114 protein-coding genes, 1 other RNA gene, 1 pseudogene and 1 riboswitch (2 of these 117 running past the window's edge) are annotated in these 112,824 nt (G+C 60.7%); of the genes and pseudogenes, 42 read left to right on the top strand and 74 right to left on the bottom strand.

Translation table 11 applies throughout. The annotated features are described in order from the left end of the window. The 13 genes from murC to rsmI form a co-directional block, all read right to left on the bottom strand. A protein-coding gene (gene murC / locus HX875_RS13070) for a UDP-N-acetylmuramate--L-alanine ligase (RefSeq protein ID WP_177043480.1) crosses the window boundary here: on the bottom strand, positions 1-81 show its 5' end (the start). The gene continues 1,365 nt to the left of window position 1, outside the view; only the first 81 of its 1,446 coding nucleotides appear in the window; its start codon is at positions 79-81; the stop codon falls past the left edge of the window. After that, the gene (murG, locus tag HX875_RS13065) at positions 74-1,144 is read right to left on the bottom strand and encodes an undecaprenyldiphospho-muramoylpentapeptide beta-N-acetylglucosaminyltransferase (RefSeq protein ID WP_003216217.1); all 1,071 of its coding nucleotides are present in this window, start codon (positions 1,142-1,144) and stop codon (positions 74-76) included. The genes murC and murG overlap by 8 nt, the downstream gene beginning before the upstream one ends. Beyond that, positions 1,134-2,357 (bottom strand): putative lipid II flippase FtsW, encoded by a 1,224-nt coding sequence (gene ftsW / locus HX875_RS13060; protein ID WP_371131954.1) that lies wholly within the window; start codon positions 2,355-2,357, stop codon positions 1,134-1,136. The genes murG and ftsW overlap by 11 nt, the downstream gene beginning before the upstream one ends. Continuing rightward, complete coding sequence (gene murD / locus HX875_RS13055) at positions 2,354-3,700, bottom strand: UDP-N-acetylmuramoyl-L-alanine--D-glutamate ligase (protein WP_177043479.1); 1,347 nt, start codon at positions 3,698-3,700, stop codon at positions 2,354-2,356. The genes ftsW and murD overlap by 4 nt, the downstream gene beginning before the upstream one ends. A gap of 6 nt (positions 3,701-3,706) precedes the next feature. Beyond that, positions 3,707-4,789: a phospho-N-acetylmuramoyl-pentapeptide-transferase gene (gene mraY, locus HX875_RS13050; protein WP_008434230.1), complete on the bottom strand. Its 1,083-nt coding sequence runs from the start codon at positions 4,787-4,789 to the stop codon at positions 3,707-3,709. Then, positions 4,789-6,159 (bottom strand): UDP-N-acetylmuramoyl-tripeptide--D-alanyl-D-alanine ligase, encoded by a 1,371-nt coding sequence (locus tag HX875_RS13045; protein WP_177043478.1) that lies wholly within the window; start codon positions 6,157-6,159, stop codon positions 4,789-4,791. The genes mraY and HX875_RS13045 overlap by 1 nt, the downstream gene beginning before the upstream one ends. Continuing rightward, on the bottom strand, positions 6,152-7,615 hold the full coding sequence (locus HX875_RS13040) for a UDP-N-acetylmuramoyl-L-alanyl-D-glutamate--2,6-diaminopimelate ligase (RefSeq protein WP_177043477.1): 1,464 nt from the start codon (positions 7,613-7,615) through the stop codon (positions 6,152-6,154). The genes HX875_RS13045 and HX875_RS13040 overlap by 8 nt, the downstream gene beginning before the upstream one ends. Continuing rightward, positions 7,615-9,357, bottom strand: coding sequence for a peptidoglycan D,D-transpeptidase FtsI family protein (locus HX875_RS13035; RefSeq protein ID WP_177043520.1), 1,743 nt, complete (start codon positions 9,355-9,357; stop codon positions 7,615-7,617). The genes HX875_RS13040 and HX875_RS13035 overlap by 1 nt, the downstream gene beginning before the upstream one ends. Then, positions 9,357-9,650, bottom strand: a complete 294-nt coding sequence (gene ftsL / locus HX875_RS13030) for a cell division protein FtsL (protein ID WP_016974244.1) — start codon at positions 9,648-9,650, stop codon at positions 9,357-9,359. The genes HX875_RS13035 and ftsL overlap by 1 nt, the downstream gene beginning before the upstream one ends. Beyond that, positions 9,647-10,594: a 16S rRNA (cytosine(1402)-N(4))-methyltransferase RsmH gene (gene rsmH / locus HX875_RS13025; protein WP_010170491.1), complete on the bottom strand. Its 948-nt coding sequence runs from the start codon at positions 10,592-10,594 to the stop codon at positions 9,647-9,649. The genes ftsL and rsmH overlap by 4 nt, the downstream gene beginning before the upstream one ends. Continuing rightward, on the bottom strand, positions 10,591-11,046 hold the full coding sequence (gene mraZ / locus HX875_RS13020; RefSeq protein WP_122427928.1) for a division/cell wall cluster transcriptional repressor MraZ: 456 nt from the start codon (positions 11,044-11,046) through the stop codon (positions 10,591-10,593). The genes rsmH and mraZ overlap by 4 nt, the downstream gene beginning before the upstream one ends. A 355-nt stretch (positions 11,047-11,401) precedes the next feature. After that, an RNA gene (gene rnpB / locus HX875_RS13015) (RNase P RNA component class A) lies at positions 11,402-11,755 on the bottom strand. Between the two features lie 95 nt (positions 11,756-11,850). Continuing rightward, positions 11,851-12,756, bottom strand: a complete 906-nt coding sequence (gene rsmI, locus HX875_RS13010; RefSeq protein WP_177043476.1) for a 16S rRNA (cytidine(1402)-2'-O)-methyltransferase — start codon at positions 12,754-12,756, stop codon at positions 11,851-11,853. Positions 12,757-12,932: 176 nt separating this feature from the next. Here rsmI and HX875_RS13005 point away from each other — a divergent pair, with 176 nt between their 5' ends. From HX875_RS13005 to HX875_RS12990, 4 genes are all read left to right on the top strand, one after another. Further along, positions 12,933-14,744, top strand: coding sequence for a penicillin-binding protein activator (locus HX875_RS13005; RefSeq protein WP_177043475.1), 1,812 nt, complete (start codon positions 12,933-12,935; stop codon positions 14,742-14,744). Continuing rightward, on the top strand, positions 14,744-15,115 hold the full coding sequence (locus HX875_RS13000; RefSeq protein ID WP_177043474.1) for a YraN family protein: 372 nt from the start codon (positions 14,744-14,746) through the stop codon (positions 15,113-15,115). The genes HX875_RS13005 and HX875_RS13000 overlap by 1 nt, the downstream gene beginning before the upstream one ends. A 92-nt stretch (positions 15,116-15,207) precedes the next feature. Beyond that, a complete protein-coding gene (locus HX875_RS12995) occupies positions 15,208-15,801 on the top strand; it encodes a phosphoheptose isomerase (RefSeq protein WP_003216190.1) in 594 nt (197 codons plus the stop codon). After that, positions 15,798-16,379 carry a BON domain-containing protein gene (locus HX875_RS12990; RefSeq protein WP_088423809.1) on the top strand — a complete coding sequence of 194 codons (582 nt, stop codon included), beginning with the start codon at positions 15,798-15,800 and terminating at the stop codon, positions 16,377-16,379. The genes HX875_RS12995 and HX875_RS12990 overlap by 4 nt, the downstream gene beginning before the upstream one ends. Before the next feature lie 69 nt (positions 16,380-16,448). Here HX875_RS12990 and HX875_RS12985 read toward each other — a convergent pair whose 3' ends face one another. Together HX875_RS12985 and HX875_RS12980 are read right to left on the bottom strand one after the other, a co-directional pair. After that, the gene (locus HX875_RS12985; protein WP_177043473.1) at positions 16,449-17,219 is read right to left on the bottom strand and encodes an OmpA family protein; all 771 of its coding nucleotides are present in this window, start codon (positions 17,217-17,219) and stop codon (positions 16,449-16,451) included. 218 nt (positions 17,220-17,437) lie between these two features. Next, a complete protein-coding gene (locus HX875_RS12980) occupies positions 17,438-18,082 on the bottom strand; it encodes an MBL fold metallo-hydrolase (protein ID WP_177043472.1) in 645 nt (214 codons plus the stop codon). Positions 18,083-18,251: 169 nt separating this feature from the next. Here HX875_RS12980 and HX875_RS12975 point away from each other — a divergent pair, with 169 nt between their 5' ends. The 5 genes from HX875_RS12975 to HX875_RS12955 are packed head-to-tail and all read left to right on the top strand — an operon-like array spanning position 18,252 to position 22,065. Beyond that, a complete protein-coding gene (locus tag HX875_RS12975; protein WP_177043471.1) occupies positions 18,252-18,848 on the top strand; it encodes a paraquat-inducible protein A in 597 nt (198 codons plus the stop codon). Beyond that, positions 18,845-19,489: a paraquat-inducible protein A gene (locus HX875_RS12970; protein WP_177043470.1), complete on the top strand. Its 645-nt coding sequence runs from the start codon at positions 18,845-18,847 to the stop codon at positions 19,487-19,489. The genes HX875_RS12975 and HX875_RS12970 overlap by 4 nt, the downstream gene beginning before the upstream one ends. Continuing rightward, the gene (locus tag HX875_RS12965; RefSeq protein WP_177043469.1) at positions 19,470-21,125 is read left to right on the top strand and encodes a PqiB family protein; all 1,656 of its coding nucleotides are present in this window, start codon (positions 19,470-19,472) and stop codon (positions 21,123-21,125) included. Before HX875_RS12970 ends, HX875_RS12965 begins: the two co-directional genes overlap by 20 nt. A 17-nt stretch (positions 21,126-21,142) precedes the next feature. Continuing rightward, the gene (locus HX875_RS12960; RefSeq protein WP_177043468.1) at positions 21,143-21,697 is read left to right on the top strand and encodes a PqiC family protein; all 555 of its coding nucleotides are present in this window, start codon (positions 21,143-21,145) and stop codon (positions 21,695-21,697) included. Positions 21,698-21,720: 23 nt separating this feature from the next. After that, on the top strand, positions 21,721-22,065 hold the full coding sequence (locus tag HX875_RS12955; protein ID WP_177043467.1) for a hypothetical protein: 345 nt from the start codon (positions 21,721-21,723) through the stop codon (positions 22,063-22,065). A 9-nt stretch (positions 22,066-22,074) separates the two neighbouring features. Here the strand turns inward: HX875_RS12955 and HX875_RS12950 are convergent, their stop codons facing one another. The 5 genes from HX875_RS12950 to HX875_RS12930 form a co-directional block, all read right to left on the bottom strand. Then, a complete protein-coding gene (locus tag HX875_RS12950) occupies positions 22,075-24,804 on the bottom strand; it encodes a LuxR C-terminal-related transcriptional regulator (protein ID WP_177043466.1) in 2,730 nt (909 codons plus the stop codon). A 282-nt stretch (positions 24,805-25,086) separates the two neighbouring features. Then, a complete protein-coding gene (locus HX875_RS12945) occupies positions 25,087-26,451 on the bottom strand; it encodes a DUF1329 domain-containing protein (protein WP_177043465.1) in 1,365 nt (454 codons plus the stop codon). A gap of 43 nt (positions 26,452-26,494) precedes the next feature. After that, the gene (locus HX875_RS12940; protein ID WP_177043464.1) at positions 26,495-28,378 is read right to left on the bottom strand and encodes a DUF1302 domain-containing protein; all 1,884 of its coding nucleotides are present in this window, start codon (positions 28,376-28,378) and stop codon (positions 26,495-26,497) included. 330 nt (positions 28,379-28,708) lie between these two features. After that, on the bottom strand, positions 28,709-30,391 hold the full coding sequence (locus HX875_RS12935; RefSeq protein ID WP_177043463.1) for a fatty acid--CoA ligase: 1,683 nt from the start codon (positions 30,389-30,391) through the stop codon (positions 28,709-28,711). Positions 30,392-30,522: 131 nt separating this feature from the next. Continuing rightward, positions 30,523-31,155, bottom strand: a complete 633-nt coding sequence (locus HX875_RS12930) for a LysE family translocator (RefSeq protein WP_076014406.1) — start codon at positions 31,153-31,155, stop codon at positions 30,523-30,525. Positions 31,156-31,242: 87 nt separating this feature from the next. On the opposite strand from HX875_RS12930, the gene HX875_RS12925 reads away from it, so the two are divergent. From HX875_RS12925 to HX875_RS12915, 3 genes are all read left to right on the top strand, one after another. Continuing rightward, the gene (locus HX875_RS12925) at positions 31,243-32,205 is read left to right on the top strand and encodes a 2-hydroxyacid dehydrogenase (protein ID WP_218171919.1); all 963 of its coding nucleotides are present in this window, start codon (positions 31,243-31,245) and stop codon (positions 32,203-32,205) included. A 30-nt stretch (positions 32,206-32,235) separates the two neighbouring features. Beyond that, entirely contained in the window at positions 32,236-33,234 is a 999-nt protein-coding gene (locus HX875_RS12920) for a class I SAM-dependent methyltransferase (protein ID WP_177043462.1), read from the top strand. A gap of 50 nt (positions 33,235-33,284) precedes the next feature. Continuing rightward, positions 33,285-33,406: riboswitch (yybP-ykoY riboswitch) on the top strand. An 87-nt stretch (positions 33,407-33,493) separates the two neighbouring features. Then, entirely contained in the window at positions 33,494-34,078 is a 585-nt protein-coding gene (locus tag HX875_RS12915) for a TMEM165/GDT1 family protein (RefSeq protein ID WP_003216166.1), read from the top strand. Between the two features lie 160 nt (positions 34,079-34,238). Here the strand turns inward: HX875_RS12915 and HX875_RS12910 are convergent, their stop codons facing one another. Further along, positions 34,239-35,057 carry a M48 family metallopeptidase gene (locus tag HX875_RS12910; RefSeq protein ID WP_177043461.1) on the bottom strand — a complete coding sequence of 273 codons (819 nt, stop codon included), beginning with the start codon at positions 35,055-35,057 and terminating at the stop codon, positions 34,239-34,241. Positions 35,058-35,310: 253 nt separating this feature from the next. Here HX875_RS12910 and HX875_RS33320 point away from each other — a divergent pair, with 253 nt between their 5' ends. Then, a complete protein-coding gene (locus HX875_RS33320; RefSeq protein WP_177043460.1) occupies positions 35,311-37,449 on the top strand; it encodes a methyl-accepting chemotaxis protein in 2,139 nt (712 codons plus the stop codon). 130 nt (positions 37,450-37,579) lie between these two features. On the opposite strand, the gene HX875_RS12900 is transcribed toward HX875_RS33320, so the two are convergent. The 3 genes from HX875_RS12900 to HX875_RS12890 are packed head-to-tail and all read right to left on the bottom strand — an operon-like array spanning position 37,580 to position 38,687. Continuing rightward, positions 37,580-38,200, bottom strand: coding sequence for an SOS response-associated peptidase (locus HX875_RS12900; RefSeq protein WP_003216163.1), 621 nt, complete (start codon positions 38,198-38,200; stop codon positions 37,580-37,582). Positions 38,201-38,236: 36 nt separating this feature from the next. Then, entirely contained in the window at positions 38,237-38,497 is a 261-nt protein-coding gene (locus tag HX875_RS12895) for a putative signal transducing protein (RefSeq protein WP_010170538.1), read from the bottom strand. 10 nt (positions 38,498-38,507) lie between these two features. Then, positions 38,508-38,687, bottom strand: a complete 180-nt coding sequence (locus HX875_RS12890; protein WP_177043459.1) for a CPXCG motif-containing cysteine-rich protein — start codon at positions 38,685-38,687, stop codon at positions 38,508-38,510. Between the two features lie 144 nt (positions 38,688-38,831). Between HX875_RS12890 and HX875_RS12885 the strand changes: the two genes are divergently transcribed. Continuing rightward, positions 38,832-39,995 carry a 1-acyl-sn-glycerol-3-phosphate acyltransferase gene (locus HX875_RS12885; protein WP_177043458.1) on the top strand — a complete coding sequence of 388 codons (1,164 nt, stop codon included), beginning with the start codon at positions 38,832-38,834 and terminating at the stop codon, positions 39,993-39,995. 107 nt (positions 39,996-40,102) lie between these two features. On the opposite strand, the gene HX875_RS12880 is transcribed toward HX875_RS12885, so the two are convergent. After that, positions 40,103-40,360 (bottom strand): hypothetical protein, encoded by a 258-nt coding sequence (locus HX875_RS12880; protein WP_177043457.1) that lies wholly within the window; start codon positions 40,358-40,360, stop codon positions 40,103-40,105. A 181-nt stretch (positions 40,361-40,541) separates the two neighbouring features. Here HX875_RS12880 and HX875_RS12875 point away from each other — a divergent pair, with 181 nt between their 5' ends. Continuing rightward, complete coding sequence (locus tag HX875_RS12875; RefSeq protein ID WP_177043456.1) at positions 40,542-40,751, top strand: hypothetical protein; 210 nt, start codon at positions 40,542-40,544, stop codon at positions 40,749-40,751. 57 nt (positions 40,752-40,808) lie between these two features. On the opposite strand, the gene HX875_RS12870 is transcribed toward HX875_RS12875, so the two are convergent. Continuing rightward, positions 40,809-41,393, bottom strand: a complete 585-nt coding sequence (locus HX875_RS12870) for a YajG family lipoprotein (protein ID WP_010170546.1) — start codon at positions 41,391-41,393, stop codon at positions 40,809-40,811. 184 nt (positions 41,394-41,577) lie between these two features. Here HX875_RS12870 and HX875_RS12865 point away from each other — a divergent pair, with 184 nt between their 5' ends. Together HX875_RS12865 and mqo are read left to right on the top strand one after the other, a co-directional pair. Further along, a complete protein-coding gene (locus HX875_RS12865; RefSeq protein WP_177043455.1) occupies positions 41,578-41,811 on the top strand; it encodes a hypothetical protein in 234 nt (77 codons plus the stop codon). Positions 41,812-42,537: 726 nt separating this feature from the next. Beyond that, positions 42,538-44,073, top strand: coding sequence for a malate dehydrogenase (quinone) (mqo, locus tag HX875_RS12860; protein WP_177043454.1), 1,536 nt, complete (start codon positions 42,538-42,540; stop codon positions 44,071-44,073). 105 nt (positions 44,074-44,178) lie between these two features. On the opposite strand, the gene HX875_RS12855 is transcribed toward mqo, so the two are convergent. The 3 genes from HX875_RS12855 to HX875_RS12845 form a co-directional block, all read right to left on the bottom strand. Continuing rightward, positions 44,179-44,466, bottom strand: a complete 288-nt coding sequence (locus tag HX875_RS12855; protein WP_177043453.1) for a PA4642 family protein — start codon at positions 44,464-44,466, stop codon at positions 44,179-44,181. A gap of 208 nt (positions 44,467-44,674) precedes the next feature. Next, positions 44,675-45,160: a hypothetical protein gene (locus HX875_RS12850; protein ID WP_177043452.1), complete on the bottom strand. Its 486-nt coding sequence runs from the start codon at positions 45,158-45,160 to the stop codon at positions 44,675-44,677. 61 nt (positions 45,161-45,221) lie between these two features. Then, positions 45,222-45,779 carry a hypoxanthine-guanine phosphoribosyltransferase gene (locus HX875_RS12845; protein WP_003216150.1) on the bottom strand — a complete coding sequence of 186 codons (558 nt, stop codon included), beginning with the start codon at positions 45,777-45,779 and terminating at the stop codon, positions 45,222-45,224. Positions 45,780-45,944: 165 nt separating this feature from the next. Here HX875_RS12845 and upp point away from each other — a divergent pair, with 165 nt between their 5' ends. Together upp and HX875_RS12835 are read left to right on the top strand one after the other, a co-directional pair. After that, on the top strand, positions 45,945-46,583 hold the full coding sequence (gene upp / locus HX875_RS12840; protein ID WP_003216149.1) for a uracil phosphoribosyltransferase: 639 nt from the start codon (positions 45,945-45,947) through the stop codon (positions 46,581-46,583). Between the two features lie 2 nt (positions 46,584-46,585). Beyond that, entirely contained in the window at positions 46,586-47,860 is a 1,275-nt protein-coding gene (locus HX875_RS12835; RefSeq protein WP_177043451.1) for a uracil-xanthine permease family protein, read from the top strand. A gap of 138 nt (positions 47,861-47,998) precedes the next feature. Here the strand turns inward: HX875_RS12835 and hisC are convergent, their stop codons facing one another. From hisC to HX875_RS12785, 10 genes are all read right to left on the bottom strand, one after another. Next, positions 47,999-49,051 carry a histidinol-phosphate transaminase gene (hisC, locus tag HX875_RS12830; RefSeq protein WP_177043450.1) on the bottom strand — a complete coding sequence of 351 codons (1,053 nt, stop codon included), beginning with the start codon at positions 49,049-49,051 and terminating at the stop codon, positions 47,999-48,001. A 3-nt stretch (positions 49,052-49,054) separates the two neighbouring features. After that, positions 49,055-50,383 (bottom strand): histidinol dehydrogenase, encoded by a 1,329-nt coding sequence (gene hisD, locus HX875_RS12825; RefSeq protein ID WP_177043449.1) that lies wholly within the window; start codon positions 50,381-50,383, stop codon positions 49,055-49,057. Positions 50,384-50,510: 127 nt separating this feature from the next. Beyond that, positions 50,511-51,146, bottom strand: coding sequence for an ATP phosphoribosyltransferase (gene hisG, locus HX875_RS12820; protein ID WP_003188599.1), 636 nt, complete (start codon positions 51,144-51,146; stop codon positions 50,511-50,513). Between the two features lie 247 nt (positions 51,147-51,393). Further along, positions 51,394-52,659 (bottom strand): UDP-N-acetylglucosamine 1-carboxyvinyltransferase, encoded by a 1,266-nt coding sequence (gene murA / locus HX875_RS12815; RefSeq protein ID WP_177043448.1) that lies wholly within the window; start codon positions 52,657-52,659, stop codon positions 51,394-51,396. Positions 52,660-52,682: 23 nt separating this feature from the next. Next, positions 52,683-52,922: a BolA family protein gene (locus tag HX875_RS12810; RefSeq protein WP_010170570.1), complete on the bottom strand. Its 240-nt coding sequence runs from the start codon at positions 52,920-52,922 to the stop codon at positions 52,683-52,685. A gap of 114 nt (positions 52,923-53,036) precedes the next feature. Next, a complete protein-coding gene (locus tag HX875_RS12805) occupies positions 53,037-53,342 on the bottom strand; it encodes an STAS domain-containing protein (RefSeq protein WP_177043447.1) in 306 nt (101 codons plus the stop codon). Then, complete coding sequence (locus HX875_RS12800; protein ID WP_010170573.1) at positions 53,339-53,992, bottom strand: MlaC/ttg2D family ABC transporter substrate-binding protein; 654 nt, start codon at positions 53,990-53,992, stop codon at positions 53,339-53,341. The genes HX875_RS12805 and HX875_RS12800 overlap by 4 nt, the downstream gene beginning before the upstream one ends. 11 nt (positions 53,993-54,003) lie before the next feature. After that, positions 54,004-54,471 (bottom strand): outer membrane lipid asymmetry maintenance protein MlaD, encoded by a 468-nt coding sequence (gene mlaD, locus HX875_RS12795; protein ID WP_010170575.1) that lies wholly within the window; start codon positions 54,469-54,471, stop codon positions 54,004-54,006. Beyond that, complete coding sequence (gene mlaE / locus HX875_RS12790) at positions 54,471-55,268, bottom strand: lipid asymmetry maintenance ABC transporter permease subunit MlaE (protein ID WP_177043446.1); 798 nt, start codon at positions 55,266-55,268, stop codon at positions 54,471-54,473. Before mlaE ends, mlaD begins: the two co-directional genes overlap by 1 nt. Further along, the gene (locus HX875_RS12785) at positions 55,268-56,077 is read right to left on the bottom strand and encodes an ATP-binding cassette domain-containing protein (protein ID WP_003216128.1); all 810 of its coding nucleotides are present in this window, start codon (positions 56,075-56,077) and stop codon (positions 55,268-55,270) included. Before HX875_RS12785 ends, mlaE begins: the two co-directional genes overlap by 1 nt. Before the next feature lie 292 nt (positions 56,078-56,369). Here HX875_RS12785 and HX875_RS12780 point away from each other — a divergent pair, with 292 nt between their 5' ends. From HX875_RS12780 to HX875_RS12735, 10 genes are all read left to right on the top strand, one after another. After that, positions 56,370-57,344 carry a KpsF/GutQ family sugar-phosphate isomerase gene (locus HX875_RS12780; protein ID WP_177043445.1) on the top strand — a complete coding sequence of 325 codons (975 nt, stop codon included), beginning with the start codon at positions 56,370-56,372 and terminating at the stop codon, positions 57,342-57,344. Next, positions 57,345-57,869, top strand: coding sequence for a KdsC family phosphatase (locus tag HX875_RS12775; protein WP_177043444.1), 525 nt, complete (start codon positions 57,345-57,347; stop codon positions 57,867-57,869). It abuts the gene before it with no gap. 8 nt (positions 57,870-57,877) lie between these two features. Next, positions 57,878-58,450 carry an LPS export ABC transporter periplasmic protein LptC gene (lptC, locus tag HX875_RS12770; RefSeq protein WP_177043443.1) on the top strand — a complete coding sequence of 191 codons (573 nt, stop codon included), beginning with the start codon at positions 57,878-57,880 and terminating at the stop codon, positions 58,448-58,450. Continuing rightward, positions 58,437-59,009: a lipopolysaccharide transport periplasmic protein LptA gene (lptA, locus tag HX875_RS12765; RefSeq protein ID WP_177043442.1), complete on the top strand. Its 573-nt coding sequence runs from the start codon at positions 58,437-58,439 to the stop codon at positions 59,007-59,009. The genes lptC and lptA overlap by 14 nt, the downstream gene beginning before the upstream one ends. Next, positions 59,009-59,734 carry an LPS export ABC transporter ATP-binding protein gene (gene lptB / locus HX875_RS12760; protein WP_003216119.1) on the top strand — a complete coding sequence of 242 codons (726 nt, stop codon included), beginning with the start codon at positions 59,009-59,011 and terminating at the stop codon, positions 59,732-59,734. Before lptA ends, lptB begins: the two co-directional genes overlap by 1 nt. 184 nt (positions 59,735-59,918) lie before the next feature. Then, positions 59,919-61,412, top strand: coding sequence for an RNA polymerase factor sigma-54 (locus HX875_RS12755; protein WP_026078000.1), 1,494 nt, complete (start codon positions 59,919-59,921; stop codon positions 61,410-61,412). Positions 61,413-61,487: 75 nt separating this feature from the next. Beyond that, positions 61,488-61,793, top strand: a complete 306-nt coding sequence (hpf, locus tag HX875_RS12750) for a ribosome hibernation-promoting factor, HPF/YfiA family (protein WP_010170586.1) — start codon at positions 61,488-61,490, stop codon at positions 61,791-61,793. Positions 61,794-61,805: 12 nt separating this feature from the next. Then, positions 61,806-62,270, top strand: coding sequence for a PTS IIA-like nitrogen regulatory protein PtsN (ptsN, locus tag HX875_RS12745; RefSeq protein ID WP_010170588.1), 465 nt, complete (start codon positions 61,806-61,808; stop codon positions 62,268-62,270). Between the two features lie 2 nt (positions 62,271-62,272). Continuing rightward, the gene (rapZ, locus tag HX875_RS12740) at positions 62,273-63,130 is read left to right on the top strand and encodes an RNase adapter RapZ (protein ID WP_177043441.1); all 858 of its coding nucleotides are present in this window, start codon (positions 62,273-62,275) and stop codon (positions 63,128-63,130) included. Between the two features lie 16 nt (positions 63,131-63,146). Then, a complete protein-coding gene (locus HX875_RS12735) occupies positions 63,147-63,419 on the top strand; it encodes an HPr family phosphocarrier protein (RefSeq protein WP_017138240.1) in 273 nt (90 codons plus the stop codon). A gap of 108 nt (positions 63,420-63,527) precedes the next feature. Here the strand turns inward: HX875_RS12735 and HX875_RS12730 are convergent, their stop codons facing one another. From HX875_RS12730 to pmbA, 6 genes are all read right to left on the bottom strand, one after another. Next, positions 63,528-64,421 carry a ZIP family metal transporter gene (locus tag HX875_RS12730; protein WP_177043440.1) on the bottom strand — a complete coding sequence of 298 codons (894 nt, stop codon included), beginning with the start codon at positions 64,419-64,421 and terminating at the stop codon, positions 63,528-63,530. Positions 64,422-64,452: 31 nt separating this feature from the next. Continuing rightward, on the bottom strand, positions 64,453-65,064 hold the full coding sequence (locus HX875_RS12725) for a superoxide dismutase (protein WP_076014428.1): 612 nt from the start codon (positions 65,062-65,064) through the stop codon (positions 64,453-64,455). A 1-nt stretch (position 65,065) separates the two neighbouring features. Further along, complete coding sequence (locus HX875_RS12720) at positions 65,066-65,509, bottom strand: hypothetical protein (RefSeq protein ID WP_063027153.1); 444 nt, start codon at positions 65,507-65,509, stop codon at positions 65,066-65,068. Between the two features lie 27 nt (positions 65,510-65,536). Further along, positions 65,537-66,913, bottom strand: coding sequence for a class II fumarate hydratase (locus HX875_RS12715; protein WP_177043439.1), 1,377 nt, complete (start codon positions 66,911-66,913; stop codon positions 65,537-65,539). Then, positions 66,906-67,301, bottom strand: coding sequence for a hypothetical protein (locus tag HX875_RS12710; RefSeq protein ID WP_010170602.1), 396 nt, complete (start codon positions 67,299-67,301; stop codon positions 66,906-66,908). Before HX875_RS12710 ends, HX875_RS12715 begins: the two co-directional genes overlap by 8 nt. A gap of 150 nt (positions 67,302-67,451) precedes the next feature. Next, on the bottom strand, positions 67,452-68,798 hold the full coding sequence (gene pmbA / locus HX875_RS12705) for a metalloprotease PmbA (RefSeq protein WP_003216094.1): 1,347 nt from the start codon (positions 68,796-68,798) through the stop codon (positions 67,452-67,454). Between the two features lie 108 nt (positions 68,799-68,906). On the opposite strand from pmbA, the gene yjgA reads away from it, so the two are divergent. Next, complete coding sequence (yjgA, locus tag HX875_RS12700; RefSeq protein ID WP_003216092.1) at positions 68,907-69,428, top strand: ribosome biogenesis factor YjgA; 522 nt, start codon at positions 68,907-68,909, stop codon at positions 69,426-69,428. Between the two features lie 45 nt (positions 69,429-69,473). Here the strand turns inward: yjgA and tldD are convergent, their stop codons facing one another. From tldD to mreB, 8 genes are all read right to left on the bottom strand, one after another. Next, complete coding sequence (gene tldD, locus HX875_RS12695) at positions 69,474-70,916, bottom strand: metalloprotease TldD (protein WP_010170608.1); 1,443 nt, start codon at positions 70,914-70,916, stop codon at positions 69,474-69,476. A gap of 16 nt (positions 70,917-70,932) precedes the next feature. Further along, complete coding sequence (locus HX875_RS12690; RefSeq protein WP_177043438.1) at positions 70,933-71,781, bottom strand: carbon-nitrogen hydrolase family protein; 849 nt, start codon at positions 71,779-71,781, stop codon at positions 70,933-70,935. A gap of 48 nt (positions 71,782-71,829) precedes the next feature. After that, positions 71,830-75,645, bottom strand: a complete 3,816-nt coding sequence (locus tag HX875_RS12685; protein WP_177043437.1) for a YhdP family protein — start codon at positions 75,643-75,645, stop codon at positions 71,830-71,832. 76 nt (positions 75,646-75,721) lie between these two features. Next, complete coding sequence (gene rng / locus HX875_RS12680; protein ID WP_003216085.1) at positions 75,722-77,179, bottom strand: ribonuclease G; 1,458 nt, start codon at positions 77,177-77,179, stop codon at positions 75,722-75,724. 70 nt (positions 77,180-77,249) lie between these two features. Further along, positions 77,250-77,846, bottom strand: coding sequence for a Maf family protein (locus HX875_RS12675; RefSeq protein WP_177043436.1), 597 nt, complete (start codon positions 77,844-77,846; stop codon positions 77,250-77,252). 50 nt (positions 77,847-77,896) lie between these two features. Further along, entirely contained in the window at positions 77,897-78,385 is a 489-nt protein-coding gene (mreD, locus tag HX875_RS12670; protein ID WP_177043435.1) for a rod shape-determining protein MreD, read from the bottom strand. Then, complete coding sequence (gene mreC / locus HX875_RS12665) at positions 78,385-79,494, bottom strand: rod shape-determining protein MreC (protein ID WP_177043518.1); 1,110 nt, start codon at positions 79,492-79,494, stop codon at positions 78,385-78,387. Before mreC ends, mreD begins: the two co-directional genes overlap by 1 nt. A gap of 140 nt (positions 79,495-79,634) precedes the next feature. Further along, complete coding sequence (mreB, locus tag HX875_RS12660; protein WP_002555108.1) at positions 79,635-80,672, bottom strand: rod shape-determining protein MreB; 1,038 nt, start codon at positions 80,670-80,672, stop codon at positions 79,635-79,637. Between the two features lie 210 nt (positions 80,673-80,882). Between mreB and gatC the strand changes: the two genes are divergently transcribed. From gatC to HX875_RS12630, 6 genes are all read left to right on the top strand, one after another. Then, positions 80,883-81,170, top strand: coding sequence for an Asp-tRNA(Asn)/Glu-tRNA(Gln) amidotransferase subunit GatC (gene gatC, locus HX875_RS12655; RefSeq protein ID WP_032860102.1), 288 nt, complete (start codon positions 80,883-80,885; stop codon positions 81,168-81,170). A 16-nt stretch (positions 81,171-81,186) separates the two neighbouring features. Continuing rightward, positions 81,187-82,638: an Asp-tRNA(Asn)/Glu-tRNA(Gln) amidotransferase subunit GatA gene (gene gatA / locus HX875_RS12650; RefSeq protein WP_177043434.1), complete on the top strand. Its 1,452-nt coding sequence runs from the start codon at positions 81,187-81,189 to the stop codon at positions 82,636-82,638. Between the two features lie 10 nt (positions 82,639-82,648). Continuing rightward, a complete protein-coding gene (gene gatB / locus HX875_RS12645) occupies positions 82,649-84,094 on the top strand; it encodes an Asp-tRNA(Asn)/Glu-tRNA(Gln) amidotransferase subunit GatB (protein ID WP_010170723.1) in 1,446 nt (481 codons plus the stop codon). 157 nt (positions 84,095-84,251) lie between these two features. Further along, positions 84,252-84,623 (top strand): septal ring lytic transglycosylase RlpA family protein, encoded by a 372-nt coding sequence (locus HX875_RS12640; protein ID WP_177043433.1) that lies wholly within the window; start codon positions 84,252-84,254, stop codon positions 84,621-84,623. A gap of 50 nt (positions 84,624-84,673) precedes the next feature. Continuing rightward, positions 84,674-85,729 carry a calcium/sodium antiporter gene (locus HX875_RS12635; protein ID WP_177043432.1) on the top strand — a complete coding sequence of 352 codons (1,056 nt, stop codon included), beginning with the start codon at positions 84,674-84,676 and terminating at the stop codon, positions 85,727-85,729. Beyond that, positions 85,726-86,106 carry a carboxymuconolactone decarboxylase family protein gene (locus HX875_RS12630; protein WP_003216068.1) on the top strand — a complete coding sequence of 127 codons (381 nt, stop codon included), beginning with the start codon at positions 85,726-85,728 and terminating at the stop codon, positions 86,104-86,106. Before HX875_RS12635 ends, HX875_RS12630 begins: the two co-directional genes overlap by 4 nt. On the opposite strand, the gene HX875_RS12625 is transcribed toward HX875_RS12630, so the two are convergent. The 5 genes from HX875_RS12625 to kdgD form a co-directional block, all read right to left on the bottom strand. Continuing rightward, a complete protein-coding gene (locus tag HX875_RS12625; protein ID WP_177043431.1) occupies positions 86,103-87,044 on the bottom strand; it encodes an AEC family transporter in 942 nt (313 codons plus the stop codon). The two genes, HX875_RS12630 and HX875_RS12625, sit on opposite strands and share 4 nt — an antisense overlap. A 189-nt stretch (positions 87,045-87,233) precedes the next feature. Beyond that, the gene (gene garD / locus HX875_RS12620; protein WP_177043430.1) at positions 87,234-88,787 is read right to left on the bottom strand and encodes a galactarate dehydratase; all 1,554 of its coding nucleotides are present in this window, start codon (positions 88,785-88,787) and stop codon (positions 87,234-87,236) included. A gap of 13 nt (positions 88,788-88,800) precedes the next feature. Continuing rightward, the gene (locus HX875_RS12615; protein WP_177043429.1) at positions 88,801-90,165 is read right to left on the bottom strand and encodes an MFS transporter; all 1,365 of its coding nucleotides are present in this window, start codon (positions 90,163-90,165) and stop codon (positions 88,801-88,803) included. An 87-nt stretch (positions 90,166-90,252) separates the two neighbouring features. After that, positions 90,253-91,698, bottom strand: coding sequence for an aldehyde dehydrogenase family protein (locus HX875_RS12610; RefSeq protein WP_177043428.1), 1,446 nt, complete (start codon positions 91,696-91,698; stop codon positions 90,253-90,255). Between the two features lie 54 nt (positions 91,699-91,752). Beyond that, complete coding sequence (kdgD, locus tag HX875_RS12605; RefSeq protein WP_003216058.1) at positions 91,753-92,664, bottom strand: 5-dehydro-4-deoxyglucarate dehydratase; 912 nt, start codon at positions 92,662-92,664, stop codon at positions 91,753-91,755. Between the two features lie 235 nt (positions 92,665-92,899). On the opposite strand from kdgD, the gene HX875_RS12600 reads away from it, so the two are divergent. Beyond that, positions 92,900-94,054 carry a phospholipase gene (locus HX875_RS12600; RefSeq protein ID WP_177043427.1) on the top strand — a complete coding sequence of 385 codons (1,155 nt, stop codon included), beginning with the start codon at positions 92,900-92,902 and terminating at the stop codon, positions 94,052-94,054. Positions 94,055-94,245: 191 nt separating this feature from the next. Here HX875_RS12600 and HX875_RS12595 read toward each other — a convergent pair whose 3' ends face one another. The 8 genes from HX875_RS12595 to rplM form a co-directional block, all read right to left on the bottom strand. Further along, positions 94,246-94,995, bottom strand: a complete 750-nt coding sequence (locus HX875_RS12595; RefSeq protein WP_177043426.1) for a FadR/GntR family transcriptional regulator — start codon at positions 94,993-94,995, stop codon at positions 94,246-94,248. Positions 94,996-95,165: 170 nt separating this feature from the next. After that, positions 95,166-95,585: a ClpXP protease specificity-enhancing factor gene (locus HX875_RS12590; protein ID WP_003216051.1), complete on the bottom strand. Its 420-nt coding sequence runs from the start codon at positions 95,583-95,585 to the stop codon at positions 95,166-95,168. A 17-nt stretch (positions 95,586-95,602) separates the two neighbouring features. Next, on the bottom strand, positions 95,603-96,220 hold the full coding sequence (locus HX875_RS12585) for a glutathione S-transferase N-terminal domain-containing protein (RefSeq protein WP_010170749.1): 618 nt from the start codon (positions 96,218-96,220) through the stop codon (positions 95,603-95,605). A gap of 145 nt (positions 96,221-96,365) precedes the next feature. Then, positions 96,366-97,145 carry a cytochrome c1 gene (locus HX875_RS12580; RefSeq protein ID WP_010170751.1) on the bottom strand — a complete coding sequence of 260 codons (780 nt, stop codon included), beginning with the start codon at positions 97,143-97,145 and terminating at the stop codon, positions 96,366-96,368. Continuing rightward, positions 97,145-98,356, bottom strand: a complete 1,212-nt coding sequence (locus HX875_RS12575) for a cytochrome b (RefSeq protein WP_003216042.1) — start codon at positions 98,354-98,356, stop codon at positions 97,145-97,147. Before HX875_RS12575 ends, HX875_RS12580 begins: the two co-directional genes overlap by 1 nt. Next, the gene (petA, locus tag HX875_RS12570) at positions 98,356-98,952 is read right to left on the bottom strand and encodes a ubiquinol-cytochrome c reductase iron-sulfur subunit (RefSeq protein WP_003216040.1); all 597 of its coding nucleotides are present in this window, start codon (positions 98,950-98,952) and stop codon (positions 98,356-98,358) included. The genes HX875_RS12575 and petA overlap by 1 nt, the downstream gene beginning before the upstream one ends. A gap of 266 nt (positions 98,953-99,218) precedes the next feature. Next, positions 99,219-99,611, bottom strand: a complete 393-nt coding sequence (rpsI, locus tag HX875_RS12565; protein WP_003216038.1) for a 30S ribosomal protein S9 — start codon at positions 99,609-99,611, stop codon at positions 99,219-99,221. Between the two features lie 14 nt (positions 99,612-99,625). After that, entirely contained in the window at positions 99,626-100,054 is a 429-nt protein-coding gene (gene rplM, locus HX875_RS12560; protein ID WP_003216032.1) for a 50S ribosomal protein L13, read from the bottom strand. A 248-nt stretch (positions 100,055-100,302) separates the two neighbouring features. Here rplM and HX875_RS12555 point away from each other — a divergent pair, with 248 nt between their 5' ends. Further along, complete coding sequence (locus HX875_RS12555; RefSeq protein ID WP_177043425.1) at positions 100,303-101,343, top strand: NADP(H)-dependent aldo-keto reductase; 1,041 nt, start codon at positions 100,303-100,305, stop codon at positions 101,341-101,343. 107 nt (positions 101,344-101,450) lie between these two features. Here HX875_RS12555 and HX875_RS12550 read toward each other — a convergent pair whose 3' ends face one another. After that, positions 101,451-102,587 carry an acyl-CoA dehydrogenase family protein gene (locus HX875_RS12550; RefSeq protein WP_003216028.1) on the bottom strand — a complete coding sequence of 379 codons (1,137 nt, stop codon included), beginning with the start codon at positions 102,585-102,587 and terminating at the stop codon, positions 101,451-101,453. Between the two features lie 220 nt (positions 102,588-102,807). On the opposite strand from HX875_RS12550, the gene HX875_RS12545 reads away from it, so the two are divergent. After that, complete coding sequence (locus HX875_RS12545) at positions 102,808-103,728, top strand: GlxA family transcriptional regulator (protein WP_172834601.1); 921 nt, start codon at positions 102,808-102,810, stop codon at positions 103,726-103,728. Positions 103,729-103,921: 193 nt separating this feature from the next. Here HX875_RS12545 and zapE read toward each other — a convergent pair whose 3' ends face one another. The 3 genes from zapE to HX875_RS12530 all read right to left on the bottom strand — a co-directional run bounded on the left by zapE (position 103,922) and on the right by HX875_RS12530 (position 107,096). Continuing rightward, on the bottom strand, positions 103,922-105,016 hold the full coding sequence (zapE, locus tag HX875_RS12540; protein WP_177043424.1) for a cell division protein ZapE: 1,095 nt from the start codon (positions 105,014-105,016) through the stop codon (positions 103,922-103,924). A gap of 78 nt (positions 105,017-105,094) precedes the next feature. After that, the gene (locus tag HX875_RS12535; RefSeq protein ID WP_177043423.1) at positions 105,095-106,450 is read right to left on the bottom strand and encodes a tryptophan--tRNA ligase; all 1,356 of its coding nucleotides are present in this window, start codon (positions 106,448-106,450) and stop codon (positions 105,095-105,097) included. A gap of 16 nt (positions 106,451-106,466) precedes the next feature. Then, positions 106,467-107,096, bottom strand: a complete 630-nt coding sequence (locus tag HX875_RS12530; protein ID WP_177043422.1) for an alpha/beta hydrolase — start codon at positions 107,094-107,096, stop codon at positions 106,467-106,469. A 147-nt stretch (positions 107,097-107,243) separates the two neighbouring features. On the opposite strand from HX875_RS12530, the gene HX875_RS12525 reads away from it, so the two are divergent. Both HX875_RS12525 and HX875_RS12520 read left to right on the top strand, forming a co-directional pair. Further along, positions 107,244-107,681: a YhcB family protein gene (locus HX875_RS12525; RefSeq protein ID WP_010170781.1), complete on the top strand. Its 438-nt coding sequence runs from the start codon at positions 107,244-107,246 to the stop codon at positions 107,679-107,681. 198 nt (positions 107,682-107,879) lie between these two features. Further along, positions 107,880-108,230 (top strand): hypothetical protein, encoded by a 351-nt coding sequence (locus tag HX875_RS12520; RefSeq protein WP_177043421.1) that lies wholly within the window; start codon positions 107,880-107,882, stop codon positions 108,228-108,230. Between the two features lie 46 nt (positions 108,231-108,276). On the opposite strand, the gene HX875_RS12515 is transcribed toward HX875_RS12520, so the two are convergent. The 4 genes and pseudogenes from HX875_RS12515 to HX875_RS12505 form a co-directional block, all read right to left on the bottom strand. Then, the gene (locus tag HX875_RS12515) at positions 108,277-109,998 is read right to left on the bottom strand and encodes an ABC transporter ATP-binding protein/permease (RefSeq protein ID WP_177043420.1); all 1,722 of its coding nucleotides are present in this window, start codon (positions 109,996-109,998) and stop codon (positions 108,277-108,279) included. A 42-nt stretch (positions 109,999-110,040) separates the two neighbouring features. Then, positions 110,041-110,127: pseudogene (locus HX875_RS33125) on the bottom strand (outer membrane lipoprotein carrier protein LolA); the annotation flags it as partial. Between the two features lie 93 nt (positions 110,128-110,220). After that, on the bottom strand, positions 110,221-110,781 hold the full coding sequence (locus tag HX875_RS12510) for a response regulator transcription factor (RefSeq protein ID WP_003216016.1): 561 nt from the start codon (positions 110,779-110,781) through the stop codon (positions 110,221-110,223). Beyond that, positions 110,774-112,036, bottom strand: a complete 1,263-nt coding sequence (locus tag HX875_RS12505; protein WP_177043419.1) for an ATP-binding protein — start codon at positions 112,034-112,036, stop codon at positions 110,774-110,776. The genes HX875_RS12510 and HX875_RS12505 overlap by 8 nt, the downstream gene beginning before the upstream one ends. Positions 112,037-112,242: 206 nt before the next feature. Here HX875_RS12505 and HX875_RS12500 point away from each other — a divergent pair, with 206 nt between their 5' ends. Beyond that, on the top strand, positions 112,243-112,824 hold the 5' portion of the coding sequence (locus tag HX875_RS12500) for an SIMPL domain-containing protein (RefSeq protein ID WP_177043418.1). Its footprint extends 129 nt past the window's final position; only the first 582 of its 711 coding nucleotides appear in the window; the start codon lies at positions 112,243-112,245; the stop codon falls past the right edge of the window.

Here is a 112,824-nt window from a genome sequence, read left to right as displayed (position 1 = left end):
CACGCCGCCGATGCCGACGAAGTGGATGCGACGGATGCGGCGCATTTCCGGTTGTGGCATGGCTTTCTGATTCTCAACCATGGGCCACCTCCAGGCAGATATCGACCACGGTGCGGGTTGCATCAGGTTTGGCAAGGCGGCTTGCGGTGCTCGCCATGCTGTTCAGTCGTTCCGGTTGCATCAAAACCTCGGTCAGGCGTGCGGCCAAATCGGCGGCGCCAGTCGTTCTTTGCGGCAGCAGGAAGGCAGCGCCCTCCCCGGCCAAATATTCGGCGTTGCGGGTCTGGTGATCGTCGATCGCATGGGGCAAAGGCACCAGCAAGGACGGCAGACCGGCGGCAGCCAGTTCACTGACGGTCAACGCGCCTGCGCGACAGACCACCAGGTCGGCCCAGCCATAGGCTTGGGCCATGTCTTTGATGAAGGGCTGCACATTCGCCTCCACGCCCGCATCGCGGTAGCGCGTGGCGGTCACTTCATCGTGGTTCTTGCCGGCCTGATGGAAGATCTCGGGGCGCAGCTCCACAGGGAGTTGCGACACCGCTTCAGGCAGCAATTTGTTCAAGGGTTCGGCCCCCAGGCTTCCGCCCAGGATCAACAGGTGCGCCTTGCGACCAGCCAATGGCTGGCGGGCGATGTCCATGAACAGTTCTGTACGCACCGGGTTGCCGGTGGTGCGCAGCTTGTCTGCGGCACCAAAGGTTTTCGGGAACGCCTCGCACACCCGGGCAGCCAGCGGCACCAGCAGGCGGTTGGCGGTGCCGGCCACGGCATTCTGCTCGTGGACGATCACCGGCACGCCAGCGAGCCTGGCCGCAACGCCACCAGGACCGGTGACGTAGCCACCAAAGCCCAGCACGCACACCGGCTTCACTTCGCGGATGACCTTGCGCGCTTGCCACACCGCCTTGAGCAACACGAACGGCGCCTTGAGCAGGGACAACTTGCCCTTGCCACGCAGGCCGGTGACGTTGATCAAATGCAGGGGCAAGCCGGCATTCGGTACCAGATCGTTTTCGATGCCACGGGGCGTGCCGAGCCAATGCACGGTGTAGCCACGATTCTGGAATTCGCGGGCACAGGCCAGCGCCGGGAACACATGGCCACCGGTGCCGCCCGCCATGATCAGCACGTTAGCGCCCATGGGTCGGCTCCTCGGCGAAGTCGCTTTCGCTGAACTCCATCTCTTCGCTGCCCAGGTGGGTTCGACTCTCCCACTCGATGCGCAGCAACAACCCGAGACAGGCGCAGCAAATCACCAACGAACTGCCGCCGTAACTGAGGAACGGCAAAGTCAGGCCCTTGGTCGGCAGCAGGCCGACGTTCACCCCGATGTTGATCAGGAACTGGCCGATCCACAGGAACGACAAGCCGTACGCCACGTACGCGGCGAAATATTGCTTGGCCTTTTCGGCCCACAAGCCGATGTACATGCCGCGTACACACACGAACACGAACAGCGCGACGGTGCACAGAGAACCGACCACGCCCAGTTCTTCGGCGAGTACCGAGAACACGAAGTCGGTGTGGGCTTCCGGCAGGTAGAACTGCTTCTGCACACTGTTGCCCAGGCCCACACCCAGCCACTCGCCGCGACCGAAGGCGATCAACGCCTGGGTCAGCTGGTAGCCGGAACCGAACTGATCGGACCACGGGTCGGTAAAGGTAATCAGACGCGCCATCCGATAGGGTTGCGCCTGCACCAGAATCGTCACGGCGGCCACTGCCAGCACCACCATCAAGGTGAAGCGAAACAGGCCCACGCCACCAAGGAACAGCATCGCCGCCGCAGCCCCCATCATCACGACGGTGGCGCCGAAGTCCGGTTCCATCAACAACAGACCGGCCATGGGCAGCAGCACGATGAACGGCTTGAAGAAGCCCATCCAGCTTTCGCGCACTTCTTTCTGGCGCCGCACCAGGTAACCGGCGAGGTAGATCACCACGAACACCTTGGCGATTTCCGACGGCTGCACGTTGAACGCACCGAAGCCGATCCAGCGCATCGAACCGTTCACCTCACGCCCGATGCCGGGCAGGATCACCATGATCAACAGGCCGAACGCGCCCACCAGCATCAGCCAGCCCAGGCGCTGCCAGGTGGCGATCGGGATCATCATGGTGACGATGCACGCACCGAGGCCGATCACCAGGTACACCAGGTGACGGATCATCATGTAAAGGGTGTTGCCCGACTGCACCGCGGCCACTTCCGAGGAAGCCGAGGTGATCATCACCAGGCCCAGGCCCAGCAGCGCGAGGCAACCGGCGAGCATCGGGAAATCCAGGTCGATACCGCGCCCGGTAATGATCGGCGACGGGTACGGCTTGATGATGTTCCGCAAATTGATACTCATGCCAAGGCCTCCACGGCGCGGGCGAACAGCTGGCCGCGCTCTTCGTAGTTCTTGAACATGTCGAAACTGGCGCAGGCAGGCGACAGCAGCACCACATCACCCGGTTGGGCCAGGGCCCGGCATTGAGCGATGGCATCGTCCAGGGACTGCGCACGCACCTGCGGTACGGCGTCGCCCAGGGCATCGGCGATCAAGCCGGAATCACGGCCCATCAACACCACGGCGCGGCAGTTGGCAGCGACTGGGCCTTTAAGGTCCTTGAAGTCGGCACCCTTGCCATCGCCACCGGCGATCAGCACGACCTTGCCTTTGATATCGGCACCCAACCCCTCGATGGCAGCGAGCGCCGCACCGACGTTGGTGGCCTTGGAATCGTTGTAGTAGCCGACGCCATCCAGGTCGCGAACCCACTGACAGCGATGCTCAAGCCCGGCAAAGGTGCGCAGGGCCGACAGCATGGCGTCGAACGGCAAGCCGACCGCATGGCCAAGCGCCAATGCAGCCAGGGCGTTGGCCTGGTTATGGGCGCCACGGATTTTCAGCTCGCGCACCGGCATCAGGTTCTGGAATTCGAAGGCCAGGTATTTCTCGCCGTTCTCTTCCCGAAGACCGAAGGCCTTGAAATCAGGTTTGTTCAGGCCGAAGGTCCAGCACGGCAAACCTTCGCCGATCAATGGACGGCTCAGGGCATCCTGACGGTTGACCACCACTTGCCGCGCACCACGGAAGATCCGGTGCTTGGCCAGGTGATACGCCGGCAGGCCGCTGTAGCGGTCCATGTGGTCTTCGCTGACGTTCAGCACGGTGGCCACTTCAGCGTTGAGCTGGTCAGTGGTTTCCAGCTGGAAGCTCGACAGTTCCATCACGTACAGCTCGACGTCGTCGCTGAGCAGGTCCAGCGCCGGCGTACCGAGGTTGCCGCCCACTGCCACGCGCTTGCCGGCCGCAGTCGCCATCTCGCCCACCAGGGTGGTGACGGTGCTTTTTGCGTTGGAACCGCTGATAGCCACGATCGGCGCCTTCGCGTTACGCGCGAACAGCTCGATATCGCCGGACAACTTCACGCCACGGGCCGCCGCCGCTTGCAGGGCCGGGGTCGCGAGCGCCAGGCCGGGGCTCACGTAGAGCTCGTCGGCACGGCACAGAAACTCGACATCCAGCTCGCCACAACGCACTTCCACGTGCGGGTAGTCACGGCGCAGCGTGACCAGCTCCGGTGGATTTTCCCGCGTATCAGCCACGGCAAACGACGTGCCCCGGTTCGCCAGGAAGCGAACCAGGGACATGCCGCTCTTGCCGAGGCCGACAACGATGCGGAAGTGGTCTGAAGCGATCAGGGACACTCGTTTCTACCTCAGTTTCAGGGTGGCAAGGCCGAACAGAACCAGAATCACGGTGATAATCCAGAAACGGACAATCACCCGCGGCTCAGGCCAGCCCTTGAGTTCAAAGTGGTGGTGAATCGGCGCCATGCGAAACACGCGGCGCCCGGTCAATTTGAAGGAGGCAACCTGGATCACCACCGACAGGGTTTCCATCACGAACACACCGCCCATGATGAACAGGACGATTTCCTGACGGACGATCACCGCGATGGTGCCCAGGGCCGCGCCCAGCGCCAGTGCGCCGACGTCTCCCATGAAGACTTGTGCCGGATAGGTGTTGAACCACAGGAAACCCAGGCCGGCACCGATCAGCGCGCCGCAGAACACAATCAGTTCGCCCGCGCCCGGTACATAAGGGATCAGCAGGTATTCAGCGAATTTCACGTTACCCGACAGGTAGCAGAAGATGCCGAGCGCGCCGCCCACCATCACCGTCGGCATGATCGCCAGCCCGTCGAGGCCGTCGGTCAGGTTGACCGCGTTGCTGGAGCCGACGATCACGAAGTAGGTCAGCACCACGAAGCCGACGCCCAGTGGAATGCTGGCATCCTTGAGCATCGGGATGATCAGGGTGGTTTCCACCGCGCTTGGCGCAGTCATGAACAGGAAGATCGCCGCGCCCAGGCCGAACACCGACTGCCAGAAATACTTCCAGCGGCTCGGCAGCCCCTTGGAGTTCTTCTCGATCACCTTGCGGTAGTCATCCACCCAGCCAATGGCACCGAACAGCAGGGTCACCAGCAGCACGGTCCACACGTAGCGGTTATGCAGGTCAGCCCACAACAGCGTACTGATGCCGATGGACGACAGGATCAACGCGCCGCCCATGGTCGGGGTGCCGGATTTGGACAGGTGCGACTGCGGGCCGTCGTTGCGCACGGACTGGCCGATCTGCAGGTTTTGCAGGGTACGGATCATCCATGGCCCGAGGAACAGCGACAACGACAGCGCGGTCAGCACACCCAGAATCCCGCGCAGGGTCAGGTACTGAAAGACCGCGAAGCCTTTGTGGAACTGTTGCAGATACTCAGCCAGCAGCAGCAGCATTAATGTTTCTCCGTACTTGAGCCACACAAGGCCACGACGACGTTTTCCATCACCGCGCTGCGCGATCCCTTGATCAAAATAGTGGTGTGTTTGTCTTGTTCAGCCGCACCCAATGCCTGGATCAGCTCGGCTTGGCTGGCGAAATGCCTGGCGCCCGGCCCGAAGCTGTCTACGGCGTGGAGCATGTTCGGTCCAACGGCGTACAGGGCGTCGACCTTGCCGAGCGCATACGCGCCGACTTCGCGATGAGACTGTTCAGCCCACTCGCCCAGTTCGGCGATGTCTCCCAGCACCAGCACCTTGCGACCGTCAAAGGCGGTCAGCAGGTCGATGGCGGCACAGATCGAGGACTGGTTGGCGTTGTAGGTGTCATCAATCACGCGCATGCCGTTGCTGGCCAGTTGCGCGACGGTGCGGCCCTTGACCGGTTGCACCGCGCCGAGGCCGGTGGCGATGCCAAACAACGACAAGCCCAGCACATGGGCAGCAGCAGCGGCGGCCAGGGCGTTCGCCACGTTATGGTTGCCCAGCAGGTTCAGCTGTACGTGCTCGTCACCTTGCGGGGTGTGCAGGGTGAAGGCCGGGCAGCCACGAGCGTCGGCTTTGATATTCGAGGCATGGAAATCGGCAGCGGCGTTATGCACCGCGAAGCTCAACACCTTGCGACCGGCGGCACGTACACGCCAGGTTTCGAAGGCTTTATCGTCGAGGTTCAGCACCGCAGTGCCGGATGCGTCGAGGCCTTCAAGGATTTCGCCCTTGGCTTCGACGATCTTTTCAGGGCCGCCGAACTCGCCAACGTGGGCGGTACCGGCGTTGCTGATCACCGCGACGTGAGGTTTGGTCATGGCCACGGTGTAAGCGATTTCGCCGATGCGCGAAGCACCCAGCTCGATCACCGCCGCCGTGTGTTCCGGGGCCAGTTCCAGCAGGGTCAGCGGAGCGCCGAAATCATTGTTCAGGTTGCCACGGGTCGCCAGGACCGGGCCGCGAGTGCGCAGGATCCCAGCCAGCAATTCCTTGACCGTGGTTTTGCCGCTGGAACCGGTGATCGCCGCAACCGGCTTGGTGAAAGCGGCGCGGTTCAGGGCACCCAGTTGGCCGAGGGCCAGGCGGGTGTCGGCCACCAGCAATTGCGGCAGCGTCGAGTCAGCGACTTCGCGCTGCACCAAGGCACCGGCAGCGCCCTTGGCGGCGACGTCATTCAGATAGTCATGACCATCAAACGTAGGGCCGGCCAAGGCGACAAACAGTTGCCCGGGCTTGATTGTCCGGCTGTCGATACTCACGCCGTCAAAGCTGCAATCAGCCGACAACACACGGGCCGACAATGCCTGGGTCAGTTCGCTGAATTTCAGAGCCTTAAGCATGGGCCACCTCCCATGCGGTCAAGGCGTGATCGGCCTCGACCAGATCGGAGAAAGCGTGACGCTCGCCGTTGATTTCCTGGTAGTCCTCGTGACCTTTGCCGGCCAGTACCACCACGTCGTCAGCGCTGGCGCTGGCGATCAATTGGGCGATGGCTGCACCGCGACCGGCAACGAAAGTGGCCTTGGTCGCCTCTTTGAAGCCGACACGAATATCATCGAAAATCTGGCTTGGGTCTTCGCTGCGCGGGTTGTCGTCAGTGACGAGCACACCATCGGCCAGGCGCTCGACGATTTCAGCCATCAGCGGGCGCTTGCCGCGATCGCGGTCACCGCCACAGCCGAACAGGCACAGCAACTTGCCCTTGGCATGGGGACGCAGGGCCAGCAGGATTTTTTCAAGGGCGTCCGGCGTGTGGGCGTAATCGACCACCACCAGCGGCTGAGTACCGCCACCAAGGCGCTGCATGCGACCGGCCGGGCCTTCCAGCTTCGGCAGCACCCGCAGGATCTCGTCCAGGGCGTAATCCAGGCCGAGCAAGGCGCCGATGGCGGCCAAGACGTTGCTCAGGTTGAAACGTCCGAGCAAGGTGCTGCGCAAATGGTGCTCGCCCTGGGGCGTGACCAAGGTGGCGCGCACGCCTTCGTCATCAAAGGTGGCTTCACGGCAATACAGGTAGGCGCTGGCGTCTTCCAGGCTGTAGCTGATCAGGCGACCGTCACCTTTGGCGGCGGCCAGTTGGCGACCGAATTCGTCGTCCAGGTTGACGACGCGGCACTTCAGGTCATTCCAGGCAAACAGCCGGGCCTTGGTGGCGGCGTACGCCTCCATGGTGCCGTGGTAATCCAGGTGATCGCGGGACAGGTTGGTCATCACCGCCACGTCGAACGCCAGGGCAGTGACGCGGCCCTGGTCCAGACCGTGGGACGAGACTTCCATGGCAACTGCCTTGGCACCGGCCTTTTTCAGGTCGGCCAGGGTCGCTTGCACGGCAATCGGGTTGGGCGTGGTGTGCAGGCCGCTTTGCAGCGCGCCATAGAAACCAGTGCCCAGGGTGCCGACGATGCCGCAATGCTGGCCCAGCAGGTCAAGCGCCTGGGCGACCAGTTGGGTCACGCTGGTCTTGCCGTTGGTACCGGTCACGCCCACCAGGTTCAGGGTGCGGCTCGGGTCGCCATAAAAGCGCCCGGCGATGTCCGACAACTGCGCCGCCAGGCCCTTGACCGGAATCAAAGGCACGTCGGTGATAGGCAACACGGTGGCGCCTTCCACTTCATAAGCCACTGCCGCAGCGCCGCGCTTTAATGCATCGGCGATATGGTCACGGCCATCGAACTTGCCGCCCGGCACTGCCAGGAACAGGTCACCGGCACGCACGTTACGGCTGTCCAGGGTCAACTCGCGAATCAGCAGGTCGCGGCCAGCGTGGGCAAAAATCTTGTTCAGGCTAAGAGACATCAGCCGCGCCCTCCATTGGCTTTTGCAGCAGCGGCCGGCGGTCCGGCATTCGCTTGTTGGGTCGCTGGCAGGTTGTCCGGGGTGATGTTCATCAGGCGCAGCGTCCCGGACATCACTTTGCTGAACACCGGCGCCGATACCAGGCCACCGAAGTAGCCGGCTTTGCTCGGCTCATCGATCACCACGACGATGGCGTAACGCGGATCGCTCATCGGGCCGAAGCCTGCGAACAGCGAGCGATAGGAGTTTTCGGCGTAGCCCTTGGTACCCACGGCGGTTTTACGCGCAGTACCGGACTTGCCTGCCACGTGATACGCCGGCACCTGGGCACGGAATACGCCGCGCGGGGCTTCGATCACTTGTTGCAGCATGCCTTGCATGGTCTTGGCGACGTTTTCCGGGATCACCTGGGTCGCAGGCGGTGCCGCGTCCAGGTGGATCAGGCTCAGCGGCACCATGCGACCGTTGTTGGCCAGTACCGAGAAGGCGTGGGCCAGCTGGATCGCGGTGACCGACAGGCCATAACCGTAGGAAAGCGTGGCCGTCTCGGCCTTTTTCCAGTCGCGGTAGTTCGGCAGGTTGCCCACACGCTCGCCCGGGAAGTCGAGGCCGGTGGGTTGCCCCAGGCCGACTTTCTGTGCGAGGTGGTAGATGGCTTCGCCGCCGATATCGAAGGCGACCTTACTCATGCCCACGTTACTGGAGTTGATCAGGATACCTGTCAAATCCAGCACCGGACCTTCGGTGCGCGACACGTCACGAATGGTGTATTTGCCCAACTGCAGGGTACCCGGGTAAACCTCGACCTTGTCGGCCGGCTTCCAGCGCCCGGTTTCCAGGGCGGCACTCATGGAGATGGCTTTCATGGTCGAACCCGGCTCGAACACGTCGATCATGGCGCGGTTGCGCATCATCGCCGGTTGCAGGTTGCGACGGTTGTTGGGGTTGTAGGTCGGCTGGTTGACCATGGCGAGAATCTCGCCGGTCTTCACGTCCATGATCACCAGGCTGCCGGCTTTCGCGCCGTTCTCGATGATGGCGTTACGCAGCTCACGGTTGGCCAGGTATTGCAGGCGCAGGTCAATCGACAACGCCAAGGGCTTACCGGCCTTGGCGTTTTTGGTGACCTGGACATCCTTGATCAGTCTGCCGCGCCGATCCTTGATGACCTGTCGTTTGCCGGGAACCCCGGCCAGCCATTCGTCGTAGGCAAGCTCGACGCCTTCGCGACCGTGATCATCAATGTCGGTGAAGCCCACCATATGGGCAGTGGTTTCGCCGGCCGGGTAGAAACGCCGAAATTCCTCGATGCCATAGACACCGGGGACTTTAAGGTCGAGCACTTGCTGGCCTTGTTCGGGGGTGAGCCCGCGAACCAGGTAGATGAATTCTTTATTGGCCTGAGCTTCAAGGCGTTCGCTCAGGGCTTTCGGGTCCTGGCCCAGGGCGGCAGCCAGTTGCGGCCACTTGTCCTTGGCGGTCTGCATTTCCTTGGCGTTGGCCCACAGGGTGGTCACCGGGGTACTGACGGCCAGGGGCTCGCCGTTACGGTCGGTGATCAGGCCGCGGTGCGCAGGGATCGGGATATGACGCAGGCTGCGGGCATCGCCCTGGCCGATCAGGAAGTCACGGTCTACCACTTGCAGGTCGACAATCCGCCAGGCAATCGCACCCACCATCACTGCCAGCAACCCCATCACTACACGGAAACGCCATGGGTAGAGTGCGCCCTCAAGTTTCATCATGGCGCCACCATGCGAACTTCTGCAGCGCCCGGGATGTGCATCTTCAGTTGTTCAGTGGCCAGCACTTCGATGCGGCTGTGGGCGGTCCAGGTGCTTTGCTCGAGGATCAAACGCCCCCACTCCGCCTGCGCCTTGTCGCGCACACTCAACTCCCCGTACAGGGTATTGAGCAGTTGGCGGTTGTAGTGGGCGCTGTAGGACACCGCAATTGCGGACACCAGCACGCCAATAAACAACAGCAACATAAAGAAGCTGCCGCCCGGAAGGGGCTTGGCGAAAAGCTTGCTCACCGCAACTTCTCCGCAACGCGCATGACAGCGCTACGGGCACGTGGGTTGGCCTTGAGTTCGGCTTCGGAAGCGAACTGCGCTTTGCCATGGATTTTGATTTTCGGCACAAAGGCTTCGTAACGTACCGGCAGGTTGCGCGGCAAGTTGTCGGATTCGCCCTTGACCAGACGACGCATGAACAATTTGACGATGCGGTCTTCCAGGGAGTGGAAGCTGATCACCACCAGGCGACCACCCACTTCCAGCGCATCCAGAGCGGCTTCGAGGCCGGCTTCCAGGTCGCCCAATTCGTTGTTGACGTGAATACGCAGGCCCTGGAACGCGCGGGTCGCCGGGTTCTTGCCCTTTTCCCACGCAGGGTTGGCGACTTTCAGCACTTCGGCCAGGTCGGCGGTGCGTTCGAACGGCTGGATTTCCCGGCGCTCGACCACGGCACGCGCCATGCGGCCGGCGAAGCGCTCTTCGCCGTATTCCTTGAACACACGGGTGATTTCTTCGTGGGGTGCGGTGGCGATGAACTGCGCGGCGCTGATGCCACGGCTTGGGTCCATGCGCATATCCAGCGGGCCATCGTTCATGAAACTGAAGCCGCGCTCAGGGTCGTCCAGCTGGGGCGAAGACACGCCCAGATCCAGCAGAACCCCAGCCACCTTGCCTGCCATGCCCCGCTCGGCGACTTCTGCGCCGAGCTCGGCAAAGCTGCGCTGCACAACGACAAAGCGGCCGTCTTCGGCCGCTAGCGCTTGCCCGGTGGCAATCGCTTGAGGGTCTTTGTCGAACCCGAGGAGCTTTCCGTCCGAGCCAAGCTGGCTGAGGATCAGCCGACTGTGCCCGCCTCTGCCAAAGGTGCCATCCAGATAGCAGCCATCCGCGCGTACGGCGAGAGCCTCAACGGCTTCGTCAAGCAGTACGGTGATGTGGTTAAAGCCGCTATCAATAGTCACAGGATCAAATCACGCAGTTCATCAGGCATGGCGCCCGGTTGTTGAATAGCAGCCAGGTCAGCTGCAGAAACAGCATCCCAGGCATCTTCGTCCCACAATTGGAACTTGTTCAGTTGGCCTACCAGCATTGCGCGCTTGTCCAGCTTGGCGTAGTCGCGCAGACGCGGTGGAACCAGGAAACGACCACTGCCATCGAGTTCGAGGTCGACGGCATTACCAATCAGCAAACGTTGCAGGCGGCGGTTCTCTTCACGCAGGGAAGGCAGCGCACGCAACTTGGTTTCAATCAGCTCCCACTCATCGAGCGGGTAAACACATAAACAAGGGTCAACGGCATCGATGGTGATGATTAACTGTCCGGAACTTCGCGAAATCAGCTCGTCACGATACCGGCTCGGCATGGCGAGACGGCCTTTTGCATCGAGACTGATAGCGTTAGCTCCGCGAAACACAGATGCGTTTCTCCAAATTTTAGCGTTTTACGTTCAAAAAACCCACTTTGTGCCACTTTCCGCCACTTGCGCACACTATAGGAATGCGCCCACCACACCGTCAAGGCGCGGATTCAAGGAAAAGCCTTACAGAACGGAGATTTAGGAGAGTAAAGGGAGGAGAAACGAGAGTTCGACGGCGATTTTGACTCAACAACGCCAAATAGCTCAAAGAGCTAGGGCTTAAAGTTAAAGTAATTTATTAAGAGTAAGATTTTTTCGGTATTACGAAGACGCATCTGCTAATGATTCAGCAGGGAGGGATTCTCGCGTTACTACCAGGTTCCTGCCCGAGATTCGGACAGAAGGAAAAAAGGTGGAGAGTCGATCTGTAAGCCGGGTTCTGTCTTGAACAGTCATTCGTCTACGATGGCCATCACTGGACATCTTTAGCAACCTACCCGGTCCCAGCGCGGGCCACGCCTTGGGACCCTATTTGGTCTTGCTCCAAGTGGGGTTTACCTAGCCACGAACTGTTGCCAGTCGTGCGGTGCGCTCTTACCGCACCTTTTCACCCTTACCGGTACCGAAGTACTTAGGCGGTTATTTTCTGTGGCACTTTCCGTAGGCTCACGCCTCCCAGGCATTACCTGGCACTTCGCCCTATGGAGCCCGGACTTTCCTCCCCCCTCTAATTTTCATAGAAGGCAGCGACTGTCCAATCGACTCTCCGCCGCGCAGGTTAACGGCACGGCGGCCTTAGAACAAGTATTAAAAGACACTAATGCCATCATGTTCAGACGGAGTGCAGGCTGAAAGCCGGAACTATTCGCTCTTTTGTTTATCCAGCGCGACTTGATACAACACGTTCTTGCGCACACCGGTAATTTCCGCAGCCAGGGCCGCCGCACGCTTCAATGGCATCTCCTTGAGCAGCAGATCCAGAATGCGCATCGCCTCACTGCCCACGGCGTCTTCACTTTCCGGCGCCGACCAGCCCGCCACCAGCACCACGCATTCGCCACGTTGCTGATTGCTGTCGCCTTCGACGAACGCACGCAGCTCTTCCAGCGGCAGGCCCTTGAGGGTCTCGAAGGTCTTGGTTATTTCCCGCGCCAGCAGCGCCAGGCGATCGCCACCGAACACCAGCTCCATGTCTTGCAGGCACTCAAGGATGCGGTGCGGGGCTTCGTAGAAAATCAGCGTGCGCGGCTCTTCCTTTACCAGTTCCAGGCGCGCCCGGCGCCCGACTGCCTTGGCCGGCAGGAAGCCTTCAAAGATAAAACGGTCCGATGGCAAGCCAGCCGCCGACAATGCCGCAATCAGCGCGCACGCTCCCGGAACAGGCACTACATTGATACCAGCAGCCCGCGCCTGGCGAACCAGGTGATAACCGGGATCGGAAATCAGCGGTGTACCCGCATCCGAGATCAAGGCCACATCATCGCCCGCCAACAGGCGGGTGATGAAACGGCTGCCTTCTTCACGCTCGTTATGCTCATGGCACGCGGCCAGAGGTGTTGGAATGCCAAAATGCTGCATCAACCGCTGGGAATGCCGAGTGTCTTCGGCAGCGATCAATTTTACGTCGCGCAACACTTTCAGCGCCCGCGCACTGATGTCGTCCAGGTTGCCAATGGGCGTCGCCACGACAAAAAGCGAGCCTGCAGTGGAATTCAAAGGACCTGGAGCAGTCAAAGCGCACACCTCGATGATTGGCAAAAGCCACATTGTAGCGCGTAGACGCCTTGAAAATATGCCCTCCGGGCGGGCTCCATTTCAGCCATCTGTAGGCTGTTGCAACATTTACACGACCTAAATAGACGGTTTCACGCCAGTAACATCGCGCCCCGGCCAGTGCTTGGGTACAATTCCACGCTAATTTGATCGGTATCAGGAACACTTACATGATCGCTTGCCTGCGGCTGTTCTCTGCCCTCTGCCTCGCTGCCCTGTTGGCGGCTTGCGCCAGCTCGCCCTCGTCCAGCCTTGGCGACCTCCCCCGGACCCCGGATGCCAGCATCGAGCAACTGCTCGAACAGGCGGCTTCGGCCAAGACCCCGGAAAAAGCCGCGCTGTTGCGCTTGAGCGCGGCAGACCTGGCGTACCACCAAAACAACCCGGCACGCTCGGCGCAGATTCTTGCCCAAGTGCCGCTGGACGTCCTGAAACCGGCGGCGCAGGTATTTGCCAGCACCTTGTCGGCTGAACTGGCAATGGCTCGCAACCAGCCCAAGGCTGCATTGACGGCGTTGAACCACCCGAGCCTGCAAAGCCTTAAGGAACTGCCGCCTGAGCAGCAGATCCGTACCGGTACCGTGCATGCCCGCGCCTATGAGGCCGACGGCCAGACCCTGGCCGCCGCCCGCGAGCGTGTCGCCATGGCACCGCTGCTCTCCGGTGATGCCTATAACAGCAACCACGAAGCTATCTGGGCATTGATTGCCGCCCTGCCTGCCGAGCAGTTGCAAGCCACCGGCAACCCGACGCTGGACGGCTGGATCAGCCTGGCCCAGGCGGTCAAGAGTGCTGGCACCCTGGAGCAACAACAGGCGGCCATCGATACCTGGCGCGCCCAGAACCCTGGCCACCCGGCGGCCTCGCAACTGCCGCAGCCGCTGACCAAGCTCAAGCAACTGGCCAGCCAGCCGCTGAACAAGATCGCCCTGCTGCTGCCGCAGGAAGGCCCGCTGGCCGGCGTTGCCAAAGCGCTGCGTGAAGGCTTCATGGCCGCGCACTACCAGGCTGAACAAGCCGGGCAGAAGCCGCCGGTGATCGAGTTCTATGACAGCTCGCGCCTGACCTCCATCGACGACTTCTACGCCAAGGCCCAGGCCGCCGGCGTGCAACTGGTGGTCGGCCCGCTGGAAAAACCGCTGGTCAAGCAACTCAGCGCCCGCCCGCAATTGCCTATCACCACCCTGGCCCTGAACTACAGCGAAGCCGACCAGAACCCGGCGCAACTGTTCCAGTTCGGCCTGGCCGCTGAAGACGAGGCCCGCGAGGTATCCCGTCGCGCCCGCGCCGACGGCCTGCACCGCGCCGCGGCCATGGTGCCGAGAGGCGAATGGGGCGAGCGCGTCTACAAAGCCTTCCGTCAGGATTGGGAAGCCAATGGCGGCACCGTGGTAGGCGTTGAATACGTCGACCAGCCGGTAGCCCTGGCCCAGCAGATTGCCGACCTGTTCCAGCTGCGCAAAAGCGAAGGCCGCGCCAAGAGCCTGCAAAGCACGGTAGGTACGGATGTTTCCGCACAGCCGTCGCGCCGCCAGGACATCGAGTTCATCTTCCTGGCCGTGACCCCGCAACTGGCCCAGCAGATCAAGCCGACCCTGAACTTCCAATACGCCGGTGATGTGCCGGTGTATGCGACGTCCCACGTATTCAGCGCCAGCGGCGACAAGAACCAGTACCTGGACATGACCAACGTCATGTTCTGCGAAACTCCTTGGCTGCTGAATACCACCGACCCGCTGCGCAACCAGGTCGCTGCCCAATGGCCACAAGCCAACGGCAGCCTGGGCCGCCTGTACGCGATGGGCGTTGATGCCTACCGCCTGGCGCCACGCCTGGGGCAACTCAAGGCGCTGCCGGACACTCGCGTTGACGGTCTTTCCGGCAGCCTCGGCATCGGTGCCAGCCAGCGCGTTGATCGCCAGATGCCATGGGCGAAGTTCGTGGGCGGTGATATCCAGCGCCTGCCTGACACCCCGCGCTGATGCCCGAGCGGTCAAGCGCACAAAGCGGCAGGGACGCCGAACTTCAAGCTCTCGAATACCTGCAACAACAGGGTCTGCGCCTCCTGGCGCAGAACTGGTTGTGCAAGCGCGGCGAGCTTGATCTGGTCATGCTTGACGGCGATACAGTAGTATTTGTCGAAGTCCGCTACAGAAAACACGCACAATGGGGTGGCGCACTCGCCAGTATCGACGGGCGCAAGCGCCAGAAGCTGATACTCGCCGCGCAGTTTTTCCTGCTCAAGGAGCGTCGCTGGGCCGATCACCCCTGCCGTTTCGATGTGGTTGCCATAGAAAGCACTCCCCGGGGAACAGCCGATCTGAACTGGCTGCAAGATGCCTTTGACAGCTGATTCGCCGGACATCTACACCGCACACTTTTGCTCTTTGCTTTGCGGGCTGCACATTCCTGTGCCAAACAGCCGCGCTACTTAAGGTCACACAGATGGACATGCAATCCCGAATTCGCCAGCTTTTCCAGGCCAGCATCGATACCAAGCAACAGGCGATGGACGTACTTGCACCGCACATCGAGCAAGCCAGTCAGGTCATGGTCAACGCCTTGCTCAACGAAGGCAAAATGCTTTCGTGCGGCAACGGCGGTTCGGCCGGCGATGCCCAGCATTTCTCCTCCGAGCTGCTCAACCGCTTCGAGCGTGAGCGCCCGAGCCTGCCGGCCATCGCCCTGACCACCGACACCTCGACGATCACCTCGATCGCCAACGACTACAGCTACAACGAAATCTTCTCCAAACAGATTCGCGCCCTTGGCCAGCCGGGCGACGTACTGCTGGCGATCTCCACCAGCGGTAACTCGGCGAACATTATTCAAGCGATCCAGGCCGCACATGATCGTGAAATGATTGTCGTAGCATTGACCGGACGCGACGGCGGCGGCATGGCCTCGCTGCTGTTGCCCGAAGACGTGGAAATTCGCGTCCCGGCCAATGTCACCGCACGTATTCAGGAAGTCCACCTGCTGGCGATCCACTGCCTGTGCGATCTGATCGACAGCCAACTGTTCGGGAGTGAAGAATGACCGTTAAACGCCTTAGCCTATTGGCAATCACGCTGTGCCTAGGCATCAGCGGCTGCAGCTCGGTAATCGAAGCGAGCCGCGACACGCCTATCCAGGACGATAAAGGCACCCGCACTTTCGGCAGCAAAATCGACGACTCGCTGATCGAAACCAAGGTTTCCGTCAACGTTTCCAAGGCCGCTCCGGACTTGGGCAACGGCGCTTCGCGCATCGTGGTCGTAAGCTTCAACGGTGTGGTACTGCTCACCGGTCAAACCCCGCGCGCCGACCTGAAGGCCCAGGCTGAACAAGCCGCCGCCACCGTTCAACGGGTCAAGAAGGTCCACAACGAACTGCAGGTGATGGACCCGATCACACTGCTGGCAATCAGCAACGATGCCCTGCTGACCACCAAGATCAAGACGCAGATGCTGACCGACAATGCGATTCCGGGCTCACGGATCAAGATCGTCACCGATAACGGCATCGTCTACATGATGGGCCTGCTGACCCAGGCAGAAGCCACCCGCGCCGCCAACCTGGTACAAGGCGTGTCGGGCGTACAGAAGATCGTGAAGCTGTTCGAATACATCGACTGATGTAAGCAAACAGCCACAAAAAAGGGCGCCGTGCATTGACTGCACGGCGCCCTTTTTATTGGCTGGCGATTACTGGTACTGCTGGTACGGGTTGCCCTGGAACTGGTTGTTCTGCTGCGGCGCCTGTTGCTGCTGGGCGCCTGGCTGACCGTATTGCTGACCAGGGATCGGGCCAAGGTTGACCTCTACACGACGGTTCTGGGCACGGCCATTGACGTCGGCGTTGCTGGCGATCGGGTTATCCGGGCCGGCACCGCGAGCACTCAGGTTGGTCGGGCTCACACCTTGGGACGTCAGGTAATTGGCCACGCTTTGCGCACGACGCTGGGACAGGTCCATGTTGAGCTGACGGGTACCGGTGCTGTCGGTATAGCCAACGATCTGGATGGTGTTCTGGTTGAACTGCTTGAGGGAGTTCGCCAGGTTGTTCAGCGGCGTGTAGAAGCTGCTGGAGATCGCGTCCGAGTTGGTGGCGAAGGTGATGTTACCCGGCATGATCAGCTTGATCTGATCACCCTGGCGCTGCACCTCAACCCCGGTATTGGCCATGCTTTCGCGCAGTTTCTTTTCCTGCTGGTCAGCGTAGTAGCCATAACCTGCGCCGCCCAGGCCCGCAACGGCAGCGCCGATCAGCGCACCCTTGCCGCGGTTGTTGTGGTCGATGGCAGCCCCCGCCAAAGCACCGGCCAGGGCACCCAGGCCACCGTACTTGGCGGTGTTGCTCACACCCGAAGAGCCACCACCCTGTGCCTGGCTGCCGTCATAAGGATTAGGTGAAGCGCAGCCCGACAACAGGGCTACGGCAGTAGCGACAACAAGCAGACGACGAGAAGTGAACATGAAGGAAGCTCCTACTTTTGCATTCTGTGATGCAGAGGACATTGGCAATGGACCTGTGCCGAGCTTGGAACACGACAAACGGTAAAAATTCCATGCCCGGCCAACGCTGTGCACAGTGAAACCCTAGCAGAGACTTCCTGAACGGTAATTGTCATTTTCTCTATAAGGTTCGTCTGATAGTCGCCACTTGGTATCCGAAAAAATACCCGGTTTTTGCTTCACGCCCTTACAAACGGATTCTCACGCATTTCATCTCCCAGGCGCGTGTCCGGACCGTGCCCGGCCACCACTACCGCCGCCTCATCCAGGGTGTAGAGCCGTTGCTTGATCGAGCGCACGATGGTCGCCTGGTCACCGCCCCACAAATCCGTACGCCCCACGCCACGCCGAAACAGGGTGTCGCCGGCAATCAGCAGCTTGGCATCGGCGAACCAGAAACTCATCGAGCCGGGAGTGTGTCCAGGTGTGTGCAACGCCACGCCACAGCCACAGGCCAGTTCTTCTTCATCCTCCAACCAGCGATCCGGCGACGGCACGGGTGTGTACGGCACACGAAACATCTGGCACTGCATTTCCAGGTTGTCCCACAGAAACTGGTCTTCCTTGTGCAAGTGCAACGTGGCGCCGGTCTTTTCCTTCAACTGCCCGGAGGCCAGGAAATGATCGAGATGGGCATGGGTGTGAATGATGCTGACCACTTTCAGGCCCAGCGCCTCGAGCCGCGCCAGGATCAACTCATGGTTGCCACCCGGGTCGACGACGATGGCTTTTTTGGTGACCGGGTCACCGATAATCGTGCAATTGCACTGCAACGGGCCGACCGGGAAGGTTTCGCGGATCAGCGCGGGGGACTGAATATTCATGGGCATTCCTGCAAATTCAAAGGCACACTCTTTTGTACTGCATCCTGGCGCACAGTATGTTCGACGATGCGCCCGATCCGAAAGCGCACGAGTATCAAACCCGCCAACTGCTAAGCTACTCTGGCGCCCGTCATACAACGCGCAACCTAGAGCGCTTGGAGTGGGACTCATGGCGACCCTCAGCCCATTGATCATCTGCGAACACTGCGATTGCGTGTATGAAAAAGTCACGCTCGCCAAACATCAGAAGACCCTCTGCACCCGCTGCGCAGGCGTGCTCCAGCGCTACAACGGGCTGTCGGTGGAACAACGCCTGGCCCTGACCCTGACCGCCGCCGTGCTGTGGGTTTTTGCCAACTTTTACCCGGTGATGAGCATCAGCCTGCAAGGCCTGAAAAGCAGCGCGACCTTATGGGATTCAGTGGTGGCGCTGGCCCAGGGCCCGATTACCTTCATCGCGCTGGTGGCCGCGATTTCCATCATCATCGCGCCGGTATTCCAACTGCTGCTGTTGATCTGGGTGTTGAGCTTCGCGATGAAAGGCCAACGCTCGCCAGCGTTCAAGCTGTGCATGCGCTGGCTGGAAGCCCTGCGCCCCTGGAGCATGCTGGAAGTCTGCCTGCTCGGCGCCATGGTGGCGGTGTTCAAACTCGCGGGCATGCTGGATGTATTGCCCGGCACCGGACTGTTTGCCCTGGCCGCCCTCAGCCTGTTGCTGATCCGCATTGCCGGGCGTGATATTCGCGACCTGTGGGACATTCTATGAGCCGTCCACCGACCGCCAGCGAGCTGAACCTGTGCCTGTGCCACAGCTGCGGCCAGGCCTGCGACGTGAGCGAGAGCCCTGACGAATGCGAGCGTTGCGGCGCGCCGCTGCATCGGCGCAAGACCCATTCGCTGACCCGCACCTGGGCCTACATGCTCACGGCGCTGGCGTTTTACGTGCCCGCCAATTTGCTGCCCGTGATGAATACCACGATGCTCGGCTCGGGCGCCGACAGCACCATCATGAGTGGCGTGCTGGAGTTCTGGCAGCACGGCGCATGGGACATCGCCCTGATCATTTTCATCGCCAGCATCGCGGTGCCGGGTATCAAGTTCGTGGCGCTGACGCTGCTGCTGGTCAGCGTACAACGCAATAACCAGTGGGCACGCAAGGAGCGCTCGAAGCTGTTTCGTTTCGTCGAGGTCATCGGCTACTGGTCGATGCTGGATGTGATCGTGGTGGCGCTGGTAGCCGCCCTGGTGCGGTTCCAGGCCCTGGGCACCATCGAGCCGCGCCTGGGGATTTTATTCTTTGGCCTGGTGGTCGTATTTACCATGCTGTCGGCAATGAGTTTCGATCCGCGCCTGATCTGGGAAAACCCACACAACGAGGAGATGCCGGATGGCGTCGCAAACCACTGACAAACCGGGGCCTGCGGGCCAACCCGCGATCAAGACACGGCGCTTCAGCGTGTCGCTGGTGTGGATCGTGCCGATTGTCGCGGTGCTGGTGGGCATTTCGCTGGTGGTGCACAGCATCCTTCAGCAAGGGCCGAGCATTACCATTACCTTCAAGACCGGCAGCGGCCTGACCGCCAACAAGACCGACGTCAAATACCGCAACGTGGTGATCGGCCAGGTGACTGACGTGGAGTTGAGCGGCGACCAGAAAAGCGTCAACGCCACCATCAAACTGTCCAAACAGGCCGAAAGCTTCACCCGTGAAGACTCGCAGTTCTGGGTGGTTCGCCCGCGTATCGGCGCAGGGGGCGTTTCCGGCATCGACACGCTGCTCTCCGGGGATTACATCGGTGCCGACATCGGCCAGTCCGATACCCGCGCCACCCAGTTCACCGGCCTGGAAAACCCGCCGCCCATTACCTATGGCGAGCCTGGCAAGCGCTTCACACTGCATACCCAGGACTTGGGCTCACTGGATATCGGCTCCCCCGTCTATTACCGCAAGATCCCGGTTGGCCAGGTAGTGGCCTATGCCCTGGACGCCGACGGCAAAGGCGTGAACATCGACGTGTTCGTACACGCGCCGAATGACGCCTACGTCACCGAGAACACTCGCTTCTGGAATGCCAGCGGGATCGACGTGAGTGTAGGCGCCAACGGGTTTGCACTGAAAACCGAATCCTTGTCCTCGATGCTGGTGGGCGGCATCGCCTTCATCGCCCCGCCCTACAGCCCCAACGACAAGCCGGCCGACGAAGAACACTCCTATGAACTGTTCGCCGACCAGCAAACCGCGCTGGCCCCGCCCAATGGCAAGGCGCAATACCTGAACCTGCGTTTCGATCAGGCCTTGCGGGGGCTCACGGTGGGCGCGCCGGTGGAGTTCCTGGGAATCGAGTTCGGCAAGGTGGTATCGATCAACCTGGATTTCGACGAGAAAAAACGCAGCTTCCCGGTCAACGTCGGCATCGTGATCTACCCACAGCGCCTCGGCGAAGCCAACACCAAAATGCTCACCGTCTTGAAGCATGACCCCAACGACGAAGCCGGCGGCGTGCGCCTGATGGGCAGCTTCATCGAGCACGGCCTGCGCGCCCAGGCCCGCAGCGGCAACCTGCTCACCGGCCAGCTTTACATCGCCCTGGACTTCTTCCCGAAGGCAGACAAAGTCGTGTTCGACCCGAACCAGCGCCCCGTGAGTATTCCGACCATTCCCGGCAACCTGGAGCAACTGCAGGAAAAACTCGAAGGCATCGTCAACAAGATCAACCAACTGCCCATCGAGCGAATTGCCGGCAACCTGGACGGCAGCCTGGTGGAACTGCGTAAAGGCCTGGGCCAGTTCAACGCGAAGACACTGCCCGGCGTGCAGAACACCCTGGCCGACGTGAGTAAAACCTTGCAGTCCGCCAGTTCGACCCTGGCCGAGGATTCCCCGCAACGGGAACAGTTGACCCAGACCCTGGATGAACTGAGCCGCATGTCGCGCTCCCTGCGAGAGCTCTCGGATTACCTGGCACGCCATCCCGAATCGCTGATTCGCGGTCGCCCCGACAACGCTGCGCCATCGGACCTGCAAGGGCCGCCGCGCAAATGACCACAGGAGCAACCACCATGGCTTTCCCGCTGAAGATCACGCTGATCACCGGGTTGCTGTTGCTTGCGGCCTGCCGCAGCGAGCCGATCCAATTTCACACCCTGACCCCGGTGCAGCGCAGCGCGGCGTCACTGGCTGCAGGGGGTGAGATTCGCATTGAAAGCATCACCGTGCCGCCCCAGGTCGACCGACCGCAGATTGTCATCCGCCAGGGCGACAGCGGCGTGGCCATCCTTGAGACGCAATGGTGGGCCGCCAGCCTGGTGGATGAGTTGCGCAGCGCGCTGGTGGATCAACTTGCCAGTCACCGGAAAAACCTCGCGGTGCGCATTGAAGTGCAGCGCTTTGACTCGATCCCCGGGCAGTACGCCCTGCTCGACGTCAAATGGCGACTTCGTCAGACGGGCACCGACGAACGCAGGCCGCTGACGTGCCGTACGGTGGTGCAGTCGCCCTCGGGGCCGACCATTGATGACCTGGTGATTGCACAACAAAACAACGTCAAACGGTTTGCCGCACTGCTCAGCCAGGTCGCCGACACGTCATCGAGTGAATGCCCTGCAGCGCAGTAAACATTGATCCAAGGGATTGAGACATGCGCACATTCTGGAAGTGGTATTTGCAGTTGCTGGAAAATGATTTCAGCACCCAGGTCTTCGATAACGTGAAGAACCTGCTGGTGTGTGCGTTGCTGTTTGCCGCAGGTACCAACGCACTGGCCGGGAAACATGAGCTGTTCCTCGGCTTCCTGGCGTCCAGTGTGGCCGGATGGGGCTTGATCGTGGTTTCAAGCGCGCTGATGGTGCTGAATGTCAGCGACGGAATCCGCAGGCTCGCCAAGCTTCGTTATCACTTGGTCCTGCAACTGCTGCTTATCCTGGTGTATGTGATGGTGGCGGAACGGGTGGTGGAAATCGTCTGGGGTTTTCGATCCCATTGATCGAGGCGCCTAACCCAACAATCCCATTTCCTGGGCCCGTGCCACTGCCTGGGTGCGCCGTTCCACCCCCAGCTTGCTGTTGATATGGCTGGCGTGGGTTTTCACGGTATGCAGGGAGATGAACAGCTGATTGCTGATCTCCTGGTTAGAGCAGCCTTGGGCAATCAGATGCAGCACCGCCAGTTCGCGGGTGCTCAGGGTCTCAAGGGTATGGGGGTTTTCAATCACCGCCACTTGCGGCAAGAGTGCCAGCAGGCTCTGGTTCAGCAGGCCATGGGGATCGCGCGAAAGCTGCTCCCGCGCCCAGTCCGGATAGCGCTCCAGCAGGCGCTGGAAAGGTTGCATCGCGCCACCCGCCGCGGCTTCAAGCGCCCGAACGAACACCGCACGGGCCAGCGTTTCCTGGCCTCCGTCCAGCAATAGCAATGCCTGCTGGGTCAACGCCATGAGGCTGATCATCTGCCGGCCGCTGTTATGGGCCTGGCGAGCCAGCTCGTCGAGCCGGTGCAGCGAGGCCGCCGGTTGATGACGGATGGCTTCAAGCGCCGCCTGTTGCAGCTCGATATGTTGCGGCAGGTGCGGGTGAAACTCCGGCGCAGCCGCAGCGTGTTCGCCGTTATAGGTTTGCCCCAGGCGCGTCAGCCAGGCGTCGGCCAAGTCGGTGCGACCCTGGGCCAGCCACAGTTCGCATTTGACCAGGGTGATCATCGCCAGGTAGAAAATCGGCGGCACGTCCCAGATGTGCATCAAGCGCTCAGCCTCGGCCAGCTCGGCAAAGGCCATCGGGAAGTCGCCACGGCGGCCTTCGAAGCTGGCGATCACGCAATGGCCGATCAGCACGCTGATATCCCGGCAGGCCCGCGCCTCGGTCAACCCTGAGCGCAGGCGAGCCAGCCCGGCCTCGGGCTGGCAGCGCATCAGCAGCAGGTAGCCCTCATACAACGCCAGGCGGGCACGCACGGCGTACAGCCTTTGCGGCGCCAGGCCTTGCAAGCGTTGCAGGCCCTGGCGCACTTCATCCAGGGAGCGCAGGATCTCGCCGCGGGCCTGCAACACCCGTGCGCGGTCGTAATGGGCCAATGCCTCGAACAACGGATTGCCGACCCGCTGCGCCAGTTCCAGGGATTCGCGGTTCAGGCCACGGGCGCGCCACAGGTCGGCATCGACGATGGCCAGGTTGGACAGGGTCGACAGGCACATCAACCGCTGGCCATAACGCTTGTGGGGCAGGCTTTCCAGGGCTTCGCTGCAATACAGTTGGGTCCGCTCCCGATCGCCACGGCCCCGGGCGATGATCCCGCTGAGGGCCAGCCACTGGGCCAGCATCGACTTTTGCGCGGTGGCCGAAGGCGCCGGCAAGAATCGGCTGAGGTGGCTGGCCAGTTCCTGCGCAGCGTCCAGTTGGCAGGCAAGCCCCAAGGCCCAGCTGTAGAGCACGATCAGGCGTGGCGTGCTCATCAACAGGCTGTCGGGCAAGTCCATTTTCCAGCGCAGCAGCATGCCGACGTTTTGCTCCGCCAGCAGTTGTTCTTCGGAAAGGTTCTGCACCAGGTTTGCCGCCACATCCAGGTGGCCCGCACGCAGCGCCTGCTCCACCGCCTCGTCGATCAAGCCTTGCGCATTGAACCAGCGACAGGCCCGCAGGTGCAGGCTGGCCGCCGGCAATACGGCATTGCTCGCACGACGGGTGCGCAGCAGGTCGGAAAACAGATGGTGATAACGGTACCAATGGCCCTGCTCGTCCAGCGGCACCAGGAATACCTGGTGGGCTTGCAGGTAGCGCAGGATTTCCGTGCTGTCGTGAGCTTCGCGCACGGCATCGCACAGTTCGCTGCAAAAGCGCTCCTGGGAGGCGGTGTCGTAGAGAAACGCCTGGACTTCAGGGGGCAGGCAGTCGATGACCTCTTCCAAAAGGTAATCGCGGATCAGCCCTTCCCCGCCGTGCAGACCCTGGGGCAGCGCGCCTTCGCTGCCGGCCTCGGAAGCCGCCAGCAGCCAGAAACGCAGGCCGGCCACCCAGCCTTCACTGCGCCGGATCAGGTTATCCAGGGCTTCGCCACGCAATGAACTGCTGTGGCGGTCCAGCAGGGCCAGGGATTCGGCATGGGTCAGGCGCAAATCCTGCTCGTGCAGTTCCAGCAAATGCCGGGACAGGCGCAGGCGCGCCAGGTGCCAGTCCGGGCGCTGGCGGCTGGTGACCAGCACCAGCAGGCCGTCGGGCAGATGATTAAGGAAAAATTGCAGGCAGCGGTCGAGTACCGGGCCTTGCGCCAGATGGTAGTCATCCAGCACCAGCAACAGCGGCGACTGGGTGGACAAGTGCACCGTCAGTTCATCCAGCAGGCCGTCGAGCCACTCTTCAAACGCAAAGGGTTGATGCCGCTGGCGCATTTTCAGCAAGCCCAGGGACTGGGCGCCCAACTGCGGAAAGTATTGCTGCAAGCCGTCGAGCAGGCGCTCAAGGAAACGTCCCGGATCGTTATCGCGGGGGCTGAGCCCCAACCACAGGCTTTGCCAGTGGGCCGGCAGGCTCTGGCAGAACTCCACCGCCAGCGAACTCTTGCCGAACCCGGCGGGGGCGCTTACCAGCAACAGACGCCCGGCCAACCCTTCACTCAGCCGTTCGCACAGGCGCGGTCGCAACACATAGCCGTCAGGCAGTGGGGGTCGATAGAAGCGACCTTCCAGGGTCGGAATTACCGCGCTGGCAGGCCCTTGAATTCGGGACAGATCAGTCATCGCCGGGCTCTTGTAGAAGGCTGTTGTCGGCATTGCAGATGTCCGCAGACTAGCGGTAAAAGCGGCAGCTTTGTAGATCTTTGCAACAAATGTCTGAAAAAGACTACAACAAAAAATATCCGGCGGACCTGGCTCAAATATTCCAAACGCCCCAAATAAAAGGTGGGAGCCGGGCTTGCCCGCGATGGCGGTGTGTCAGTCGATACATCCGTTGACTGACACACCGCCATCGCGGGCAAGCCCGGCTCCCACATTCGAGGATGCGGCCTCGTTTACAGCACGTTAGCGAACACCATCCTGGCGCAGGGCCGCCGGGGTGAAGTCGCTGGTGGTGGCGGTGAAGCCAAAGTCATAAGCCTGTTTCTCTTCGTTCTTCATGCCCAGTGCCAGGTAGCGGCCGGACTGCAGGTCGTAAAGGGTTTCGAGGGCGTACCACGGTACTTGCTTGTCGTAGTAGTTCTCGGCATGGGCTTCAGCCACGCGCCACAGTTGGCCACGACCGTCGTAGTGGTCGATGACCGCGGCCTGCCAGGTGTCTTCGTCGATGAAGAAGTCACGCTTGGCGTAGATGTGGCGCTGGCCTTCCTTCAGGGTTGCAACCACATGCCACACACGACGCAGCTCGTAGCGAGCCAGGTCCTGGTTGATGTGGCCGGCCTTGATGATGTCGACATACTTGAGCTTCGGATCGTCGAGCTTGTAGCTGTTTTCGGCGATGTACAGTTCCTTCTTGCCTTCCAGTTTCCAGTCGTAGCGGTCCGGTGCACCGTTGAACATGTCGAGGTTGTCGGAGGTACGCAGGCCGTCGGCGGCAGTACCCGGGCCGTCATACGACACTTGCGGCGCCCGGCGCACACGGCGCTGGCCGGCGTTGTAAACCCACGCCGAACGCGGTTCTTTCACCTGGTCGAGGGTTTCGTGCACCAGCAACACACCACCGGCCAGACGTGCCGGCGCGGTCACTTGCTGTTTGAAGTAGAACAGGATGTTGCCCGGGTTTTTCGGGTCGTAGTCCTTCATCTTGTCGCGGAACACGAACTGGTCGCGGAAGTACACCAGGCTGAACGAGCCGTTGGTCTGCGGCGTGGCCTGGGTCACCAGGCGGGTCACGCTGCCGCCGCGATAGCGGGTGATGTGGTTCCAGATGACTTCCACGCCGCTTTTCGGAATCGGGAACGGTACGGCGGTTTCGAAGTTTTCCAGGCCGTTGCCGCCGGACACCAGGTTGGTGCTGGTGGCGTTTTTCTTGATGGCAGCGAACACATCAGCCGGCACGGTGGCACCGCGATGGGTCGGGTAGACCGGCATCTTGAAGGTGTCCGGGTAGCGCTTGAACATCGCGTACTGCCCCGGCGCCAGTTTGTCCTTGTACTGCTCGACGTTCTGCGCGGTGATGGTGAACTGCGGTTGCTCGCTGGCGTACGGGTTGGCCAGGAAGCCACGGGCATCCACGGCACCAGCGTTGGTTGGCAATGGCGACCATTTAGGGATGGTGCCGGCCGCGTTGCCGGCCATTTCAGCGCCCATCGGCGTCAGGGTCGTGCCCAGCTTGGCGGCTTCATCCGCCGAGACTGCCGCCATGACGCTGCTCGCCATGATCGACAGCCCCAGCACACCCACCTGCAACAGATTTTTAGTTATTTTCATGTTCTGGTTCTTCCTTAAAACATACTGCTTAAAGAGAGTGTGCTTAGAAGTTCACGCCAACGCTTAAGGCGACAAAGTCGCGGTCGTCCACGGTGCTGAAGTCACCACCGAAGAAGTTGGTGTAGTTCAGACTCGCGGTGTAGGTGTTCTGGTATTCAGCATCCAGTCCGAGGCTGACCGCCTTGCGGCCTTCCTCGAAGTTGCCGCCAGGGCCAGGTGAGTAACCTTTGACGTCATGGGACCAGGCGACGTTGGGCTTGAGGTTTACACCGGCAAAGACGTCCGGGTATTCCCAGATCGCCCGGCCGCGGTAGCCCCAGGAAGTCGCCGTGGTGAAGCCGTCATTGTTGCAGTTGGTATTCAGGCCATTGGCGTTAGGCAGGCCAGCGCCCTGGGCAGTGGAGTTATTGAGCGCAGGGCACGCGCCGTTAGGCAGGGTACCAGGACCAAACACCGGGTCCCGTCCGTAGCGAACTTTGGACTTACTCTCCAGCCCCCCCACATAGGTCATGCCGATTTCGCCCACCAGCGTCAGACGGCTGGCGCCCATGACCTGGTCGAAGAAGTGGGTGAACGTGGTTTGCAGTTGGGTGATTTCCTTGCGGCGGTAGCCATCCAGGTCCTGCCCCGGAACCCCTTTCAACAGCGAGGCGTTGCCCAGCAGCGGCCCGCCCAAAGGCACCACGCCGGCATACAGGATGTCGGTAGAGTTCAACTGCACCGGCGCATTCGGCCGATAGCTCAATTCACCGCTCCACGCCGTACCGGTAGGCAAGGTGGTGGAGAAACTCAAACCGTAGAGACGAATGTCTTCAGGGTAATCAATAAAGTAGTTGGAGTTCCCCGCCACAACCAACGGCGCAAGCGCACCAAAAGGTCCTAGCCCACCCGCCCTGATGCCGTCATAAACCGACTGCGGAGCACCATGTGCACTGAATATCGGTGCACGGCTGTGATAGTTCATGAAATACGCGCCGAACTCGGTATCAAGCGGCTCAAAGTTGTAGTGCAGGGCCACACCAAACTGGCCGCTATCCCGTGCATTGTCGTTCGGTCCACGGCGTACCAGTACACCCTCGTTGTTTACATCTACCCCGTTTCTTGCGAGCAGCGGCAACGTGAGCCCTGGAACCGGAATCGTCGAGCGCTTGTTCAGCACCCGCAAGTTGTCGTTACAGCCGGTGGTAACAATGTCTGGCTGCGAGAAAAATGTGCCGCAGTTGTCCGTAACGGTCTTGTCCCAACCAATCTGATAAAAGCCTTCGGCCGACAGGTTGTCGGTCAAGGTCTGAGACAGGTAGAACATGTTGACCGGAATCAGGCCTTCCTTGATCTCGGCCCCCGGGCGACGGAACGCGGCCACGTCGATCGGGTTGATGGCGTTGATACCGCCACCAATGAAAGTGCTCTCGCCCCAGCTCACGACCTGCTTGCCCAACCGCACGGAACCCGGCTCATCGCCAATCGCGTAGTTGTGGTAGACGAAGGCGTCGAGAATCTGCCCGCCGGAAGAGCGGGCGCCTGTCGGGCGGTTGTTGTCGCTGATGTTCTTGAAGTCGAGGTCGTCGTCTTTGAGCTTGAAGTCATACCAGTACTTGCCCCGGACAAACACGCCGGTGTCGCCGTATTTCAACTCGAGGTCATGGATACCCTTGAAGATCTTCGAGAAGGAGTCGCCCTTGTCAAAGTTCAGGTGACCGTCATCAGAGGTTTGCGACAACCCCTTGCCGCCGTTGTTGACGCCAATCAGGTCTTTGTTGCGACCCGCCGTCGACCAACTGGCCCCGACCGACAGGGACGAGTCAAAGCTGCCTTCGATTTCACCGATGTTGAAACTGACGCCGAATGCAGGCCCGGCGAGCGTAGAGGCGAGGCTGACGGCCAAAGGCAGTTTCGCCCGGCGCCAGAACTGGTGTGCTGAGATCATCGACGCTACTCCATGTGCATTATTGTTATGGCAGTGAGTCGTTTCTAAGGGCTTGTAACGGCCGGAATACAACGATTCCAATGCCGGGTGAACACATGAACCCGCCAGGCTCACAGCACCGCACCTTGAAAAACTCTGGGATGGACTATAGCCAGCAGGGGGTACCGCTTGATCCCTCTAAAGTGTGATTTGCATCACCAACCCGTCTGCCACAGTCCTTTCGCCATGCTGGCGAAGGCCAGCGCGAGAAGGATGGCTGAAAATTGGCAAATCACAAGTGAAGGCTTGAACTAGAGCGCTGCCGTGCCCGAGAGGGCACGGCAAGCGGCGTCAGAGTGTCGAAAGGAAGGTGCTGTTGTTGGCCTGCCATTCAATGATGTCGACACGGATACGTTTTTTGTCGAGCTTGCCGACGCTGGTCTTGGGAATTTCCGTAACAACGGCGATCTGGCTTGGAATCGCCCATTTGCTCAAGTGGCCCAGTTCCACGAACGGCTTGAGATGCTCCTTCAGCTCCTTGGCCCCTATCACATGGCCATCACGCACCACCAGCAATGCAAACGGGCGCTCGCCCCACTGCGGATCGGCAATCCCCACCACCGCTACTTCGCGTACCGCCGGGTGGCGGCTGACCAGGTCCTCCAGCGCCAGGGAGGATATCCACTCGCCGCCGGTCTTGATCACGTCCTTGATGCGGTCGCGGATATCGATCACGCCAAAGGCGTCGAGGGTGGCCACGTCACCGGTGTGCATCCAGCCGCCGGCCCACAACTCCGCGCCCTTTTCCGGCTCGTTGAAATAGCCTTCGCTGAGCCACGGGGCGCGCAGTACCAACTCGCCCTGGGACTCACCGTCGGCCGGCAGGAAGTTGCCGTCGCCGTCGATGATCGCCGCCTCCACCAACGGCCCGGGCACGCCGGCCTTGATGCGGTAGGTGGTGCGTTCGTCTTCGGTGCCGGCCATCAACTCTTCATTGAGGTGCGCGCAAGATACCAACGGCCCGGTCTCGGACATGCCGTACGCGGCCGTCAGCTGAATCCCGCGGGCCTTGGACGCTTCATACAGCGAACGATTGAGGGCGCTGCCGCCGATGACGATTTTCCAGCCTTTGAAATCCACGCCCTGGCCGGCCTTGGCGTTAAGCACCATCTGCAGGATGGTGGGCACGCAATGGGAGAACGTGACCTTCTCCTTGCGCCACAGCTCCACCAGGTATTCGGGGTCGTAGCGACCGGGATAGACCTGCTTCAGGCCAAGCATGGTAGCCACATACGGCAGGCCCCAAGCGTGCACATGGAACATCGGGGTGATCGGCATGTAGACGTCGTTGGTGCCCAGCAGGCGCACGCTGTCGACGCTGCCCATGATGGTCGCCACACCCATGGTGTGCAGCACCAGTTGACGATGGGTGAAATACACGCCTTTGGGATTGCCCGTAGTGCCAGTGGTGTAGAAGGTGGTGGCGACGGAGTTTTCGTCGAAATCCTGGAAGTCATACCGCGGGCTTGCCGCCGCCAGTAACGTTTCGTACTCACCCACAAGGTTGGGCAGCTCGGCGGTTTTTTCCGCGCCGTCGGTCAGCAGCAGGGTTTTCTCGACGGTAGTCAGGTGGCCGGCGATGGCCTGGTAGAGGCCCACAAACTCACTGTTGACCAGCACAAAGCGGTCCTGGGCGTGGTTCATGGTGTAGAGAATCTGTTCCGGCGACAGGCGCACGTTGATGGTATGGATCACCGCGCCGATCATCGGGATGGCGAACATGCATTCCAGGTAACGATGGCTGTCCCAGTCCATCACGGCCACGGTATCACCGGCCTTGACCCCGGCTTCGGTCAGCACATTGGCCAGGCGGGCGACGCGCTCGATCAGGGTCGGATAGGTATAACGCAACTGGTCGCGGTAGACGATTTCCCGGGTCTTCTCGTAGCGTGTCCCGGACATCAACAGGCGTTTGATCAACAGCGGGTATTGGTAGGCGCCTTCGGCGGGCGGGATAACACGAGTCTGCAACATACGAATCCCTTATCTGACTGCACGGTCTTGGCTGAAACATCTGCACTGTAGAGCGCTTATGTTTCAGCCAAATCAGCCAAAGGAATGATTTGCAGAACCCAATGAATGCTAGCTTTGCGCCAGCATCCGGCTTATTTCATGCTGGTAAACGCCAGCTTCACCCCGATAGCAATCAGCACCGCGCCCATGGTGCGGTCGAACCAGTGGCCCATGCGTGCAAAACCGGCGCGTACGCGCTGCTGGCTGAACAGCATGGCCACCAGGCAGAACCAGATCGCGGTAGCCACGGCCAGGTACACGCCGTAACCGGCCTGGACCGCCAGCGGCGTGTGGGGATTGATCACCACGGTAAACAGCGACAGGAAGAACAACGTGGCCTTGGGGTTCAAGCCGTTGGTGACAAACCCCGACGTAAAAGCGCCGCGCGCGGTGCGCTCGCCCACTTCAAGGTGCAGGTCTTCTTCACTGGCAGGCTTGGCCGGCTGGGCGCGCAAGGCCTTGAAGCCGATGTACAGCAGGTAGGCCGCCGCCGCCCACTTCAGCGCGTTGAACAACACGATGGACTGGGACACGATCAGGCCGATGCCCAGCAGCGAATACCCCACGTGCAGGAAAATCGCCGAGCCGACGCCCAGTGCCGTCCAGGTGCCGGCGCGCCGGCCATGGGTCACGCTTTCACGTACCACCACGGCGAAATCCGGGCCAGGGCTGGCCACCGCCAACAGGTGAATCAGTGCCACGGTCAAGAACTCGGTGAGGTACATGCACACTCCAGGAAGTAACTGATTATTTCATCTGATAGGCTCGGCAGATTACGCCTTCGAACCTCGTCGCAAAAGGTACAGTTGATAATGAACAATCGTCGCGCCGTCTTCCTTGATCACCCTTCCCTGGACCTCGGGGACCTGGACCTCAGCGGGTTGCAGGCCACCTTCAGCGAACTGAGCCTGCACCAGCAGACCACCCCGCAGAACGTTGTAGAACGCCTGCAAGGCGCACAGGTGGCCATCAGCAACAAGATCGCGCTGAATGCAGAGACCCTGGCGGCCTGCCCCGAACTGAAGCTGATCCTGGTGACCGCCACCGGCACCAACAACGTCGACCTCGCCGCCGCGCGCGCCCACGGCGTTACCGTGAGCAATTGCCAGGGTTACGGCACGCCGTCGGTGGCGCAGCACACGATCATGCTGCTGCTCAACCTGGCGACACGCCTGAACGACTATCAGCGGGATGTAAACGCTGGGCTCTGGCAACAAGCCAAGCAGTTCTGCCTGCTGGACTATCCGATCGTCGAACTGGAAGGCAAAACCCTCGGCCTGCTGGGCCATGGGGAATTGGGCGGTGCCGTTGCGCGCCTGGCTGAAGCGTTTGGCATGCGGGTGATCCTCGGCGCCATCCCGGGACGCCCTGCCCGTGCCGATCGCGTGCCGCTGGACGAGTTGCTGGCACAGGTCGACGCGCTGACCTTGCACTGCCCGCTCAACGAACACACCCGCGATTTTATCGGTGCCCGCGAACTGGCGCTGCTCAAGCCCGGCGCGTTTATCGTCAACACCGCCCGCGGTGGTTTGATCAACGAACAGGCACTGGCTGATGCCTTGCGCAGCGGTCATCTGGGCGGCGCGGCGACCGACGTATTGAGCGTGGAACCGCCAGTGAACGGCAACCCGCTGCTGGCCGGCGACATTCCGCGCCTGATCGTCACGCCACACAATGCGTGGGGCAGCCGCGAGGCGCGGCAGCGGATCGTCGGCCAATTGATCGAAAACGCCCAGGGCTTTTTCAGCGGCGCCCCGCTGCGGGTCGTCAGTTGATAAACTGCGCCCCTTTTCAAGGAGCAGACCATGGATCCGCGCAGTGAAGTACTGCTTCGTCAGGCCGAACTCTTTCAAGGCGACGTGCTGCTGGTGGGCTTGCCCGCCGACGACCTGCTGGGTCGCCTGCCCAATGCCCATGGCTGGAGCTGGCACGCCGGCGACCAGGCCGCACTGGACGCACGTTTTGCCGAGCGCAGCCAGTTCGGCGTGAACGTGCCCGAGCGTTCGTTCGAGACGGCGGTGGTGTTCCTGCCCAAGTCCAAGGACCTCACCGACTACCTGCTCAATGCCGTGGCGGCGCGCTTGCCCGGCAAAGAGCTGTACCTGGTCGGGGAAAAGAAAGGCGGCATCGAAAGCGCGGCCAAGCAACTGAACCCGTTCGGCAAACCGCGCAAGCTCGACAATGCGCGGCACTGCCAGCTGTGGCTGGTAACGGTGGCCAACGCCCCTGAACCGGTAGAGCTGGAAAGCCTGGCACAGGTGTTCGAGGTGCCGCTGGCCGAAGGGCCGCTAAAAGTCGTGAGCCTGCCGGGCGTGTTCAGCCACGGGCGCCTGGATCGCGGCACCGCACTGCTGCTGGAACATCTGGATAAATTGCCGAGCGGTCACTTGCTGGATTTCGGCTGTGGGGCAGGCGTGCTCGGCGCGGCGGTCAAACGTCGTTATCCGCACAACACGGTCACGATGCTCGACGTGGATGCCTTTGCCGCCGCCAGCAGTCGCCTGACATTGGCCGCCAATGGTCTGGAAGCCGAGGTGTTGACCGGTGATGGCATCGACGCTGCGCCGATGAATCTGAATACGATTCTGAGCAACCCGCCGTTCCATGTCGGGGTGCACACCGATTATTTCGCCACGGAAAACTTGCTGCGAAAAGCAGCCAAACATCTGGCAAAAGGCGGCGAACTGCGCCTGGTTGCGAATAGCTTCCTGAAGTATCAACCGCTTATCGAAGAGCATCTGGGCGTGTGCGCAATCAAGGCAGAAGGCCAGGGTTTTCGCATTTACCGTGCCAAGCGCGGCTGAAATCTTTTTCCGAAAGAAGGCTTGCCGAATGGATTTTGCCTAGGCAGAATCCGCTCCGTCCTAGGGGAGTAGTCTCCCACGAGCGCCACGCTCGTCCGGCATACGTCAACATACTTGGTCAACAGGCCATGGCGTATGCGACCCAGGAGTCCGCACAGACGGACCGGGGTTTGACAAGACCTATGACACGAACACCTTACCCGGGGCGGGAAGGCTGTACGTGTCATAGCCGTGTCGACCCGCCCCTGGAACTTACCTGATGCTGGATTCTCTGCTCGTCCCTACCGCAATCGTTGCCTTGGCCGAAATTGGCGACAAGACGCAACTGCTCGCACTCATTCTCGCGGCACGCTTTCGCAAACCCTGGCCGATCATCGCCGGCATCGTTGCCGCGACCCTGGCCAACCATGCGGCGGCCGGTGCCGTGGGGGCCTGGTTCGGGAGTTTCTTCTCGGATGCGGTGCTGCACTGGATCCTCGCGGCGAGCTTCTGCGCCACGGCGCTGTGGACCCTGGTACCCGACAAACTCGACGATGACGAAGCCAGTACCTCACGCAAGTTCGGGCCGTTCCTGACCACGCTGATTGCGTTCTTCCTCGCGGAAATCGGCGACAAGACCCAGATCGCTACCGTGATGCTCGCGGCGCAATACCCGGAACTGTGGCTGGTGATTATCGGTACTACCTTAGGCATGTTGATTGCCAACGTACCGGTGGTGCTGGCAGGGAATTTTGCGGCAGACAAATTGCCGCTGACGCTGATTCGTCGCTTGGCGGCTACGGCGTTTTTCATCCTGGCAATCGTTGCGGTGTACAAGGCCATGCAGAGCAGTGGCTGGATCTAGACACGACCCCATGTGAGGGCTGGGCTTTTGTGGGAGCTGGCTTGCCTGCGATAGCATCACCTCGGTGCAACTGACACACCGAGGTGCCTGCATCGCGGGCAAGCCCGGCTCCCACACAGGCCGGGCTCCCACATTCAGATTTGCATTTCAGCCTTATAAATCAGGACTTTTTGGCCTGCTGATACAACGGCATCACCTTCGGAATCGCCGCCTGCAATGAGGCGATCCGGCTGTCGGAAGCCGGGTGAGTGCTCATGAACTCAGGTGGCGAGCCTTCCGAGGCCTTGGCCATTTTGTTCCACAGGGTGATCGCCGCGTTCGGGTTGTAACCCGCGCGTGCCGACAACTCCAGGCCGATCAGGTCCGCTTCGTTTTCATTGCTGCGGCTGTTGGGCAAGGTCATGCCGTAGTTGGCCACGGTATCGGCCAACGCCATGCTGTCCTGACCCAGGCCGAACAAGGCGCCGGCCCCCTGCTTCGCCATCTCGATACCGTAGGCCTTGGACATGGCTTCGCGACCATGCTCACGCAAGGCGTGGGCAATTTCATGGCCCATCACGGCGGCGAGTTCATCGTCGGTCAGCTTGAGGTTATCGATCAGCGCGCTGTACACGAAGATTTTGCCGCCAGGCCCGCAGTTGGCGTTCATCTCGTCACTTTTGATCAGGTTCACCTCCCACTTCCATTGCGCCGCATCCGGCCGGAAAGTAGGCGCCTGGGCGATCAAGCGGTTGGCAATCGCCTGCACGCGCTTGGCGTTGGCGCTGGTCTTGTCCACCAGGCCTTTGCCGCTGGCTTCACCCAAGGTCTGCTGGTAGGACTGCGCATACATCTGGTCGACTTCCTGGCTCGACAACATGCTGAACATGTACTGCTTGCGCTCAACCCCCACGGCGCCGCCGCTGGTGGTGTTGACCGACTGGCAACCGGCGAGCAATACCGCCGCGCCCAACGCACATACCGCTACTGTCTTTTTCATCAACCTGCTCCCTGAAAACATGGCGCGTATCGTAGTCGGCCAATTGTATCGACGCCAGATACAACAGACGTGTAGCCGCCTATTTTCAGATACATCCCACACTGCCGCAAAAATCTCATAAACCGCCGGAGACCTTTCCATTTGCGACATTCGCCGATCCGGCGCAGTCATTTTGAGGGTATGACCCTCATGCCTCACCCGCTCGCGGCCGATATAAAAAAGCAGCCAACCTCCCCCTGCGCCCGGAGCCGTCATGAAGTTCAAGTCGATTCAATTTTCTGTCGCGGCACTGGCCGGGGCCATTGTCCTGAGCGTGGTCGCGGTGTTGGTGCTGTACGCCTTGTTCGCGGGAGCGCGCACCCAGGAGATGGTGCAGGAACGCACCCAGGGGCAATTCGAACAGATCATCGAACAACGCCTGACCGCGCTGGCGCAAACCCAGGCGACGCTGATCCAGCGTGAACTGGAAGCGCCGCTGGTAACGGCCAAGGGCCTGGCCACCGCCAACGCCCTGATGGGCATGAAAGACGCCAATGGCAACCCGCAACTGGCGGTCTCCCGGGAACAACTGATCAACCTGATCCACGAAACAGTGGTGCGCAACCCTAAGATTCTCGGTGCCTATATCGGCTGGGAAGCCAACGCCATCGACCACAACGACGCCGCCTATGTAAACAGCCCGGTAGTCGGCGTCGAAACCAACGGCCGCTTCCTGCCCTGGTGGTTCCGCAATGCCGACGGCAGCCTGGGCCTGGATAAACTCGCCGACGTGGCCGACCAGACCATCCTGTCCACCGGCGTGCGCGCCAGTGAGTACTACCTGTGCTCCAAGGAAAGCAAAAAACCCTGCGCCATCGACCCGGCCCCTTATAAAGTGGGCAACGCGATGGTAATGCTCGCCTCGTTTATCGAACCGATCATGATCGACGGCACCTTCCAGGGCATCGTCGGTGCCGACCTGTCGGTGAACTTCATCCAGGAAATGCTCACCAAGGCTGATCAGAATTTGTACAACGGCGCCGGTGAACTGGCGCTGATTTCCAGCAACGGTCGCCTGGTGGCCTACACCCAGGACGCCAGCAAGCTGGGGGAAAAAGCCAGCGACCTGCTCGACAGCAACGAACTCGCCAACCTCAGCCAGCTGAAGGTCGGCGAAGTGCGCTACGACGTGGACAAGGAACACGGGCATATCGAGCTGTTCCTGCCGTTCAACATCGGCCAGACCGACGCCCGCTGGACCCTGATGCTGCAACTGCCCCTGAGCGCAGTCATGGCCGACTTGCAGGCCATGCAACACGACCTCGACGCCCAGCGCAAAACCGATATTTTCGGCATGGCCGTGGCCGGGCTGCTGATTGCCGGCATCGGCTTGCTGGTGATCTGGCTGGTGGGCCACGGCATCGCCCGGCCGCTCAAGCAAATGGTGGCGATGCTCAATGACATCGCCCAGGGCGAAGGCGACCTGACCCGGCGCCTGACCAGTGATCGCGCCGACGAACTGGGGGCGATTGCCAGTGGCTTCAATACGTTCCTGGCCAAATTGCAGGGGATGATCACCCAGGTGGTGAGTTCGGTGCAGAAGGTCAGCGACTCGTCGGAACACACCGCCGACATCGCGATTCGCACCAACCAGGGCGTGCACAAGCAAATGGTCGAGATCGACCAGGTGGCCACCGCCGTGCACGAGATGACGGCCACCGCCCAGGATGTGGCGCGCAACGCCACCCAGGCCGCCCAAGCCGCCAGCCACGCCGACCAGGCGGCGAGCCAGGGCATGCAGATCGTGCGCGACACCTCCACCTCCATCGGCGCCCTCGCCCAGGAAATCGGCAAGGCGGTCGGTGTGGTGCAGGCGCTGGCCAAGGACAGCGAGAACATCAACGCCATCCTCACGGCGATTCGCGGGATTGCCGAGCAGACCAACCTGCTGGCGCTCAACGCAGCCATCGAAGCGGCGCGGGCCGGTGAGCAAGGTCGCGGGTTTGCGGTAGTGGCGGATGAGGTGCGCAACCTGGCACAGAAGACTCAGAAGGCCACCGAAGAAATCCAGACCATGATTCAGCAACTGCAGCAAGGCACGCGCGACGTGGTGCGGGTGATGGAGGACAGCCAGAACCGCACCGATGAAAGCGTGCAACACGCGGCCAAGGCGGCCCAGGCGCTGGAGACCATTACCCAGGCGGTGTCGGTGATCAACGACATGAACACCCAGATCGCCAGCGCCGCCGAGGAGCAGAGCGCGGTGGCCGAGGACATCAACCGTAACGTGATCAATATCGGGCAAGTGGCCAACGAAGTGGCGGGCGGTGCGGATGAGTCGAGCGCGGCCAGTGCGGACTTGACCAAGCTGGCGGAGCAGCAGCGGCGGTTGATCAATCAGTTCAAGGTCTGAGGTTATTGAGTGAAGTTCAGGGCCTCATCGCAGGCAAGCCAGCTCCCACACGTTGAATGTATTCACAGATCAAAGGTGGGAGCTGGCTTGCCTGCGATAGGGCCCTAAACCCCAGCACAAACCTGCAGGCTTAACCCGGCGTCAGACACTCCGGCCCATTGAGCTTCGGATCGTTGACCATATTGGCCAGCACCCGCTCGCGCAACGCGGTGGGCTCACTGGCCAGCAACGCCTGCAAGGTGTGCAACGGTGTCTCTGGATTCAGCCAGGCTGCCTGCCCCGCCGCATCCAGAATCAACGGCCGACGCTGACTCTGCGCGGCCTGGGTCACAACCGCAGTACTCAGCCACACCTGCTCCTGCACCGGATACGCTTCCCAGATCGCCGCAAAGAACAGCGTGCTGCCCTCCCCCGGCGTCAACCAGTAAGGGCGCTTGCGTTGAGTGCCGCGCCATTCGTAGAACCCGTTGGCCGGCAACAGGCAGCGACGCTGGCGAAAGGCCTCGCGAAACATCGGTTGCTCCGCCAGGGTTTCGGCCCGGGCGTGGGCCGGGGTGCGGGAAAGATCAGTCAACCAGGGCGGCGTCAGGCCCCAGCGCGCCCGCGCGAGGGTGTGCTGGCCGTCGCTCAGGCGCTGGATCAGCACCGAATCATTGGGGGAAATATTCCACTGTGCCTGCTGGTCGGCCGGAAAGCCCGGCAAGGCAGCAAACGCGGGGTTCCAGCGAAACAGGGCATAACGTCCACACATGGGGCAACACGACTCTTGGAGAAACTGGCCGACAGCCTAACAGACCAACACGTCGGGGAAGCTGTCGGGTTCATCCCCCGGCACCGGTTGCGCACCGTTGTAGGCGGTGATCAACTCACGGGCGTAGGCGGCCTGGTCGTTCTCCACGGCTAGCGCCAGCAGGCCGTAGATCGGCAGTTCGCCAGTGCCGCCGAGCAAATCGCGCCCCACCAGGTGCGCAGTGATGCCCTCGCTTTCGAGCATGCCTTGCAGCAGCTCACCTTCCATCAGGTTTTCGGGCTCGTAGATTCGCTGCATGGGCGTACCTTTATTCGTTCTCGCTGCGCACTTCGAGCATCCATTCATCGCCGTGAATCTGCAGGATGAAGGTAATGGGCCGGCAGCATACCGGGCAGTCTTCAATGTATTGCTGATCGCCTCCGGACAGATCCAGTAACGCCGTGACTATCTCTCCACAATAAGGACATTCGTACGACTCCTCTTCCATCGCGGTCTCCCAGGTGACTTGTGCGTATAATCGCCGGTCTATTTACAGGGCTATTTTTCGTCCCGGCCAATTGCCCGGACCACGCCCTGATATTTATTGTTCCAAACCTTTACTTACCCTAGCCGTTTCTAACAAGAGAGCATGATGGGCGAATTCGATACCATCCGACCTTACAACGACAGCGAAGTCCCGGCAGTGCTGGCCCGACTGTTCAGTGACAAGGCCTTTCTGGACATCCTGACCCACTTTCGCTTCCCGCGCTTTGCCGGCGCCTTTGGCTGGCTGCTCAAGCCGATGATCGCTCATAAACTGCGCCGTGAGTTCGCCGGCGTCACCACCGTGGCCACGCTGCAGGACAAAGTCGAGTTTTACGTCGACCACACCATCGAGCGCGCGACCGACGGCGTGACCTATACCGGCGTGGAGCAATTCAAGTCCGGCAGCGCCTACCTGTTCCTGGCCAACCACCGTGACATCGTAATGGACCCGGCGTTCGTCAACTACGCCGTGTACCACGCCGGCCTGCCGACGCCACGCATCGCCATCGGCGACAACCTGCTGCAAAAGCCGTTTGTCAGCGACCTGATGCGCCTGAACAAGAGTTTTATCGTGCACCGCTCGATTACCGGGCGCAGAGAGAAGATGGCCGCTTATCAGTTGCTGTCGGCCTACATCAACCATTCGATTCGCAACGACTGCCAGTCGATCTGGATCGCCCAGGCCGAAGGCCGTGCCAAGGATGGGGATGACCGCACTGAGTCGGCGATCCTCAAGATGTTCCACATGAGCCGCAAGGACGAGCCGTTCGCCGAGGTCATCCAGTCACTGAACCTGACGCCGGTGTCCATCAGCTACGAATACGACCCGTGCGACGCCGCCAAGGCCCGCGAGCTGTACATCCGCGCTACCACCGGCACCTACAGCAAGGCGCCGGGGGAAGATGACGTGAGCATTGCCTTGGGCATCACCGGCTACAAGGGCCGGGTGCACGTCAACTTCGCGCCGCCGATCACCGAGGCGTTCGAAGACACCAAACTGCTGGCAATCGAGATGGACCGGCAGATCCTGGGCGGTTATCGGTTGTTCCCGGTGCATTACCTTGCGTACGCCCAATGGAGCGATGCCGACCCGCAATTGCAGGTGCCGACCGCCGCCGAGGTATTCCCGGCGGATGAGCTGGCCAAGGCGAAAGCGGAATGGGAACGGCGCTTGAATGCGTGCCCGGCCGAGCATCGGCCGTATCTGGTGCTGCAATACGCAACGCCGGTGAGGAATCAGTACCGGGTTAAAGCCGGGATCGCCCTGTAATGTGGGAGCGGGCTGGCCCGCGATGACGGAGTGTCAGCCCCCGAATCTATCGGCTGACTCACTGCCATCGCGGGCCAGCCCGCTCCCACATCTGTTTTAGGGTGCTCTTACAATCGGGTACTGATCCACGACACCAGCAACGCCAGCCCAAGACAGACAAACCCCAGCCGGTAAAACAGGCGATGGGTACGCTGCGTCAGCACATCCAGCAACAGCATCGGTTGATCAATGGCGCGCAGTTCGCTTTGCGCGGCAAGTCTTTCCATCGCGCGCTGTTCACGCAGGCGCGTGACAAACAGCAGCCAGGCCGCCGGGCACGCCAGCAGCAGGGCAAGGGAATTGAGCAGTAGTGCGGTCAGCGACATCGCAAACCTCGACGTATCAGTGTCTTGGTATCAGTTCAGATACAAACCTGAATGATATGCGCCGCCTGCGCCTCATTGCTCCTTCCCCATTGACGGATAATGTATCCAGTAATTTACAACGTCACCTGAACGTCACCTTAACAAGCCACTCTGTTGCCCTTCGAAAGCCCGGGAGCTTGTCATGTTGCACGCGCAAAACCAGGATCGGCTGTATCTGATCGCCCAAAGCGATGAGCAAGAGGCGCTGGTAGGCGGCCTCGCGTTCAATGTGCAGGACCGCCACTGGCTGGTGTATTGCGCCCTCGGCGGGCATCAGCATGCCGACCTGCCGGAGCTGGACTTGCTCACCGGTGTGAGTGTGCTGGACTTTTATGTCGAAACGGCTGCATGAAAACTGCAGGCGTAAAAAAACCGGGCTCAGTGATGAGCCCGGTTTTTTTATGAGCGGTTATTGCGAGCTGAGCAGCGAACCGATGCTCGGGTCCTTGAACAGGCGCGTCAGGGCATCGCTCAACACATCGCTCACCAGCTTGGTGTTGGTTTCCTGGTTCGGCGCCATGCCGAAGCGCTGGTCCAGGGATGCGCCGTAGCGGCCGCTGTAGCGACGGGTGCCGGCGGTCACGTCGGACTTGAAGGTCGCGCCGATGGTGGCTTCAGTCACGTACAGGCCTTCCTTGGGCGACTGATACTTCAGCTCGGCCAGGGTAATGGTCAGTTGCGGAGCACCCGGCGAGTTGGCCGGGGTGAAGCCCAGCAGGCGCACAGCCGCTTCGGCCTGGGCTTGCAGCTTGGGCAGCACGTCGGCACCGGTCACCGTGATGGCGCTGGTTTCCGGGTACAGGCCGCCACGGGTGCCGAGGGTCGGCGATGGACGCCCGTCAACCACACGCACCGACACCGGCTGGCCATGGCCCACTGGCGCCAACTGAGTGGTGATTTTTGGTTGCGGGCTGAGTTGTTGCGGGCTGTGGGCGCAGCCAACCAGGGTCAAACTGGTCACAGTGATCAAACCGAACAACAGGCGTTGCAACATACTCATTTCTCCAGGACTAGATGCAAACAGGGCGCCAGTATAACGGCGAGCGCTCGCCACTCACCAGAATTCCTGAACGACGGCTGAACTGTCGGCGAAATTACAATTTTCACACAGAACCGTCACCTCAATGTCATGCCAGACTGACAACCTTTGCAGCATGTAACGAACCGGGTACAAAACCATGCGCCTTCTCAAATCATTGTTCTTTTCCCACACCAGTCATCGCCATTTTGCCCTGCTCGATGCCCAAGGTTGCTGCCAGGCGTTCAAGCAGTGCAGCCTGCCGCCCGTCGGCGAAGGCTGGGTCGAAGTCGAAGAGCCCCGCCTGAGCTGGATGCACCGCCCGCTGCCCGCCAGCGCCCGCGTCAGCCCAGCGGTTTCGCAGGCGCAGCCACGGCACGCGTTGGCCTCCTGACCAGACTGCTAATAAAAGTCATTAAACACGTCCATTTGCGCGCATTTCTTCGCTACAATCTCCCCCCGATTATAAGGACGTCTCCTGATCGGGCCTCGCAGCATCGCTAATGCGCTTGTATTAGCTCCCCGCACCGCCCACAGAGAGCCGCCCACACAGATCGAGTGAAGCTGGCGAGCTTGCTGTTTTCTCTGCAAACCATCGTCTTTACCCGAATCTGCCAGAGCTGCCATGCGCTCGGCCACTTGAGTTGTTTGCCCGTTTTGCCGCTTGCCGGCAGTGATCTCGGGCCAGGTGCCAGGCTGGGGCAGCCCTTTTTTGAGGTTCACGTCTTCAAAAGAGCGTGAAAAAAACGGGTTTTCACAACTTCACAAGAGTGTGGCGAGCAAATGAATAGTTTTGCGTTTGTACAAGCACCATCAGCGTCTGGAACAGCCCCACCACACAGGACCGAGCACTCCTCAAAAAACGGAGCTTGAAGCCTGTCCGCTACGGATTTGGTTGCACGATCGGACGAGCTTGACCATAAGTCGAATTGCCACAGGTGTCCTTAAATGCGTTCATACGCACATCAGGCCCGGCCGGCAGCGTCCGCTTGCGATAAATTGCGAAGAATCGGACATGGCGATCCTGGCCATGGGTAACCTGGGGCATCACGTGAACCGCCCCGTCACTCCTGGCAGCCATGCCGTCAATTTGGTGCTGCAGATTTTGGAGACGCGTTAAATGGCGCATAACGAAGCAGTCGACGTAGTACTGGTAGGTGCGGGCATCATGAGTGCCACCCTCGCCGTACTGCTCAAAGAGCTCGACCCCGGCCTCAAGCTGGAAGTCGTTGAGCTGATGGATTCGGGTGCCGCGGAAAGTTCCAACCCGTGGAACAACGCCGGTACCGGCCACGCCGGGCTGTGTGAGCTGAACTACACACCCGAGGCCGCCGACGGCTCCATCGACATCAAGAAAGCCGTGCACATCAACACCCAATTCGAGGTGTCGAAGCAGTTCTGGGCGTACTTGACCAAGAAAGGCACCTTTGGCTCGTCCAAATCCTTTATCAGCCCCGTGCCGCACCTGAGCTTCGTGCAGGGCGAGAAAGGCGTGTCGTTCCTCAAGAAACGCTTTGAAACCCTCAGCCAGCACCACGCGTTCTCGGACATGCACTACACCGAAGACCGCAGCGAGATGGCCGAGTGGATGCCGCTGATGATGCCTGGCCGACCGCTGGACGAAAAAATCGCCGCCACCCGCGTGATGAACGGCACCGACGTCAACTTCGGCGCCCTGACCAACCAGTTACTCTCGCACCTGACCAGCGCACCGGATGCCCAGGTCAAGTACAGCAAGCGCGTCACCGGCCTCAAGCGCAACGGCGCCGGCTGGACCGTGAGCATCAAGGACGTCAACAGCGGCAACTCCCGTGATGTGGACGCCAAGTTCGTGTTCCTCGGCGCCGGTGGCGCGGCTCTGCCGCTGCTGCAAGCCTCGGGCATCGAAGAAAGCAAGGGCTTCGGCGGCTTCCCGGTCAGCGGCCAGTGGCTGCGTTGCGACAACCCGGAAGTGGTCAAGCACCACCAGGCCAAGGTCTACAGCCAGGCCGCCGTGGGTTCGCCACCGATGTCGGTGCCGCACCTCGACACCCGCGTAGTGGATGGCAAGAAGTCCCTGCTGTTCGGGCCATACGCCGGCTTCACCACCAAGTTCCTCAAGCACGGCTCGTTCCTTGACCTGCCCCTGTCGATTCGTGCCGGCAACATCGGCCCGATGCTGGCCGTGGCCCGGGACAACATGGACCTGACCAAGTACCTGGTCAGCGAAGTGCGCCAGTCCATGGAACAGCGCCTGGAATCCCTGCGCCGCTTCTACCCTGAAGCCAAAGCCGAAGACTGGCGCCTGGAAGTGGCCGGCCAGCGGGTGCAGATCATCAAGAAAGACCCGAAGAAAGGCGGCGTGCTGCAATTCGGTACCGAACTGGTTGCGGCCAAGGACGGTTCGTTGGCCGCCCTGCTGGGCGCGTCCCCGGGCGCTTCGGTGACGGTGTCGATCATGCTGGAACTGATCGAACGCTGCTTCCCGGCGAAAGCGGCCGGCGAATGGGCTGCCAAGCTGCACGAGATCTTCCCGGCGCGGGAAAAGGTCCTGGAGACCGATGCCGAGCTGTATCGCAAGATCAACACGCAGAACAACATCAGCCTGGAACTGGTTGATGTAGGAGCGAGCTTGCTCGCGAAAGACGTTAACGATGACACAGCTCGCCTGGTTTAACGCGGTGTTCTCAGGTTCTTCGCGAGCAAGCTCGCTCCTACAGTAACAAGCAAAAACGCCCCGCTCTCATGATGAGAACGGGGCGTTTTTTTTCGTCCGCAGCAATCAGCCCCGGGCTTGTTCGATCAGCTCGATGTACTCGGCGGCGTTGCGCTGGTCCTTGATCACGTCAACGAAGGTCAGGCCATGCTCGTCCTTGCCATCGAGGTCCAGGCCGGCTTCCTTGAAAAAGCCCAGGAAGCGTTCGAAGTCGTCGATGCGCAGGCCACGGTAGGCCTTGATCAGTTTGTGCAGGGACGGCGAAGTGGCGTCTACCGGCTCGAAATTCAGGAACAGCTTGATTTGCTCGTCGCCGATTTCATCACCAATCAGCTGTTTCTTATCTTTACGCATTACCGACTCCAGCCTGCAGACATATACACGGGAAAAGCAGTTTACCTGCGGCACAGCGGCTTCGAAAGGTACGCGAACCAATGTGGGAGCTGGCTTGCCTGCGATAGCGATGTATCAGTAACAGATGGGCCAACTGACCCACCGCTATCGCAGGCAAGCCAGCTCCGACATTGACTGTATTTACACGGCCGAATCGGCGTCGGCTGGATTATTTGGCGCGCACCGCCCCGGTGTGCAAATCAGCCCAGATATGGCCATTGGCGTACGTGAGGAATTGCACGTAGACGGTGTCATTGCGCAACAGGTCGACAATCACCCGGTACTGGGTCACCGGGTAAGACAACGTGAGGGTTTTGCTTTTATCGTCGAACACCGGCTTTTTCAGGCTTTTGCTTTCGGCATCGAAATTGAGGATCACCTGGGCGATGGTCGCGCCCTTGTTCAAGGATTTGCCCTTGAGGCGGATCATCAACGGCGAGGTCACCGGGATCGGCTGCTGAGTGGATTGGCGCTGGTTACCCACCACCACCGAATAGTCGGTGACTTGCAGCAATTGCTGCTGGTCCGCAGCTTCGGCTCGCAAATTAAGGTCGTCGGGAGGCAGGAACTGGCCGTGCAACGGCGCAGGAGCGGCCGCCAGGGGCAAACTGAGGGTCAGCGCCAGGGCGGCGCAGGTGCGAATCAACAGGCTCATGAACAGCTCCAGACGCAGGGGCCAAGCACGATAGCATGACAGCCCTGCGCCTGAATCCCGCTTACATTCCTTTAACGGCGTAGATACCGTTAGCGTTGCGCCAGTAGCCTTTATAGTCCATGCCGTAACCGAAGATGTAACGGTCGATGCACGGCAGGCCCACGTAATCGGCTTTCAGGTCCGGACGGGCCTTGCGGTCGTGGTCCTTGTCGATCAACACGGCGGTGTGCACTTTGCGTGCGCCAGCGTGTTTGCAGAAATCGATGATCGCGCCCAGGGTGTGACCTTCATCGAGGATGTCGTCGATGATCAATACATCGCGGTCGATGAACGAGACTTCCGGCTTGGCTTTCCAGAACAGGTCGCCGCCGCTTGTTTCATTGCGATAGCGGGTGGCGTGCAGGTAGGACGCCTCCAGCGGGAATTGCAGATGGGTGAGCAGTTTACCGGCGAAAATCAGGCCACCGTTCATCACGCAAAAGACCACCGGGTTGGTGTCGGCCATTTCACGGGAGATGTGCGCGCCGACCTTGGCGATGGCCTCTTCGACTTGCGCTTCGGTGTACAGGCAGTCAGCCTCGCGCATGATTTGACGGATATGCTCGAGATCAGCGGACATGGCGCTCTCCAAGGGGGTGCTGTGGCAAGAAAAGCGGGCAAAGGTACGCATGTGAGGCGCAACGTTCAAGCCTTAATGGACTAACGTACTAGATGTCTATAGGACAACACCCTCGGATAGATTAATCTAGGCCGGTTTTTTTGCCCGCCGCCGGAGCCTTTCCCCATGCCCATCCGTGAGATCCGCCATCCGCTGATCCGACATAAACTCGGCCTTATGCGCCGCGCCGACATTAGCACGAAGAACTTCCGCGAGCTTGCTCAGGAAGTCGGAGCGCTGCTCACCTACGAGGCGACCAAAGACCTGCCCCTGGAAAACTACGAGATCGCCGGTTGGTGTGGTCCCGTCCAGGTCGAGAAAATCGCCGGCAAGAAGATTACCGTGGTACCGATCCTGCGCGCCGGTATCGGCATGCTTGAAGGCGTGCTCAGCCTGATCCCGGGCGCCAAGGTCAGCGCCGTGGGCGTGGCCCGCAACGAAGAGACGCTGCAGGCCCACACCTACCTGGAAAAACTGGTCCCGGAAATCGACGAACGCCTGGCGATGATCATCGACCCGATGCTCGCCACCGGCAGTTCCATGGTTGCCACCATCGACCTGCTGAAAAAGGCCGGCTGCAAGGACATCCGCGCCATGGTGCTGGTGGCCGCTCCCGAAGGCATCGCCGCCGTCGAGAAAGCCCACCCGGACGTGCTGATCTACACCGCGTCCATCGATGAACGCCTGAACGAACACGGCTACATCATCCCGGGCCTGGGCGATGCCGGCGACAAGATCTTCGGTACCAAGCAGAAGGACGCGTGACCATGCAGGATGAGTTCAACGACCCGCTTTGGCGCCAGATCCTGTCTGGCGCACAGATGCTCTTCGTGGCATTTGGCGCGCTGGTGTTGATGCCGCTGATCACCGGTCTCGATCCAAACGTCGCCCTGTTTACCGCAGGCTTGGGCACCTTGTTGTTCCAAGTGGTCACCGGGCGCCAAGTGCCGGTGTTCCTGGCGTCGAGCTTTGCCTTTATCACCCCGATCATTCTCGCCAAGGGCCAATTCGGCCTCGCAGCGACCATGGGCGGAGTGATGGCGGCGGGTTTCGTTTACACCTTCCTCGGCCTGGCAGTGAAGATCAAGGGCACCGGTTTCATCGACCGGCTGCTGCCGCCGGTGGTAATCGGGCCGGTGATCATTTCCATCGGCCTGGCCATGGCGCCGATTGCCGCCAACATGGCGATGGGCAAGGCGGGTGACGGTAGCGAGTTGATCCACTACCAGACGGCCATGCTGATCTCGATGCCGGCGCTGCTCACCACGTTGATCGTGGCAGTGTTCGGCAAGGGTATTTTCCGCCTGGTGCCGATCATCTCGGGCGTACTGGTGGGTTTCGCCATGTCGTTCTACTTCGGTGTAGTCGACACCGCGAAGATCGCCGCCGCACCGTGGTTCGCCCTGCCCCACTTCACCGCGCCGGAGTTCAACTGGCAGGCGATCCTGTTTATCGTCCCGGTGGCCCTGGCCCCGGCGATCGAACACATCGGTGGCGTGATTGCGGTGGGCAGCGTGACCGGTCGCGATTACCTGAAGAAGCCTGGCCTGCACCGCACGCTGCTGGGTGACGGGATCGCCACCACTGCAGCCGGCCTGTTCGGCGGTCCGCCCAACACGACCTACGCGGAAGTGACGGGAGCGGTGATGCTGACCAAGAACTACAACCCGAAGATCATGACCTGGGCGGCAGTGTTTGCCATCAGCCTGGCGTTCATCGGCAAGTTCGGCGCACTGCTGCAAAGCATTCCAATCCCGGTGATGGGCGGTATTTTGTGCCTGCTGTTCGGTTCGATTGCCGCAGTAGGGATGAACACACTGATCCGTCACAAGATCGACCTCGGCGAAGCGCGCAATCTGGTGATTGTGTCGGTGACCCTGGTGTTCGGGATTGGCGGCGTGCTGGTGGGAACCGGCACCGGCCCGGATGACTTTGGCCTGAAGGGCATCGCCCTGTGTGCGGTGGTAGCGATTGCGTTGAATCTGCTGCTGCCGGGCAATGATGGCTGGAAGAACAAGAAACCGGATGAGCCGTTGCTGTAAGGCTTCAGCTTTTGGGTGTTGCTGATGGCCTCATCGCGGGCAAGCCCGGCTCCCACGTTGGAATGCATTGTCAGAAAGAATGCAGTCCCCTGTGGGAGCCGGGCTTGCCCGCGATGGCGCCGGTTCAGTCAATAAAGATTACAGCTCACCCAACGCATCAATCAGCGCCTGGTTCTGCTCTGGCGTACCAATGCTGATCCGCAGGAACTGGGCAATCCGCTCCTGCTTGAAGTGCCGCACAATCACCCCTTGCTCCCGCACCTTGGCTGCCAGCCCGGCGGCGTCGTGCCGTGGGTGACGGGCAAAGATGAAGTTGGCTGCAGACGGCAGCACCTCAAAACCTTTGGCCTCCAGTTGCGCCACCAGCGTTTCACGGCTGTCGATCACCCACTGGCAGGTCTTCTGGAAGTGCTCACGGTCTTCAAACGCAGCCGCCGCGCCGACAATCGCCAGGCGGTCGATCGGGTAGGAGTTGAAGCTGTTCTTGACTCGCTCCAGCGCCTCGATCAGGTCCGGGTGGCCCACGGCCAGGCCTACCCGCAAACCGGCCAGGGAGCGCGATTTGGAGAGGGTCTGGGTCACCAGCAGGTTCGGGTATCGGTCCACCAGGCTGATGGCGGTTTCGCCGCCGAAGTCGATATAGGCTTCATCGACCACCACCACCGAATCCGGGCTGGCCTTGAGGATCTGCTCCACCGCATCCAGCTTCATCACACAGCCAGTCGGCGCGTTGGGGTTGGGGAAGATGATCCCGCCGTTGGGCCTGGCGTAGTCCGACACGCGGATCTGGAACTGTTCGTCCAGCGGCACCGCGTCGAACGCAATGCGGTACAGGCCGCAGTACACCGGGTAGAAGCTGTAGCTGATGTCCGGGAACAGCAGCGGCAGGTCGTGCTGGAACAAGCCGTGGAAGATGTGCGCCAGGACTTCGTCGGAACCGTTGCCGAGGAACACCTTGCCCGCGTCGATCCCGTAATACTTCGCCACCGCCTGCTTGAGCAGGTCGCTGTTGGGGTCCGGGTACAAACGCAGGTTGTCGTTCAGCTCGGCCTGCATGGCGGCCAGCGCCTTGGGCGACGGGCCGTAGGGGTTTTCATTGGTGTTGAGCTTCACCAGCTTGGTCAGCTTCGGTTGCTCACCGGGCACGTAAGGAACGAGATCCTTGACGAGCGGGCTCCAGAATTTGCTCATGTTTCAGTTCCCCTGCTGCTTGTCGTCAACGATACGGTATTCGGCACTGCGGGCGTGGGCGGTCAGCGACTCGCCACGGGCCAGCACGGAAGCGGTCTTGCCCAACTCCGACGCGCCCTGGGGCGAGCAGAAGATGATCGACGAACGCTTCTGGAAGTCATACACACCCAGCGGCGAGGAGAACCGCGCGGTGCCCGAGGTCGGCAACACGTGGTTGGGGCCTGCGCAGTAGTCGCCCAGGGCTTCGCTGGTGTGGCGGCCCATGAAGATCGCGCCGGCGTGACGAATCAGCGGCAGCCAGGCTTGTGGGTCGGCGACGGACAACTCCAGGTGTTCCGGTGCGATGCGGTTGGCCACTTCGATGGCTTGCTCCATGTCACGGACCTGGATCAGGGCGCCACGGCCATTGATCGACTTCTCGATGATCTCGGCGCGCTCCATGGTCGGCAGCAACTTGGCGATGCTCGCGGCCACCTTGTCCAGGAACTCGGCGTCCGGGCTGACCAGGATCGCCTGGGCGTCCTCGTCGTGCTCGGCCTGGGAGAACAGGTCCATGGCGATCCAGTCCGGGTCGGTCTGGCCGTCACACACCACGAGGATTTCCGAAGGGCCGGCGATCATGTCGATGCCAACCTGGCCAAACACGTGGCGCTTGGCCGTGGCCACGTAGATGTTACCCGGGCCCACCACCTTGTCGACCTTCGGCACGCTTTCGGTACCGTAGGCCAGGGCCGCAACCGCCTGGGCGCCGCCGATGGTAAACACGCGATCAACCCCGGCAATGCAGGCCGCGGCCAGCACCAGTTCGTTGATTTCGCCGCGCGGGGTGGGCACCACCATGACCACTTCGGTCACGCCGGCCACCTTGGCCGGAATCGCGTTCATCAGGACCGAAGACGGGTACGACGCCTTGCCGCCGGGCACGTACAGGCCGGCGCGGTCCAGCGGCGTGACCTTCTGGCCCAGCACGGTGCCGTCGGCCTCGGTGTAGCTCCAGGAGTCCTGTTTCTGTTTTTCGTGGTAGCCGCGCACCCGCGCGGCCGCCACTTCCAGGGCTTCGCGCTGCGGGGCAGTGATGCGGGTCAGGGCCAGTTCCAGGCGTTCGCGGGGCAGGATCAGGTCGGCCATGGAGGCGACGTCCAGGCCATCGAACTGCCGGGTGAAATCCACCAGCGCCGCGTCACCGCGCTCGCGCACGGCTTTGATGATATCGAGCACCCGCTGGTTGACCGAATCGTCGGACACGCTTTCCCAGCTCAGCAGATGATCCAGATGATGGGCGAAATCCGGGTCGGCAGCGTTGAGTCGGGCAATTGCAGTGGACGTGGTCATAGCGAGGGCCTCAATAGAATTGGCAAAAACTCAGGCGCCCTAAACTAGCAGTCGTTTCCGCTTGGGCACCTGAGAATTCTGGCTATGAGGCGGATAGACGGGCGCGGCTCAGGGCCGCGCGGGTGAGTCAACCGCGGTGTCGAGACTCCACTGCCTTGCGCAGGGTGTCGATCAACGCCTGGATACGGGCGTGCTGCATTTTCATCGAAGCTTTGTTGACGATCAGGCGGGAGCTGATGTCGGCGATAAAGTCCTGGGGTTCCAGGCCGTTGGCGCGCAGGGTGTTGCCGGTGTCGACCACGTCGATGATCTTGTCGGCCAGGCCGATCAGCGGTGCCAGCTCCATCGAGCCGTAGAGCTTGATGATGTCGACCTGGCGGCCTTGCTCGGCGTAGTAACGCTTGGCAACGTTGACGAACTTGGTCGCCACCCGCAGGCGGCCCTTGGGCTCGACATCACCGACACGGCCGGCGGTCATCAGCTTGCACAGGGCAATACGCAGGTCCAGCGGCTCGTACAGGCCCTGGCCGCCGTATTCCATCAACACGTCTTTACCCGCCACGCCGAGGTCGGCCGCGCCATGTTCAACGTAGGTTGGCACGTCGGTGGCACGCACGATCAGCAGGCGAACGTCGTCCTGGGTCGTGGGGATGATCAGCTTGCGGCTCTTGTCCGGATTCTCGGTCGGCACGATGCCCGCTTCAGCCAGAAGCGGCAAAGTGTCGTCAAGGATGCGGCCCTTGGACAGTGCGATGGTCAACATGGGAAACGTCAGTCCTTCATCAGGCTATTGCTGTCCGGTCGCAATCGGCGCCAGACACAGATCGAGGCCATTACAGCCTCGATTTGAAACAAGTCAGCTAACAGCATACATCGTCCTGTGGCGAGGGAGCTTGCTCCCGCTGGGGCGCGAAGCGGCCCTGCTCTTTGTTTAAAAAGACTGGGACTGCTGCGCAGTCCAGCGGGAGCAAGCTCCCTCGCCACAATGACCGTATTTGCAGCTCCTGGAACTAGCCCGGTACGCGGCGGATTTTCGCGCCGAGCATCTGCAGCTTCTCTTCGATGCACTCGTAACCACGGTCGATGTGGTAGATGCGGTCGATCAGGGTATCGCCCTCAGCGCACAGCGCCGAGATCACCAGGCTGGCCGAGGCACGCAGGTCGGTGGCCATCACTGGCGCGCCCTTGAGCTTCTCGATGCCGGTGACGATGGCAGTGTTGCCTTCGACCTGGATCTTGGCGCCCATGCGGTGCAGTTCGTACACGTGCATGAAGCGGTTTTCGAAGATGGTCTCGATCACGGCACCGGTGCCTTCGGCAATCGCGTTCAGGGAAATGAACTGCGCCTGCATGTCGGTCGGGAACGCCGGGTACGGAGCGGTACGCACGTTGACGGCTTTTGGCCGCTTGCCGTGCATGTTCAGCTCGATCCAGTCTTCACCGGTGGTGATTTCAGCGCCGGCTTCCTTGAGTTTTTCCAGGACGGATTCAAGGATGGTCGGATCGGTGTCCTTGACCTTGACGCGGCCACCGGTGACGGCAGCAGCCACCAGGTAGGTACCGGTCTCGATGCGGTCCGGCATCACTTTGTAGGTGGCCGAGTGCAGGCGCTTAACACCTTCAATGGTGATGGTGTCGGTGCCGGCGCCGGTGATGTTGGCACCCATGGCGATCAGGAAGTTTGCCAGGTCGACTACTTCCGGCTCGCGCGCGGCGTTCTGCAGCACGCTGCGGCCGTTGGCCAGGGCAGCAGCCATCATGATGTTCTCGGTACCGGTCACGCTGACGGTATCAAAGAAGAAGTTCGCGCCACGCAGGCCGCCTTCAGGCGCCTTGGCCTTGATGTAGCCGCCTTCGACGTCGATGGTTGCGCCCATGGCTTCAAGGCCACGGATGTGCAGGTCCACCGGACGCGAACCGATGGCGCAACCGCCAGGCAATGCGACTTCGGCTTCGCCGAAACGGGCAACCATCGGGCCCAGTACCAGGATCGAGGCACGCATGGTTTTCACCAGTTCGTACGGAGCGATCAGGGTCTTGATGGTGCGCGGGTCGATTTCGACGCTGAGTTTCTCGTCGATCACCGGCTCAATGCCCATGCGACCGAACAGTTCGATCATGGTGGTGATGTCGTGCAGGTGCGGCAGGTTGGCCACGGTAACCGGGCCATCGCACAGCAAGGTCGCTGCAAGGATCGGCAGGGCGGAGTTCTTCGCCCCGGAAATACGGATCTCGCCATCAAGACGAGCACCGCCGGTAATAATCAATTTATCCATAAGAATCTCGACGCCTTGGGGGCTCAGGTGCGCTCGGCCCAGGCCGCGCGGCTGAAAAATTTCATAGTGACCGCATGGATGCTGCCATCGGTGATCCACGGGTTCAAATGGGCATAGATCTGCTGTTGACGCTTGACCGGGCTCAACGCCGCCAGTTCATCGCTAATCACGTTCAGCTGGAAATTGCAGCCTTCGCCCTCAACTTCAACATTAGTTTGGGGCAGCTTTCCTTCAAGGAAGCTTTTAACTTCTAGGGCCTGCATGATCAACCTCTATGGGCGCCCAGTGCGCGCGGGTCGCACATCATACAAAAAAGCCCCGCGCCTGCGAACCCCGCATAGCAGGACTCTGACGGGGGGCTTCTTTAATAATGTGTATTAAGGATGCGCCAACAGCTCGGTCAGACCGGAAACCTCAGCGATTTCACGCATGTCTTCGGGCAATGCACGGATGCTTACCGGCTTTTTGACGGCCTGTGCATCACGCATGAAACACAGCAGCAACGACAAGCCTACACTGCTGGACTTCACCACCGCCGAGCAATCCAGCACCAGCGCAGCAGAGGTGCTGGCATTGATCAGCCCCTGGCCCTGCTTGCGCAGGGCTGGCCCGGTGCTGTAATCCAGCACGCCGCTGATCAGCAATTCGCCGGCCTCGCCGAGGCGGATAGCCGACTCGGTCATTGGGCAGGCTTCCCGGCAGCTTTATCGGTTTCTTCCTTGGCCTTGGCGACTTCACCGGCCCAACCATTGATGGTTTTGTCCAGGTCGTTGCCATTGCGCTGCATGGCGTCGGCGAACTGGTCACGGAAAAGCTTGCCGATGTTGATACCGTTGATGATCACGTTACGCAGCTTCCACTCGCCGTTGACCTTCTCCAGCGTGTACTGCACCGGATACACCGCGCCATTGTTGCCCTTGACGCTCATGTTGACGCTGGTGCGATCCCCGGACTCATCCCCGGCCGGAGCGACGGTAATCCCCTGGTTGTTGTACTCGAGCAGGGCATTGCCGTAGAACTGGAACAGGCCCTTCTTGAAGTTTTCCTGGAACGTCTGCATCTGCGCAGGGGTAGCCTTGCGCGAGTACTTGACGGTCATGATGCTGCGGGAAATGCCTTCGGCATCGACAACAGGGCCCACAATGGTATTGAGCGCGTTGTAGAACTGACTTGGATCCTGCTTGTACTTTTCCTTGTTGGCCGACAAGTCAGCCAACATCTTGTTGGTAGTGTCCTGCACCAGGTCATGTGCGGAACCGCCGGCAGCGGCGTTAGCCATCAACGGCAGTGCCGCGAGCAGTACCAACAGGCCACGTCGCAAAGTAGAGATCATGAACACATTCCTCATTTGGCGTCTTTATTGACGGTATTGAGCAGGAATTTACCGATCAAGTCCTCCAGCACCAACGACGACTGTGTGTCATGAATGGTCGAACCATCCTTGAGCAGGGCTGTTTCCCCGCCCACGCTGATACCGATGTACTTCTCGCCCAGCAGGCCAGCGGTGAGAATAGACGCAGTGGAGTCAGTCGGCAGATTATCCACCTTCTTGTCCACCTGCATGGTCACACGGCCGGTGAAGCTGTCGCGGTCCAGATCGATCGCTGTGACCTTGCCGATGGTTACACCGGCCATGGTCACTTTAGCTCTGACAGTCAAACCGGCGATATTGTCGAAGTAGGCGTAAAGTTTATAAGTATCGGCGGTGGGGCTGGCCGATAGGCCGCTGACTCGCAGGGCGAGCAACAGTAAAGCCAGGATGCCAGCCAGCAAGAAAAGGCCGACACCGATTTCCACAGTGCGGTTTTGCATCAGAAATCTCCAAACATCAAGGCGGTCAAAATGAAGTCAAGGCCCAGTACCGCCAGCGAGGCGTACACAACGGTCTTGGTGGTGGCGCGACTGATCCCTTCTGAGGTGGGCTCACAGTCATAGCCTTGGAATACGGCGATCCAGGTCACTACAAACGCGAAAACGATGCTCTTGATGATGCCATTGAGCACGTCACCGCTGAAGGTCACGCTGTTCTGCATGTTGCCCCAGTAAGAGCCGTCGTAGACCCCCAGCCAGTCAACCGCCACCCACGAGCCACCCCAGATCCCCACCACGCTGAAAACCATCGCCAGCAGTGGGAGAGAGATGAAGCCGGCCCACAGGCGCGGGGCAACAATGTACTTGAGTGGATCGACACCGATCATTTCCAGGCTGGACAGCTGCTCGGTGGCCTTCATGTTGCCGATCTCGGCGGTCAGCGCAGAACCGGCACGCCCGGCAAACAGCAACGCCGTCACCACCGGGCCCAACTCACGCAGCAGGGTCAGGGCAACCATCTGCCCCACCGCCTGCTCGGAGCCGTAACTGGACAGGATATTGAAACCCTGCAGCGCCAGCACCATGCCGATGAACACCCCGGAAACCACGATGATCACCAGGGACATCACGCCCACGGAGTGCAGTTGCTTGATCAACAGGCCAAAGCTGCCGCCAATGCCGCCACGGCCGAGCAAAGCGTGAAACAGGAAAATCGTCGAACGGCCCAGCACGCCGATGATGTCAATGCCGGAGCGGCCGAAAAGGCGAACCTTCTCGATTAGAGATGTCTTGCGCATCAACGCTTCCCCAGAAGATCTGAGCGGTAGTCCGCTGCCGGAAAGTGAAAAGGCACCGGGCCATCGGGATCGCCGGTCATGAATTGGCGAATGCGCGGGTTATCTGCGTTCATCAGCTCTTCAGGCGTGCCCTGCCCCAGCACCTGGCCATCGCCCACTACGTATAGATAGTCGGCAATGCTCGCGGTCTCGGCCAGGTCGTGGGAGACCACGATACTGGTGATACCCAGCGCATCATTGAGCAGGCGGATGAGACGTACCAGCACGCCCATGGCAATCGGGTCCTGGCCAACGAAGGGTTCGTCGTACATGAGAATTTGCGGGTCGAGGGCAATGGCACGCGCCAGGGCCACCCGACGCTTCATGCCACCGGACAGTTCGTCGGGCATCAGGTCGATGGCACCGCGCAGCCCTACGGCCTGCAATTTCAGCAACACAATGTCACGAATCATTTCATCGGACAGCTGCGTATGCACCCGCAAAGGGAACGCCACGTTTTCGAAAACGTCGAGGTCGGTAAACAGGGCACCGCTCTGGAACAGCACGCCCATGTGCTTGCGGGCATCGAACAGGTCGCTGCGCGAAAGTGTCGGCAGGTTCTGCCCATTGACCCAGACTTCACCGGCGGAGGGGCGCAATTGCATGCCCATCAGGCGCAGCAGCGTCGTCTTGCCGCAGCCGGAAGGCCCCATGATGCCCGTGACTTTGCCACGGGGAATGCGAATATCCACATTATTGAAGATGCTGCGCGTACCGCGCTTGAAGGAAAGGCCCTTCAGCTCGACCGCGTAGGCGTTATCGGCACTCATCTAAACTCCTTGGGATGCAGCCTTTCACTCAGACACCTTGTTTTCGACAAATGCTTGCGTCGAAGAGACACAAAGGCTGTGCGGACCGAACTGGCGGCGAACTATATCACTGCTGGTACAGCGCCCCCAAGGCCGGAACAGAGCTTGTTCAGAAACAGGACAGCTAAAAAAACCTTGCTGAGGTTCAATCTCAACCACAAACGGAATGAATAAAGCATGACGAACTTACGTGAGGGAATCGATCATTACCGCTATAATCGCCGACTTTTCGTCAGGCTATACGATTTCAGACATGAGCCAATCCAGCGACCTTATTCAATCCGCACAACGCACCATCCGCCTCGAGCTTGAAGCCGTAGAAGGTTTGCTGGCCCATATCGACGCGGATTTCGTACGCGCCTGCGAGATGATTCTGGCCAGCAAGGGCCGCGTAGTCGTGGTCGGCATGGGCAAATCCGGGCATGTTGGCAACAAGATCGCCGCCACCCTGGCAAGCACCGGCACCACTGCATTCTTCGTGCATCCGGCCGAAGCCAGCCACGGCGACATGGGCATGATCACCCGGGATGACATCATCCTGGCCCTGTCCAACTCCGGCACCACCAACGAAATCGTGACCCTGTTGCCGCTGATCAAGCGCCTGGGCATACAGCTGATCAGCGTGACCGGCAACCCGGACTCGACGCTGGCAAAAGCGGCTGAAGTGAATTTGAACGTGCACGTTGCCGAAGAGGCCTGCCCGCTGAACCTGGCGCCGACCTCCTCCACCACCGCCGCCCTGGTCATGGGCGATGCGCTGGCCGTGGCATTGCTGGAAGCCCGCGGCTTTACCGCCGAAGACTTCGCCTTTTCCCACCCGGGTGGCGCCCTGGGCCGCCGCCTGCTGCTGAAAGTGGAAAACGTGATGCACGCCGGCGAAGAGCTGCCACAGGTGGCGCGCGGCACGCTGCTTAAAGACGCCTTGATGGAAATGACCCTCAAGCGCCTGGGCATGACCGTGATCCTGGAGTCCGACGGGCGCCTGGCCGGGGTCTTCACCGACGGCGACCTGCGCCGCACCCTGGACCGCAACCTCGACATCCAGACTGCAACCATCGACGAAGTCATGACGCCTCACGGCAAGACCGCCCGCCCTGAAATGCTCGCGGCCGAAGCGCTGAAGATCATGGAAGACCATAAAATCCTGGCGCTGGTGGTGGTCGACAGCGACGACCGCCCGGTTGGCGCCTTGAACATGCACGACTTGCTGCGTGCGGGAGTGATGTAAATGACCACCGACCTGCTGCAACGGGGCAAGAACATCAAGCTGGCGATTTTCGACGTCGACGGCGTGCTGACGGACGGCCGCCTGTACTTCCTGGAAGACGGCAGCGAATTCAAGACCTTCAACACCCTCGACGGCCAGGGCATCAAGATGCTGATGGCGGCAGGCGTGCAAACCGGCATCATCAGCGGTCGCAAGACCCCGGTTGTGGAACGCCGCGCACAAAACCTGGGGATTCCTCACCTGTATCAGGGCCGCGAGGATAAACTGGTGGTTCTGGACGAGCTTCTTGGCAAACTCAACCTAAGCTATGAGCAGGTTGCCTACCTCGGTGACGATTTACCCGACCTGCCGGTGATCCGCCGGGTCGGCCTGGGCATGGCTGTGGCCAATGCGGCGGCGTTCGTGCGCGAACACGCGCATGGCGTTACCACCGCCCGTGGCGGCGAAGGCGCCGCCCGCGAGTTCTGCGAGTTGATTCTGCGCGCCCAAGGCAGCCTCGAAGCGGCTCATGCCGCCTACCTATAGAGCGTTTTATGCTGAGTAAAAAGATTCGCAATTTCCTGATATTCGCCGTGATCGCCGCCGTGTTTCTCGCGGTTGGCTACTGGAATATCAGCCCGGAGCGCTTCCTCGACAAGCCTGTTGCGCAGGTCGACGAAAGTGCCATCGACTATTACGCCATCAACGCCCACAGCATCCAGTACCTGCCCGATGGCAAGGTCCAGTATGAAATGACCTCCGACAAGGTCGAGCACTTGAAGGCCTCCGAGGTCACGCTGCTCACCAAGCCGGACATGAACCTGTACCGCGGCGCCGAATTCCCGTGGCACGTCACCAGTGAGCGTGGCGAGGTCAACCCGGACGGCACCCAAGTGGAACTGATTGACTCCGTGCGCGTTGCGCGCACTGACGCCAAGAACCGCGACACCATCATTACCAGCAGTCGCATGACCGTATTCCCACAGAAGCAATATGCGCAGACCGAGCAAGACGTTAGAATCGACGGCGCTGGCGGTGTATCGACTGGCAAGGGAATGAAAGCGTATTTGAAAGAAAGCAGGATACACCTGCTATCGAACGTAAGAGGACAGTATGAGGCTCGTTAAAACCCTCCCTATTTTGCTCGGCCTGGGCGCAGCACTGGGAAGCGTGAGCGCCTGGGCTCTGCCGAACGATAGCCAGCAACCGATCCACATTCAGGCTGACGACGCGCAGCTGGATGACAAGCAAGGTATCGCGACCTACACCGGCAGCGTGATCATCACCCAAGGTTCGATGAAAGTGACGGGTAACACCGTGACACTGACTCGCACCCCGGCAGGCGATATCGACGTGGTCACTTCGGTCGGCAACCTGGCGTATTTCGAACAGCTGCAGAAAGTTGGCGACCCTACGCCGGTCAAAGGCTACGGCAAGACAATTCAGTACCACGCCCAGCAAAATCGCATCGTACTGATCGACCAGGCCCGGGTCATCAATGATGGCAACACCACCGACGGCGAAAAAATCGTCTACGACACGGTGAAGCAGATTGCCCAGGCCGGTCGCGCCACCGGCTCTAAAATCAGCACGCCGAAGCCACGCATCGACATGGTTATCCAGCCTAAGCAGAAACCTGGCGAAGCCCAGGCGGCGCCGAAAACCGACGCGAAGAAGGCGAATTAATGGCAACCCTGAAAGCCCAGCATCTGGCCAAGGCCTATAAAAGCCGTCAGGTCGTGCGCGACGTCAGCCTGTCGATCGACAGCGGCCAGATCGTCGGCTTGCTCGGCCCCAACGGTGCCGGCAAGACCACCTGCTTCTACATGATTGTCGGCCTGGTACAGGCCGATCAAGGCCGCGTCCTGATCGACGACCTGGACGTAAGCCACCAGCCCATGCACGGTCGTGCACAGGCGGGTATCGGCTATCTTCCCCAGGAAGCATCGATCTTCCGCAAATTGTCGGTTTCCGACAACATCATGGCGATCCTCGAGACCCGCAAGGAACTCGACCGCGCCGGGCGCAAGAAAGAGCTGGAAAGCCTGCTGCAGGAATTCCACATCAACCATATCCGCGACAACCTCGGCATGAGCCTTTCCGGCGGCGAGCGTCGTCGTGTGGAAATCGCCCGCGCCCTGGCCACTGCGCCGAAGTTCATCCTGCTGGATGAACCTTTCGCCGGTGTCGACCCGATCTCGGTCGGCGACATCAAGCAGATCATCCACCACCTGAAAGCCAAGGGCATCGGTGTGTTGATCACCGACCACAACGTCCGCGAGACCCTCGATATCTGCGAAACCGCGTATATCGTCAACGATGGACAGCTGATTGCCGAAGGTGACTCCGCCACCATCCTGGCCAACGAACTGGTCAAGGAAGTGTATCTGGGTCACGAGTTCCGCCTGTAAACACGGTGGTATCAGGCCATTCGCCATGGAGCGCGGGAGTCAATAAAAACCTCAGTATTTTTATTGTTACCGCGCTCTAGGCAAAGCCCCCGATATCAGGCATATAATTTGCTTATGTTTGGCGCTCACGCGCCCTGTCGTGGATGGCGCATTGCGCCGGCGAATAAGGTGTTAAGCCCCTGCCATGAAACCATCGCTAGTCCTGAGAATGGGCCAGCAGCTGACGATGACACCGCAGCTGCAACAGGCCATCCGCCTGCTCCAATTGTCGACCCTGGACCTGCAACAGGAAATCCAGGAGGCCCTGGAGTCCAATCCGATGCTCGAACGCCAGGAAGAAGGCGACGACTTCGATAATGCAGACCCGCTGGCCGACAACATCGAGCAAAAACCCAACCCCGACGTACAGGAACCCTCCTACCAGGAAACCGCCCCCACGGTGGATAACCTCGAGGAAGGTGAATGGAACGAACGCATTCCCAACGAACTTCCCGTGGACACCGCGTGGGAAGACGTCTACCAGACCAGCGCCAGCAGCCTGCCCAGCAATGATGATGACGAGTGGGACTTCACCACCCGCACGTCCGCCGGCGAGAGCCTGCAGAGCCATTTGCTCTGGCAACTGAACCTGGCCCCGATGTCCGACACCGATCGCCTGATCGCCGTGACCCTGATCGACTGCATCAACAATCAGGGCTACCTGGACGAGACCCTTGAGGAGATCCTCGAGGCCTTCGACCCGGAACTGGACATCGAACTGGACGAAATCGAAGCCGTCCTGCACCGCATCCAGCAATTCGAGCCTGCCGGCATCGGCGCCCGCACCCTCAGCGAGTGCCTGCTGCTGCAACTGCGCCAATTGCCGGCGAAAACACCTTGGCTGGCCGAGGCGCAGCGCCTGGTCACCGACTACATCGACCTGCTGGGCAGCCGCGACTACAGCCAGTTGATGCGCCGCATGAAGCTCAAGGAAGATGACCTGCGCCAGATCATCGAGCTGGTGCAGAGCCTCAACCCGCGTCCTGGCTCACAGATCGAGTCCAGCGAAGCCGAGTACGTCGTGCCGGATGTAATCGTGCGCAAGGACAACGAGCGCTGGCTGGTGGAGCTGAACCAGGAATCGGTACCGCGCCTGCGGGTCAACCCGCAATACGCAGGTTTCGTGCGCCGCGCCGACACCAGCGCCGACAACACCTTCATGCGCAACCAGTTGCAGGAAGCCCGCTGGTTCATCAAGAGCCTGCAAAGCCGCAACGAAACCCTGATGAAAGTCGCCACCCAGATCGTCGAGCACCAGCGCGGCTTCCTGGAATACGGCGATGAAGCGATGAAGCCGCTGGTACTGCACGACATCGCCGAGGCGGTAGGCATGCACGAATCGACGATTTCCCGGGTGACCACGCAAAAATTCATGCATACCCCACGGGGCATTTATGAGCTGAAATACTTTTTCTCCAGCCACGTCAGCACCTCCGAAGGCGGCGAATGCTCGTCCACGGCGATCCGCGCGATCATCAAAAAACTGGTTGCCGCGGAAAATCAGAAAAAGCCGTTGAGTGACAGCAAGATCGCTGGTTTACTGGAGGCACAAGGCATTCAGGTCGCCCGTCGCACCGTCGCCAAGTACCGCGAGTCCCTTGGGATCGCGCCTTCCAGCGAGCGTAAACGTTTGATGTGACGGGCGGGCCATAGCGTTCCAGTGGCAGGCACCCCGGCCTGCCGCTTTATGCACTGGCAACGAAGGAGAAGCTGTATGCAAGTCAACATCAGTGGACACCAACTGGAAGTGACCGAACCGCTGCGCGCCTATATCGGCGAAAAACTCAAACGAATTGAGGGGCATTTCGACAAGATCACCAACGTGCAAGTCATCATGACTGTCGAGAAGCTCAAGCAGAAAATCGAAGCCACCTTGCGTATACCCGGCGGGGAAGTAGTCGCCAATGCCGAGCATTCAGATATGTATGCTGCCATTGACGACCTTACCGACAAGCTGGATCGCCAAATCAAAAAGCATAAGGAAAAGCAGCAGAGCCTTCTTCAAGGCACTGGCCGCTAACACTCCCCACCCATGATTCGACTTGAAACCATCCTGACCCCCGGCCGTTCCCTTGTGAACGTGCCGGGCGGCAGTAAAAAGCGTGCCCTCGAACAAATTGCCAACCTGATCGGCCGCGAAGTGCCCGAACTGGATACGCAAGCTGTGTATGAGGCACTGATCGCCCGTGAAAAGCTCGGTTCCACCGGCTTTGGCAACGGCATCGCCATTCCTCACTGCCGCCTGCAAGGCTGTGAGTCGCCAGTCAGCGCCCTGCTGCACCTGGACGCCCCCATCGATTTCGACGCCATCGACGGCGCGCCGGTCGACCTGCTGTTTGTATTGCTGGTCCCGCAAGCTGCCACCGATGCACACCTGGAACTGCTTAGGCAGATCGCCAGCATGCTCGACCGCAAGGAAGTACGCGACAAACTGCGCAGCGCTCCGAGCAATGAGGCGCTTTATCAGGTTGTCCTGGATGAACAAAACGGGCAGTAATCATGCGTTTGATCATCGTCAGCGGCCGTTCCGGCTCAGGTAAAAGCACGGCTCTCAATGTTCTTGAGGACAACGGCTTCTATTGCATCGACAACCTGCCCGCCGGCCTGCTGCCGGAACTGGCGGAGCGTGCACTGATCCATACCGAGCTGGCACAACCGCTGGTCGCCGTTTCCATCGACGCCCGCAACCTGCCCAGCCACCTCACCCGCTTCCCCGAACTGCTCGAAGAAGTGCGGGCCAAGCACATCCATTGCGACGTGCTGTACCTCGACGCCGACGAAGAGACGCTGCTCAAGCGCTTCTCCGAAACCCGTCGACGCCACCCGCTGAGCAGCCCGCACCGCTCGCTGGCCGAAGCCATCGAGGACGAGACCAAGCTGCTGGGGCCGATCATTGACCTGGCCGACCTCAAGATCAACACCACCGGCCTGAACCTGTATCAGTTGCGCGATGCGATCAAGCTGCGCCTGCTGAATCAGCCGGAGCCGGGCACCGCCTTCCTCGTTGAGTCGTTTGGCTTCAAACGCGGTATGCCCGTGGATGCCGACCTGGTGTTTGACGTGCGCTGCCTGCCCAACCCGTACTGGAAGCCGGAACTGCGTGATCAATCCGGGCTGGACGCACCCGTGGCCGAGTACCTGGCGGCGCAACCGGATGTGGAAGAGATGTTCCAGGATATCTCCAGCTACCTGCTCAAATGGCTGCCGCGTTTTGCGGCCAGCAACCGGGCTTATGTCACCATTGCCATTGGCTGCACCGGCGGCCATCACCGTTCCGTCTACCTGACCGAACGCCTGGGCAAGGTGCTGCAACAAACCCTCAAGAACGTCCAGGTTCGCCACCGCGACCTTAGCTGAAAGGAACACCCCCGCGATGCCCGCTCTGGAAATTGAAATCATCAACAAGCTGGGCCTGCATGCCCGGGCCTCGGCCAAGTTCGTCGGCGTCGCCGGGCAGTTCCCTTGCCAGATTCGCGCCGGGCGCACCCCGGAATCCATGGTCGACGGCAAAAGCATCATGGCCATGATGATGCTGGCTGCGGGCAAGGGCACGAAGATTCACTTGAAGACTGAAGGCGAGCAAGAGCAGGAAGCGATGGATGCGCTGGTGAAGCTGATCAATAACTATTTTGACGAAGGCGAGTAACGCCCTCTGTAGGAGCCGGCTTGCCGGCGATTGGCCCACAAGTCTTGCACTGACCTCAGGAACGCCATCGCCGGCAAGCCGGCTCCTACAAGGAATTTGACAGAGTTCTTAGCCCAACGCCGTATCCATCACCATCATCAAACAAAACCCGATACACAGCCCCAGGCTGGCAAGCTTGTCATGGCCATTGCGCCGCGACTCGGGAATCACTTCGTGGGTCACCACCAGCAGCATCGCCCCGGCCGCCAGCGCCAACCCCAACGGCAACAACACCTGCGCCAAGCTCACCAGCCAGGCACACAGCACGGCAAATACCGGCTCCACCAGGCCTGACGCCGCGCCAATCAGGAACGCCTTGACCCGCGACATCCCTGCCCCGGCCAGCACCAACGCAATTACCAAGCCCTCCGGCACGTCCTGCAAGGCAATGCCCATGGCCAGGCTGTCGGCATCGGGCATGCCGCCGCCCGCCGAGACACCGACCGCCATGCCTTCAGGAATGTTGTGCGCAATGATGGCGAACACAAACAGCCAGATGCGCGGCGGTATTACCGGATGCTCCAGACTGCCCACCAGCATTTCCGGGCTGGCGCCGGAGACCTTGCGGTCCACCAGATACAGCCCGAATGCTCCCAGCATGATGCCGAAACTGATCAAACCGCTGGCCGCCCAAGGCGTCAGCCCCAGGCTTTCGGCAGCCGCAATACCCGGCACGATCAGCGAAAACGCAGTGGCTGCCAGCATCACCCCGGCACCGAAGCCGAGCAGCGTGTCACTCACCGCCAACGGCATCCGGCGAATCACCAGTACCGGCACGGCGCCCAAGGCAGTGCCCAGTGCGCAAATCGCACCACCCTGCAAGGCACGCAGGATACGGGGCTCCAGGTCCAGCCAGGCCAGCCCTTGGGCCACCAGCAATGCAGTGCCTGCCAATAGCAGCAGCGAGCCAAACGCATAACGAAACATTCGCACGCTGCTGATCGCCAGTGTTTCAGTGCCCATAGTCGGCCTTAGATCTTGTTATAGAGGAGTTTCAGCCCAGTGCAGCCTGGTAGCGGCCGGCAACTTCCGGCCAATTGATGACGCTGTAGAACGCGTTGATGTATTCCGGACGACGGTTCTGGTACAGCAGGTAATAAGCGTGCTCCCAGACGTCCAGGCCGAGGATTGGCGTATTGCCGTTCATCAGCGGGCTGTCCTGGTTGCCGCTGCTTTCCACCACCAGGGTCTTTTGCGGGGTGACACTCAACCAGGCCCAGCCACTGCCGAAACGGGTCAAGGCAGCTTTGGTAAAGGCCTCTTTGAAGGCGTCGAAACCGCCCAACTGCTCGTCAATGGCTTTGCCCAGCGCACCGTCTGGCTTGCCGCCGCCCTTGGGCGACATGACGGCCCAGAACAATGAGTGGTTGGCGTGCCCGCCGCCCTGGTTGATCACCGCCGCCCGGAGTTTTTCCGGCAGTTGCTGCACGCTGGAGACCAGCTTTTCCACCGGCCAACCGGCAAACTCGGTGCCTTCCACGGCGGCGTTGAGGTTATTGATGTAGGTCTGGTGGTGCTTGGTGTAGTGGATCTCCATGGTTTGCGCGTCGATATGCGGTTCAAGGGCATCGTAGGCGTAAGGCAAGGCCGGCAAGGTGTAGGACATATCAATGAGCTCCATAAAAAGGGCTGTTGCGGGTCGACGCATCCGATGGCGCCACGTTGCTGCCCAGCAGGCGGTGGGTACGCGGGTACTCACCGTGATCGCTGATGAAATTCAACAGTTCGACGTAGGTCTTGCTGCTCTGGCGCAGCGCCGCTTCCCGCAGTTGCGGGTTGAGGCGGGTGTCCTGCATGGTCTGCAACAGCCGCTGGTGAATGGCGCAGAGGTATTCGGCGCTTTCTTCCGGCTGGTTCAAGCGCAGGTGCAGGTCGGCCAGGTTGTGATGGGAAATGACGCAAGCCGCCACCGCCTCGTCGGCATCCGCCCAGCGCTCAAACAACACTTGAGCCAGGGCCAGGGCTTGCAGGTAGGCCTCGCGGGCATCTACCAGCTCGCCCGCCATAAAGCAGCGATTGGCCCGTTCGATCGTGCGTTTCCAGTGCTCCATGGTGAGCCTCCAAAGCAGGGTCGGTGATTACACGCCGCCGGCCGTGAGCTTTTCCGGATCCAGCAGGATTTCCAGTTGGCTGCGGGGCAAGTCGGTGTGTTCGAGCGCCACATCAATCACCGGACGGCCTTGCTGATAGGCCTTCTTGGCGATTTCGGCGGCCTTTTGGTAACCGATGATCGGGTTGAGTGCGGTCACCAGGATCGGGTTGCGCGACAGCGCTTCCTTGAGCTTGGCTTCATTGACCTTGAAGCTGGCGATAGCCTTGTCGGCCAGCAGGCGGCTGGAATTGGCGAGCAATTCCAGGCTGCCGAGCAGGTTCTGGGCAATGATCGGCAGCATCACATTGAGTTCGAAGTTGCCGGACTGACCGGCGATGGTAATCACCGTGTCATTGCCGATGACTTGCGCGGCAACCATCGCAGTGGCTTCCGGGATCACCGGATTGACCTTGCCCGGCATGATCGAGGAGCCCGGTTGCAGGCCTTCCAGTTCGATTTCACCGAGGCCGGCCAACGGGCCGGAGTTCATCCAGCGCAGGTCGTTGGCAATTTTCATCAAGGACACGGCGGTGGTCTTGAGCTGCCCGGAGACCGCGACGGCTGTGTCCTGGGAGCCGATCAGGGCAAACAGGTTCTTGCCCGGAGTGAACTGCACCTGGGTCAGGCTGCTCAGTTGTTGGCTGAAGCGCGCTGCGAACTCCGGATGCGCATTGATCCCCGTGCCCACCGCGGTGCCGCCTTGGGCCAGCGCCTGCAAACTCGGCAGCAGGTCCTGCAGATGGCCAATATTGGCCTTTAGCTGTTGGGCCCAGCCATTCAGGACTTGGCTCATGCGCACTGGCATGGCGTCCATCAGGTGAGTGCGGCCGGTCTTGACGTAGCGATGCACCTCTTCGGCCTTGTGCTCGATCACCTGCACCAGGTGCAGCAGCGCCGGCAGGGTTTGTTCGTGCAGCACCAGCGCGGCGCTGACGTGGATCGTGGTCGGAATGATGTCGTTGCTGCTCTGGCCGCAGTTGACGTGGTCATTGGGGTTGACCGGCTCGCCCAGCAAACGGCTGGCGAGGGTCGCAATCACTTCGTTGGCGTTCATGTTGGAGCTGGTGCCGGACCCGGTCTGGAAGATATCCACCGGGAAATGTTGCATGAAGTCGCCTTCCAGCAAGCCTTGGGCGGCATCGACGATGGCCTTGCCCTGGGCTTCGCTCAGCTGCTTGAGCTCAACGTTGGCCTTGGCGGCGGCAGCCTTGGCCAGGATCAGCGCACGAATGAACTGCGCCGGCATGCGCTGGTGGCTGATGGGAAAGTTATTCACCGCACGCTGGGTTTGTGCGCCATACAAGGCCTCGGCGGGTACTTGCAGTTCGCCCATGCTGTCGCGTTCGATACGGGTGTTACTCATCGGAAGATCCTTGCACCAGGTCAGAGTGAGAAATCGATGGAAGCAATTCGCAGGTCGCCAATTGCCAGGCAAACGTCTGCCAGCGCTTGAGGCGGCAGGCACAGTGGGAAAGCTTTTCCAGGTCGCGCAACGGGCGCCAGGCCTGGTCCAGGCACATGGATCGCCAGTGCCAAGGCAAGGCGATGTCGGAGGCGGTGTCGAGCAACAGGCGGAATGAGGTCTCGCCGATGGTCCACGGGTGGGTTGCCGTGCAACAGGCCAGGTACCGGCCTTCGGCCAGGTAATGTTCGATCAGGCGGGGCTCGTCGGGATCAAGGCCACAGCGAATCTGACGACTCATCCAACGCCAGCTTTCCAGGTAGGGATCCTCATGCAGGACAGAACTCATGATCCACGCTCATTCGGTAATGATATTTATTATTAAATGATATTGAGAATCAAAACAAGAGCCTGAGGAAATCACTCGGAATTCCAGGCACAAAAAAAGGCGCGCCACCCAATGGGTGGCGCGCCTTGTTTACAAGTGTCTGTCGGCGGGTCAGCTGCCGGCGACGGTCATCTTCTCGATCAACACCGAACCGGTGCGGATGTTGCTGCGCAGTTCCAGGTCATTACCCACCGCGACGATCTGCTTGAACATGTCACGCATATTGCCGGCGATGGTCACTTCCTGCACGGCGAACTGAATCTCGCCGTTTTCGACCCAGAAACCCGCCGCGCCACGGGAGTAGTCGCCCGTGACCATGTTCAGGCCGTGGCCCATCAACTCGGTGACCAACAAGCCGCGCCCCATACGCCGCAACAGCGCCGCCTGGTCTTCATCGCCATGGGTGATGAACAGGTTGTGCACGCCACCGGAGTTGGCGGTGCTTGGCAGGCCGAGCTTGCGACCGGCGTAGGTGCCCAGCACGTAGGACACCAACTCACCGTTCTCGACGAATGGTTTGGCATAGGTCGCCAGGCCATCACCGTCGAACGACGAGCTGCCCATGGCGCGCATCAGGTGCGGGCGTTCATCGATGGTCAGCCATTCCGGGAACAGCTTCTGGCCGATCGCCCCTTCCAGGAACGACGACTTGCGATACAAATTGCCGCCGGAAATCGCCCCGAGGAAACTGCCGAACAGACCACCGGCCAGCTCCGCCGAAAACAGCACCGGCACTTCGCACGTCGGCACCGGGCGCGCACCCAGGCGGCTGGCGGCACGTTGCGCGGCACGCTGGCCGATGAGTACCGGGTCCATCAGCAATTCGCCCTGGCGGTTCACGTCGTACCAGTAATCACGCTGCATCTGGCCGTTGGCTTCGGCAATCATCACGCAGCTCAGGCTGTGACGCGTCGAGGCATAACCGCCGATAAAGCCGTGGCTGTTGCCATACACGCGGCAGCCCTGGTGGGTGCTCAAGGTCGTACCATCGGCGTTCTTGATCCGGCTGTCGGCGTCAAATGCCGCCGCTTCACAGGTCAGTGCCTGCTCAATGGCCTGCTCCGGGGTGATGTCCCAGGCATGAAACAGGTCAAAATCCTTCAGGTCGCGTGCCATCAAGGCCGCATCGGCCAAACCCGAGCTTTCATCTTCGGAAGTGTGCTTGGCGATCGCCAGCGCGGCGGCGACGGTTTCGCGAATCGCTTCCGGGCCACTGGCGGAGGTGCTGGCCGAGCCTTTGCGCTGGCCTACGTACAAGGTGATGCCAAACCCCTGGTCGCGGTTGAATTCGACCGTTTCCACTTCCCGCTGGCGGACCGATGTCGACAAGCCCTGCTCCAGGGACACCGCCACTTCACAGGCACTGGCCCCCTGGCGCTTGGCCTCGGCAATGATCTGCTCGACTTGTTCCTGCAGTGCCGGTAACGCTTGCGGACCGACGCTTTGGGCTGCACTCATGGTTTTCTCCACTCAAATTCTGCTTTCGGTTAAGGCCTTCTAGCGACCAGGCCGGACAAGCGGCCCCCGACTGGTTATCATGGCGGCGTTTCTTTGCGGACTGCCACCATGGTTGATTCTTACGACGACTCCCTCGATGGGGAGAAAAGCAAATCTCAGGTCAAACGCGAGCTGCATGCTCTGGTTGACCTCGGCGAGCGCCTTACAACACTCAAGCCTGACTTGTGTGCAAAACTGCCATTGACCGACGCCCTGCGCCGGGCTCTGAACGATGCGCCCAAGCACACCGCGAATATCGCGCGTAAACGGCACCTCATGTTCATCGGCAAACTGATGCGCGACCAGGACACGGACGCCATTCTGACGTTGCTCGATCAACTCGATGCCTCCACTCGCCAGTACAACGAGCGTTTCCATAACCTGGAACGCTGGCGTGATCGCTTGATCGCCGGCGATGACGCGGTACTGGAGAAGTTCGTCATCGAGTACCCGGATGCCGATCGCCAACAATTGCGCTCCCTGATCCGTCAGGCCCAGCACGAACTGGCGCAAAGCAAGCCACCGGCTTCCAGCCGAAAAATCTTCAAATACATCCGTGAGCTGGACGATAGTCAACGCGGCCTGCGCTGACCCTCTTCCCCGGGTGGCGGCCTTCGCCACCCGAAGCTCCCGTTCTTACGACCCCGTGCCACCCACGGTGATCGCATCAATTTTCAAGGTTGGCTGGCCGACACCCACCGGCACCGACTGACCATCTTTCCCGCACGTCCCCACACCGCTGTCCAGCGACAGGTCGTTACCGACCATCGACACCTTGCTCATGGCTTCCGGGCCGTTGCCAATCAACGTTGCACCCTTGACCGGCGCGGTGATCTTGCCGTCTTCAATCAAGTACGCCTCGCTGGTGGAGAACACGAACTTACCGCTGGTGATGTCCACCTGCCCGCCACCGAGGTTGGCGCAGTAGATCCCGCGTTTCACCGAGGCGATGATTTCGGCCGGATCGCTTTCGCCGCCGAGCATGTAGGTGTTGGTCATGCGTGGCATCGGCAGGTGCGCGTAGGACTCGCGACGGCCGTTACCGGTACGGGCCACGCCCATCAGGCGGGCGTTGAGCTTGTCTTGCATGTAGCCCTTGAGCACACCGTTCTCGATCAGCGTGGTGCACTCGGTCGGCGTGCCTTCGTCATCGACGCTCAACGAACCGCGACGCCCGGCCAGGGTGCCGTCATCGACAATGGTGCAAAGCTTGGACGCGACCATCTCGCCCATGCGCCCGCTGTAGGCGGAACTGCCCTTGCGGTTGAAGTCGCCTTCCAGGCCGTGGCCCACCGCTTCATGCAGCAGCACGCCGGACCAGCCGGAACCCAGCACCACCGGCAACGTGCCGGCCGGTGCCGGAATCGCTTCCAGATTGACCAGCGCCTGGCGCAGCGCTTCACGGGCATAACCCATGGCGCGGTCTTCGGTGAGGAAATAACGGTAGTCGGTACGCCCGCCGCCGCCATGGCCACCGCGCTCGCGGCGGCCGTTCTGTTCGACGATCACGCTGACATTGAAGCGCACCAGTGGGCGTACATCTGCCGCCAGGCCGCCATCGGTGGAGGCCACGAGGATGCGCTCCCACACACCGGCCATGCTCACGGTGACTTGCTGGATACGTGGGTCCAGGGCTCGGGTCGCCGCATCCACACGCTTGAGCAGCTCGACCTTTTCGGCACGGCTGATCACTTCCAGCGGGTTATCCGGTGCATAGAGTTGGGCGACATCCTGGGTGCTGAACGCCTGCACCGTACCGTTTTGACCGGCGCGGGAGATCGAACGGGCAGCGCGAGCCGCCAGGCCCAAGGCTTCCAGGGTGATGGCGTTGCTGTAGGCAAAGCCGGTTTTTTCACCGGACTGGGCACGCACGCCCACGCCCTGGTCGAGGTTGAAGCTGCCTTCCTTGACGATCCCATCTTCCAGGGCCCAGGACTCGGAAATCTGCCCCTGGAAATACAGGTCGGCAGCGTCGATGCCTGGCCCGGCCAGATCGCCGAGGACTGTTTGCAAGCTTTCGATGGTCACGCCACCGGGCGCCAGGAGGTGTTCACTGACTGAGGACAACAACTCGCTCATAGGTTTGGCCTTAAATTCATCGTTCTGAAGCAGGTCGCTGCGCGCCCTGCGAGAAAAAGCGCCGATGGCCTGCCACCGGCATGCGCGTCCGTATCGACGCCTGTTCACTGCTATCGCGTTCGGCCAGTAACACCGCCTCGCCTTGGTCCTGGTGTGCCAGCACTCGCCCCCATGGGTCGATAATCGCTGCATGCCCGAAGGTTTCCCGTGGCCCCGGGTGCACGCCGCCCTGGGCAGCCGCCAGCAGGTAGCACTGGGTTTCGATGGCCCGCGCGCGAATCAGCACGTCCCAGTGCGCGGCGCCCGTCACCGCCGTAAAGGCGGAAGGCGCGGTGATCAATTCGGCTCCCGCAGCGCGCAATTCGCTGTACAGCTCCGGGAAGCGCAGGTCGTAGCACACCGTCAGCCCCAGGCGGCCCACCGGCGTATCCGCCACCACCACCTGGCTACCATGAGCATAGTCATCGGATTCGCGATAACGGCCCCGGGCATCGGCCACGTCGACATCGAACAGGTGCAGCTTGTCGTAACGGGCGACGATTTCGCCCTGATCGTCGATCAACAACGAGCAGGCGTTGGACTTGGCGTTCGGTTGGTCCTTGGGAGGCAGCGGCAAAGTGCCGGCCACTATCCATAAGGTGAGGTCGCGGGCGGTCTGTTTCAACCATGGCAGGACAGGACCTTCGCCCAAGGCCTCGGCGCGACCGATATCGGCCACATCGCGACGGCCCATGGCGGCGAAGTTTTCCGGGAGGACCGCAAGCTTTGCACCGCCCGCCGCCGCTTGCTCCAGCAGGCGCCGGGCCTGGGCCAGGTTGGCCAGCACGTCGCTTTGGCTGACCATTTGAATTACCGCGAAGGACATGGGCCCACACTCCATAAAAAGCATGAGGCCATGCTACTCCACAGGTACTCAGTTTGGCTTTTCAAATGGCTTGTCGAAGGTGATTTTCGGGTCCTTCCACGGGCCTTCGACCTTGTACTGCACGCTGGCGAAACGCGAAACGCGGTCGCCAATCAGCTTGTCGATCAGGAACAATGCACCGCCAATGGCCGGCGCGCCGACGATCAGCGCCGCAATCGGCAGGTTATTGGTGACCGGTAGCGTCACCAGCAACTTGGCGTCCACACGATCAGCCACCAGGTCCAGGGTGCCGTTGATCTCCAGGTTGCTCGACGGCCCCGTCATGGTGATCGGCTCGCGGGTTACAAACACGCCGTTGCTGGCGGCCAGCAAGCCCTTGACCCGGTCATAGCTCAAGCCTTTGCCGAGCAAGTCCGAGAAGTCCAGGCGCAGACGGCGACCGATGGAGTTGAAGTTCAGCAAGCCAAACACCCGCAGGGCCTGGGCACCGCCTTCCACTTCGACGAATTGGCCTTTGCGAAAGCTTGCATCCAGGCTGCCGGAGAAACGCTTGGGGCCGACCCAGGCCGGCGAACCCGGCCAGCGCCCGTCCACGTCAACATGAAAGTCTTCGCTGGTCACGCTCGGCGCAAACCCCCAGCCCTTGAGCACGTCGCCAATATTCTTGCCATCCAGGCGGCCCTTGTACCAACTGCTGCTGGCCCCGGGAGCGCCTTCCCAACCGCCGGCGCCCTGCAGCAGCATACCTTTGAGCCCCAGGTTGAGGCTGTTGAACGCCATGCCCTTGGTGGTCGGCCGGACTTTCAACGACCAGGCACCTACCAGATCCGGGCCCTGGAACAACTGGGCAATCGAGATATCCAGTGCCGGAATATCCTTGGGATCGACATCAGCCAGCGGGTCCGGCGCATTTTCATCCGCCTGCACCGTCGGATCCACCGCAGGCAATTTCACGTACTGCAAGTTGACCGCAATCGGCGCGCCCTTGGCATCCGGCAGCCCCACGGTGCCTTTGGCCTGCTGGCTGTCGAACTGCAAACCCCAGGCAGCGGGCTTGCGATCCAGTTGCAGGTTGACCTGGTCAAACTGGGTGCCGAAGCCGGTCAGCTTGCCGACCTTGAAGTCGGCGCCGCTCAACAGTTGCTTGGCACTGCCACCCGGGTCGTTGCCGGCGTAGCGGTCTACCAGTTTTTTCCAGGGGTCGATATCCAGCTCCGACAACACACCGCGAATACGCAAGCCCTTGCCGGCTGGCAACACGGCATCGCCTTCCCCCAGGAACAGCTCACCACGGCCATCGGCAAAATTGTCCGCCGGGGCGGCGAAGGTGAAGCTGCCCAACTCGCCATAATCAAACCAGTAGCGGCGCTCCTTACCCTGCAACGTCATGCGGAACACGCTGTCACGGCCCTGGCTCGCCGGCATTCCGAACGGTGCCGGCAGGTCCACGGCCACGCCCTTGAGGTTGGAGCTGACCATCAACTGGCTGTCGGCGCCGTCGAGGTTGAGCTGCAATTGGTACGGAATATCACCGGACACCGGCAACGGCTGGCTGACTTTCAGCCAGTCAGTCAGCCGCTTGACGGTCACTTGCCCCTTGGCGGTCACGCGGGTATTGAGATTGCCCTGCCGGCCATCGGCAAAAATCTGCGCGGTGATCGGCCGGTCGAAGGCCTGGGCGCTGATGTTCTGGCCACTCAGGCCCTTGGCGCTGTCGAAACGGAAATCACCCTTGAGCTGGCTCAGATCCAGTGTCGGCTCGGCGAGTTGCAGGCGCGCCTTGTCGGTCTTGAAATCCACCACAATCTTGGGATCTGCACCCTTGGCCAGTGGAATATCCAGGTCGAGCTTGCCTTGCAGGTCGCCCTCGCCTTTCCAGCCAGCGAAGGTCGAGGCGGTGCCAATCGGCGCTTCCTGAAGGATCTTGAGGCCATCGCCCAGGCCGCCGGCAAAATTGCCGGTGAGCAGCAGGTGGCTGTCTTTGCCTTCCGGGGCATGGGGAATGTTGACGTAGATGTCGTTGACCTTGGTGTCGAGCAACTGGCCCTTGCTGGCCAGGATGCGCACGCCGCTCTCCTCGACAAACACTTCGCCCTTGACCTTACTGACGTGGGGCCAGCCCGGCTGGAACGCCAGTTCGGCATCGTGCACCTTGAAGAACAGGCTGATATTGCGCGAAGCGGGCAGCGCATCGTGGTTCAGCGAGCCCTGGTACTGGAAGAAGCCCTCATCCACCGCGCCCTTGAGGATCGCGGTGCGCAGCCACTCATCGAGTGCGGGGCTCAAGACGGCAGGCAGGTATTTGGGGGTGAAGCGGCCATCGCCGTCGACCATACCGACCCGTAGGTCCATGTAGTCTTCCTGGCTATGGTCGAAATGCAGGCGAATCAGGAAGTCCGCCGCCACTTTGCCCTCCTCCCCCAGCACCTTGATGTACGGCGCAATCAGGGTGAAGCCTTCTTTATCCAGCTTCCACGTCAGGCGAGCGTTGGCCTGGATGTACTGCCAGGGCTTGGCAAAAATCGGGAACAGGTGCAAGGAGAAGTCCTTGCTGTCCATGCGCAACTCGCCCTTGCCCAGGTCGCCGCTGATGCTGCCGCTGACATTGCGGGCCGCCGGCGCGCCGAAGTAGGCGTCAAAGCCGATGCGATCGAGGTTGGCCGCGAAGCTCACGCGCTGGTCAGTGGTGTCTTCAGGACGGTAATCCAGCAACACGTTGCGCAGCGTACCCGTGGCCTTGAGGTGATCCAGGGTGGTGGCCAGGGCTTCCGGCAACGGTGCCAAGGCATGCAGCAACGGGGTGATCGGGGTCAGGTCGAGGCGATCGGCCTGCAGGTTCCAGACTTCCAGGGCCTTGTCCGTGGCCAGCGTCTGTTGCAGTTGCAGGCGCGATTCCCAGCGGGTGTCGCCGAGGTTCATCGCCAACGAATCAAACAGTACCTTGAGGCCACTGTCACTGCGTTGCAGGTACGCGGTGAGGGCCAGGTTCTCGATATGGGTCGGCTTGCGGTCGGCATAGCTGCCCTTGAGTTGCGGGGCATTGAGGCGCACGGCGGCGCTTTGCACGGTGCCCTTGGCCCAGCTCAGCCAGAATTCGCCGCCGGCCTTCAGCTCGGTGAGTTTCCACTGTTGAGTCAGTTTCGCCGGGATCCATTTTGCCCAGTCACTCTGCGGCAGGCTCAGGTAAGCCTCGGCTTCACCGTCTTTCCACTGGCTGGCGCGGATCCGGGTACGCAGGTTCAGCGCCAACGGCTGGCCGTCGGGCAGGGTCAAGCGTGCGTCCAGGCGCTGGCGGTTGGCGCCGGTCTGCAGGCTCACGCCGACATAGGTCAAGGTCAGCGGCGCCTGGTCGAACGGCTGCAGCGTCACCTGGCTGTCGAGCAATGAGACTTGCTCGACCATTTGCATACGCGTCAGCAGCTGTTCAGGGTCCAGCGGCTGGTCGTCCTGCACCGGCAGGCCTTGCAGCGCCCAGTGGCCGTCCTTGTCTTCCTTCACGCTGACTTGCAGGCCACTGACTTCCAGATGAGCAATCCGCACTTCCCGCGCCAGCAGGCTGGCCCAGAGATCCGGCACCACTTGCACCTGGTCCAGGCGCAGGGCGTTGTTGCCCTCGCCGACCATCACGTCGTGAGCCATCAACACCGGGGCGAAACCGCTCCAGCGCCCTTCCAGGCTGCCGATGTTCAGGGGCATATCCAGCGCGGTGCGGGCCTTGGCTTCGATTTCGCCACGGTATTCCGCTACCAGCGGCGTCAATTCACGGCCAAGGCTCACGTACACCGCCGCCAATACCAGCAGCAAGGCGCACAGGCCGAGGCCCCAGCGGGTCAATGCGGCAAAAAAGCGTATCAGACGCTCCATGTCAGGCGACCCTCAAAGGCAATAGTCGGACGGCAGATCAAGGTCTGCCGGTCTCGTTGATAAGAGCTAACGCGAATCAGAGCAGCACCACGTCATATTGTTCCTGGGAATACATGGTTTCGACCTGGAAGCGAATGGTGCGCCCGATAAAACCCTCCAGCTCGGCCACGTTGCCGGACTCTTCATCCAGCAGTCGGTCGACCACCTTCTGGTTAGCCAGGACTCTATAACCCTCGGCCTGGTAGGCGCGCGCCTCCCGTAAGATTTCCCGGAAAATCTCGTAGCAAACCGTTTCCGGGGTCTTCAACTTGCCGCGCCCCTGGCAACTGCTGCACGGCTCGCACAGCACTTGCTCCAGGCTTTCGCGGGTGCGCTTGCGGGTCATCTGCACCAGGCCCAACTCGGTAATGCCAATGATGTTGGTCTTGGCGTGGTCGCGCTCCAGTTGCTTCTCCAGGGTACGCAGCACCTGGCGCTGGTGCTCTTCGTCTTCCATGTCGATGAAGTCGATGATGATGATCCCGCCCAGGTTGCGCAGGCGCAGCTGGCGCGCAATCGCGGTGGCGGCTTCGAGGTTGGTCTTGAAGATGGTTTCTTCGAGGTTGCGATGGCCTACAAAAGCGCCGGTGTTGACGTCGATGGTGCTCATGGCCTCAGCCGGGTCCACCACCAGGTAGCCGCCGGACTTGAGCGGCACTTTGCGCTCGAGGGCTTTCTGGATTTCGTCTTCAACGCCATACAGGTCGAAGATCGGCCGTTCGCCCGGGTAGTGCTCCAGGCGGTCGGCGATTTCCGGCATCAGCTCGGCAACAAATTGCGTGGTGCGCTGGAAGGTTTCCCGCGAGTCGATGCGAATTTTCTCAATCTTCGGGCTGACCAAGTCGCGCAAGGTGCGCAAGGCCAGGCCGAGGTCTTCATAGATCACGCTGGGTGCGCCGATGGTCTTGATCTGCGCGCCAATCTGATCCCAGAGGCGACGCAGGTAGCGGATGTCCATAAGGATTTCATCGGCGCCAGCGCCTTCTGCGGCGGTACGCAGGATGAAACCTCCGGCTTCCTTGATGCCTTCCAGCGCAACGCAGTCGCTGACCACCTTTTTCAGGCGCTCGCGCTCGGCTTCGTCTTCGATCTTCAGGGAGATACCAACGTGGGCCGTGCGTGGCATGTACACCAGGTAGCGCGAAGGAATCGACAGTTGCGTGGTCAGCCGCGCGCCTTTGGAGCCAATCGGGTCTTTGGTGACTTGCACCACCAGGCTTTGCCCTTCGTGTACCAGGGCGCTGATGCTTTCAACCGCCGGGCCTTCACGCAGGGAGATTTCCGAAGCATGGATAAACGCGGCGCGGTCCAGGCCGATGTCGACGAAAGCCGCCTGCATCCCCGGCAACACACGCACGACTTTGCCTTTATAGATATTGCCGACGATCCCGCGCTTTTGGGTGCGCTCGACATGCACTTCTTGCAGAACACCGTTCTCTACCACCGCCACGCGCGATTCCATCGGCGTGATATTGATCAGAATCTCTTCACTCATGGCTGGGTCTCGTTCAGGCGTTTTCACAATAGTGACCGATCGCTTAAGGCTTGGCGCTGGAATACGGCGTTTAGCGCACGGTAAGGTTTTGCCAACAGGGTATGCCGAATTGGCCCAGCAGTTCTGCGGTTTCGCAGACAGGCAGGCCAACGACGGCAGAGTAGCTGCCATTGAGTCCGGCGACGAACACCGCCGCCAAGCCTTGGATAGCATAGCCGCCCGCTTTGTCCTGGGGCTCGCCGCTGTGCCAATAAGTGGTGGCTTCATCCGCTGAAATCTTGCGAAAGCGCACGCGGCTGCTGATCAGCCGCGTTTCGCAACGCTGGCCGTCAATCAGGGCAATAGCCGTCAGAACTTCATGTTCACGATCAGAAAGGGCCAGCAACATGGCCTGGGCGTCGGCCTGACCCACGGGTTTACCGAGGATTTGGCCATCGAGGATGACCGCGGTGTCGGCGCCCAGCACGCAGGTGCCAGCCGCATCGGCCAAGGCCGCACGACCGGCCGCAGCCTTGCCGCGCGCCAGGCGCTCTACGTAGGACGCAGGCGATTCATTGGTAAGAGGAGTTTCATCAATGGCGGCGCTGACGACGGTGAACGGCACACCGATCTGGGTCAGCAGTTCACGTCGCCTCGGGGAGCCCGAGGCCAGATAAAGCGAATTCATGCAGACTCTCCCTGTTGGGTTCGATAACCAGGCAGAGCCTCGCGATCCATTCAATTGATTTTATAGCGACGACGCAATCCACGCAGGCCGAAACTGATCCAGGGCCACAACAGCGCGCTGACCAGGGCGGGCAATACCAGCGCCAGGGTCGGTTGGCGATTGCCGGTCAAGGCACTGAGCCACAGTTGTACCAGCTGCGCCAGGCCGAAGATCACCAGGATCACCAGGCACTGCTGCCACATCGGGAACATGCGAAGGCGCTGCTGCAACGACAACACCAGGAAAGTAATCAGGGTCAGGATCAGCGCGTTCTGGCCCAGCAGCGTGCCGTAAAGCACGTCTTCCATCAGCCCGAGGCACATGGCCGTGACCATCCCGACCTTGTGGGGCAATGCCAGAGACCAGAAGGCCAGCAGCAAGGCGAGCCACAACGGACGCAGGATTTCCATGAATTGCGGCAGCGGCGAAACGCTGAGCAGCAAGCCGATGGCAAAGGTCAGCCAGACGATCCAGCCGTTACGCGAATGAGTACCGGCCATTATTCTTCCCTCTGCCGAGTGGTTGCCGGGGCCGCTGCCGGTGGCTTGGCGGCGGCGGGCGGTTTGGCAGCGGCAGGTGTTGCAGCCGCAGGCTTGGCCGGACGCGCGCTATGGGCCACCGGTTTGGCCGGGGTTGCGACAGGCGCGGCTGGGGTTGCCGGGGCGGCAGCCGGGGCGGCAGGTACAGCCGGCTTTGGCACGGTGGCCGGAATGATCGGCGCAGTGCCGTTTTGCTTGTCTTCCGCTTCCTGGGCCTGGGCGGCGTCGTTGGCGCGCTCTTCCGGGGTGCGGTTGTCGCTGAACACCAGCAGCAGGTAGCGGCTGCGGTTCAACGCGGCAGTCGGCACGGCGCGCACAATGGCGAACGGCTGGCCGGAGTCGTGGATCACTTCCTTGACCGTGGCGACCGGGTAGCCTGCCGGGAAACGCTGACCCAGGCCGGAACTGACCAGCAGGTCGCCTTCCTTGATGTCGGCGGTGTCTGCAACGTGGCGCAGTTCCAGGCGTTCCGGGTTACCCGTACCGCTGGCAATCGCCCGCAGGCCATTGCGGTTCACTTGCACCGGGATACTGTGGGTGGTGTCGGTGAGCAGCAGGACGCGGGACGTATAAGGCATCAACTCCACCACCTGGCCCATCAAGCCACGGGCATCGAGCACCGGCTGGCCAAGGACCACGCCGTCGCGCTCACCCTTGTTGATGATGATGCGATGGGTGAAGGGGTTCGGGTCCATGCCGATCAACTCGGCCACTTCGACCTTCTCGTTGACCAGCGCGGAAGAATTGAGCAACTCGCGCAGCCGAACGTTCTGCTCGGTGAGGGCCGCCAGCTTTTGCATGCGCCCCTGCAGCAGCAGGTTTTCGGTCTTGAGTTTTTCGTTTTCGGCCACCAGCTCGGTACGGCTGCCAAACTGGCTGGCCACACCCTGGTAAAGACGCTGCGGCAGGTCAGTGATCCAGTAAGTCTGCATCAGGACCAGCGACATCTGGCTACGCACCGGCTTGAGCAGTGTGAAGCGGGCATCGACCACCATCAGCGCAACCGATAGCACGACCAGCACCAACAGGCGCACGCCCAATGAGGGGCCTTTGGAGAAAAGCGGTTTAATAAGCCGCTCCTCCCGGGCAAATGTTTTCTTTATTCATACGGCATCAAACCGGCCTGGATGCAGATTGAAGAAGATAAACGCCAACAGGCAGCACTGCAAAGTGCTGCCTGTTGGCGAAGCATGGGCCAACCAGCAAAATCTTATTCGCTGGAGAGCAGGTCCATGGTGTGTTTATCCATCATTTCCAGTGCACGACCACCGCCACGGGCGACGCAGGTCAGCGGGTCTTCAGCGACGATCACTGGCAGACCGGTTTCCTGGGCCAGCAACTTGTCGAGGTCGCGCAGCAAGGCGCCACCACCGGTCAGTACCAGGCCACGCTCGGCGATATCGGAAGCCAGTTCCGGAGGCGATTGCTCCAGGGCGCTCTTCACAGCCTGAACGATGGTGGCCAGGGACTCTTGCAGAGCTTCCAGCACTTCATTGGAGTTCAGGGTGAAGGCACGTGGAACGCCTTCGGCCAGGTTGCGACCGCGAACATCCACTTCGCGAACTTCGCCGCCCGGGTAAGCGGTACCGATTTCCTGCTTGATGCGCTCGGCGGTGGATTCGCCGATCAGGCTGCCGTAGTTACGGCGCACGTAGGTGATGATCGCTTCGTCGAAGCGGTCGCCGCCAACCCGTACGGATTCGGCATACACCACACCATTGAGGGAGATCAGCGCGATTTCAGTGGTACCACCACCGATATCCACCACCATCGAACCGCGGGCTTCTTCAACCGGCAGGCCGGCACCGATCGCAGCAGCCATTGGCTCTTCGATCAGGAACACTTCACGGGCACCGGCACCAAGGGCCGATTCACGGATGGCACGACGCTCCACCTGGGTGGACTTGCACGGAACGCAGATCAGCACACGAGGGCTGGGCTGCAGGAAGCTGTTTTCGTGAACCTTGTTGATGAAGTACTGCAGCATCTTTTCGCAGACGCTGAAGTCGGCAATCACGCCATCCTTCATCGGACGAATGGCAGCAATGTTGCCCGGTGTTCGGCCAAGCATGCGCTTGGCCTCGGTGCCAACGGCAACGACACTTTTCTGATTACCATGGGTCCGAATAGCCACAACCGATGGCTCATTCAGGACGATACCGCGCTCGCGCACGTAAATAAGGGTGTTGGCAGTGCCCAGGTCGATGGAAAGATCGCTGGAAAACATGCCACGCAGTTTCTTGAACATGGGAAAGGGACCCTAGGCAACGCGTGGGTAAAAAAGTGCGGCAAACTCTAACAACGACAGGGATTTTGGGCAAGGCGCCAATGTGCTAAATTGGCCGACTTTCTGTGCACCAACCCCCACAATCGCGGCCATATGACCGTAGAAATGCGGTAGTGTTCCTACAATCTAACACACGGATAGCTTCCGTTCTGTTTTCCACTGGAGAATCCCATGGCGCTTGAACGCTCCGACGTGGAAAAAATCGCTCATCTGGCCTGCCTGGGCCTCAATGAAGCCGATCTTCCACAGACCACTGCAGCCCTGAACAGCATTCTCGGGCTGGTCGACCAAATGCAAGCCGTGAACACCGACGGCATCGAGCCCCTGGCTCACCCGCTGGAAGCCAGCCAGCGCCTGCGCGCCGACGTCGTGACCGAGCGCAATCATCGCGAGGCCTACCAGTCCATCGCGCCAGCGGTCGAAAACGGCCTGTACCTGGTTCCGAAAGTCATCGACTAAAGGGAAAGAGCCTGCAATGCATCAATTGACTCTGGCCGAGATCGCCCGCGGTCTCGCCGACAAAAAGTTTTCTTCCGAAGAGCTGACCAAGACCCTGCTGGCGCGTATCGCCGAGCTGGACCCTAAGGTCAACAGCTTCATCAGCCTCACCGAAGAGCTGGCCCTGAGCCAGGCCAAGGCCGCCGACGCCCGTCGCGCCAACGGTGAGAACGGCGCCCTGTTGGGTGCGCCGATCGCCCACAAAGACCTGTTCTGCACCCAGGGCATTCGCACCAGCTGCGGCTCGAAGATGCTCGACAACTTCAAGGCGCCCTATGACGCCACCGTGGTCGCCAAGCTGGCTGCTGCCGGGGCCGTGACCCTGGGCAAGACCAACATGGACGAATTCGCCATGGGCTCGGCCAACGAGTCGAGCTACTACGGCGCGGTGAAAAACCCGTGGAACCTTGAGCACGTGCCCGGCGGTTCGTCCGGTGGTTCGGCGGCAGCGGTTGCCGCTCGTCTGTTACCTGCCGCCACGGCCACCGATACCGGCGGTTCGATCCGCCAGCCGGCCGCTTTCACCAACCTCACCGGTTTGAAACCGACCTACGGTCGCGTTTCCCGCTGGGGCATGATTGCCTACGCCTCCAGTCTCGATCAGGGCGGCCCTCTGGCACGCACGGCTGAAGACTGCGCAATATTGTTACAAGGCATGGCAGGCTTCGATCCGCAGGACTCCACCAGCATCGATGAACCCGTGCCGGACTACAGCGCCAGCCTGAATACCTCGATCAAAGGCCTGCGCATCGGCGTGCCGAAAGAGTATTTCAGCGCCGGCCTCGACCCGCGCATCGCCGAACTGGTGCACAACAGCGTCAAGGCGCTGGAAAAGCTCGGCGCCGTGATCAAGGAAATCAGCCTGCCGAACAACCAGCACGCGATTCCTGCCTACTACGTGATCGCCCCGGCAGAAGCGTCCTCCAACCTGTCGCGTTTCGACGGCGTGCGTTTCGGCTACCGCTGCGAAAACCCGAAAGACCTCACCGACCTTTATAAGCGCTCCCGTGGCGAAGGTTTCGGCGTGGAAGTACAACGCCGGATCATGGTCGGTGCCTACGCCCTGTCCGCCGGTTACTACGACGCGTACTACCTCAAGGCGCAAAAGATCCGTCGCCTGATCAAGAACGACTTCATGGCTGCCTTTAATGAAGTCGACGTGATCCTCGGCCCAACCACGCCGAACCCGGCCTGGAAGATCGGCGCCAAGACCGGCGACCCGATCGCCGAGTACCTGGAAGACCTGTACACCATCACCGCCAACCTCGCCGGGCTGCCGGGCTTGTCCATGCCTGCAGGTTTCGTCGACGGTTTGCCGGTGGGCGTGCAACTGCTCGCCCCGTATTTCCAGGAAGGCCGCCTGCTCAATGTGGCGCACCAGTACCAGTTGAACACTGACTGGCACACTCGCACCCCTACCGGCTTCTGAGGAGAACACTATGCAATGGGAAGTCGTGATCGGGCTGGAGATTCATACCCAGCTCGCCACCCAATCGAAGATTTTCTCCGGTAGCGCCACCACGTTCGGCTCCGAGCCCAACACCCAGGCCAGCCTCGTAGACCTGGGCATGCCCGGCGTACTGCCGGTGCTGAACCAGGAAGCGGTGCGCATGGCGGTGATGTTCGGCCTCGCCATCGATGCCGAAATCGGCCAGCACAACGTGTTCGCCCGTAAAAACTACTTCTACCCGGACCTGCCCAAGGGCTACCAGATCAGCCAGATGGAATTGCCGATCGTCGGCAAGGGCTACCTGGACATCCCGCTGGAAGACGGCACCATCAAACGTGTCGGCGTGACCCGCGCGCACCTGGAAGAAGATGCCGGCAAGAGCCTGCATGAAGAATTCAACGGCGCCACCGGCATCGACCTGAACCGCGCCGGCACGCCGTTGCTGGAGATCGTGTCCGAGCCGGACATGCGCAGCGCCAAGGAAGCCGTGGCCTACGTCAAGACGATCCACGCGCTGGTACGTTACTTGGGGATTTGCGACGGCAACATGGCCGAAGGCTCCCTGCGTTGCGACTGCAACGTGTCGGTGCGGCCAAAAGGCCAGGCCGAGTACGGCACGCGCTGCGAGATCAAGAACGTCAACTCGTTCCGTTTCATCGAGAAGGCGATCAACACCGAAGTGCGTCGCCAGATCGAGCTGATCGAAGACGGCGGCAAGGTAATCCAGCAGACCCGCCTGTACGACCCGAACAAAGACGAAACCCGCGCCATGCGCAGCAAGGAGGAAGCCAACGACTACCGCTACTTCCCCGACCCGGACCTGTTGCCGGTGGTCATCGAGGACTCGTTCCTGGCTGACGTGCGCGCCACCCTGCCGGAGCTGCCGCCGCAAAAACGCGAGCGCTTCCAGGAGCAGTTCGGTCTTTCGGTGTACGACGCCAGCGTATTGGCCTCGAGCCGCGAGCAAGCCAACTACTTCGAAAAAGTCGTGAGCATTGCCGGCGACGCCAAACTGGCGGCCAACTGGGTGATGGTTGAGCTGGGCAGCCTGTTGAACAAACAGGGCCTGGAAATCGACGAAGCACCGGTGTCGGCCGAGCAATTGGGCGGCATGCTGCTGCGGATCAAGGACAACACCATCTCCGGCAAAATCGCCAAGACTGTGTTTGAAGCCATGGCCGCAGGCGAAGGCAATGCTGACGAGATCATCGAGAAGCGCGGCCTGAAGCAAGTCACCGACAGCGGCGCGATTTCGGCCGTGCTCGACGAGATGCTGGCAGCCAACGCCGAACAGGTTGAACAATACCGTGCAGCGGATGAAGCCAAGCGCGGCAAGATGTTCGGCTTCTTTGTCGGCCAGGCGATGAAAGCCTCCAAAGGCAAGGCCAACCCGCAACAGGTCAACGAACTGCTGAAAAGCAAACTCGAAGGCTGATCGCGGTCGTCTCACTGCGGGAGCCGGCTTGTGTGGGAGCTGGCTTGCTTGCGATAGCATCACCTCGGTGCACCTGAAAGACCGAGGCGCTTGCATCGCGGGCAAGCCCGGCTCCCACATTAAGCCGGTTTCCACATCACTTTCGGGGACACCTTGAATGAAGCGTCTACTCGGCCTGCTGGCCCTGTTCTCACTGCTCGCCGGCTGCGCCAGCGGCCTCATCGACCCCAACGGCTACGACGAAACCGGCACCGCCTCCTACTACGGCGCCAAACACCACGGCAATCGTACTGCCAGCGGTGAACCGTTCAACCAGAATGCCCTGACCGCCGCCCATCGTCGCCTGCCCTTCGGCACGCAGGTGAAGGTCACCAACCTCGACAACGACAAAAGCGTCATTGTCCGCATCAACGACCGCGGCCCGCACACCCGTGGGCGCCTGATCGACCTGTCACGCAAAGCCGCCGAACAGCTGGGAATGATCAGCAGCGGCACCGCACGCGTTCGCGTGCAAGCCCTCAGCAACTGACCCACGGAGCCCAGGCCATTTTCGGATTAACCGCCCTCTCGCTCTTTAGCGTGATCGAACTGATCAGCGGCCTGCTGCTGTTGATCATCGGCGCCGAAGTCCTGGTGCGCGCCGCCGTGCGCCTGGCCGCCAGCCTCAAGGTGCGACCACTGATCATCGGCCTGAGCATCGTCGCCTTCGGCAGCAGCGCGCCGCAGATAGCCATCAGCCTGCAAGCCACCCTCGCGGACAACACCGACATCGCCGTGGGCAGTGTGATCGGCAGCAGCATCTTCAACACCCTCGTCACCCTTGGCCTGGCGGCCCTGATCATTCCGTTGCGGGTCTCGCGACAACTGGTGCGCCTGGATATCCCGGTGATGATTTTCGCCAGCCTGCTGGTGTTCGTGCTCGCCGCCAACGAAGAGCTGACGCCGGCCGACGGCTTGTTACTGCTGGCGGCCCTGGTGGCCTACCTCGGCGTGCTGCTGTACCAGACCCGTCACTCCCGCCGCCCCCGCACCATTCACACCGTGGTGCAAGCACCCTGGCTGAGCAGCGTATTGCTGATGATCGGCGGCCTGTTGATCCTCGTCCTGGCCGGGCACCTGTTGCTGGGCGCCGCGGTGGACGTGGCCGAGGACCTTGGCCTGTCGGAACGCATCATCGGCCTGACGCTGATTGGCGTCGGCACTTCCCTGCCGTGCCTCGCCACCTCGTTGATCGCCGCCGTGCGCGGCCAGCGGGAAATTGCCGTGGGCAACGTGATCGGCAGCAACCTGTTCAACCTGCTTGGCGTGCTGGGTTTTACCGCGCTGGTGGCGCCCTCGCCGCTGTCAGTATCGCCCAACGCCCTGGATTTCGACCTGCCGGTAATGCTCGGCGTGGCTGCCCTGTGCCTGCCGGTGTTTTATTCGGGCTACCGGGTCACCCGGGCCGAAGGCCTGGTGTTCCTGGGGTTGTACCTGGTGTATGGGCTGCATGTGGTGTCGTTCACCTTCGGCATGCCGCTGGCCACCAAGCTTGAACAACTGATGCTGTATTACGTCCTGCCAGCGCTGGTGGCTTTCCTGTTGTTCACTTCGCTGCAAGCCTGGCGCCGCCAACACAAGAGGGAATCGCAATGACCGAACAGAAAAAACCCGGCGTTGAAATGCGCCGCCAGGTAATGGGTGATGTGTTTGTCGATCGAGCGCTGGGCAATGCCACCGAGTTCAGCCAGCCACTGCAGGATTTCGTCAACGAACATGCCTGGGGCAGTGTGTGGAATCGTGAAGGCCTGCCGCTGAAAACCCGCAGCCTGATCACCCTCGCGGCCTTGACCGCCCTCAAGTGCCCGCAGGAACTCAAGGGCCACGTGCGCGGCGCGCTGAACAACGGTTGCACCGTGGAGGAGATTCGCGAGGCGCTGCTGCATTGCGCGGTGTATGCCGGCGTGCCGGCGGCGATTGATGCCTTCCGCGCGGCTCAGGAAGTGATCGACAGCTACCAGAAAGACGCCTAGATCCAACCGCCCGCCTGCAACACGAAGATCCCGATATTCGTGGTCACCGCCGCCATCAAGGTGGTGATCACGATAATCGCGGCCGCCAACTCATGATTGCCCTCCGCCGCCCGCGCCATGACAAAACTGGCCGCTGCCGTGGGTGCGCCGAAATACAGGAACAGAATCCCCAGCTCCGGCCCGCGGAACCCCAGCAGCCACGCGCCAAGGGTGGCCAGCACCGGCAGCCAGATCATCTTCATCAGGCTGGCACTCAAGGCCATGTCGCCGCTTTTGCGCAATGCCGCCAGCGACAAAGTGCCGCCGATACAGATCAATGCCAACGGCAAGGTCATGTCCGCCAGATACTGCCCGGACGATTCCAGCCAGCCGGGCAAGCCAATCTGGAAATACGCGAAGGGCGCGGCCACGATCACGCTGATGATCAACGGGTTGGCCAGCACACTCTTGAAGATGCTCCACGGGTCGGACTTGATCACCGGGCTGTACACCGCCAGCACAATGGTCGACAGGGTGTTGTAGAACAGGATCACCAACGCGGCGAGCACCGCGCCGAGGGAAATCCCGTAGTCGCCGTACATGCTGGCCGCCAGTGCCAGGCCGATCACACCGTTGTTACCGCGAAACGCGCCCTGGGCATAGATGCCGCGGTCTTCCCGTGGGCAACGAAAGATCGCCCAGCCCCAGGCCAGGGCAAAGCTCAGCAGCGTGGCGACGGCAAAATAGATCAGCAGGCCCGGCTTGAGGGCTGAATGCAGGTCGGCGTGGAGAATCCCGAGGAACAGCAAGGCCGGCATGGTGACATTGAACACCAAGGACGAGGCGGTGTGGATAAAGTTGTCGTTGATCCAGTTGATGCGCTTGAGCAGGACACCCAGGAACAGCATGGCAAACACCGGCGCGGTGATATTCAGGGTTTGTAGGAAGATTGCCAGCATGCCGGGAAGAACCTTGGGTGAGCGTCGGTAGGTGGCTAATGATAAGCCACCTGGCGCGGGTTCGTCTGGAGCACACCGATCAAATGTGGGAGCTGGCTTGCCTGCGATGGCGTCGGTACAGCAAACATCATTGTTGACTGGCTCACCGCTATCGCAGGCAAGCCAGCTCCCACACAGTGCGCATCTGTCTCAGGTAATCGGCGCCGGGTTGAACAACGTAATGTCATTGTGCAGCTTGTGCTGCTCCGCCCACGTCTGTTTCTTGCCGCTGGCCACATCCAGATAGAAGTGGAACAGCTCCCAGCCCAGCTCTTCAATCGTCGCCCGCCCGGTGGCAATCCGCCCGGCGTCGATATCAATCAGGTCCGGCCAGCGCTGCGCCAGCTCGGTACGCGTCGAGACCTTCACCACCGGCGCCATCGCCAACCCATAGGGCGTGCCACGCCCGGTGGTGAACACATGCAGGTTCATCCCCGCCGCCAACTGCAACGTGCCGCACACAAAGTCACTGGCGGGCGTCGCGCAAAAAATCAGGCCCTTGCGATTGAACCGTTCGCCCGGGCCGAGCACCCCATTGATCGCACTGCTGCCCGACTTGACGATAGACCCCAGCGACTTCTCGACAATATTCGACAACCCGCCCTTCTTGTTGCCCGGCGTGGTGTTGGCGCTGCGATCCGCCTCGCCCTTGGCCAGGTAACGGTCGTACCAATCCATCTCCCGTACCAGCTCCCGGGCCACGTCCTGATTCTCGGCGCGGGAGGTCAGCAGGTAGATGGCATCGCGTACTTCGGTAACTTCGGAAAACATCACCGTCGCGCCCGCCCGCAGCAGCAGATCCGAGGCATAACCCAGCGCCGGGTTGGCGGTGATCCCGGAGAATGCATCGCTGCCACCGCACTGCATGCCGAGGATCAACTCCGACGCCGGTACCGTTTCCCGCCGGCGCAGGTCGAGTTTCTTCAGGCGGGTTTCGGCCAATTCCATGATCTGTTCGATCATTTCGGTAAAGCCGTGGCTGGAATCCTGCAACCGATACAGCCACGGCTCACTCAGATCAACCGAGCTGTCGTTTTCATGCATCACCTGCCCGGCCTGCAATTTCTCGCAACCGAGGCTGATCACCAGGGCCTCACCGCCCAGGTTCGGGTTGCGTGCCAGATTGCGCACGGTGCGAATCGGGATGTAGGCGTCGGTAGCCGTGATCGCCACACCACAGCCATAGCTGTGGGTCAGCGCCACCACGTCATCGACGTTGGGGTACTTGGGCAGCAACTCGTCCTTGATGCGTTTCACCGCATGGTCCAGCACCCCGGTGACGCACTGCACCGTGGTGGTGATGCCGAGGATATTGCGCGTGCCCACGGTGCCGTCAGCGTTGCGATAACCCTCGAAGGTGAACCCTTCCAGCGGTGCCTGGGCCTCGGGCACCTCGGTGGACAGCGGCAAGCTGTCCAGAGGCGGCGCCGTGGGCATGCGCAGTTGATCTTCCTGGACCCAACTGCCGCGGGGAATCGGGTGCAAGGCATACCCGATGGTCTGCCCATAGCGAATGATCCGACCGCCTTCGGGGATGTCTTCCAGGGTGACCTTGTGGCTTTGGGGAATGAAATCCACCGTCACCAGGCCGTCGGGAAACTCGGTCCCCGCCGGTACGCCCTGGTCGTTGACCACAATCACCACATTATCCAGCGCGTGCAAACGGATGGAGCGTGGCGAATCGGCATGTTCAATCAACTGCATGACGCGGGCCCCTTCAGGAATGCGCTTGGGAAAGTTTAGTCAGCTCAGGGCCGTTGGCCGGCGGCTCTTTGAGCACCACACGCTTGATCGGGCCGACGATCACCAGGTAGCTGAACACTGCCAGCAAGGCATTGGCACCGACGAACACCAGGGCCCATTTGAAGGAGCCGGTGGTGCTGATGATGTAGCCGATCACGATCGGTGTGCTGATGGACGCCAAGTTGCCGAACATATTGAACAAACCGCCACTCAGCCCGGCGATTTGTTTCGGCGAGGTGTCGGAAACAACCGCCCAACCCAGTGCGCCAACGCCTTTACCGAAGAAGGCCAGGGCCATGAAGCCCACCACCATCCATTCGATGTCCACGTAGTTGCACGCCACGATGCTACTGGAAATCAGCAGGCCGCCAATGATCGGCGCCTTGCGGGCGAAGGTCAGGGAATGGCCCTTGCGCAGCAGGTAGTCGGAAATCACCCCGCCCAATACGCCGCCGATAAAACCGCAGATCGCTGGCAACGAGGCGATAAAGCCGGCCTTGAGGATGGTCATGCCGCGCTCCTGAACCAGGTACACCGGGAACCAGGTCAGGAAGAAATAGGTAATGCCGTTGATGCAGTACTGGCCCAGGTACACGCCGAGCATCATGCGGTTGGTCAGCAACTGACGGATGTAATCCCACTTCGGGCCGTCGGTTTTCTTGTCTTTGCCCTTGTCCTGGTCCATGTCGACCATGGCGCCGTTGGCCGCAATATGCTGGAACTCAGCCTCATTGATCATCGGGTGCTGGCGCGGGCTGTGGATAACTTTCAGCCAGATCAGCGAGAACACAATGCCGATACCGCCCATCACCACGAACACGTGCTGCCAGCCGAAGGTGTAGACGATCCAGCCCATCAGCGGCGCAAACAACACGGTGGCGAAATACTGCGCCGAGTTGAAGATGGCCGAGGCCGTACCGCGTTCAGCCGTAGGAAACCAGGCCGCCACGATGCGGGCATTTCCGGGGAAAGATGGCGCTTCAGCCAGGCCCACCAGGAACCGCAGCATGAACAGCGCAACGATAGCGGTGGAGACACCGAACTCACCGACATAGCCTTGCAGCACGGTGAACAGTGACCAGGTGAAGATGCTCAGGGCGTAGACTTTTTTCGAACCGAACCGGTCCAGCAGCCAGCCGCCGGGAATTTGCCCGGCCACGTAGGCCCAACCGAATGCGGAGAAGATATAACCGAGGGTGACGGCGTCAATGCCGAGGTCTTTCTGCAGGCTGGAGCCCGCAATGGCAATGGTCGCCCGGTCGGCGTAGTTGATCGTGGTCACCAGGAACAGCATGAGCAGGATCAAATAGCGGACATGGGTCGGCTTGGTCGCTTGCATGAAAATGTACTCCCACTAATTATTTTTTTTGCGGGTAATCAAATTGTAAGCCTGTGGCGGGCACGGACCCGCCACAGGGTGCAGCCGTTACGAACCGATGTAGCTGGTTTTCACCACGGTGTAGAACTCTTGCGCATAGCGACCTTGCTCACGCGAACCGTAGGATGAACCCTTACGGCCACCGAATGGAACGTGGTAATCCACACCGGCAGTCGGCAGATTGACCATCACCATCCCGGCCTGGGAATGACGCTTGAAGTGGTTGGCGTACTTCAGCGACGTGGTGGCAATACCCGCCGACAGACCGAACTCGGTGTCGTTGGCCATCGCCAGCGCCGCCTCGTAATCCGCCACGCGCACTACGTTGGCCACCGGGCCGAAGATTTCTTCACGGCTGATGCGCATCGCGGCTTCGCTGTCGGCAAACAGCGTCGGCGCGAGGAAGTAGCCTTCGGTGTCGCAGGTCACCAGTTCACCACCGCTGACCAACCGGGCACCTTCGCTCTGGCCGATGTCGATGTACTTCAAGTCCTGGTCCAGCTGCGCCTGGGAAACCACCGGGCCGATGTCGGTGCCGGTTTTCAGGGCGTGGCCGACCTTGATCGACTTCATCCGCTCGGCCATGGCCGCGACGAACTGGTCGTGAATCCCGGCGGTCACGATAAAGCGGCTGGAAGCGGTGCAACGCTGGCCGGTGGAGTAAAACGCGCTTTGCACCGAGAGCTCGACGGCTTGCTTGAGGTCGGCGTCGTCGAGAATGATCTGCGGGTTCTTGCCGCCCATTTCCAACTGCACCTTGGCCTGGCGCGACACGCAGTTGACCGCGATCTGACGACCCACACCCACCGAGCCGGTAAAGCTGATGCCGTCGACTTTCGGGCTGTTGACCATGGCATCACCGACCACACGGCCGCTGCCCATCACCAGGTTGAACACACCGGCGGGGAAGCCGGCGCGGGAGATGATTTCGGCCAGGGCCCAGGCGCAACCCGGGACCAGTTCGGCCGGCTTGAGTACCACGCAGTTGCCGTAGGCCAGGGCCGGGGCGATTTTCCAGGCAGGAATGGCAATCGGGAAGTTCCACGGCGTGATCAGGCCAACCACGCCCAAGGCTTCGCGGGTCACTTCGACATTGACGCCCGGGCGCACCGACGGCAGGTAGTCGCCGGACAGGCGCAGGCATTCACCGGCGAAGAATTTGAAAATGTTGCCGGCGCGGGTCACTTCGCCGATGGCTTCGGGCAGGGTCTTGCCCTCTTCCCGGGCCAGCAGGGTGCCGAGCTCTTCGCGGCGGGCGAGGATTTCGGTGCCGACTTTATCCAGGGCGTCATGACGGGCCTGGATGCCGGACGTGGACCACGCCGGGAATGCAGCCCGCGCAGCGTCAATGGCGGCGTGGACTTGGGCAAGATCCGCCTTGGCGTATTCGCCAATGACATCAGACAACTCCGACGGATTGAGGTTGGCCGAATAGTCGGCGCCGGCAACCCATTGGCCACCGATGTAGTTTTCAAAACGCTTGGCTTGGGACACGAATGCTCTCCTGACGCAAAAAGCCGCTGATTACTCAGCGGCCTTGGTGATGGGTTATTGCGCGCCTTGCTTGTCGATCAGCGCGGCCAGGGCTTCGTATTCTTCCGGCAGCAGATCGGTCAGCGGCGTACGCACGGGGCCTGCGTCATAACCGACGATTTTCGCCCCGGCCTTGACGATGCTCACGGCGTAACCGGCCTTGCGGTTACGGATATCGAGGTACGGCAGGAAGAAGTCGTCGATGATCTTGCCGACGGTGGCGTGATCTTCCCGGGCAATGGCGTGGTAGAAATCCATCGCGGTTTTTGGAATGAAGTTGAACACCGCCGAGGAGTACACGGGCACGCCCAGGGCCTTGTAGGCCGCGGCGTAAACCTCTGCAGTCGGCAAGCCGCCCAGGTAGCTGAAACGGTCACCGAGGCGACGGCGGATCGACACCATCAATTCAATGTCACCCAGGCCGTCCTTGTAGCCGATCAGGTTCGGGCAGCGCTCGGCCAGGCGTTCCAGCAGCGGCGCGGTCAGGCGGCAGACGTTGCGGTTGTAGACCACTACACCGATCTTGACCGACTTGCACACCGCTTCAACGTGGGCGGCAACCCCGTCCTGGCTGGCTTCGGTCAGGTAGTGCGGCAGCAGCAGCAGGCCTTTGGCGCCAAGACGCTCGGCTTCCTGGGCGTACTCGATGGCCTGGCGGGTGGCACCGCCGACACCGGCAAGAATCGGCACGCTGGTGGCGCAGGTATCAACCGCGGTTTTCACCACTTGCGAATATTCGCTGGCCGCCAGGGAGAAAAACTCACCGGTGCCGCCAGCGGCGAACAAGGCCGTGGCGCCATAAGGGGCCAGCCATTCCAGACGCTTGATGTAGCCCGCCTGGTGGAAATCACCCTGGGCATTGAAATCGGTCACCGGGAAAGACAGCAGACCGTGAGAGAGGATGGACTTCAGTTCTTGTGGATTCATTATTCGAACACCCTGGGCGAAGACTTTCTGTTGTGAGATTGCGGATGGTTATCTTGATGTCGTACGTCATCGTACAACTATAAAAATATTCGTCAACTGCAATTCATCGACCTTCTACCGGTTCGGGATTTGTATACGCCTCCCTTGACGTAGGAAATTTCTCCTCTATGCTCGATTTAACTGTATATACGTACAGTTATTACGGAAGATTCCTACGACATAGCAAGGAGCTAACATGTCAGGTCTTGAACTCGCCACACCTGTAAAAAAGCCACCCACCCTGCGTTTTGAAGGGGGCGAACACACCGCCATCGGCGACGACACCCTGTTGCGCTTCGTCAAGGACGCCCCAGCGATTCCTGCGCGCCAGGTTGAATTGCACCTGCCCAACGGCCTGGCCCTGAGCTATGGCCAGATCATCGCCCTGGGCGGCGATTTCTACGGAATTCCCGGGCGCCCCATCAACGAAGGTGCATCGCCCGCTGATCGCGTGCAGCGCTTTACCGACGCCTTCAACTCGCTGGCGGTACTCCCGGCATCACGGGAGGAAGCAGGCAAGATCCTGGCGGTGATGCAAAAGGAGATCAACGCGGTCAACCAGGCGATCAAGGACGGCAAGCAGCCCCATGAAGCCTATGACGCGCTGGGTGACACACTGTCCGAAGAGTGGAACCGCATCACCGGAGGCGGCAGTGCCGTGTCGGCGCTGATTCCGCTGGGGCGCTATCTGAAACTGGCGGCAGACAACGCCGATCACTTCGGCGAATGGGCGTTGGCAGCCTATCTGGCGGGCCATACTGCGGCGTTGCAACAAGCGGTGGTGGCCCATCAGACCGGCACCGACCAGGCGCTGGAACTGGCCTACGCCATGAACGGTTTCGCTGATCACTTTTTGACCGATCTGTTTTCCGCCGGCCACCTGCGGGTACCGCGCAAGCAATTGGCGGCAGTGGTGACACCGGGTGAACTGGGCTCGCTGATCAGCCGCTTCATGCACGACGAAGACAGCAAGTTCGGGCTCAATGTGCGCAACGCCTTGGGCGAACAGTGGCACGCCTACGGTGATAAACGTTATTTCGACAGCAACGATGCGGCCAACCGGGCCATGGTCAAACGTGCCGTGCAGGCCTCGGCCGACGAAATCTTCGAAACGTTTGTCAGCGGCGTGGCGCCCTCGCCGGCCAACTTCAAGGCGCCGTTGTATGTGCCGGACCTGAATGCCGCGCAAAACCCGGCGAACAACTTTTCACCGCTGTTCAAAGCTGAAGGCGACAAGGTGCTGCGGCGCAAGGACGTCAACAACCTGAACGACAAGCAGTGGACCAATGACTGGTGGGGCTGGAGTACGTACCTGCTGCTCAAGGACTACAAGCCGAATCAGCCGGCCTGAACGACATGAGTTAAGCCTTGTGCATTAACCTGTGGCGAGGGAGCTTGCTCCCGTTGGGCTGCGAAGCAGCCCCAGCGAGAACACGGGGTTCTTTCAGACAGAACTCGGGGGAATGGTTTTGGGGCCGCTGCGCGGCCCAACGGGAGCAAGCTCCCTCGCCACAATGAGCTTCCAAGCCTTCCAGGCTGGAATTAACCGCGCTGCGCTTCAGCCTCTTCATGAGCATGGCGCAGCCGCTCACGGCTGTTGGTCAGGTGCAAACGCATGGCCGCCCGCGCCGCATCCGAGTCCTGGCGAGCGATCGCCTCATAGATCTCTTCGTGTTCGCGGCTCAGGCGGCTCATGTAGTGCTGCTGGTCATCATGGGCCAGGCGCGCCGAGTTCAACCGTGTGCGCGGAATAATGCTGGTGCCCAGGTGGGTCATGATGTCGGTGAAGTAGCGGTTGCCGGTGGACAGGGCAATCTGCAGATGGAACTGGAAGTCCGACGCCACCGCATCACCAGCGCGGGCCGCGCTTTCGTTCAGGGCATCGAGGGCTGCGCGCATGCCTGCCAATTGCTCTTCGCTGCGACGCTGGGCAGCAAGGCCGGCAGACTCCACTTCCAGGCTGATCCGCAGTTCGAGGATCGCCAGAACATCACGCAGCGTAACAACAGTGGCCGGGTCGATCCGGAAGCCGCTGGGACTCGGCGTATCCAGCACAAAGGTGCCGATGCCATGGCGGGTTTCCACCTGCCCCGCCGCCTGCAATCGCGAGATGGCTTCACGCACCACGGTGCGGCTGACCCCATGGGCATCCATGATCGCCGACTCGGTGGGCAGTTTGTCGCCACGTTTGAGTTGGCCGTCGCGGATCTGCTCGGACAACACCGTGACCAATTCCTGGGCAAGGCTGCGGCGCTTGCGGGGATGACGAGGGGCGGCGCTGGCGTTTTCCATGATGAATCATCTATCTCGGCGATCAGAAGTACGCATGATAGCCCATGGCGGTTGTACGATCACCGTTGCGTCATGACTTTCATCTATAACCGCCGGGGTTTTCACCAGGCAAAAAAATGCCCCGGCATTGCCGAGGCATTTTCAACACTGGCCCGAGGGCTGGCGTCTTGTTACTTCACCACTTTCAGACTCGGCCGACCGCTTGGGCGCGGTGGCTCGGAATCCGGCGGCGGTACATCATCTTCGCCTTCGAGCTCGATCGCTTCGTCATCCTCAAGGGACGACTCCAGATCAAACACCATGCCCTGGCCATTTTCCCGAGCGTAAATCCCGAGGATGGCGCCGATGGGCACGAACAGCGTATGCGGCACACCGCCGAAACGCCCTTCGAAGCTGACCGCCTCATTGTCCATGTGCAGGTGACGCACAGCACTGGGTGAAACGTTCAGGACGATTTGTCCGTCACTGGCAAAACCTTGCGGTACCTGAACCGCGGGAAACTCGGAATTGACCAGCATGTGCGGGGTGCAATCGTTGTCCACTATCCACTCATAGAGCGCGCGGACCAGGTAAGGTCGACTGGAGTTCATCAACGGCTCCTTAAGCCTTAGCGCATATCGCGTTCGACGCCAGACAGACTCGCCTGGAAAGCCTCACGCGCAAACTGGCGCTCCATGTAGTCAAGCAGCGGCTTGGCAGGCCGCGGCAGTTCTATGCCCAAAATCGGCAAGCGCCAGAGTATGGGTAATAGGCAGCAATCCACCAGACTTTGTTCCTCGCTGAGGAAAAAAGGTTTGTCGGCAAACAACGGCGAAACACCGGTCAGGCTCTCGCGCAATTCCTTGCGTGCCTGAACCCGGGCCGCTTCTTTACTGCGTGAATCCAGAATCAGGTCCACCAAGCCACACCAGTCACGCTGGATCCGGTGGATCAGCAGGCGGCTGTTGGCACGCGCCACCGGATACACCGGCAACAACGGCGGATGGGGATAACGCTCATCCAGGTATTCCATCACCACGGTTGACTCCCACAACGCCAGGTCACGATCGACCAGGGTGGGCAAGCTGCCGTAAGGGTTCACTTCGATCAGTTTCGGTGGGTGACGACCCGCCTCCACAGTAATGATCTCTGCGCTGACACCCTTCTCTGCGAGCACGATGCGTACTCGGTGGGAATAGTGGTCGGCGGGGTCGGAGTAACAGGCCAACCGATTGGTCACGCCCATGGCGGTCCTCCTCGCTTGTTGAAATTATCGGAAGCTCAAAAACGAGCGCGCCCAGTGAGCATCTCCGTGACGCCTGGATAAACCAGACTTACCTTCAGAGATGCCGCTGGGCGCGCAAGATTAACAGCAATTACTTACGGTTGGATCAATGCACATCCTTCCAGTATTCGCGTTTCAGCAGATAGGCGAACACGAAGAAGAAGGCCAGGTACAGCAACACATAGGTACCAATGCGCTGATGCTGCAGCTTCACTGGGTTGGCCGAGTAGGCCAGGAAGGTCACCAGATTCTTGACCTTCTCGTCGAACTGCTCTTCGTTCAGCGCGCCGGTCTTCGGCACTATGGTCAGCTGATCGCACGCTTCATGAGTCAAAGGCGTACCGGTGAGCGGATCATACTGCTTCTTGCCGTCTTCGACGATTTGTACTTGCTTGCATCCTACCACTTGGCGGCCTTGCAGGCCGACCAGAACGTTAGGCATACCGACGTTCGGGAACACTTTATTGTTCACGCCGTAGGGACGCGTCGGGTCTTCGTAGAAGGATTTCAGGTAGCCGTAGAGCCAATCGGTGCCACGCACACGGGCCACCAGGGTCAGGTCGGGCGGTGCAGCCCCGAACCAGGTCTTGGCGTCGGCAGGTTGCATGCCGATGGTCATGTGGTCGCCGATCTTCGCACCGGTAAACACCGAGTGGCTGAGCATCACGTCATGGGGAATGCCCAGGTCATCGGCTACGCGCTCGTAACGCTGGAACTTGGCGCTGTGGCAGCCCATGCAGTAGTTGGTGAACGTACGCAGCCCGTCCTGCATCGCAGCCTTGTCCGACACATCGATGTCGACTTTTTCCAGCTCTGGGCCGTGTTCAGCGGCGAAAGACAGCAGCGGCAGGGCCGCAAGAATGAATGCAACGAATAATTTTTTCATCAGCCAGTCACCCTTTCCGGTACCGGTTTGGTCTTCTCGAGCCGGGTGTAGAACGGCATCAGAATGAAGTAGGCGAAGTACAGGAAGGTGCAGACCTGCGACAACAACGTACGCTCCGGGGTCGGCGCCAAAACGCCCAACACGCCCAGGATCACGAACGCAATGCAGAACACCCACAGCCAGATCTTGCTCAGCCAGCCCTTGTAGCGCATGGACTTGACCGGGCTACGGTCGAGCCAGGGCAGCACGAACAGCACCGCAATCGCCGCGCCCATGGCGATAACGCCCATGAGTTTGTCGGGAATCGCCCGCAAGATTGCGTAGAACGGAGTGAAGTACCAGACCGGGGCAATGTGTTCCGGGGTCTTGAAAGCGTTCGCCTGTTCGAAGTTGGGTTTCTCGAGGAAATAACCGCCCATCTCCGGGAAAAAGAACACGATCGAGCAGAAGATGAACAGGAACACCACCACGCCGACAATGTCTTTCACCGTGTAATACGGGTGGAAAGGAATGCCGTCCAGCGGTACACCGTTTTCGTCCTTGTGCTTCTTGATGTCCACGCCGTCGGGGTTGTTCGAACCCACTTCGTGCAATGCCAGGATGTGCAGCACCACCAGGCCCAGGATCACGATCGGCAAGGCCACCACGTGCAAGGCAAAGAAGCGGTTCAGGGTGATCCCGGAAATCAGGTAGTCACCACGAATCCACTGGGTCAGGTCGTTGCCGATGACCGGGATCGCGCCGAACAGCGAGATGATCACCTGGGCGCCCCAGTAGGACATCTGGCCCCACGGCAGCAGGTAACCCATGAAGGCCTCGGCCATCAGCGCCAGGTAGATCAGCATGCCGAACACCCACACCAGCTCGCGGGGCTTCTGGTACGAACCGTAGAGCAAGCCACGGAACATGTGCATGTAGACCACGATGAAGAACGCCGAGGCGCCGGTGGAGTGCAGCAGACGCAGGATCGAGCCGTACTCGACGTCGCGCATGATGTATTCGACGGAGGCAAAGGCTTCTTCGGCCGACGGGGTGTAGCTCATAGTCAGCCAGACACCGGTAACGATCTGGTTGACCAGTACCAGAAGTGCCAGGGAGCCAAAGAAATAGAAGAAGTTGAAATTCTTCGGTGCGTAGTACTTGCTGAGGTGGTCTTCCCACATTTTGGTCGCGGGGAAGCGCGCATCCACCCAATCCATGAACTTGCTCATCAGGCTTTCTCCCCCTCGTCGACGCCAATGACAATGACACTGTCAGTCTCGTAGTGATGTGGCGGAACTGGCAGGTTCAGTGGTGCGGGTTGTGACTTGTAGACGCGGCCAGCGAGGTCGTAGTGAGAACCGTGGCACGGGCAGAAATAGCCCCCGACCCAGTCCTTGCCCAGGTCCGCGGGGGCCACTTCCGGGCGGAAGGTGGGAGAGCAACCCAGGTGGGTGCAGATACCGATCAGCAGCAGAATCTCCGGCTTGATCGAGCGAATTTCCTTATCGACGTAAGCGGGTTGGTCGGAATTCTTCGAGTCGGGGTCAGACAGCTGGCCCTCGATCTTCTTCAGATTTCCCAGGATTTCCTCGGTACGACGAACGATGAACACTGGCTGACCGCGCCACTCAGCAATCATTTGCTGGCCTGGATCGATCTTGCTGACATTCACCTTCACCGGTGCACCTGCGGCTTTCGCCTTGGCACTGGGAAACCATGACCCCACGAACGGGACCGCAGCCCCCACCGCTCCTGCAGCACCCACCACGGATGTGGCTGCTACCAAGAAGCGACGCCGGCCTGCATTCACGCCGTCATTGCTCATTCAGTCCTCTCCCATCAGCTTTGTGGCCTGTTAAATCAGGCGTCTACTAAGTGTTAAATCTGAACTTATAAAAATTTTGCCGAATGGTAATGAAAAGCCCCACGTCTGACAAGGTAATTACCCCCGGCACCAGCTCCAAGCCTTTGAGTATAGGGGCTCTACGGATGTGGCAAGTTGTCACAGAGATTTTTTTACATAAATAGCAGGCAATAAAAAACGCCCAGCTCCGTGAGGAGGCTGGGCGTTTTCTGGAACGTAAAAGCGAATTAACGCTTCGAGTACTGCGGACGCTTACGCGCTTTACGCAGACCAACTTTCTTACGTTCAACTTCACGAGCATCGCGAGTAACGAAGCCAGCTTTGCGCAGAGCGCCACGCAGGGTTTCGTCGTACTGCATCAGAGCGCGAGTGATACCGTGGCGGATTGCGCCAGCTTGACCACTTACACCGCCACCGATAACGGTGACGTAGATGTCGAACTTTTCAACGGTCTCGGTCAATTCCAGCGGCTGACGAACTACCATGCGGGCAGTTTCGCGACCGAAGAAATTTTCCAGAGTGCGGTTGTTGATCGAGATGTTACCAGTACCCGGACGCAGGAAAACGCGAGCGGTAGCGGTTTTGCGACGGCCAGTGCCGTAATTTTGAGTCGCCGACATAATGAACTATTCCGTTAAAACTTCAGTTCTTGGGGCTGCTGAGCAGCATGAGGGTGAGCAGCGCCCGCATAGACTTTCAGCTTGCGATACATGTCGCGACCCAGTGGGCCCTTCGGCAGCATACCTTTGACCGCGATTTCAATCGGGGCTTCAGGCTTTTTGGAGATCAGGCCTTCGAAGTTCGAAGACTTGATACCGCCTGGGAAACCGGAGTGACGGTAGTACATTTTGTCTTGCGCTTTGTTGCCGGTAACACGTACCTGCTCGGCGTTGATGATGACAATGTAGTCACCGGTATCAACGTGAGGGGTGTACTCAGGCTTGTGCTTGCCACGCAGACGGCTGGCGACTTCAGTGGCCAGACGACCCAGGGTCTGACCAGCGGCGTCGACGACAAACCAGTCGCGCTGAACTGTTTCTGGTTTTGCAGTAAAAGTTGTCATTCTTTAATAGCCTCAGGGGCCGCCCTGTAAATTAGACGGCGGATCTTACTGAATAGTGCGTACTTTGACAAGTCAAAGGCAGCCGGATACAGACGCTATCGGGGGCTCGGGTCGGCGCGTCCGTTCAACGGCAAGATTCTTCGGCAGGCGGCGCATCACTTCCACTGCAGAAAGAGGTGGGCAATTATGCAGATTGCCAAAAAAATTTCAACCTGCTTTTATGATTGTTTTCCTCGAAGGAGTACCCGATGGACTATCGACAGCTGGGCCGAACCGATCTGAACGTGAGCGCGATAGCCTTGGGCACCATGACCTGGGGCGAGCAGAACAGCGAGGCAGAGGCCTTCGCACAGATCGAACGGGCCAAGGCCGCGGGCATCAACTTCATCGACACCGCAGAAATGTACCCGGTGCCGCCCAAGGCAGATACCTACGCCACCACCGAGCGCTATATCGGTAATTACTTCAAAAGCCGCGGCGACCGTGCCGACTGGATCCTCGCCAGCAAGATCGCCGGCCCCGGCAACACCATCGACTACATCCGCGACGGCAGCCTCAAGCACAACCGCAAGCACATCACAGAAGCCCTGGACGCGAGCCTGAAACGCCTGCAAACCGACTGGATCGACCTCTACCAACTGCACTGGCCCGAGCGCAGCACCAACTTTTTCGGCCAACTGGGCTACAAGCACAAAGCTGAAGAGGACCTGACGCCGCTGGAGGAAACCCTCGAAGCCCTGGATGAACAGGTCAAGGCCGGCAAGATCCGCCACATCGGCCTGTCCAACGAAACGCCGTGGGGCACCATGAAGTTCCTGGCCCTGGCCGAAGCCCGCGGCTGGACCCGCGCGGTGTCGATCCAGAACCCCTACAACCTGCTCAACCGCAGCTTTGAAGTGGGCCTGGCGGAAATCGCGATTCGTGAACAGTGTGGGTTGCTGGCTTATTCACCGCTGGCGTTCGGCATGCTCAGCGGCAAATACGAAGGTGGCGCACGCCCGGCCAAGGGCCGCCTGAGCCTCTACAGCCGCTTCAGCCGCTACTTCAATGCGCAATCGGAAGCAGCGTGCAGCCGTTATGTGGCATTGGCCCGTGAGCACGGCCTGGACCCGGCGCAGATGGCATTGGCATTTGTGACCCAGCAACCGTTCGTGACCAGCAACATCATTGGCGCCACTACCCTGGAGCAACTGGACAGCAACATTGCCAGTGCCGACCTGAAACTGTCGGATGAAGTGTTGGCGGGGATTGAGGCGATCCAGAAGGATCATCCGAATCCTGCGCCGTGATTGACCTTTAGATAGCTATCGCAGGCAAGCCAGCTCCCACAGGAAAATGCATTCCAACTGTGGGAGCCGGGCTTGCCCGCGATAGCATCATCAGCCACGCCGAAGATTCAAAGTGCCCGCGCAATAATCTCCTTCATGATCTCGTTGGTCCCCGCATAAATCCGCTGCACCCGCGCATCCGCCCACGCCCGCGCGATCGGGTATTCCCACATGAAGCCGTAGCCTCCGTGCAACTGCACGCACTCATCCAGCACCTTGCACTGCAGGTCCGTGGCCCAGTACTTGGCCATCGCCGCCGTTGGCACATCCAGCTTGCCTTCCAGATGCAGCTCCATGCATTTGTCGACAAACACCCGGCCAATCTGGGTTTCCGTAGCAATCTCCGCCAACTTGAAACGGGTGTTCTGGAAATCAATGATCGCCTTGCCGAACGCCTTGCGGTCGCGGGTGTACTCCAGCGTCCACTGCAACGCCGCCTCGGCTGACGACAACGCACCAATCGCCACCGTCAGGCGCTCCTGGGGCAACTCCTGCATCAGATAGGCAAAGCCCATCCCCGCCTGGCCCAGCAGGTTTTCCTTGGGTACGCGCACATCCTGGAAGAACAGCTCCGACGTATCCTGGGCCTTCATTCCGACCTTCTCCAGGCGCTTGCCCTTGTCGAATCCCGGCGTGTTGGCTTCCACCAGGAACAGGCTGGTGCCTTTGGCGCCGGCCTTGGGATCGGTCTTGGCGACAACGATCACCAGGTCCGCCAGAAAGCCATTAGTGATGAAGGTCTTGGAGCCGTTGATCACGTATTCATCACCGTCCAGCACCGCTGTGGTCTTGACCCCTTGCAGGTCCGACCCGGCACCCGGTTCGGTCATGGCGATGGCCGTGACCATCTCCCCGGAGATCAGCTTGGGCAGGTATTTGTGCTTCAGCGCCTCACTGCCGTAATGCAGGATGTAAGGCGCGACGATGTCCGAATGCAGGGAGAAACCAATCCCGGTCAGCCCCAGCCGGCTGATCTCCTCGATCACCACCGCGCTGTAGAGAAAGTCCGCCCCGAGGCCGCCGTACTCCTCCGGCAGGTGCGAGCAGAGCATCCCCGCCTCCCCTGCCTTGTTCCACAGGTTGCGATCAATGTAGCCCTGCTTTTCCCATTGCCCGTGGAACGGCGCCGCGTCTTTTTCGAGGAAGGTGCGCACGCTCTGGCGGAAGAGTTCGTGCTCCGAGCTGAACAAGGTTCTGGGAATCATGGGTCACCTGCGTGAATTGTCGGACAAGACCGGGATCACAGAGCCTAAGCCGCGAAGGCGTCACGGGACACTGGACACATGCGACAAAAAATAAGACGATCCAGCCGTCTGGTGACCACTTTCCCCTATAAGAATAAATGAAATTATGTCTAACCAAATCTCCACGCCCTTGCGGCGCGTCAGCATTTTGGCCATTGATCGGGTATTCGCTTCAACCCTCATGCAAGCCAAGGATTTTTTCCACCTCGCCAGCCTGCGCTACGGCAAACAGCTGGGCCAGGGCCTTACTCCCGCGTTTGAAACCCGCCTGGTCAGCCCCGACGGGCAATCGGTGCGCAGCTTCAGCGATGTGATCATGCCGGTGGACGGCGGCCTTGAAAACGCCGACATCATCGTACTCCCGGCCTTCTGGGACGACTTTGACTCATTGTGCCAACGCTACCCCCAAGTGCTGCCCTGGCTGCGCGAACAACATGCCCGTGGCGCGGTGCTGTGCGGCGAAGCCACCGGGGTGTTCTGGCTTGCCGAAGCTGGCCTGCTGGACGGCAAGGAGGCGACCACCTACTGGCGTTTCTTCAACGCCTTCAGCGAACGCTTCCCCAAAGTGCAACTGAACCAGGACAAGCACCTGACCGACGCCGACAACCTGTACTGCGCCGGCGGCACCACCTCGGCCTGCGACCTCTACATCTACCTGATCGAACGTTTCTGCGGCGCCAACATCGCCCAGGCCGTGGCGCGCGACATCCTCTATGAAGTGCAGCGCAGCTATGCGCCGGGGCGTATCGGGTTTGGCGGCCAGAAGCTGCACCAGGACGTGATTATCCTGCAAATCCAGCACTGGCTCGAAGAGCACTTCGCCGACAAGTTCCGCTTCGAAGACGTGGCCCGGGAACACGGCATGAGCATCCGCAACTTCATGCGCCGCTTCCAGACCGCCACGGGTGACAAGCCGCTGCACTACCTGCAACGCCTGCGCATCGAGACGGCCAAGGGCTTGCTGTCCGGCAGCCGCAAAAGCATCAAGACCATCAGTTACGAAGTGGGTTACGACGACGCGAGCTTCTTTGCGCGGCTGTTCCGGCAGCACACCGAGCTGTCGCCCAACCAGTATCGCCAGCAGTTCCAGCAGGCCGCATAACCAAAGGGTGTACACAGTACAAATGTGGGAGCTGGCTTGCCTGCGATGGCGGCGTGTCAGGCACCAGCTGCATTAGCTGCCAGACCGCTATCGCGGGCAAGCCCGGCTCCCACAGTTGATTTCTGTTGAGCTGGAAATTTTGCATAAAAAAGGCCCGCATCGCTGCGGGCCTTTTTCATTTCGAGCACATCGCTTACGGCTTGTGCGCCCGCGACAGGAACTCGTGGGACTGCATTTCCAGCAAGCGGCTCAAGGTCCGTTGGAATTCAAAGTTCAAGCGACCGCCCGTGTAGAGGTCCTTGAGCTCGACTTCCGCCGAGATGATCAGCTTGACGTTACGGTCGTAGAATTCATCGACCATGTTGATAAAGCGCCGTGCAATGTCGTCGGTGGTGACGCTCATCTGCTCGACACCGCTCAGGATCACCGCATGGAAGATCTTGCCCAGTTCGATGTAGTCGTTCTGGCTGCGAGGGCCGTCGCACAGCTCGCGGAAATCGAACCAGGCCACGTCATCACAAGTGCGCAGCGCAATGATTTCGCGGTTTTCAATGATCAGCTTGTCGTTTTCGATCGCCTGGGTGCATTCCGGCGTCAGCGCACGGAAGCTCTTGCGCAGGCTTTCCTGGGCCACTTCGTTGAGCGGATAGTGGAACAGTTCGGCTTGCTCGAGGTGACGCAGGCGGTAGTCGACGCCGCTGTCGACGTTGACGATGTCGGTGTTCTGCTTGATCAGGGCGATGGCCGGCAGGAAGCGCGCGCGTTGCAGGCCGTCCTTGTACAGGCCGTCGGGCACGATGTTCGACGTGGCGACCAGAGTCACACCGTTCTTGAACAGCTCTTCCATCAGGGTGCCGAGGATCATCGCGTCGGTGATGTCAGACACGAAGAACTCATCGAAACAGATCACCCGGGCCTCTTCCGAGAAGCGCTTGGCGATGATGGTCAGCGGGTTCTTCTCGCCCGGCAGGGTCTTCATCTCTTCGTGCACGCGCTTCATGAAGCGGTGGAAGTGAGTACGGACCTTTTCCTTGAACGGCAGCGCCTCGAAGAAAGTGTCCACCAGGTAAGTCTTGCCCCGGCCAACACCACCCCAGAAATACAGGCCCTTGACCGGCGTGTGGTCTTTCTTGCCAAACAACTTGCTGAACATGCCCGGCTTGTTCTGCGAGGCCTGGACCAGATCGTCGTACAGGCGCTGCAAATGGCGCACCGCAGTTTCCTGGGCAGCGTCATGGAAGAATTCGGGGCGTTTCAGATCAGCTTGATATCGTTCTAGGGGCGTCATAATTCGTTAGCAAGGCAACAAAAACGGGCCGCCACTGTAACGACGGCCCTGAAGAATGGCAATCAACCCTTGGTCGGGTCAATCCTCGATTGGGGTCAACGCAACGCGCAAGGCTTCGATGGCCGCGTCACGCGAGGCGCTGTCGGCGAACGCCGGGCTATCGGCGACGGCAGCACCTTCCAGCCACACGCTGAAGCTCAAGGCTTCACTGCGTACATCCAGCGCCTGACCCGATTGCAGCTGCTTGGTCACAGCGCCAGCGGTTTTGCCGTCGGCAAAGTTGCGCGACAACAGCAATTGCTCGCCTTCGGCCGCCAGCAAACGGAAACGGAAGCTGCCGTCGTCTTCGCGAAAGCTCACAAAACGCGCGGCTTTCGCGGCTTTCTTCTTGGTGGTGGCGGCAACGGCGACCGGGTTGACAAACGAACGCAGGCCCACCGCTTCACGCAACTCGGCCAGGAACGGTGCAGCCACGGCGCGGGCTTTGCGGGCGCCGATCAGCAGCAGGTCTTCCATGTCCGACGGGCGCGACATCAGTTGATGGTAACGCTCGCGCGCTTCACCCAGTTGGCCGTCCAGCAATTGGAACAGACGATTCTTCGCCTCGCCCCAGCCCAGGCCTTGCAGCAGTTCGCCGCGGAATTCTTCTTCCTGGGCCTTGGTCGCGAACGCCTGGTACAGGGTGAACAGGTGCGAGTTGTCCGGGTCCTTCGCTTCGCCCGGCGCGCGGGAGTCGGTGACGATGCGCGAGATCGCGTCCTTCATCTCCTTGGCGCTGGTGAACAGCGGGATGGTGTTGTCGTAGCTCTTGGACATCTTGCGGCCATCCAGGCCCGGCAAGGTAGCGACGCTTTCTTCGATCAACGCCTCGGGCATGGTGAAGAATTCCTTGCCCTTGCCAAACAGGTGGTTGAAGCGCTGGCCGATGTCCCGGGCCATTTCCACGTGCTGGATCTGGTCACGACCGACCGGCACCTTGTGGGCATTGAACATCAGGATGTCCGCCGCCATCAGCACCGGGTAGCTGTACAGGCCCATGGTGATGCCCGCATCCGGGTCTTCGCCGTTTTCCAGGTTCTTGTCCACCGAGGCCTTGTAGGCGTGCGCACGGTTGAGCAGGCCCTTGGCCGCCACGCAGGTCAGCAGCCAGGTCAGCTCGGGGATTTCCGGGATGTCGGACTGGCGATAGAACGTCACCCGGTTCACATCCAGGCCACCGGCCAGCCAGGTCGCAGCGATTTCCATACGCGAGCGCTGGATGCGCTGCGGGTCATCGCACTTGATCAGGGCGTGGTAGTCGGCCAGGAAGTAGAAGGAGTCGGCATTGGCGTCCTGGCTGGCAAGAATCGCCGGGCGAATCGCGCCGGCGTAGTTGCCCAGGTGCGGCGTGCCGGTGGTGGTGATGCCGGTGAGGATGCGGGTACGGGTCGTCATGGGTGATCGCTTGTCATCAATTCGAAAGACGTGGCAGCACAAGATCCTTGAGATCGGTCAGCTTGCCATGAAAAAAGTGTCCGCATTCTGCCACTTTCAGAAGCTCATGGGGGCGATTCAGGGCGGCGGACCAGTCGTAGACCAGTTGCGGGTCGACCACTTCGTCGGTTTCCGGCTGGATCACGGTCAATGGGCAGCCCTGTGGCAACACGTCGTTATCCCGCAGGCGCATCACGGCCGCGGCCACCATGAACAGGTGTGCAAGTTTCTCGCCCTTGGCTTCCAGACGGCCGCCGAGGGTGGCCGCCACAAACCCGCCGAACGAAAACCCCAACAGGGTGATCGGCAGGTCGGGGTGTTTTTCACGCAGCCAGGTGGCGGCGGCTTCGGCGTCGTCGACTTCACCGGTGCCCATATCGTGCGCACCGGCGCTGGCGCCGACACCGCGATAATTGAATCGCAATGTGATCAAGCCGGCATCGCGGGCGGTGCGTTGCAGGGTCGATACGACTTTGTTGAGCATGGTGCCGCCCTGCACCGGGTTAGGGTGGCAGATCAGCGCCAGGCCACGTGGCTCGGGGTGATCCAGATACAGGGCTTCCAGTTGGCCTACCGGGCCATCGATCAAAACAGGGGTTTCACGCATCAGCAAGGAAGGAACTCCGTGACCTCTCAAGGGGTCGACTCGTCTAGCTAAAAGTCTGTGCATGGCATCATTGCGAGCTTAATCGCGGTATACAGCGCAGGTCCGAGCCGTTAACGTAAAGCAAAGCCGTTTATAGAGGAAGGACTCGTGGAACACTCGCTCTTAGTTTGGTTGTTGCCGACTCTCGCCTTGGTTGCCGGTGTCGCCATTGGATTCCTGGTTGCCCGCCTGCTGCCGAATGCCGCGCCTAACCGCACGCAGCGTCAGCTGGATGACATTCAGGAACGTTTTGACAGTTATCAGAACGAGGTTGTTACCCACTTCAACAGCACCGCGACCCTGGTGAAAAAGCTCACTCAGAGCTACCAGGAAGTACAGGATCATCTCGCCGAGGGTGCCAACCGCCTGGCCCTGGACGACATCACCCGCCAGCGTCTGCTGGCCGCGCTGCATTCCGATGCACCGCAAGCGCCACGGGAACGCCTGACCCCACCCCGGGAAAACCAGGAACCGCCACGGGACTACGCGCCAAAAACGCCAAACGCCCCGGGGATGCTCGATGAGCATTACGGCTTGAAAAAGTAATACGCTTTCAAGCGACATGAAAAAGCCCGGCTGATCGATGATCAGCCGGGCTTTTTTGTCAGCGCCAGCCGACCGCTTATCGACACTGTTATTTCTAACAGTAGGCAACCGCGCCGGGATTGGCCCTAATGAATCCGCTACCTGGGTGCTTGCAAGCACAGCACTCCGGGACGAGGACTTCATCAAAGGAACGGACACATGCAAATCATCCCGCTGAAAAACCGTCATACCTGGCCAGCCCCCACCAGCACTGATGTGAAAGACGGCACGCTGCTGACGGCCAGCCTGAAGGAGTTTTTTCATCTCACCATCGCCTTTCCCGGCCTGAAAAAAGGCGATCGCATAGACACGCAAATACTGGTCACGCATGACAGGTTTTCTCCACCACAACTGTGGAGCGGCCAAGTCATCGCTGGACAGGACAACAGTGAAACCTTCCAGACATCGAAGACCCCGTTTTCAGGTACGTTCAGTAAAGGAACAGGGGTTGTTTCCTTTACGGCGCACGGGCAGTCGTCCGTCCCCCTGGAGTTCTCAATCACCTCCTGAACGCCTACGCGGGGTTAGCGATGTGCGCCAAACCCCGCGGCCATCCCTAAACGCTTTGTTCCATCAGCTGCCCGTTCTCGATCCGCACATGCCGCCCATGGAAACGCTTGAGGCTGCTGCGATGGCCGACGCTGACGATGCTCAAGCCCGGCAACTCATCGATCAACGCCTGATACAGCGCCGCCTCGTCCTCTTCATCCATCGCCGACGTGGCTTCATCCATGTACAGCCATTGCGGTTCAAACAACAACGCGCGGGCAAAGGCCAGGCGTTGCTGCTCACCCGGTGACAACATGCGCTGCCAGTGGTTGGCTTCATCCAACCTTGGAGTCAGGTGTGCCAGGCGGCAGGTTTCCAGCACCTGTGCATAACGTTCCGCCGGGTAGGCGCCCTCCTCCTGTGGATAACTCAACACGCCGCGCAAGGTGCCGATCGGCAGGTACGGCTTCTGCGGCAGGAACAGGTAACGCTCGGCCGGCAGACGGATGTTGCCGTGGCCGTTCGGCCACAGATTGCCCATGGCCCGCAGCAAGGTTGATTTGCCGCTGCCAGAGCGGCCGCTGAGCATCAGGCGTTCGCCCTCGGCAACGCTCAGGTTGGCGCCGTCGAGCAGGTGACGACCGTCAGCCAGATCAAGGCTGAGGTTGTTCATCTGCAAATTGCCGCCCTGACGCTGCAACTCAATGCCCATGTTGCGGCCTTCGTTTTCTTCCATCGCCTCGCCAAAGCTCAGCAGACGATCGCAGGTAGCGCGCCAGCTGGCCAACACGGTGTACGCGTCGACAAACCAGCTCAGGCTGCCCTGCACGCTGCCAAACGCACTGGCCACCTGCATCAGCACACCCAGCTCTATCTGCCCGGAAAAGTAGCGCGGCGCGGCCACCACAAACGGAAAGATGATCGCAATCTGCGAGTAACCGCTGGTGAAGAAATTCAGGCGCTTCTTGAGCTGCATGATGCTCCAGAAGTTGCTCCACACCCGCCCGAAACGTGCGCTCAGCTGCTGGTGTTCATTCGGCTCGCCATTGAACAGCGCGATGCTTTCGGCGTTCTCGCGCACCCGCACCAGGCTGAAACGCAAGTCGGCCTCAAACCGTTGTTGGCGGTTGCTCAAGCCGATCAGTTTTCGACCAATCAAGTGGGTCAACCAGCTGCCGAGCACGGCATACACCAGCGCCGCCCAGAACATGTAGCCGGGAATGGTGATGCCCCACACTTCGATGCTGCCGGACACGCCCCACAAAATCACCGAGAACGACACCAGGCTCACCAGGTTACTGATAAAACCCAGGCCCAGGCTGAGGGTGCTGCTGGTGAAGGCGTTGAGGTCTTCGGAGATACGTTGGTCCGGGTTATCGGTATAGCCGCCGTATTCCAGGTGGTAGTAGTTCTTCTGGCTCAGCCACTTGGCGAAGTAGGTTTCGGTCAGCCAGCGCCGCCAGCGGATGGTGAGCATCTGCTGCAGATAGGAGGTGAACACCCCGGTGACGATCGCCACCACCGCGATCACGCTGAAATACATCAGCAAGTGGGTGAAGGCGTCGTAGTCCTTCTTCTCCAGGGCGTTATAGAAGTCGCGGTTCCAGCTGTTGAACCACACCGACACGGCCACGCTGAACAGCGACAGCCCCAGCACCACCAGCAGCAACAGCCAGGCCTTGCCCTTCTCCTCACTGCGCCAGTAAGGGGTGATCAGCGCCCAGACTTTCCTTAAAAATTGCCCACGCACCGCGTCATTGACCGCGGAATACTCAGCGTTCTGATTCATTGTTCAGGCTCGGTAGGAAATAAAGAACAGGCGTCGGACCGATGTAGGAGCGAGCTTGCTCGCGAAAAACTCAAGGGCACCGCGTGCTTTCCGGTTTCCCGCGTCATCGTTAACGACCTTCGCGAGCAAGCTCGCTCCTACAGCCGACCATCACGTGCTGGGCTGATCATAGGTGATCAGCCCAGCCTCCGTGCAGCCAGAAGCAGATTGTTCAGTCGCCGTTCAACGTCGAACCGGGCGCTTCTGCAACTTGCGCTGCAACGTCCGGCGATGCATGCCCAGGGCGCGGGCGGTGGCGGAGATATTGCCTTCGTGCTCGGTCAACACCCGCTGGATGTGTTCCCACTGCAGGCGGTCCACCGACATCGGGTTTTCCGGCACCAGGGTGTCGAGGTCGGCGTGCTCGGAGAGCAAGGCGGCCAGCACGTCGTCAGCGTCAGCAGGCTTGCACAGGTAGTTGCAGGCGCCGCGCTTGATCGCCTCGACAGCAGTGGCAATGCTGGAATAGCCGGTGAGGATCACCACGCGCATTTCCGGGTCCAGCTCCAGCAGCTTGGGCAGCAGCACCAGGCCGGAGTCGCCGTCCATTTTCAGGTCCAGGGCGGCGTATTCCGGCAGGTCGGCCGTGGCGATGGCCAAGCCTTCTTCGGCGGAACCTGCGGTACTCACGCGAAAGCCACGACGGCTCATGGCGCGGGCCATCACGCGGGTAAAGGTGGCGTCGTCATCTACCAGCAACAGGTGCGGCAGTTCTTCGCCTTCGACTTGGATCTCGTCACTCATCGATGTCTCCTCGTGCGACACGGGGCAGGCGTAGCTCGGTGAGCGTGCCGCCTTCCTCATGACTATAGAGTTTCACTGAGCCGCCCGCGCGGGTCACGCTGGCCTTGCTCAAAAACAGGCCCAGGCCGAAGCCTTTGCCCTTGGTGGTAAAGAATGGCTTGCCGATCTGCTCGGCAATCGCCAGCGGCACACCGGCGCCATGGTCGCGAATGCTGATGGTGAGGTCTTCGGCGTCCCAGTTCAGGGTCACTTCCAGCCCCTCCGGGCAGGCATCGGCGGCGTTGTTCAGCAGGTTCAGCAGCGCCTGGGTCAGGTCCGGCGGCGGCGCCATGCGCGGCACTGTGCCCTGGCCCAGCAGGTGGAAACGGTAGCTGGCTTCGGGACGCATCAGGTGCCAGCGGTTCAGGGCTTCGTCCAGCCACTGGGTGACGTCTTGCATCTCCACGGCGAGGCGACGATTGGCTTCAGCGGCACGCACCAATTGCTGCAACGTCAACTTGCACTGCTTGACCTGCTCCTGCAGCACGCTGAGGTCGTCTTGCAGGGCCGGGTCGTGATGGTCCTGGGTCATTTCCTTGAGCAGTACGCTCATGGTCGCCAGCGGCGTCCCCAGTTCATGGGCCGCGCCGGCAGCCTGGGTGGCGACGGCCAGCAGTTGCTGGTCTCGCAGGCCCTCTTCACGGCGAATGGCGCGCAGTTCTTCCTGGCGACGCAGCTCTTCCGCCATTCGTGCGGCAAAGAAGGTGATGACCGCCGCCGACAGGGCGAAGCTCAGCCACATGCCGTAGATCTGCAGGTTTTCCCGGGCGATGGGGAAGGTCTGCAACGGGTAGAACTGGGCGAGCAGCAGGGTGTACAGGGCCAGGGCGATGCCCGACAGCACCACCGAGTAACGCCATGGCAAGGTCACCGCAGCGATAGTCAGTGGCACCAGGTAATAAGAAACAAACGGGTTGGTGGAACCACCGGAGAAGTACAGCAACACACTGTGGATAAACAGGTCGCAGGCCAGTTGCAGGGCGTATTCCAACTCGGTCACCGGCCACGTGGTGCGCAGCCGGATGGCGGTAAACACGCACAAGACGGTCGAGAAGCCGAGGGTCACGGCCAACTGCAACCAAGGCAGCGGCAGCAGCTTGAACCAATAGGCAAGCCCCACCGAACCGGCCTGTGCGGCCAGCACCAGGGTGCGGATGAACGTCAGGCGCCAGAGGTTCTGGCGGGTGGCGGAAGTCAGTTTTACGGCGGCGAGCATGAGCTCTCCCGATGAGCGCTGCAGGCGGATCGCACGGAGTATAAACGAAGCGACAGCGCTGGCACGGCGTGTGTGGCTCTTTGACGCAGGGGTCAGGAACATGACCGTTCGTCGGCATTGAGTAACTTGTTGCGAATGTGTAAACCCGAAGAACTGAAACCTTGCGTCTACAGTCTTACCGAACACGAACATCTCAAGGAGCTTACATGTCACGTTTCATTCGCAGTGCAGCCACCCTCGCCCTCGGCGCCGCCACCCTCGCCAGCCTGCCTGCCATGGCCGCTGATGAACTGCATTACAACCAGATTTCCCTGCGTGCCGAAGTCAGCCAGGAAGTGGCGCGCGACCAGATGATCGTCACTCTTTACACCGAGTCGCAGAACTCCGACCCGGCCAAGCTGGCCGCCGAAATCACCACCACCATGAACAAGGCGCTGGCTCAGGCCCGTGAAGTCAAAGGCGTGACCTTGCGCCAGGGCAGCCGCAACAGCTACCCGATCTACGACAACAAGAACCAGAAAATCACCGGCTGGCGTGAACGCGCCGAGCTGCGCATGGAAAGCGCCGACTTTGCCGCGCTGTCCAAGCTCACCGGCGACATGCTCACCAACCTGAAAATGGACAGCATGGACTTCGCCATCGCCAACCCCACCCGCAAGGCCAGCGAAGATGCCTTGCTTAAAGAAGCGGTCACCGCGTTCAAGGCCCGTGCCCAACTGGCCACCGATGCGCTGGGCGGCAAGGGCTACAAGATCGTCAACCTGAACTTCAACACCAATGGTTATCCA

Source organism: Pseudomonas yamanorum (assembly GCF_013386765.1).
In the GTDB taxonomy this organism is placed as follows: Bacteria; Pseudomonadota; Gammaproteobacteria; order Pseudomonadales; family Pseudomonadaceae; genus Aquipseudomonas; species Aquipseudomonas yamanorum_A.
Note: the sequence above shows the minus strand (reverse complement) of the source record. Positions and strands in the feature narration are given on the sequence as shown.

Coding starts and splice junctions, on each gene's coding strand:
- mlaE (WP_177043446.1), bottom strand. CDS start 55,268: ATGCGCAAGACATCTCTAATCGAGAAGGTTCGCCTTTTCGGCCGCTCC.
- mreD (WP_177043435.1), bottom strand. CDS start 78,385: ATGGCCGGTACTCATTCGCGTAACGGCTGGATCGTCTGGCTGACCTTT.
- garD (WP_177043430.1), bottom strand. CDS start 88,787: ATGCAGTTGATTGAACATGCCGATTCGCCACGCTCCATCCGTTTGCAC.
- HX875_RS12735 (WP_017138240.1), top strand. CDS start 63,147: ATGCCCGCTCTGGAAATTGAAATCATCAACAAGCTGGGCCTGCATGCC.
- kdgD (WP_003216058.1), bottom strand. CDS start 92,664: ATGAATCCACAAGAACTGAAGTCCATCCTCTCTCACGGTCTGCTGTCT.
- HX875_RS12690 (WP_177043438.1), bottom strand. CDS start 71,781: ATGTCCTTCGCGGTAATTCAAATGGTCAGCCAAAGCGACGTGCTGGCC.
- tldD (WP_010170608.1), bottom strand. CDS start 70,916: ATGAGCGAGTTGTTGTCCTCAGTCAGTGAACACCTCCTGGCGCCCGGT.
- HX875_RS12725 (WP_076014428.1), bottom strand. CDS start 65,064: ATGTCCTACACCTTGCCGGCCTTGCCTTACGCCTACGATGCCCTTGAA.
- HX875_RS12805 (WP_177043447.1), bottom strand. CDS start 53,342: ATGACCGAGTCGGCTATCCGCCTCGGCGAGGCCGGCGAATTGCTGATC.
- HX875_RS12575 (WP_003216042.1), bottom strand. CDS start 98,356: ATGAGCAAGTTCATGGATTGGGTGGATGCGCGCTTCCCCGCGACCAAA.
- HX875_RS12945 (WP_177043465.1), bottom strand. CDS start 26,451: ATGAAAATAACTAAAAATCTGTTGCAGGTGGGTGTGCTGGGGCTGTCG.
- HX875_RS12600 (WP_177043427.1), top strand. CDS start 92,900: ATGTCAGGTCTTGAACTCGCCACACCTGTAAAAAAGCCACCCACCCTG.
- rng (WP_003216085.1), bottom strand. CDS start 77,179: ATGAGTGAAGAGATTCTGATCAATATCACGCCGATGGAATCGCGCGTG.
- HX875_RS12940 (WP_177043464.1), bottom strand. CDS start 28,378: ATGATCTCAGCACACCAGTTCTGGCGCCGGGCGAAACTGCCTTTGGCC.
- HX875_RS12595 (WP_177043426.1), bottom strand. CDS start 94,995: ATGGAAAACGCCAGCGCCGCCCCTCGTCATCCCCGCAAGCGCCGCAGC.
- gatC (WP_032860102.1), top strand. CDS start 80,883: ATGGCGCTTGAACGCTCCGACGTGGAAAAAATCGCTCATCTGGCCTGC.
- HX875_RS12930 (WP_076014406.1), bottom strand. CDS start 31,155: ATGTACCTCACCGAGTTCTTGACCGTGGCACTGATTCACCTGTTGGCG.
- HX875_RS12755 (WP_026078000.1), top strand. CDS start 59,919: ATGAAACCATCGCTAGTCCTGAGAATGGGCCAGCAGCTGACGATGACA.
- HX875_RS13000 (WP_177043474.1), top strand. CDS start 14,744: ATGCCCGAGCGGTCAAGCGCACAAAGCGGCAGGGACGCCGAACTTCAA.
- HX875_RS12855 (WP_177043453.1), bottom strand. CDS start 44,466: ATGCGTAAAGATAAGAAACAGCTGATTGGTGATGAAATCGGCGACGAG.
- lptA (WP_177043442.1), top strand. CDS start 58,437: ATGAGGCTCGTTAAAACCCTCCCTATTTTGCTCGGCCTGGGCGCAGCA.
- HX875_RS12960 (WP_177043468.1), top strand. CDS start 21,143: ATGGCTTTCCCGCTGAAGATCACGCTGATCACCGGGTTGCTGTTGCTT.
- HX875_RS12720 (WP_063027153.1), bottom strand. CDS start 65,509: ATGGAGCACTGGAAACGCACGATCGAACGGGCCAATCGCTGCTTTATG.
- HX875_RS12970 (WP_177043470.1), top strand. CDS start 18,845: ATGAGCCGTCCACCGACCGCCAGCGAGCTGAACCTGTGCCTGTGCCAC.
- HX875_RS12950 (WP_177043466.1), bottom strand. CDS start 24,804: ATGACTGATCTGTCCCGAATTCAAGGGCCTGCCAGCGCGGTAATTCCG.
- zapE (WP_177043424.1), bottom strand. CDS start 105,016: ATGACGCCCCTAGAACGATATCAAGCTGATCTGAAACGCCCCGAATTC.
- HX875_RS12890 (WP_177043459.1), bottom strand. CDS start 38,687: ATGGAAGAGGAGTCGTACGAATGTCCTTATTGTGGAGAGATAGTCACG.
- HX875_RS33320 (WP_177043460.1), top strand. CDS start 35,311: ATGAAGTTCAAGTCGATTCAATTTTCTGTCGCGGCACTGGCCGGGGCC.
- HX875_RS12965 (WP_177043469.1), top strand. CDS start 19,470: ATGGCGTCGCAAACCACTGACAAACCGGGGCCTGCGGGCCAACCCGCG.
- HX875_RS12510 (WP_003216016.1), bottom strand. CDS start 110,781: ATGAGTGACGAGATCCAAGTCGAAGGCGAAGAACTGCCGCACCTGTTG.
- HX875_RS12520 (WP_177043421.1), top strand. CDS start 107,880: ATGCAAATCATCCCGCTGAAAAACCGTCATACCTGGCCAGCCCCCACC.
- HX875_RS13040 (WP_177043477.1), bottom strand. CDS start 7,615: ATGTCTCTTAGCCTGAACAAGATTTTTGCCCACGCTGGCCGCGACCTG.
- mqo (WP_177043454.1), top strand. CDS start 42,538: ATGGCGCATAACGAAGCAGTCGACGTAGTACTGGTAGGTGCGGGCATC.
- yjgA (WP_003216092.1), top strand. CDS start 68,907: ATGGTTGATTCTTACGACGACTCCCTCGATGGGGAGAAAAGCAAATCT.
- HX875_RS12915 (WP_003216166.1), top strand. CDS start 33,494: ATGCTGGATTCTCTGCTCGTCCCTACCGCAATCGTTGCCTTGGCCGAA.
- rapZ (WP_177043441.1), top strand. CDS start 62,273: ATGCGTTTGATCATCGTCAGCGGCCGTTCCGGCTCAGGTAAAAGCACG.
- rpsI (WP_003216038.1), bottom strand. CDS start 99,611: ATGTCGGCGACTCAAAATTACGGCACTGGCCGTCGCAAAACCGCTACC.
- HX875_RS12625 (WP_177043431.1), bottom strand. CDS start 87,044: ATGCTGGCAATCTTCCTACAAACCCTGAATATCACCGCGCCGGTGTTT.
- HX875_RS12585 (WP_010170749.1), bottom strand. CDS start 96,220: ATGGGCGTGACCAATCGGTTGGCCTGTTACTCCGACCCCGCCGACCAC.
- HX875_RS12785 (WP_003216128.1), bottom strand. CDS start 56,077: ATGAGTGCCGATAACGCCTACGCGGTCGAGCTGAAGGGCCTTTCCTTC.
- HX875_RS12545 (WP_172834601.1), top strand. CDS start 102,808: ATGCAAGCCAAGGATTTTTTCCACCTCGCCAGCCTGCGCTACGGCAAA.
- HX875_RS13005 (WP_177043475.1), top strand. CDS start 12,933: ATGATCGCTTGCCTGCGGCTGTTCTCTGCCCTCTGCCTCGCTGCCCTG.
- HX875_RS12835 (WP_177043451.1), top strand. CDS start 46,586: ATGCAGGATGAGTTCAACGACCCGCTTTGGCGCCAGATCCTGTCTGGC.
- HX875_RS12975 (WP_177043471.1), top strand. CDS start 18,252: ATGGCGACCCTCAGCCCATTGATCATCTGCGAACACTGCGATTGCGTG.
- HX875_RS12685 (WP_177043437.1), bottom strand. CDS start 75,645: ATGGAGCGTCTGATACGCTTTTTTGCCGCATTGACCCGCTGGGGCCTC.
- murA (WP_177043448.1), bottom strand. CDS start 52,659: ATGGATAAATTGATTATTACCGGCGGTGCTCGTCTTGATGGCGAGATC.
- HX875_RS12865 (WP_177043455.1), top strand. CDS start 41,578: ATGCGCCTTCTCAAATCATTGTTCTTTTCCCACACCAGTCATCGCCAT.
- lptB (WP_003216119.1), top strand. CDS start 59,009: ATGGCAACCCTGAAAGCCCAGCATCTGGCCAAGGCCTATAAAAGCCGT.
- gatA (WP_177043434.1), top strand. CDS start 81,187: ATGCATCAATTGACTCTGGCCGAGATCGCCCGCGGTCTCGCCGACAAA.
- HX875_RS12505 (WP_177043419.1), bottom strand. CDS start 112,036: ATGCTCGCCGCCGTAAAACTGACTTCCGCCACCCGCCAGAACCTCTGG.
- HX875_RS12630 (WP_003216068.1), top strand. CDS start 85,726: ATGACCGAACAGAAAAAACCCGGCGTTGAAATGCGCCGCCAGGTAATG.
- ptsN (WP_010170588.1), top strand. CDS start 61,806: ATGATTCGACTTGAAACCATCCTGACCCCCGGCCGTTCCCTTGTGAAC.
- mraY (WP_008434230.1), bottom strand. CDS start 4,789: ATGCTGCTGCTGCTGGCTGAGTATCTGCAACAGTTCCACAAAGGCTTC.
- HX875_RS12780 (WP_177043445.1), top strand. CDS start 56,370: ATGAGCCAATCCAGCGACCTTATTCAATCCGCACAACGCACCATCCGC.
- hpf (WP_010170586.1), top strand. CDS start 61,488: ATGCAAGTCAACATCAGTGGACACCAACTGGAAGTGACCGAACCGCTG.
- upp (WP_003216149.1), top strand. CDS start 45,945: ATGCCCATCCGTGAGATCCGCCATCCGCTGATCCGACATAAACTCGGC.
- hisG (WP_003188599.1), bottom strand. CDS start 51,146: ATGTTGACCATCGCACTGTCCAAGGGCCGCATCCTTGACGACACTTTG.
- HX875_RS12895 (WP_010170538.1), bottom strand. CDS start 38,497: ATGCAGCGAATCTACGAGCCCGAAAACCTGATGGAAGGTGAGCTGCTG.
- pmbA (WP_003216094.1), bottom strand. CDS start 68,798: ATGAGTGCAGCCCAAAGCGTCGGTCCGCAAGCGTTACCGGCACTGCAG.
- HX875_RS12850 (WP_177043452.1), bottom strand. CDS start 45,160: ATGAGCCTGTTGATTCGCACCTGCGCCGCCCTGGCGCTGACCCTCAGT.
- petA (WP_003216040.1), bottom strand. CDS start 98,952: ATGAGCAATGACGGCGTGAATGCAGGCCGGCGTCGCTTCTTGGTAGCA.
- rplM (WP_003216032.1), bottom strand. CDS start 100,054: ATGACAACTTTTACTGCAAAACCAGAAACAGTTCAGCGCGACTGGTTT.
- murG (WP_003216217.1), bottom strand. CDS start 1,144: ATGGGCGCTAACGTGCTGATCATGGCGGGCGGCACCGGTGGCCATGTG.
- HX875_RS12880 (WP_177043457.1), bottom strand. CDS start 40,360: ATGTCGCTGACCGCACTACTGCTCAATTCCCTTGCCCTGCTGCTGGCG.
- HX875_RS12555 (WP_177043425.1), top strand. CDS start 100,303: ATGGACTATCGACAGCTGGGCCGAACCGATCTGAACGTGAGCGCGATA.
- ftsW (WP_371131954.1), bottom strand. CDS start 2,357: ATGAGTATCAATTTGCGGAACATCATCAAGCCGTACCCGTCGCCGATC.
- HX875_RS12935 (WP_177043463.1), bottom strand. CDS start 30,391: ATGTTGCAGACTCGTGTTATCCCGCCCGCCGAAGGCGCCTACCAATAC.
- HX875_RS12925 (WP_218171919.1), top strand. CDS start 31,243: ATGAACAATCGTCGCGCCGTCTTCCTTGATCACCCTTCCCTGGACCTC.
- HX875_RS12980 (WP_177043472.1), bottom strand. CDS start 18,082: ATGAATATTCAGTCCCCCGCGCTGATCCGCGAAACCTTCCCGGTCGGC.
- rsmI (WP_177043476.1), bottom strand. CDS start 12,756: ATGTGGCTTTTGCCAATCATCGAGGTGTGCGCTTTGACTGCTCCAGGT.
- mlaD (WP_010170575.1), bottom strand. CDS start 54,471: ATGCAAAACCGCACTGTGGAAATCGGTGTCGGCCTTTTCTTGCTGGCT.
- HX875_RS12710 (WP_010170602.1), bottom strand. CDS start 67,301: ATGAGTTCTGTCCTGCATGAGGATCCCTACCTGGAAAGCTGGCGTTGG.
- HX875_RS12870 (WP_010170546.1), bottom strand. CDS start 41,393: ATGTTGCAACGCCTGTTGTTCGGTTTGATCACTGTGACCAGTTTGACC.
- HX875_RS12640 (WP_177043433.1), top strand. CDS start 84,252: ATGAAGCGTCTACTCGGCCTGCTGGCCCTGTTCTCACTGCTCGCCGGC.
- HX875_RS12730 (WP_177043440.1), bottom strand. CDS start 64,421: ATGGGCACTGAAACACTGGCGATCAGCAGCGTGCGAATGTTTCGTTAT.
- gatB (WP_010170723.1), top strand. CDS start 82,649: ATGCAATGGGAAGTCGTGATCGGGCTGGAGATTCATACCCAGCTCGCC.
- HX875_RS12985 (WP_177043473.1), bottom strand. CDS start 17,219: ATGTTCACTTCTCGTCGTCTGCTTGTTGTCGCTACTGCCGTAGCCCTG.
- HX875_RS12580 (WP_010170751.1), bottom strand. CDS start 97,145: ATGAAAAAATTATTCGTTGCATTCATTCTTGCGGCCCTGCCGCTGCTG.
- HX875_RS12535 (WP_177043423.1), bottom strand. CDS start 106,450: ATGACGACCCGTACCCGCATCCTCACCGGCATCACCACCACCGGCACG.
- HX875_RS12810 (WP_010170570.1), bottom strand. CDS start 52,922: ATGCAGGCCCTAGAAGTTAAAAGCTTCCTTGAAGGAAAGCTGCCCCAA.
- HX875_RS12775 (WP_177043444.1), top strand. CDS start 57,345: ATGACCACCGACCTGCTGCAACGGGGCAAGAACATCAAGCTGGCGATT.
- HX875_RS12715 (WP_177043439.1), bottom strand. CDS start 66,913: ATGAGTAACACCCGTATCGAACGCGACAGCATGGGCGAACTGCAAGTA.
- HX875_RS12675 (WP_177043436.1), bottom strand. CDS start 77,846: ATGAATTCGCTTTATCTGGCCTCGGGCTCCCCGAGGCGACGTGAACTG.
- HX875_RS12515 (WP_177043420.1), bottom strand. CDS start 109,998: ATGAATCAGAACGCTGAGTATTCCGCGGTCAATGACGCGGTGCGTGGG.
- HX875_RS12885 (WP_177043458.1), top strand. CDS start 38,832: ATGGGCGAATTCGATACCATCCGACCTTACAACGACAGCGAAGTCCCG.
- HX875_RS12910 (WP_177043461.1), bottom strand. CDS start 35,057: ATGAAAAAGACAGTAGCGGTATGTGCGTTGGGCGCGGCGGTATTGCTC.
- HX875_RS12900 (WP_003216163.1), bottom strand. CDS start 38,200: ATGTGTGGACGTTATGCCCTGTTTCGCTGGAACCCCGCGTTTGCTGCC.
- HX875_RS12920 (WP_177043462.1), top strand. CDS start 32,236: ATGGATCCGCGCAGTGAAGTACTGCTTCGTCAGGCCGAACTCTTTCAA.
- HX875_RS12590 (WP_003216051.1), bottom strand. CDS start 95,585: ATGAACTCCAGTCGACCTTACCTGGTCCGCGCGCTCTATGAGTGGATA.
- lptC (WP_177043443.1), top strand. CDS start 57,878: ATGCTGAGTAAAAAGATTCGCAATTTCCTGATATTCGCCGTGATCGCC.
- HX875_RS12800 (WP_010170573.1), bottom strand. CDS start 53,992: ATGATCTCTACTTTGCGACGTGGCCTGTTGGTACTGCTCGCGGCACTG.
- HX875_RS12530 (WP_177043422.1), bottom strand. CDS start 107,096: ATGCGTGAAACCCCTGTTTTGATCGATGGCCCGGTAGGCCAACTGGAA.
- HX875_RS13035 (WP_177043520.1), bottom strand. CDS start 9,357: ATGAAACTTGAGGGCGCACTCTACCCATGGCGTTTCCGTGTAGTGATG.
- hisC (WP_177043450.1), bottom strand. CDS start 49,051: ATGAGCAAATTCTGGAGCCCGCTCGTCAAGGATCTCGTTCCTTACGTG.
- HX875_RS12550 (WP_003216028.1), bottom strand. CDS start 102,587: ATGATTCCCAGAACCTTGTTCAGCTCGGAGCACGAACTCTTCCGCCAG.
- HX875_RS12955 (WP_177043467.1), top strand. CDS start 21,721: ATGCGCACATTCTGGAAGTGGTATTTGCAGTTGCTGGAAAATGATTTC.
- HX875_RS12995 (WP_003216190.1), top strand. CDS start 15,208: ATGGACATGCAATCCCGAATTCGCCAGCTTTTCCAGGCCAGCATCGAT.
- HX875_RS12990 (WP_088423809.1), top strand. CDS start 15,798: ATGACCGTTAAACGCCTTAGCCTATTGGCAATCACGCTGTGCCTAGGC.
- hisD (WP_177043449.1), bottom strand. CDS start 50,383: ATGACCACGTCCACTGCAATTGCCCGACTCAACGCTGCCGACCCGGAT.
- HX875_RS12845 (WP_003216150.1), bottom strand. CDS start 45,779: ATGTCCGCTGATCTCGAGCATATCCGTCAAATCATGCGCGAGGCTGAC.
- HX875_RS12615 (WP_177043429.1), bottom strand. CDS start 90,165: ATGCAAGCGACCAAGCCGACCCATGTCCGCTATTTGATCCTGCTCATG.
- HX875_RS12875 (WP_177043456.1), top strand. CDS start 40,542: ATGTTGCACGCGCAAAACCAGGATCGGCTGTATCTGATCGCCCAAAGC.
- HX875_RS13045 (WP_177043478.1), bottom strand. CDS start 6,159: ATGCTTAAGGCTCTGAAATTCAGCGAACTGACCCAGGCATTGTCGGCC.
- mreB (WP_002555108.1), bottom strand. CDS start 80,672: ATGTTCAAGAAACTGCGTGGCATGTTTTCCAGCGATCTTTCCATCGAC.